Source organism: Rhodococcus tibetensis, from assembly GCF_024438035.1.
Classification (GTDB): domain Bacteria; phylum Actinomycetota; class Actinomycetes; order Mycobacteriales; family Mycobacteriaceae; genus Rhodococcus_F; species Rhodococcus_F tibetensis.
In genome coordinates this window covers 1-115,343 of the sequence record NZ_JANFQF010000013.1, presented here as the reverse complement: position 1 = coordinate 115,343, position 115,343 = coordinate 1, and the positions used below count along the sequence as shown (strand labels likewise).

At 66.5% G+C, this 115,343-nt stretch carries 88 protein-coding genes, 3 pseudogenes and 1 riboswitch (1 of these 92 running past the window's edge); of the genes and pseudogenes, 39 read left to right on the top strand and 52 right to left on the bottom strand.

The genetic code is table 11. The features are described from left to right. The 4 genes from urtE to NOF53_RS16845 form a co-directional block, all read left to right on the top strand. On the top strand, positions 1-58 hold the final stretch of the coding sequence (urtE, locus tag NOF53_RS16860; RefSeq protein ID WP_255970747.1) for an urea ABC transporter ATP-binding subunit UrtE. It extends 656 nt beyond the left edge of the window; only the last 58 of its 714 coding nucleotides appear in the window; its start codon lies off the left edge, out of view; its stop codon occupies positions 56-58. Next, on the top strand, positions 58-756 hold the full coding sequence (locus NOF53_RS16855) for a GntR family transcriptional regulator (protein WP_255970745.1): 699 nt from the start codon (positions 58-60) through the stop codon (positions 754-756). The genes urtE and NOF53_RS16855 overlap by 1 nt, the downstream gene beginning before the upstream one ends. A gap of 99 nt (positions 757-855) precedes the next feature. Then, a complete protein-coding gene (locus NOF53_RS16850; protein WP_255970743.1) occupies positions 856-1,689 on the top strand; it encodes an SDR family NAD(P)-dependent oxidoreductase in 834 nt (277 codons plus the stop codon). Next, complete coding sequence (locus NOF53_RS16845) at positions 1,686-2,219, top strand: carboxymuconolactone decarboxylase family protein (RefSeq protein WP_255970741.1); 534 nt, start codon at positions 1,686-1,688, stop codon at positions 2,217-2,219. Before NOF53_RS16850 ends, NOF53_RS16845 begins: the two co-directional genes overlap by 4 nt. 26 nt (positions 2,220-2,245) lie before the next feature. On the opposite strand, the gene NOF53_RS16840 is transcribed toward NOF53_RS16845, so the two are convergent. Next, positions 2,246-2,860, bottom strand: coding sequence for a GyrI-like domain-containing protein (locus tag NOF53_RS16840; protein ID WP_255970739.1), 615 nt, complete (start codon positions 2,858-2,860; stop codon positions 2,246-2,248). A 185-nt stretch (positions 2,861-3,045) separates the two neighbouring features. Here NOF53_RS16840 and NOF53_RS16835 point away from each other — a divergent pair. The 5 genes and pseudogenes from NOF53_RS16835 to atzF all read left to right on the top strand — a co-directional run. Beyond that, positions 3,046-3,457: pseudogene (locus NOF53_RS16835) on the top strand (transposase family protein); the annotation flags it as partial. Positions 3,458-3,818: 361 nt separating this feature from the next. Next, positions 3,819-4,490, top strand: coding sequence for a hypothetical protein (locus NOF53_RS16830; protein ID WP_255970737.1), 672 nt, complete (start codon positions 3,819-3,821; stop codon positions 4,488-4,490). Positions 4,491-4,502: 12 nt separating this feature from the next. Next, positions 4,503-4,807: pseudogene (locus NOF53_RS16825) on the top strand (TIGR00366 family protein); the annotation flags it as partial. A gap of 80 nt (positions 4,808-4,887) precedes the next feature. Next, on the top strand, positions 4,888-8,520 hold the full coding sequence (gene uca, locus NOF53_RS16820) for an urea carboxylase (protein ID WP_255970735.1): 3,633 nt from the start codon (positions 4,888-4,890) through the stop codon (positions 8,518-8,520). A 5-nt stretch (positions 8,521-8,525) separates the two neighbouring features. Beyond that, positions 8,526-10,259, top strand: a complete 1,734-nt coding sequence (gene atzF / locus NOF53_RS16815) for an allophanate hydrolase (protein ID WP_374212625.1) — start codon at positions 8,526-8,528, stop codon at positions 10,257-10,259. A 3-nt stretch (positions 10,260-10,262) separates the two neighbouring features. Here atzF and NOF53_RS16810 read toward each other — a convergent pair whose 3' ends face one another. Continuing rightward, positions 10,263-11,138, bottom strand: coding sequence for an SDR family oxidoreductase (locus NOF53_RS16810; protein ID WP_255970731.1), 876 nt, complete (start codon positions 11,136-11,138; stop codon positions 10,263-10,265). 118 nt (positions 11,139-11,256) lie between these two features. Here NOF53_RS16810 and NOF53_RS16805 point away from each other — a divergent pair, with 118 nt between their 5' ends. Next, positions 11,257-11,670 (top strand): winged helix-turn-helix transcriptional regulator, encoded by a 414-nt coding sequence (locus tag NOF53_RS16805; RefSeq protein ID WP_255970730.1) that lies wholly within the window; start codon positions 11,257-11,259, stop codon positions 11,668-11,670. Positions 11,671-11,728: 58 nt separating this feature from the next. On the opposite strand, the gene lpdA is transcribed toward NOF53_RS16805, so the two are convergent. Together lpdA and NOF53_RS16795 are read right to left on the bottom strand one after the other, a co-directional pair. After that, complete coding sequence (lpdA, locus tag NOF53_RS16800; protein ID WP_255970728.1) at positions 11,729-13,132, bottom strand: dihydrolipoyl dehydrogenase; 1,404 nt, start codon at positions 13,130-13,132, stop codon at positions 11,729-11,731. 49 nt (positions 13,133-13,181) lie between these two features. Continuing rightward, complete coding sequence (locus NOF53_RS16795; protein ID WP_255970726.1) at positions 13,182-14,165, bottom strand: dipeptidase; 984 nt, start codon at positions 14,163-14,165, stop codon at positions 13,182-13,184. Between the two features lie 42 nt (positions 14,166-14,207). On the opposite strand from NOF53_RS16795, the gene NOF53_RS16790 reads away from it, so the two are divergent. Continuing rightward, positions 14,208-16,226 (top strand): prolyl oligopeptidase family serine peptidase, encoded by a 2,019-nt coding sequence (locus tag NOF53_RS16790; protein WP_374212623.1) that lies wholly within the window; start codon positions 14,208-14,210, stop codon positions 16,224-16,226. A gap of 40 nt (positions 16,227-16,266) precedes the next feature. Here the strand turns inward: NOF53_RS16790 and NOF53_RS16785 are convergent, their stop codons facing one another. From NOF53_RS16785 to ppk2, 3 genes are all read right to left on the bottom strand, one after another. After that, complete coding sequence (locus NOF53_RS16785) at positions 16,267-17,100, bottom strand: alpha/beta hydrolase family protein (protein WP_255970723.1); 834 nt, start codon at positions 17,098-17,100, stop codon at positions 16,267-16,269. A gap of 94 nt (positions 17,101-17,194) precedes the next feature. Continuing rightward, positions 17,195-18,235, bottom strand: coding sequence for an alpha/beta hydrolase (locus tag NOF53_RS16780; protein WP_255970721.1), 1,041 nt, complete (start codon positions 18,233-18,235; stop codon positions 17,195-17,197). Positions 18,236-18,576: 341 nt separating this feature from the next. Further along, complete coding sequence (ppk2, locus tag NOF53_RS16775) at positions 18,577-19,506, bottom strand: polyphosphate kinase 2 (RefSeq protein WP_255970719.1); 930 nt, start codon at positions 19,504-19,506, stop codon at positions 18,577-18,579. 149 nt (positions 19,507-19,655) lie between these two features. Between ppk2 and NOF53_RS16770 the strand changes: the two genes are divergently transcribed. Further along, positions 19,656-19,859: a PspC domain-containing protein gene (locus NOF53_RS16770; protein WP_255970717.1), complete on the top strand. Its 204-nt coding sequence runs from the start codon at positions 19,656-19,658 to the stop codon at positions 19,857-19,859. Positions 19,860-19,994: 135 nt separating this feature from the next. Here NOF53_RS16770 and groL read toward each other — a convergent pair whose 3' ends face one another. The 6 genes from groL to NOF53_RS16740 form a co-directional block, all read right to left on the bottom strand. Next, on the bottom strand, positions 19,995-21,620 hold the full coding sequence (gene groL, locus NOF53_RS16765) for a chaperonin GroEL (protein ID WP_255970715.1): 1,626 nt from the start codon (positions 21,618-21,620) through the stop codon (positions 19,995-19,997). A gap of 229 nt (positions 21,621-21,849) precedes the next feature. Beyond that, positions 21,850-22,404, bottom strand: coding sequence for a DUF6764 family protein (locus NOF53_RS16760; RefSeq protein ID WP_255970713.1), 555 nt, complete (start codon positions 22,402-22,404; stop codon positions 21,850-21,852). A gap of 80 nt (positions 22,405-22,484) precedes the next feature. Then, positions 22,485-23,264 carry an HAD-IIA family hydrolase gene (locus tag NOF53_RS16755; protein WP_255970711.1) on the bottom strand — a complete coding sequence of 260 codons (780 nt, stop codon included), beginning with the start codon at positions 23,262-23,264 and terminating at the stop codon, positions 22,485-22,487. A gap of 10 nt (positions 23,265-23,274) precedes the next feature. Continuing rightward, a complete protein-coding gene (locus NOF53_RS16750; protein ID WP_255970709.1) occupies positions 23,275-24,177 on the bottom strand; it encodes a universal stress protein in 903 nt (300 codons plus the stop codon). A gap of 12 nt (positions 24,178-24,189) precedes the next feature. Next, positions 24,190-25,191, bottom strand: a complete 1,002-nt coding sequence (locus NOF53_RS16745) for a zinc-binding alcohol dehydrogenase family protein (RefSeq protein ID WP_255970707.1) — start codon at positions 25,189-25,191, stop codon at positions 24,190-24,192. Between the two features lie 64 nt (positions 25,192-25,255). Beyond that, positions 25,256-25,612: a YtxH domain-containing protein gene (locus tag NOF53_RS16740; protein WP_255970705.1), complete on the bottom strand. Its 357-nt coding sequence runs from the start codon at positions 25,610-25,612 to the stop codon at positions 25,256-25,258. 144 nt (positions 25,613-25,756) lie between these two features. Between NOF53_RS16740 and NOF53_RS16735 the strand changes: the two genes are divergently transcribed. Both NOF53_RS16735 and NOF53_RS16730 read left to right on the top strand, forming a co-directional pair. Further along, the gene (locus NOF53_RS16735; protein ID WP_255970703.1) at positions 25,757-26,920 is read left to right on the top strand and encodes a PucR family transcriptional regulator; all 1,164 of its coding nucleotides are present in this window, start codon (positions 25,757-25,759) and stop codon (positions 26,918-26,920) included. 97 nt (positions 26,921-27,017) lie between these two features. Then, a complete protein-coding gene (locus tag NOF53_RS16730) occupies positions 27,018-28,274 on the top strand; it encodes an NAD(P)/FAD-dependent oxidoreductase (protein WP_255970701.1) in 1,257 nt (418 codons plus the stop codon). Positions 28,275-28,288: 14 nt separating this feature from the next. Here the strand turns inward: NOF53_RS16730 and hutH are convergent, their stop codons facing one another. After that, on the bottom strand, positions 28,289-29,836 hold the full coding sequence (gene hutH, locus NOF53_RS16725; RefSeq protein WP_255970699.1) for a histidine ammonia-lyase: 1,548 nt from the start codon (positions 29,834-29,836) through the stop codon (positions 28,289-28,291). Between the two features lie 463 nt (positions 29,837-30,299). On the opposite strand from hutH, the gene NOF53_RS16720 reads away from it, so the two are divergent. The 4 genes from NOF53_RS16720 to NOF53_RS16705 all read left to right on the top strand — a co-directional run bounded on the left by NOF53_RS16720 (position 30,300) and on the right by NOF53_RS16705 (position 34,844). Then, entirely contained in the window at positions 30,300-30,755 is a 456-nt protein-coding gene (locus NOF53_RS16720; RefSeq protein WP_255970697.1) for an SRPBCC family protein, read from the top strand. A 314-nt stretch (positions 30,756-31,069) separates the two neighbouring features. After that, positions 31,070-31,783 (top strand): phosphatidylserine decarboxylase, encoded by a 714-nt coding sequence (locus NOF53_RS16715; protein WP_255970695.1) that lies wholly within the window; start codon positions 31,070-31,072, stop codon positions 31,781-31,783. Then, on the top strand, positions 31,780-32,640 hold the full coding sequence (gene pssA, locus NOF53_RS16710) for a CDP-diacylglycerol--serine O-phosphatidyltransferase (protein WP_255970693.1): 861 nt from the start codon (positions 31,780-31,782) through the stop codon (positions 32,638-32,640). The genes NOF53_RS16715 and pssA overlap by 4 nt, the downstream gene beginning before the upstream one ends. Before the next feature lie 26 nt (positions 32,641-32,666). Next, positions 32,667-34,844, top strand: a complete 2,178-nt coding sequence (locus tag NOF53_RS16705) for an AAA family ATPase (RefSeq protein WP_255970691.1) — start codon at positions 32,667-32,669, stop codon at positions 34,842-34,844. Between the two features lie 47 nt (positions 34,845-34,891). Here the strand turns inward: NOF53_RS16705 and NOF53_RS16700 are convergent, their stop codons facing one another. Beyond that, entirely contained in the window at positions 34,892-35,644 is a 753-nt protein-coding gene (locus tag NOF53_RS16700) for an isocitrate lyase/PEP mutase family protein (RefSeq protein ID WP_255970690.1), read from the bottom strand. A 111-nt stretch (positions 35,645-35,755) separates the two neighbouring features. Between NOF53_RS16700 and NOF53_RS16695 the strand changes: the two genes are divergently transcribed. Continuing rightward, positions 35,756-37,123: a hypothetical protein gene (locus tag NOF53_RS16695; RefSeq protein ID WP_255970688.1), complete on the top strand. Its 1,368-nt coding sequence runs from the start codon at positions 35,756-35,758 to the stop codon at positions 37,121-37,123. Here NOF53_RS16695 and NOF53_RS16690 read toward each other — a convergent pair. Beyond that, entirely contained in the window at positions 37,120-37,530 is a 411-nt protein-coding gene (locus NOF53_RS16690) for an NUDIX hydrolase (RefSeq protein WP_255970686.1), read from the bottom strand. The two genes, NOF53_RS16695 and NOF53_RS16690, sit on opposite strands and share 4 nt — an antisense overlap. A gap of 199 nt (positions 37,531-37,729) precedes the next feature. Between NOF53_RS16690 and NOF53_RS16685 the strand changes: the two genes are divergently transcribed. Genes NOF53_RS16685 through mnhG form a run of 6 tightly spaced genes read left to right on the top strand, consistent with a single transcriptional unit; the run spans position 37,730 to position 43,907 of the window. Further along, entirely contained in the window at positions 37,730-40,564 is a 2,835-nt protein-coding gene (locus NOF53_RS16685) for a Na+/H+ antiporter subunit A (RefSeq protein WP_255970684.1), read from the top strand. Then, positions 40,561-41,127: a Na(+)/H(+) antiporter subunit C gene (locus NOF53_RS16680; RefSeq protein WP_255970682.1), complete on the top strand. Its 567-nt coding sequence runs from the start codon at positions 40,561-40,563 to the stop codon at positions 41,125-41,127. The genes NOF53_RS16685 and NOF53_RS16680 overlap by 4 nt, the downstream gene beginning before the upstream one ends. After that, the gene (locus NOF53_RS16675; RefSeq protein WP_255970680.1) at positions 41,124-42,746 is read left to right on the top strand and encodes a Na+/H+ antiporter subunit D; all 1,623 of its coding nucleotides are present in this window, start codon (positions 41,124-41,126) and stop codon (positions 42,744-42,746) included. Before NOF53_RS16680 ends, NOF53_RS16675 begins: the two co-directional genes overlap by 4 nt. Further along, on the top strand, positions 42,743-43,315 hold the full coding sequence (locus NOF53_RS16670; protein WP_255970678.1) for a Na+/H+ antiporter subunit E: 573 nt from the start codon (positions 42,743-42,745) through the stop codon (positions 43,313-43,315). Before NOF53_RS16675 ends, NOF53_RS16670 begins: the two co-directional genes overlap by 4 nt. Next, the gene (locus NOF53_RS16665; RefSeq protein ID WP_109327667.1) at positions 43,312-43,569 is read left to right on the top strand and encodes a monovalent cation/H+ antiporter complex subunit F; all 258 of its coding nucleotides are present in this window, start codon (positions 43,312-43,314) and stop codon (positions 43,567-43,569) included. The genes NOF53_RS16670 and NOF53_RS16665 overlap by 4 nt, the downstream gene beginning before the upstream one ends. Continuing rightward, positions 43,569-43,907, top strand: coding sequence for a monovalent cation/H(+) antiporter subunit G (gene mnhG, locus NOF53_RS16660; protein WP_255970675.1), 339 nt, complete (start codon positions 43,569-43,571; stop codon positions 43,905-43,907). Before NOF53_RS16665 ends, mnhG begins: the two co-directional genes overlap by 1 nt. Here mnhG and NOF53_RS16655 read toward each other — a convergent pair. The 5 genes from NOF53_RS16655 to napA all read right to left on the bottom strand — a co-directional run bounded on the left by NOF53_RS16655 (position 43,876) and on the right by napA (position 48,226). Beyond that, on the bottom strand, positions 43,876-45,159 hold the full coding sequence (locus NOF53_RS16655) for a phosphatase PAP2 family protein (RefSeq protein WP_255970872.1): 1,284 nt from the start codon (positions 45,157-45,159) through the stop codon (positions 43,876-43,878). The two genes, mnhG and NOF53_RS16655, sit on opposite strands and share 32 nt — an antisense overlap. A gap of 120 nt (positions 45,160-45,279) precedes the next feature. Further along, positions 45,280-46,404, bottom strand: coding sequence for a glutamate--cysteine ligase (locus NOF53_RS16650; protein ID WP_255970673.1), 1,125 nt, complete (start codon positions 46,402-46,404; stop codon positions 45,280-45,282). Positions 46,405-46,479: 75 nt separating this feature from the next. Then, a complete protein-coding gene (gene sodC, locus NOF53_RS16645) occupies positions 46,480-47,190 on the bottom strand; it encodes a superoxide dismutase[Cu-Zn] (RefSeq protein WP_255970671.1) in 711 nt (236 codons plus the stop codon). Positions 47,191-47,286: 96 nt separating this feature from the next. Beyond that, complete coding sequence (locus tag NOF53_RS16640) at positions 47,287-47,862, bottom strand: LytR C-terminal domain-containing protein (protein ID WP_255970669.1); 576 nt, start codon at positions 47,860-47,862, stop codon at positions 47,287-47,289. 25 nt (positions 47,863-47,887) lie between these two features. Further along, positions 47,888-48,226 carry a nucleoid-associated protein NapA gene (gene napA / locus NOF53_RS16635; protein ID WP_109327656.1) on the bottom strand — a complete coding sequence of 113 codons (339 nt, stop codon included), beginning with the start codon at positions 48,224-48,226 and terminating at the stop codon, positions 47,888-47,890. Between the two features lie 179 nt (positions 48,227-48,405). Here napA and NOF53_RS16630 point away from each other — a divergent pair, with 179 nt between their 5' ends. Genes NOF53_RS16630 through NOF53_RS16620 form a run of 3 tightly spaced genes read left to right on the top strand, consistent with a single transcriptional unit; the run spans position 48,406 to position 50,773 of the window. Next, positions 48,406-48,996, top strand: a complete 591-nt coding sequence (locus tag NOF53_RS16630) for a peptide deformylase (protein ID WP_255970667.1) — start codon at positions 48,406-48,408, stop codon at positions 48,994-48,996. After that, entirely contained in the window at positions 48,986-49,960 is a 975-nt protein-coding gene (locus NOF53_RS16625) for an N-acetylglutamate synthase, CG3035 family (protein ID WP_255970665.1), read from the top strand. The genes NOF53_RS16630 and NOF53_RS16625 overlap by 11 nt, the downstream gene beginning before the upstream one ends. Before the next feature lie 9 nt (positions 49,961-49,969). After that, the gene (locus NOF53_RS16620) at positions 49,970-50,773 is read left to right on the top strand and encodes an exodeoxyribonuclease III (RefSeq protein ID WP_255970664.1); all 804 of its coding nucleotides are present in this window, start codon (positions 49,970-49,972) and stop codon (positions 50,771-50,773) included. Between the two features lie 32 nt (positions 50,774-50,805). Here NOF53_RS16620 and NOF53_RS16615 read toward each other — a convergent pair whose 3' ends face one another. Then, positions 50,806-51,165 (bottom strand): GNAT family N-acetyltransferase, encoded by a 360-nt coding sequence (locus NOF53_RS16615; RefSeq protein ID WP_255970663.1) that lies wholly within the window; start codon positions 51,163-51,165, stop codon positions 50,806-50,808. Between the two features lie 97 nt (positions 51,166-51,262). Continuing rightward, positions 51,263-51,637: a GNAT family N-acetyltransferase gene (locus NOF53_RS16610; protein WP_255970661.1), complete on the bottom strand. Its 375-nt coding sequence runs from the start codon at positions 51,635-51,637 to the stop codon at positions 51,263-51,265. Positions 51,638-51,769: 132 nt separating this feature from the next. Next, positions 51,770-51,877, top strand: a riboswitch (TPP riboswitch). Between NOF53_RS16610 and thiC the strand changes: the two genes are divergently transcribed. Continuing rightward, positions 51,869-53,515, top strand: a complete 1,647-nt coding sequence (gene thiC, locus NOF53_RS16605; RefSeq protein ID WP_255970659.1) for a phosphomethylpyrimidine synthase ThiC — start codon at positions 51,869-51,871, stop codon at positions 53,513-53,515. (Overlaps the previous riboswitch by 9 nt.) 10 nt (positions 53,516-53,525) lie before the next feature. Then, positions 53,526-54,371 carry a bifunctional hydroxymethylpyrimidine kinase/phosphomethylpyrimidine kinase gene (thiD, locus tag NOF53_RS16600; RefSeq protein WP_255970657.1) on the top strand — a complete coding sequence of 282 codons (846 nt, stop codon included), beginning with the start codon at positions 53,526-53,528 and terminating at the stop codon, positions 54,369-54,371. Positions 54,372-54,403: 32 nt separating this feature from the next. On the opposite strand, the gene NOF53_RS16595 is transcribed toward thiD, so the two are convergent. The 7 genes from NOF53_RS16595 to thiO form a co-directional block, all read right to left on the bottom strand. Continuing rightward, complete coding sequence (locus tag NOF53_RS16595) at positions 54,404-55,258, bottom strand: adenylate/guanylate cyclase domain-containing protein (RefSeq protein WP_255970655.1); 855 nt, start codon at positions 55,256-55,258, stop codon at positions 54,404-54,406. A gap of 52 nt (positions 55,259-55,310) precedes the next feature. Beyond that, on the bottom strand, positions 55,311-56,765 hold the full coding sequence (locus NOF53_RS16590) for a M20/M25/M40 family metallo-hydrolase (RefSeq protein ID WP_255970653.1): 1,455 nt from the start codon (positions 56,763-56,765) through the stop codon (positions 55,311-55,313). A 145-nt stretch (positions 56,766-56,910) separates the two neighbouring features. Next, positions 56,911-57,705 (bottom strand): ABC transporter permease, encoded by a 795-nt coding sequence (locus NOF53_RS16585; RefSeq protein WP_255970651.1) that lies wholly within the window; start codon positions 57,703-57,705, stop codon positions 56,911-56,913. After that, positions 57,705-58,646, bottom strand: coding sequence for an ABC transporter ATP-binding protein (locus NOF53_RS16580; protein WP_255970649.1), 942 nt, complete (start codon positions 58,644-58,646; stop codon positions 57,705-57,707). The genes NOF53_RS16585 and NOF53_RS16580 overlap by 1 nt, the downstream gene beginning before the upstream one ends. A gap of 131 nt (positions 58,647-58,777) precedes the next feature. Then, positions 58,778-59,545 (bottom strand): thiazole synthase, encoded by a 768-nt coding sequence (locus NOF53_RS16575; RefSeq protein ID WP_308213831.1) that lies wholly within the window; start codon positions 59,543-59,545, stop codon positions 58,778-58,780. Further along, positions 59,538-59,762 (bottom strand): sulfur carrier protein ThiS, encoded by a 225-nt coding sequence (gene thiS, locus NOF53_RS16570; protein ID WP_255970647.1) that lies wholly within the window; start codon positions 59,760-59,762, stop codon positions 59,538-59,540. Before thiS ends, NOF53_RS16575 begins: the two co-directional genes overlap by 8 nt. Before the next feature lie 2 nt (positions 59,763-59,764). Then, positions 59,765-60,847, bottom strand: coding sequence for a glycine oxidase ThiO (thiO, locus tag NOF53_RS16565; RefSeq protein WP_255970645.1), 1,083 nt, complete (start codon positions 60,845-60,847; stop codon positions 59,765-59,767). Positions 60,848-60,981: 134 nt separating this feature from the next. Here thiO and thiE point away from each other — a divergent pair, with 134 nt between their 5' ends. Then, the gene (gene thiE / locus NOF53_RS16560; RefSeq protein ID WP_255970643.1) at positions 60,982-61,680 is read left to right on the top strand and encodes a thiamine phosphate synthase; all 699 of its coding nucleotides are present in this window, start codon (positions 60,982-60,984) and stop codon (positions 61,678-61,680) included. 1 nt (position 61,681) lies between these two features. On the opposite strand, the gene NOF53_RS16555 is transcribed toward thiE, so the two are convergent. Then, positions 61,682-62,440 carry an NUDIX hydrolase gene (locus NOF53_RS16555; protein WP_255970641.1) on the bottom strand — a complete coding sequence of 253 codons (759 nt, stop codon included), beginning with the start codon at positions 62,438-62,440 and terminating at the stop codon, positions 61,682-61,684. A 200-nt stretch (positions 62,441-62,640) separates the two neighbouring features. On the opposite strand from NOF53_RS16555, the gene NOF53_RS16550 reads away from it, so the two are divergent. Genes NOF53_RS16550 through NOF53_RS16540 form a run of 3 tightly spaced genes read left to right on the top strand, consistent with a single transcriptional unit; the run spans position 62,641 to position 67,310 of the window. After that, the gene (locus tag NOF53_RS16550; protein WP_255970639.1) at positions 62,641-64,002 is read left to right on the top strand and encodes a GlnX family signal transduction membrane protein; all 1,362 of its coding nucleotides are present in this window, start codon (positions 62,641-62,643) and stop codon (positions 64,000-64,002) included. Then, positions 63,999-64,982: a transporter substrate-binding domain-containing protein gene (locus NOF53_RS16545; protein WP_255970637.1), complete on the top strand. Its 984-nt coding sequence runs from the start codon at positions 63,999-64,001 to the stop codon at positions 64,980-64,982. Before NOF53_RS16550 ends, NOF53_RS16545 begins: the two co-directional genes overlap by 4 nt. 6 nt (positions 64,983-64,988) lie before the next feature. Further along, entirely contained in the window at positions 64,989-67,310 is a 2,322-nt protein-coding gene (locus NOF53_RS16540; RefSeq protein ID WP_255970635.1) for a serine/threonine-protein kinase, read from the top strand. Here NOF53_RS16540 and NOF53_RS16535 read toward each other — a convergent pair. Together NOF53_RS16535 and pta are read right to left on the bottom strand one after the other, a co-directional pair. Further along, positions 67,307-68,527, bottom strand: a complete 1,221-nt coding sequence (locus tag NOF53_RS16535; protein WP_255970634.1) for an acetate kinase — start codon at positions 68,525-68,527, stop codon at positions 67,307-67,309. The two genes, NOF53_RS16540 and NOF53_RS16535, sit on opposite strands and share 4 nt — an antisense overlap. After that, a complete protein-coding gene (gene pta / locus NOF53_RS16530) occupies positions 68,524-70,653 on the bottom strand; it encodes a phosphate acetyltransferase (RefSeq protein WP_255970633.1) in 2,130 nt (709 codons plus the stop codon). Before pta ends, NOF53_RS16535 begins: the two co-directional genes overlap by 4 nt. A gap of 96 nt (positions 70,654-70,749) precedes the next feature. Here pta and NOF53_RS16525 point away from each other — a divergent pair, with 96 nt between their 5' ends. Next, the gene (locus NOF53_RS16525) at positions 70,750-71,259 is read left to right on the top strand and encodes a nitroreductase/quinone reductase family protein (protein ID WP_255970631.1); all 510 of its coding nucleotides are present in this window, start codon (positions 70,750-70,752) and stop codon (positions 71,257-71,259) included. Between the two features lie 49 nt (positions 71,260-71,308). Here the strand turns inward: NOF53_RS16525 and NOF53_RS16520 are convergent, their stop codons facing one another. Further along, complete coding sequence (locus NOF53_RS16520) at positions 71,309-71,653, bottom strand: hypothetical protein (RefSeq protein WP_255970629.1); 345 nt, start codon at positions 71,651-71,653, stop codon at positions 71,309-71,311. Between the two features lie 711 nt (positions 71,654-72,364). On the opposite strand from NOF53_RS16520, the gene NOF53_RS16515 reads away from it, so the two are divergent. Further along, complete coding sequence (locus NOF53_RS16515; protein WP_255970868.1) at positions 72,365-73,372, top strand: patatin-like phospholipase family protein; 1,008 nt, start codon at positions 72,365-72,367, stop codon at positions 73,370-73,372. Positions 73,373-73,739: 367 nt separating this feature from the next. Here NOF53_RS16515 and NOF53_RS16510 read toward each other — a convergent pair whose 3' ends face one another. Then, entirely contained in the window at positions 73,740-74,018 is a 279-nt protein-coding gene (locus NOF53_RS16510; RefSeq protein WP_255970627.1) for a hypothetical protein, read from the bottom strand. 165 nt (positions 74,019-74,183) lie between these two features. Further along, positions 74,184-74,321, bottom strand: a complete 138-nt coding sequence (locus NOF53_RS16505; protein WP_255970625.1) for a hypothetical protein — start codon at positions 74,319-74,321, stop codon at positions 74,184-74,186. A gap of 456 nt (positions 74,322-74,777) precedes the next feature. Here NOF53_RS16505 and NOF53_RS16500 point away from each other — a divergent pair, with 456 nt between their 5' ends. Beyond that, on the top strand, positions 74,778-75,218 hold the full coding sequence (locus NOF53_RS16500; protein WP_255970623.1) for a hypothetical protein: 441 nt from the start codon (positions 74,778-74,780) through the stop codon (positions 75,216-75,218). A gap of 91 nt (positions 75,219-75,309) precedes the next feature. Here NOF53_RS16500 and NOF53_RS16495 read toward each other — a convergent pair whose 3' ends face one another. Both NOF53_RS16495 and NOF53_RS16490 read right to left on the bottom strand, forming a co-directional pair. Beyond that, a complete protein-coding gene (locus tag NOF53_RS16495; protein ID WP_445263534.1) occupies positions 75,310-76,500 on the bottom strand; it encodes a lipase family protein in 1,191 nt (396 codons plus the stop codon). Between the two features lie 248 nt (positions 76,501-76,748). Continuing rightward, positions 76,749-78,257: an MFS transporter gene (locus tag NOF53_RS16490; RefSeq protein WP_255970621.1), complete on the bottom strand. Its 1,509-nt coding sequence runs from the start codon at positions 78,255-78,257 to the stop codon at positions 76,749-76,751. Between the two features lie 94 nt (positions 78,258-78,351). On the opposite strand from NOF53_RS16490, the gene NOF53_RS16485 reads away from it, so the two are divergent. Beyond that, entirely contained in the window at positions 78,352-79,047 is a 696-nt protein-coding gene (locus NOF53_RS16485; RefSeq protein ID WP_255970619.1) for a TetR/AcrR family transcriptional regulator, read from the top strand. A gap of 33 nt (positions 79,048-79,080) precedes the next feature. Here the strand turns inward: NOF53_RS16485 and NOF53_RS16480 are convergent, their stop codons facing one another. Next, positions 79,081-79,335 (bottom strand): hypothetical protein, encoded by a 255-nt coding sequence (locus NOF53_RS16480; protein ID WP_255970618.1) that lies wholly within the window; start codon positions 79,333-79,335, stop codon positions 79,081-79,083. Positions 79,336-79,732: 397 nt separating this feature from the next. Between NOF53_RS16480 and NOF53_RS16475 the strand changes: the two genes are divergently transcribed. After that, the gene (locus NOF53_RS16475; protein ID WP_255970617.1) at positions 79,733-80,647 is read left to right on the top strand and encodes an AurF N-oxygenase family protein; all 915 of its coding nucleotides are present in this window, start codon (positions 79,733-79,735) and stop codon (positions 80,645-80,647) included. A gap of 69 nt (positions 80,648-80,716) precedes the next feature. On the opposite strand, the gene fgd is transcribed toward NOF53_RS16475, so the two are convergent. The 13 genes and pseudogenes from fgd to NOF53_RS16410 all read right to left on the bottom strand — a co-directional run. Continuing rightward, a complete protein-coding gene (gene fgd / locus NOF53_RS16470; protein ID WP_255970616.1) occupies positions 80,717-81,724 on the bottom strand; it encodes a glucose-6-phosphate dehydrogenase (coenzyme-F420) in 1,008 nt (335 codons plus the stop codon). Between the two features lie 55 nt (positions 81,725-81,779). Then, positions 81,780-82,121, bottom strand: a complete 342-nt coding sequence (locus NOF53_RS16465; protein ID WP_255970615.1) for a YidH family protein — start codon at positions 82,119-82,121, stop codon at positions 81,780-81,782. Between the two features lie 139 nt (positions 82,122-82,260). Continuing rightward, positions 82,261-93,858, bottom strand: a complete 11,598-nt coding sequence (locus NOF53_RS16460; protein ID WP_255970614.1) for a non-ribosomal peptide synthetase — start codon at positions 93,856-93,858, stop codon at positions 82,261-82,263. Next, positions 93,845-94,684, bottom strand: a complete 840-nt coding sequence (locus NOF53_RS16455; protein WP_255970613.1) for a 3-hydroxyacyl-CoA dehydrogenase family protein — start codon at positions 94,682-94,684, stop codon at positions 93,845-93,847. Before NOF53_RS16455 ends, NOF53_RS16460 begins: the two co-directional genes overlap by 14 nt. After that, on the bottom strand, positions 94,681-99,111 hold the full coding sequence (locus NOF53_RS16450; protein WP_255970611.1) for a condensation domain-containing protein: 4,431 nt from the start codon (positions 99,109-99,111) through the stop codon (positions 94,681-94,683). Before NOF53_RS16450 ends, NOF53_RS16455 begins: the two co-directional genes overlap by 4 nt. Before the next feature lie 35 nt (positions 99,112-99,146). Then, entirely contained in the window at positions 99,147-108,314 is a 9,168-nt protein-coding gene (locus tag NOF53_RS16445) for a non-ribosomal peptide synthetase (RefSeq protein ID WP_255970609.1), read from the bottom strand. Between the two features lie 141 nt (positions 108,315-108,455). Further along, positions 108,456-110,036, bottom strand: a complete 1,581-nt coding sequence (locus NOF53_RS16440; protein ID WP_255970607.1) for an amino acid adenylation domain-containing protein — start codon at positions 110,034-110,036, stop codon at positions 108,456-108,458. After that, entirely contained in the window at positions 110,033-111,070 is a 1,038-nt protein-coding gene (locus tag NOF53_RS16435) for an HAD-IIIC family phosphatase (protein ID WP_255970605.1), read from the bottom strand. Before NOF53_RS16435 ends, NOF53_RS16440 begins: the two co-directional genes overlap by 4 nt. A gap of 6 nt (positions 111,071-111,076) precedes the next feature. Beyond that, positions 111,077-112,087, bottom strand: coding sequence for a 3-oxoacyl-ACP synthase (locus tag NOF53_RS16430; protein ID WP_255970603.1), 1,011 nt, complete (start codon positions 112,085-112,087; stop codon positions 111,077-111,079). After that, positions 112,084-113,181, bottom strand: coding sequence for an acyl-CoA dehydrogenase family protein (locus NOF53_RS16425; protein ID WP_255970601.1), 1,098 nt, complete (start codon positions 113,179-113,181; stop codon positions 112,084-112,086). Before NOF53_RS16425 ends, NOF53_RS16430 begins: the two co-directional genes overlap by 4 nt. Continuing rightward, positions 113,178-113,477, bottom strand: a complete 300-nt coding sequence (locus tag NOF53_RS16420) for an acyl carrier protein (protein ID WP_255970599.1) — start codon at positions 113,475-113,477, stop codon at positions 113,178-113,180. The genes NOF53_RS16425 and NOF53_RS16420 overlap by 4 nt, the downstream gene beginning before the upstream one ends. Before the next feature lie 44 nt (positions 113,478-113,521). Then, positions 113,522-114,664, bottom strand: coding sequence for an LLM class flavin-dependent oxidoreductase (locus NOF53_RS16415; protein ID WP_255970597.1), 1,143 nt, complete (start codon positions 114,662-114,664; stop codon positions 113,522-113,524). Further along, positions 114,665-115,231 (bottom strand): annotated as a pseudogene (locus NOF53_RS16410) (DUF1684 domain-containing protein); the annotation flags it as partial. Between the last annotated feature and the right edge of the window lie 112 nt (positions 115,232-115,343).

Here is a 115,343-nt window from a genome sequence, read left to right as displayed (position 1 = left end):
ACCCGAGTCCGATGTCCGTACCGCGGTCTCCGACGTCCGTGCGGCGATGGCAATCTGATGGCTCGTCGAGAATCGGCCGGTCCACTGAGCGACCAGGTGTACCTGGCGCTGCGGACCGACCTGATGAGCGGGCAGATTCCGCCCGGACAGCGTCTCGGTGAGGAGCGCCTCGCCGAGACGTACGGAGTGTCCCGGACGCCGGTACGTGAGGCGCTGGCTCGTCTGCTGGCGGACGGGCTCGTGCAGCGCGACGTGGGTGGGCTCTTTCCGTACCGCCCGCGCATCGACGAACTCGCAGGGCTCTACGAACTGCGCATCACGCTCGAACTACAGGGCATCGCCCGCGTCCGGGCCGACGAGTTGTTGCATCACGACCCCGACGTCCTGGGGCCCGAACTCGACAAGTGGTACGCCCTGCGGAAGGAGATGCCGGAGCCCGACGCCGGGTTCGTCGTACTCGACGAGCAGTTCCACACCGTGCTGCTGCGGGCCGCGGGCAACCAGGCGTTGTCGGACGCACTCGTCAACGTGAACGCCAAAGTGCGACCGGTGCGGATGTTCGACTACCTCACGCCCGACCGCATGACTGCGACCATCGACGAGCACATTTCGGTGGCCGAACTGGCGCTCGATCGCAAACTCGATGCCGCATACGACGCACTGTTGACGCACATCAGCGAGTCGCGCGAAGTGGTGATCGAACGCGCCGAGCAGGCGCTTTCGCTCGCGCGCATGGCCTGGGCCGTCCGCGATTGAGACGGAAAGCTCCGCAGTCGCGCACTTTTCTCCACTGGGAAGCCGAGCGAGTGCTAGCGTCTTGCTACCGCTCGGTAACACAGGTTGGGAACCCGCTTCATGCCACGCACTATCCAAGAGAATCTGCTCGGCCGCCGTGTCCTGATCACTGGCGCAGCCCGCGGCATCGGAGCCGGTCTGGCCAGGCGACTCCACGAGCGGGGAGCCCGCGTGGGGCTGCTGGGTCTCGAACCCGAACTCCTCGAGCAGACCGCCACCGCCTGCGGCCGGGCGCCGTGGCGCCTGTGCGACGTCCGCGACCGTGACGCCGTCGAGGACGCCTTCGACTATTTGGCGGACCGGATGGACGGCATCGATGTGGTCGTCGCGAACGCTGGAGTCACCACTCCACCGCAGGTCGTCGACGGTGACCCGGCAGTGATGCGGTACGCCATCGAGGTCAACGTGATGGGTACCTACCACACGCTTCGGGCCGCCGGGCGGTACCTGGGACACCGCAACGGGTATGCCTTGGTCGTGGCGTCGTCGACCGCCATCACCGCACCACGTGGCGTGCATGGCTCCACCAGAGGAGGCGCCGCCGAACTCGGGCGAGCTCTGAGGGAGGAGATGAAGCACCACGGAACCCGAGTGGGTATCGCCACCGTCGGCGACATCGACACCGACCGGACGGTGATCGGGTTCGATGGCGCACCGGTGGCGCCGAGCGGTGGCGTGCTCTTCAAGACTGCCTCGATCACCGTTGCGGTGGACGCGCTCGAACGGGGCATCGCCGGCCGCAAGAGTCGGATCTACACCCCGTCCCGGATGCCCGGCACCGAATCGGTGCGTATGCTCGCCCAGCGAGCCTCGCAGATGACCCGCTCGATCGAAATACCCACGTATGCAACCGTTCCCATGCGGGGGCGATCCCAACGAAAGGGAGCGGCATGAGCGCACGCATTCCACCAGGACGGCTGAAGGAGCTCGGCCCGGTCAACTGGGTGCTGTGGCGGATCCTCTCGGCCGTCGCCGGGGTCCCGGACGCGCATCTGTTCAGCACGGTGGGCCGCACGAAGGGCCTGTTCCGTGCGTGGTTGCACTATTCCGGCAAGCTCATGCCGGGCGGAAAGATTTCCCGCCACGAGACCGAAATGATCATTCTCCGCGTGGCCCATCTGCGGAACTGCGGGTACGAAATGGATCACCACGTGCGCCTCGGACGCCGCGCCGGTATCACCCCGGCACTTCTCGAACAGGTGCTCGAGGGTCCTGGCGCCGAGGGCTGGGATGCACGCCGCCGCGCAATCCTTGCCGCCGTCGATCAACTCGTCACCACCGACAATCTCGACGATGCCGCGTGGTCGGATCTCGGCGCCCACTTCGACGACCGTCGGATGATCGAGTTCTGTTTTCTGGTGACCCAGTACGACGCTCTGGCCACCACGATCGGCACACTGCGGATCGAGCGGGACTATTCGTAGACACCGATCCGACCCACTCCTCTTCGCTAGGCAGGGCGGACGGGTTGGCGGAGAATCGTCCGTAGTTTCGCCGACGCCGTCCTGCGGGCGTCACTGAGATAGATCTCGTGGTGGTCTCCGTTGAAGGCCAGTCCGTGCTCGGGCATGAACTTGTCGTGCAGTCGGGCGAGGGTAGGTGCCTCGTCGTCGTACGAGCCGATGTGCAGGATCTGCACGCTCTGACCTTCGGTGAAGGTGAGCGGGCGCAGCAGGTCGAGAGCGGGCAGCTCCTTCTTGGCAGCGGCGACCGCCCGCGCATCCTCGATGTCGGCCGTGGTGATCCACTCGGGCTGCACGATCATCATCGTCCAATCCCAACTGTCCTTGTCGCGGGTGACGAAGCTGCGCAAGTCCGCGGCACGCCACAGCCCTTCGAGCGGTCCGACGACGAAGTCTCGGCCGTGGTTCTTACTGGCGAATTTGATCGTGTAGGCGGTGGCATACAGCGCCTCGATAGCGGCGGCGTGCTCAGCTGACGTGTTCGGGTCGCCATGGCCGTCCACGGCGATATAGGTCAGCTCCGGGACGTCGACGAGAGCGAACCCTGTGGCGCTCGGCGCGTACAGCTTCTTGTGCGCCTTCTTGCAGTCGTACTTGTCCACGGTGACGCCTTTCCTGTTTCTGCATTTCTGCAGTCGGTGTCTGCGTATGTCGGCCTTGTCTGCGCTGAAGTCTGCATCGATAGTCACCGATTAAGCGCGAAGCGATCGCTGATGTCGAGTCAGGCCGGTGAACAACATCATCGCGTGGCACACCGACCGACTGCACCAGCAGCCGATAAAACTCGAGCTGTTTCGACCAGGCCAGCGGCCTTGCCGTTCGCCAACCACCAACCCGCCGCTGCGAACGTGACACAAGAAACTCGGCCGCATCCACGACGGTGGCGGACACCGCAAGTTCGGGCGCATCATCGGCAACAAGAGAAGGCCCGCGGTTACGCCTTCCTCCACCATGCGGTCGACAACGACTCCCCTCTCACCCATTCGAGGCACACTCCGACGAACGCAAGGCGACAGCCGCCGCGTTCTGGGGACGGGCTCGCAGGTTCTTACGCCGAACACGGCATCGAGGTGCGGGCGGTATTGACCGACAACGGTTACTGCTATCGCTCACCTTCTTGGCAGCGGCGCTCGGTCCGAACGTCAGGCACTGCTACACCAGCCCTATCGTCCGCAGCCAACGGAAAGTTAGAGCGATTCACCGGACCTCGTTGGCACCGTTAACACCGACTTGAGCCCAGCCGGAAGTCACGTCGGCGAACGGTGACGCCAACAACCGCGTCATGCGGCGAAGCAAGCACGGAAAGTAGCGAAATCGGCCTGGGGTAAGGCCAAGTGACTAACCGACCAGTCTGTCGGTCGTCTCAAATATCGTTGACGCATGACCACCGCTACTGATGTCTCGACACCGCCCGATTACCGACACCCAAAGTGTTACGCGAACACACGAGGTGGGTGCTCGACCAAGATTTCCGGCGAGCACTACCTCTCTCATGGCCTGATCAAGCTCTTCTCGTTCGACGACCCAGAGTTCCGGATCGGCCACGACAATGGGCTGGGTGTGCGTCGCCCGGTGCAGCCGAAAGAGTTCAAGGCGAATGTGCTGTGCACTACCCACAACCAAGCACTGAGTCCGGCGGATGACGCGGCTATCGCCTTCGCGTCGTTCCTCCGGGGAATTGCACTGAAGTGGATGGGCGGAACAGGAGAGTGGGGCCGGGCCGAATCGATCACGATCTCCGGAGACGACCTCCAACGCTGGGTCCTTAAAATGTTCCTCACGCACGCTGCGGTCGGCTCGTTCAAACTGGATGGCAAACAGGTCAACACCCCGATCTCCGCCGATGCGGTAGACCTGTTGCTAAACCGCAGTCAGTGGCCGGAAACTTGGGGCTTGTGCGTGCATGGCGACCCGACAAACGACATGCTGAAGATGGACCCGTTCTCGGTCGACGTACTCGAAAACTGGTGGGGATACTTCCCGCTGTTAACAACGTGGGATCAAACTCTGTGCGGCGGAGTTGCCGAGCTCACCGGCGTCGGGCTCGGAATCAGTCTGTTCAACCAGGGCCGCGATGTAGGGGCACTGGACGACCCTCGGCACCCACTTCGAGGCTCCGTGCAACGCCCGAGGTCGATGTCCTGGGTTGTCGACGGCGTCGAGAAGAAAATTGAGTTCACATGGACTGACAGCTGGGTCCATCGCACCGCCACATGGACGATGCGCCGGTAACCGGCCGACGAGGGGGTCTTCATCACCTCCGGCGGCGGAAAATGGCTGGTCGAGGCCCCGTATGTCATGCAGGCGGCCACCGACGTCCAGATGAATCTGGGCTGGACGGTTCAGATCTGCAACGTGGCCGAGGCACTGCCCAACCTCGTGAATCCGTTCTTCATGCTGCCGCTCCTGGCGGTGCTGAAGCTGCGCGCCCGCGACCTCGTGGGATTTACATTCCTGCAGTTCATGTTCCACTGCCGGTGGTCCTACTGTTGGTGTGGTTGCGCGGGATGACATTCGACTACGTGCCGCCGGTAATACCCACGCCATGACGGCGCGCGAGAGGTTCTACTAACCCACGCTTTACCGCGAGAAATCTCCGTGAAACACGCCGTCCATAGCGTATACAGACATGTCCACAGGGATGAATACGCCGCCGGTCGAGTACTCGTTCGACACACTCCTCGTAGCGAATCGGGGCGAAATCGCCTGTCGGATCATGCGCTCGGCGCACATTCTGGGGCTCAAGACGGTGGCCGTGTATTCCGACGCCGACGCGGCGGCTGCACACGTCGAGATGGCCGACATGGCCGTGCGACTCGGACCCGCACCCGCCGCCGAGTCGTACCTACGCGCCGATGCCGTCGTCGAGGCGGCGTTGGCCACCGGCGCGGGCGCGATCCATCCGGGGTACGGGTTTCTTTCCGAGAACGGCGCGTTTGCCACAGCGGCCGAGTCGGCGGGCATCGCCTTCGTGGGTCCCACGCCGGAACAGCTGCGCATCTTCGGGAACAAGCACACTGCCCGCGAAGCGGCACGTGCTGTAGGGGTTCCCCTCGTTCCGGGCAGCGGACTCCTCGATTCGGTGGATGCGGCGCTGTCCGCAGCCTCGGACATCGGGTACCCCGTGATCATCAAGGCCGTCGGTGGCGGCGGCGGAATCGGCATGCAGGCCTGTTTCGACGCCGCTGACCTCAGGGAAGCGTACGACCGCGTCCAGCGGCTGGCCGAGGCGAACTTCTCGTCCTCGGGGGTGTTCCTCGAACGCTTCGTTGCCCGGGCTCGGCACATCGAAGTGCAGATCTTCGGTGACGGTCTCGGACGTACCCTCAGCCTCGGCACCCGCGACTGCTCACTCCAGCGGCGCCATCAGAAGGTGGTTGAAGAGGCCCCCGCACCCGGACTGCCCGACGATGTCGTGGAGCAATTGCTCAGCTGTTCCCGCACTTTGGCGTCCTCCGTCGACTATCGATCCGCAGGGACGGTCGAGTTCGTCTACGACGCGGATCGCGGAGAGGCGTCGTTCCTCGAGATGAATACTCGGCTGCAGGTGGAGCATCCGGTCACCGAGGAGGTCACCGGCATCGATCTGGTCGAGTGGATGCTTCGGTTGGCACGAGGCGATTCGTCCATGCTCGACGGCCTCCCCGACACCGGACCGGACATCATCGGAGCCGCGGTTGAGGCGCGGATCTACGCCGAGGACCCAGGCCACGACTACCGTCCCAGCGCGGGGTTGCTCACCGGAGTCGAGTTCCCGGCTCACACCCGGGTGGAGACGTGGGTCGACACCGGCACCGACGTGAGCCCGTACTACGACCCGATGCTCGCCAAGGTGATTACTCGTGGGCACCGGCGCAAGAGTGCATTCGCCGCTTTGGCCGAGGCCCTGTCCGACACGCACATCTACGGAATACAGACGAACCTGGCCCAGCTGCGTCGAATTTGTACTGCCGAGGACGTTCTCGACGCCGTGCACACCACCGACTTCCTGGCCGACCTTCGTTCCACCGGCCGCCGTGTCGACGTCCTCCGGGCGGGGACCATGACCACCGTTCAGGACTTTCCCGGGCGAATCGGGCTGTGGAGCGTGGGCATTCCGCCGTCCGGCCCGATGGACGACCTCTCCTTCCAGCTCGTCAACTCTGCCGTCGGCAACCCTGCCGGGGCGCCCGGACTCGAATGCACCCTGCAGGGTCCGCGGCTCGCGTTCTCCGACGCCACCCTGATCTGCGTCGGTGGCGCGGACGCGCCGGTCACCGTCGACGGCAAACCCGTTCCGCTGTGGGAACCCGTCGAGGTGCCCGCCGGTTCCGTTCTCGACATCGGCAGTCCCACCGATACCGGTCTGCGCACGTACCTCGCCGTTCGCGGCGGCATCGACGCGCCGCTCTTTCACGGCAGCGCTTCCACGTTCCCGCTCGGCGGTTTCGGCGGAATCACCGGTAAGGCAGTTGCCACCGGCGACGTACTCGGACTCGTCGAAGACGCCGAAGGCTCGAGCACCCCACACCCCGTCCCTGAGGAGTCGCGGCCCGTCTGCACTCACCTGTGGCATCTGGCGGTCACCGAGGGGCCGCAGTCCGCGCCCTCGTACTTCACCGAATCCGACATGGCGCAGTTCTACGACGCCACCTGGAAAGTGCAGACCCACGCCAATCGCACCGGTCTCCGCCTCGACGGACCCAAACCCACCTGGTCCCGGGCCGACGGCGGGGAGGCGGGACTCCACCCGTCGAACCTCCACGACAACCCGTACAGCGTGGGTGCGCTCAACATCTCCGGCGACACACCGATCCTCCTCGGTCCCGACGGCCCCAGCCTCGGCGGCTTCGCCTGCCCGCTCACCGTGGTCAGCGCCCATCGGTGGAAGCTCGGGCAGATCCGGCCGGGCGATCAGGTGCGGTTCGTGGCGGTGTCCGATTCCGATGCGCACGCACTTCGGAGTTCCGATTCCTCTCGGGCCGTGGATGTTCCGCTCGGTAGCAGACCCGCCGTGGGGGCTGACGGAGGCGTACTGAGGCGGGTCGAGCCCGTGCTGGACCGTCCGGCGGTGGCGTATCTCCGGGGAGGAGACGACAACATCCTTGTCGAATACGGTGAACAGAAGCTCGACCTCGGGCTCCGGATGCGCGTGCACGCGCTGTCGGAGAAGCTGGCCCGACGCAGTGTGCGCGGCATCATCGACATCACGCCGGGGGTGCGGTCGCTGCACCTGCATTTCGACCCGGACGTCCTCCCCGGTGGCCGCCTCCTCGACATCCTGCAGGACATCGAGGAACTGTTGCCCGCCACGCATGACCTGGTAGTTCCGAGCCGAACGGTCCGCTTGCCGTTGTCCTTCGACGACCCGTCCATCGCAGAGGCGATCGACCGATACCGCAGCGGCGTCCGGAACGAGGCTCCGTGGCTGCCCTCCAACACCGAATTCATCCGGCGCATCAATGGTTTGAGCAGTGTCGACGAAGTTCGCGACACCGTGTTCGATGCCGAGTACCTGGTTCTCGGGCTCGGCGACGTCTACCTCGGTGCCCCACTGGCCGTGCCACTCGATCCCCGGCACCGCCTGGTCACCACCAAGTACAACCCGGCACGCACCTGGACGCCGTCCGATGCCGTCGGCATCGGCGGAAAGTACCTGTGCGTCTACGGCATGGAGTCGCCGGGCGGATACCAACTGATAGGCCGCACGGTACCCATCTGGTCCGGTTACCGGCAGCACCGCCCCTTCGACGAGGGCACACCCTGGATGTTCCGGTTCTTCGACCGCATCGTCTGGGAACCGGTGACCCCGGAGGAACTGCGGAAGTACCGCGAGCAGGCCATGGCGGGCCGGTTCGATACCGAGATCTCCGAGGGCACCTTCGCACTCGCCGATCACCTGAAGTTCCTTACCGACAACGCCGAGTCGATCGCAGCGTTCAACCGCAGGCAGTCGGCGGCATTCGACGCCGAGAAGTCTGCGTGGCGTGCGTCCGGTGAATACGACCGTGTCGAACCGCCACCCCTCCCCGAACAGCCGCCACTCGACCTGCCACCCGGCGCGGTCGTCGTCGAAGCTCCCCTGGTGGGCAGTGTGTGGCGAGTCGAGGTGAAGGTCGGGCAGCGGATCCGGCTCGGGGACAACGCCGTGGTGCTCGAGGCCATGAAACTGGAGATGCCGGTGCCTGCGACCGTCTCCGGGACCGTGCTGCAGGTGCTTGTTTCGCCGGGATCGATCGTCGAACCCGGTGCCCCTCTCCTCGTGATCGGAGCAGAAAACTGATGAGTGTGAGTGTCGATGCCAAGAAGCTCGGGCGGACCATCCTCTCGCCCACCGAACGCGTCGACGACGCCTTCCGTCGGATCGCTGCGGTGGACCGCCCGGAGATCTGGATCACCCTTCGGCCCGCCGAGGACGTGTACGCCGATGCGGCCGCAGTCGAGTCGAGAATCGCTGCAGGCGAGGAACTCCCTCTGGCAGGTCAGATTCTCGCAGTCAAGGACAACATCGATGTCGCGGGGCTGACGACGACGGCGGGGTGCCCCGAGTTCGGCTATGTGCCCGCCCACACCGCGACTGCCGTCCGTCGACTGGTCGATCAGGGTGCCGTCGTCCTCGGTAAGACGAACCTCGACCAGTTCGCGACCGGCCTGGTGGGCACCCGCAGTCCCTATGGGGCGGTGCGCTGCTCGTGGAATCCCGAGCGGGTGTCCGGTGGATCGAGTTCCGGCTCGGCCGTCGCCGTGGCCCTCGGCATCGCCGATATCGGGATCGGTACCGACACAGCCGGTTCGGGAAGGGTGCCGGCAGCGTTCAACGGCCTCGTCGGTATCAAGGCCACACTGGGCGTGATCCCCGCGGACGGCGTCGTTCCCGCCTGTGCCGACTTCGACTGTGTCACCCTGTTTGCCACCGAACTCGACACCGCGGCCGCGGCGGCCCGGATCATGGCCGGGCCGGCGCCGAGGGACCCGCGCAGCCGCGCATGGCCGGCCGACGTGAGGCTGGCGGCGCCCGCGCAGGCACGGGTCGCGATCCCCCGCGAGGAGGACCTCGCCGCGCTCTGTCCGGAGTACCGATCGGCATTCGACGACACAGTCACATCACTGGCGAACAAGGGCTTTCGCGTCGAGACGGTAGACATCTCGGCGCTGCTCGACGCCGCCCGGTTGCTGTACGACGGCGCAGTCGTCGCCGAGCGGTACACCGCTGTCGGGCGGTTCCTCGACACCGCACCGGCGGGCGCCGATCCGGTGGTCACCGCCATCGTCGAATCGGCGAGGAAGCCGGCTGGCCACGAGTTCGCCGCCGACCTCGACACGCTCGTTCGCGTCAAGGCGCAGACGAGGGAACTGCTGGCCGGTTTCGACGGCCTCCTGCTGCCCACCACCACCGAGCATCCCACCATCGCTGCCGTTCAGGCCGACCCGATCGACATCAACCGCCGCATGGGCACGTACACGAACTTCTGCAACCTGCTCGACATGGCGGCAGTGGCGGTCCCCGGCATCCCGACGGCCGGAGGTGAACCGTTCGGTGTCATGTTCGTGGTTCCGGCGTTCGCCGATCAGGTGGCAGTGGACCTCGCTGCCCGACTCACCGATGTTCCCGCGCCCGCGTTGGTCGAGGACGGTATCGAGCTCGCGGTGTTCGGGGCACACCTGCGCGGGCAGCCTCTCCACTTCCAACTGGAGGACATCGGCGCGCGTTTCGTGGAAACCGTCACCACCACTGATGCTTACCGGCTCACCGCACTCGCCACCACACCGCCCAAGCCCGGGCTGGTTCGCCGGGGTCCCGGTGCGGGCGCACCCATCGTCGGAGAGTTGTTCCGAGTCTCCCCCGCCGGATTGGGACGGTTCCTGGCAGCACTTCCGGCGCCGATGGCGCTGACGAGTGTCGAACTGTCCGACGGCCGCGCCGTGGTGGGCTTCAGCTGCACCCACGACGCGGTCGACGGCGCCACCGACATCACCGAGTTCGGCAGTTGGGTGGCCTATCTCGCTGCTCCGCAGCCGTGAGCACTAATTGACAACCCGCGGTTGAGAAGCACTCACAGCGAGGACGGTGGCAACCGGGGTCGAGTTGCGGCCGATCAGCTTGTGCAGGTCGCCGCTCTGGGTGTCGAGGGCGCCGGTGGCTATTCCTGCATCGGAATCGGCGAGCATCTGCGCCACCGGTGCCGGCAAGCCGGCGCCTTCGAGGAGTGCGGCGTACTCGCTCTGCGGGAGGTCCTTGTACGACACCGGGCTACCGACCGCCGCGGAGAAGGCCTCTGCCAGCTGTCCGTACGTCAGCCGCTCGTCACCACCGAGTTCGTACACCGCGCCCGCCTGTCCGTCGGCGAGCAGGACGGCGGCGGCCGCCTCGGCGTAGTCCTTCCGCGCGGCCCCGGCGATGATGCCGTTTCCTGCGCTGCCGAACAGTGCACCTGTCTCACGGGCCGTCGCCACGCTGCTCAGGTAGTTCTCCCAGTACCAACCATTTCGCAGCAATGCGAAGTCGATCCCGGACTGGGCGATCACATCCTCGGTGGCGCGGTGCTCGGCAGCCAATCCGAGCGGACTCTTCTGCGCATCGAGGATGCTGGTGTAGGCAATGAACCCGACACCGGCGAGCTTGGCCGCGTCGATGACGTTGCCGTGCTGGACTACTCGTTGCCCGAGATCGGAGCCTGACACGAGGAGCAGCTTGTCGACACCACTCACAGCCTTGTCGAGCGTGTCGCGGTCGCTGTAATCGGCCTGCCGAACGTCGACACCCTTGTCTGCGAGGTCTGTGGCCTTGGCCGGGGTACGGACGAGTGCCACGATCTCCCCAGCTGGGGTGCCCTTGTCGAGAAGAGCCTCGACGACGAGGCGGCCGAGGTGTCCGGTTGCACCGGTGACAGCAATGGTCATGGGATCTCCTTGAGTGTGAGGTTGTCTGTTCAAGCACGCACGTCCCATTATGCACTAATTTTTTGTAAGTGCAAGTGGCAAAGTAAGTACTGCACATGTGAGCGGTAGAGTGGTGACCATGCCCGACGCCGCACAGACACCACGAGAAAACGCAGACGTCACCCTCGAGGCCGACGTCTTCGCCCGCGGGTGCACGTCTCGCGAGACCCTGCAGACGGTCACCGGCCGATGGGGTGTGCTCGCGCTCGCGGCGCTGGCCGAGGGCAACTACCGCTTCAGCGCACTCCGCCGACGCGTCGACGGGGTCAGTGAACGCATGCTGTCGCAGACCCTGCAGGCCCTGGAGCGAGACGGTCTCGTAGTCCGTGACGTACTCGAGGCGATTCCCCCGAAGGTGGAGTACAGCCTGACACCGCTCGGCGCCGAGATCGCCACGCGCCTCGTCGGATTGATCGAACTGGTCGAGTCGCGGATGCCTGAAGTGTGGTCGGCGCAACAGAAATACGCCGAACGCCGAACCGACCGGGCATAGTCCCCATACGCGAACGAGGCCCGCACAGTATCTGTGCGGGCCTCGTCGGTGTCGAGGGTCAGAAGTTGATCATGTGCCCGGCGAGGCCGTGGATGGCCTCCTGCAGGGCTTCGCTGAGCGTGGGGTGCGTGTGCACATTGCGGGCCAGTTCGTTGACCGTGAGATCCCACTTCTGCGCGAGAGTCAGCTCGGGCAGCAGTTCGGAGACGTCGGGGCCGATGAGGTGGCCGCCGAGCAGTTCGCCGTACTTGGTGTCGGAGATCAGCTTGACGAAACCGGTGGAGTCACCGAGACCGTGGGCCTTGCCGTTGGCGGCGAACGGGAAGTTCGCCACCTTGATGTCGTAGCCCTCATCCTTCGCCTGCTGCTCGGTGAGACCGAAGCTGGCCACCTGCGGCTGACAGAACGTGGCGCGCGGCATCATCCGGTAATCGTCGATCGGCAGCGTCTCGGCGCCGGCGATCGTCTCGGCCGCCACTACACCCTGGGCCTCGGCCACGTGCGCGAGCTGCAGCTTCATCGTCACGTCACCGATGGCGTAGATGTGCGGGACGGACGTCTGCATCGTGTCGGTGATGCCGATGGCACCGCGATCGGTGAGCTGCACGCCGGTCTTCTCGAGACCGAAGCCCTCCACCCGCGGGGCGAACCCGACCGACTGCATCACCTTGTCGACCACGACGGTTTCGATCTCACCGCTCTTGTTGTCCTTGATCGAGACGGTGACCTTGCTGCCGTCGTCATCGATGCTCTGCACCGCGGCGCCGGTCTTGACCTTGACGCCGAGCTTCTTGTACTGCTTCTCGATCTCCTTGGAGATGTCCGCGTCTTCGTTGGGCAGCGCCCGATCGAGGAACTCGACGATAGTGACGTCCACGCCGTAGTTCTTCAGGACATAGCCGAACTCCATGCCGATCGCACCGGCTCCGACGATGAGGATCGAACCCGGCAGATCACGGGTCATGATCTGCTCTTCGTAGGTGACGACGTTCTCGCTCAGCGAGGTACCCGGCAACAACTTGGTGGTCGAACCGGTCGCGATGATGGCGTTGTCGAACGTCACCGTCTCGGTGCCACCCTTGGTCAGCTCGACCTCGATGGTGTTGGCATCGGTGAAGGTGCCCTTGCCGTCGTACTCGGGGATCTTGTTCTTCTTCATCAAGAAGTGAATGCCCTTGACGCGCCCCTCCGCGACCTTGCGGCTGCGGTCGTAGGCTGCGCCGAAGTCGAAGGATGCTTCACCGGTGATGCCGAACAACTTGGCCTCTTTCGTGAAGAGATGCGCAAGCTCGGCATTGCGGAGAAGAGCCTTCGAGGGGATGCAGCCGACGTTCAGGCACACACCACCCCAGTACTTCTGCTCGATGATGGCAGTGCTCAATCCCAGCTGTGCCGCGCGGATAGCAGCGACGTACCCACCGGGACCGGCTCCGAGGACAACGACGTCATAGTGTGAGGTCACGGTTGTTCAGGGTAGTCCCGTCCGGAATCGGTGTCTCACCTCGGTCGTGTTACCCGTCAGTAGCCCAGACCGCCGCCGCAACGCGGGCGAAATTTCCCCCGTACACGGCCTCTATGGACGGCTCGTCGAACCCCCGATTCCGCAGGACTCGGTCCAGGGTCAGCACATCCTCGGGCGGTACCCACTGCAGCGGCCCCCAGGCCGTATACGCGTCGGAGAACGAGCCCGCATTGTTCGTGATCTCGGCAACGAAGTCCGCGGCGTCGAACGAGTAGTCCGAGCCGATGCCGACGTGCGCCGGCCCCACCAGATCGACCGCCGCCTCGATGTGGTCGGCCATCGCCGACAACCGGCGGGCATCGTCATCTGGCGCATTGACTCCCAGAAAGATCCCGACACCGTTGATCCCGATCACGCCACCCGTCTCCGCGCAGGCGCGGGCCTGCTCGTCGGTGATGTTGCGAGGGTGATCCCACAACCGTCGCAGGTTGGAGTGGCTGTAGATCATGGGCCGCTCGGTGACGGCAGCGAGATCGAGGCCGGTACGTACCGAACAGTGGGAACCATCCACGATCATCCCCACCCGATTCATTTCCCGGACGAGGTCGCGGCCGTAGCCGGTCAGCCCGGTGTCGTCGGCGTCGAGGCAACCGCACCCGGCGGCATTCGCATGGTTGTACGTGGGAAGCAGCGATCGGGTGCCCAGTCGGTAGAAATGGGCCACGTTGTCGAGGTCACCCTCGAGTGGGGCCGAATCCTCGAGGTCGAATGCGAGCGCGATACCGCCCGCACTGCGTACGGCGTCGACGTCACCGAATCGCGTCACCAACTCGATGTCACCGCCGGCCTGGGCGCGGAAGCTTTCGGCGATCGACGTCGACGCCGCCTTGCCCTGAGGTGAATATCCGATGTTGACCGACACGTAACTGCCGGCCGGACGCCGGTATCGGCGCACCACGTCGATGGATGCCGACGGTTGCAGCGGCAGGCAGCAGTGCTGCTCCCACAACGGGTAGGGCCCTGGTGTACTCACGCCGCCGAGGCTATCCGAGTGCTTCCTGCAACAATGGCCGTCATGACGGATCCCTATCTCTGGCTCGAAGATGTCACCGCCGACCGGTCTCTCGACTGGGTGCGCGAACGCAACGCCCGGACCGTCGGCGAGTACACCGCGAACTCGGAGTTCTCCGAGCTCGAGGGCCGGATCCTCGAGCTTCTCGATACCGACGCGCGGATCCCCTACGCCGCGATGCGTGGCGAGTATCTGTACAACTTCTGGCGCGACGGCGAGCACAAGCGCGGAATCTGGCGGCGCACGACTTTGGAGGAGTACCGCTCCGAGGACACGGAGTGGGACGTGTTGCTCGACGTCGACGAACTCGCCGAACGCGAGGGTGAGAACTGGGTGTGGGCCGGGGCGAGTGTCCTGCGGCCAGACCAGACCCGCGCGTTGCTGTCCTTCTCGCGAGGCGGTGCCGACGCGTCGGTGGTGCGTGAATTCGACATCGAGACACGACAGTTCGTCACCGAGGACGCGTTCGACGTCCCGGAAGCCAAGACCAGCATCAACTGGATCGATGAGAACACCGTCTACGTGGGCACCGACTTCGGCGAAGGCTCGATGACCGATTCCGGTTATCCGAGGATCGCGAAGCGCTGGCATCGCGGAACCCCGCTGTCCGAGGCAGTCACCGTGTTCGAGGGCGAGAGCACCGATGTGTCCGTCGGCGCCTCCTACGACGACACCCCCGGCTACGAGCGGCACTTCGTCGGCCGATCGCTCGACTTCTACAACTCCGAACGGTACGAGTTGCTGCCGGACGGTTCCCTACTGCGCATCGACACCCCCGACGACGCCGGAACGTCCGTGTACCGCGACTGGCTGACCGTCCGCCCACGCACCGATTGGGAGGTGAACGGCACGATCTATCCCGCGGGTTCTCTCCTCGTCGCCGACTACGCCGACTATCTCGCCGGCTCGCGGGAATTGACGCCGCTGTTCACACCCGACGAGCACACCTCCCTCGAACAGGGCACGTGGACTCGCAACCACCTGCTTCTCGTCACCCTCTCGGACGTGCAGACCACACTGTCGGTACTCACGCCCACCGAGACCGGCTGGGACGAGAAGCCGCTCGACGGCGTGCCGGAACTCACGGCCAGTGGTGTCATCAGCACGGACGCGCGCAGCGGTGACAACTTCTTCGTCAACAGCAGTGGATTCACCACTCCTGCAACGCTTCTGTACGGCACCGTCGGCGGACCGCTCGAACCCGTGAAGCAGGCGCCCTCGTTCTTCGACGCCGACGGGATCTCCGTGTCCCAGTATTTCGTCGCCTCGGATGACGGAACGCAGATCCCGTACTTCGTCGTACGCCGCGACGACGCCGACGGGCCCAGCCCCACACTCCTGTACGGATACGGTGGGTTCGAGAACTCGATGGTGCCTGGATACAGCGGTTCCGTCGGCTTCGCCTGGCTCGAACGCGGAGGTGCGTACGTTGTCGCCAACATTCGCGGCGGTGGTGAATACGGCCCGTCCTGGCACACCCAGGCCGTCCGCGAAGGCCGCCACAAAGTGTTCGAGGACTTCGCCGCAGTCGCGCGTGACCTGGTCGCGCGCGGCATCACCACCACGAATCAACTCGCGGCTCAAGGTGGCAGCAACGGCGGACTCCTCATGGGCGTCATGCTGACCCGCTACCCCGAACTCTTCGGGGCGATCGTGTGCCAGGTACCGCTCCTCGACATGAAGCGGTACCACCTGCTGCTAGCCGGGGCGTCGTGGATGGCCGAATACGGCGACCCCGACAATCCCGAGGACTGGAAGTTCATGAGCGAGTACTCGCCGTACCAGAACACCAGTGCCACAGCCGAATACCCACCGATCCTCGTGACCACCTCCACGCGGGACGACCGGGTCCATCCCGGGCATGCCCGCAAGATGACCGCCCTCCTCGAGGAGCAGGGCCACGAGGTCTGGTACTACGAGAACATCGAAGGCGGACACGGCGGCGCCGCGGACAACGCCCAGGCCGCGTTCAAGTCGGCGCTGACGTTCACGTTCCTGTGGCGCACCCTCACCCGCCCCTGAGTGCTTCTCCAAACTCCGCCGGCGGTGGAGAAGTCCACGGCTAGGTGCGGTCGTGGATCCAGTCGACGACCCGATCGACCGTATCGGCCGGATCCCGGATCCAGCCGTTGTGCCCCTGCGGTCGCGGGTTGTGCCAGATGGTGACGTCGGCGTCCGGGAGTTTCGCGACGAGATTCTTCGCCGAGGATCCCGGCGCGAGGTCGTCGCCCTCGATGGTCACCGACAAGACGGGCAGCTTGAGCCGACCGATCCGTTCCTCGTAGTCGATGTCGGCACCGTCGGGTTCGATCTTCCCGGTTCGCGCGAATCGCGACCAATCCGAAATCAGAACCTTCGACTGCCTGCCGAACCCGCCGATGTCGAGCTTGTCGCCCGGCCAGAATCCGGCAAGGTTGGCGGTCATCGACATCGCAGCAGCACCGACGAGCATTCGCGGCGAGTGGACTCCGGGAAAGCCCCGGTGGTACGGCGACCCCGACGCGACGAGCACGATGCCGCCGAGACGACCACGAATCCGCGCCGCATACATCACGCCCAGCTGACCACCCATGCTGTGCCCCAACAGGAACGGCGTCGCAGCCGGGAAGCGTTCGCGCACCACCTCGAAGATGGCGGGAAAGTCGACCGACACCAGCTCGTGGTAGCCGTACGTGCTGGCACTGCTCGGACGAGGACGGCTGTCGCCCTGGCCACGTAGTTCGCCGATTGCCGCATTGAATCCACGGCACATCAGTTCTTCGGCGAACGGCTCGTAGTAGCCGGCAGGTATTCCCAGGCCAGGGAACACCACGACTACCGGTGCCTCGTCCCGCCCGGGAAACAGGCGAACCGGCGTGGTGGTTCCGTCGGGCATCTGGATCGCTACTGTCTCCACTCCGCCAGACTAGACGGCTCGACCGCCGCGGATTCGCGATCCGCAGGGGTCGACAACAGTCAGTGCTCGTGGACGGTGGTGTCCGGGCCGGTGGCTACAGGCCGATCGACGACGCCAGGAGCGGCCACGACTTGTGGAGGTCCTCCTGCCAGTACGGCCACGAATGGGTGCCGACTGGACGGAAGTCGAAGGTGGCGGGTATCTGCAGTTCGTTCAGCTTGTCCGCCAACGCGTGGGTGCACTGGTTGGTCGCTGCCTCGATGGCGCCACCGAGGATGATCTGGTTGGCGAACGTCTCGACATTGCCGTTGATGCCCGGGCCGTCGAGCCGATCGTTCGGGCCGGGTATGCCCGAACCGTTGCTGACATAGATGTCGAGGCCGCGCAGCTTCTCCGCATTGATGTACGGATCGTTGGATACCCAGGCCGGGTCGTCCGCAGGACCCCACATGTTGCTGGTGTCGCCGCCGCCGCGGGATTCGACGACCATGCGGACGTAGGTGCGGCCGGGGTCGGTGCTGGTCATCGCGCAACCGCTGTAGGCGCCGACACTTTCGTACAGCTCGGGCGCCGACTGGGCGAGGCTCAGCACGGAGCTGCCTGCCATGGAGATTCCGGCGATCGAGTTGACTCCGTTGGTGCCCAGCTCGGCGTCGACGATGCTCGGAAGTTCCTGGGTGAGGAACGTCGTCCACTTGTTGTTGCCCAGTTCGGGATCTTCCTGCCGCCAGTCCGTGTAATAGCTGAAGGCGCCCTGCATCGGCGTGACGACGTTGACGTTCTTGTCGGCAAAGAATTCGAGCACGTCGGTCTTCGCCTGCCAGGTCGCCGAGTCCTCGCCGCCGCCAGCGCCGTTGAGCAGGTACAGCGTGGGCCTCGGGGCGCTGGTGTCCGCGGGCGTGATCACGCGGAGCGGGATGTCGCGGTCCATCGACGCCGAGTAGACGTGCATCGTCAACTGCCGGTCGTCGATCTTCTCGGTACGCAGGAGACGCGAACTGCCGTCGGTGACGGCCATTTCGTCGGCCGGATCGGCGGAAACGGCCTGCGCCCCCGCCCACGGAAGAGCCGCTGTGAGAGCGAGCGCGAGTGCCAGTCGAACCCCGTACCTACCCGCTGCCGTGCGGTTGCCCATTATTCTCCTTTGCTGCGAAGCCGCCTGCCCGACTCCGAAGAGACGAGAACTGGAGCCCACAGTGTGTCATGTGGACCCCAGTTCTTCGACTGGCGCTCGGTGGTAGCGGGGTGGTTATTCGGGCGCGACAGAACCGAGCAACTCGATGAAGCCGAGAAGGATTTCGACGAATCCGAGAATTTCAGTGGACATGTTGTTCTCTCCCGATCGACTGTGTTGGTTTTCGATCTGCGCCATGGGTCGGCGCTTCACTCTTTGTACCCGACCGCAGGCGAAGAGCGAACTAATTTGCCGGACATATCTCGAATAGTTACCTGGCGTTCGGAACAAAGATCATGCAGTTATTCGCCAATTACCTGGCTGGCACGCCCCACGACCAGCGGATCTGCACTCCCCACCACGCCGGTGTCCTTGTTCTCGTAATCGAACAGCGACAGAACATACTTCATTGCATTGATGCGAGCTCTTTTCTTGTCATTGCTCTTGACTACCGTCCACGGAGCAATATCGGTGTCCGTGAAGCGAAACATATCTTCCTTGGCGGCGGTATAGGCGCCCCATTTATCCAGTGAGGCAATGTCCATCGGGGACAATTTCCACTGGCGAACCGGATCTACCTGACGGATGGCGAACCGAGTCCGCTGCTCGAGCGGTGAGACCGAGAACCACAGCTTGGTGAGGCTGACACCGTCGTCGACGAGCATGCGTTCGAAGAGCGGCGTCTGATGCAGGAACCGGTCGTATTCGTCTGCGCTGCAGAATCCCATGACCCGTTCGACGCCGGCGCGGTTGTACCAGGAGCGGTCGAACAACACGATCTCGCCGGCAGCAGGAAGGTGCTGCACATAACGCTGGAAGTACCACTGGGTCGACTCCCGCACCGACGGCTTCTCGAGCGCCACCACGCGCGCCCCGCGCGGATTGAGGTGTTCCATGAACCGTTTGATGGTGCCGCCTTTGCCGGCGGCGTCGCGTCCCTCGAACACGATGACGTGACGGCGTCCGGTGTCCTTCACCCAGTTCTGGAACTTCAGCAGTTCGATCTGGAGCAACCGCTTGGCAATCTCATAGTCGTCGCGCGGCATCCGCTCCTCATACGGGTAACCCTCGCGCCAGGTGTCGACGATCAGCCCGTCGGTAACCGTGACCAGCACCGGATCGTCGTCGTCCTCGTCGTCCACCGCGAATCCGGAGGTGTCGCGGAGATCGACGGCCGTAGACAGGTCCGCATACGCGCTGAGGAAACCGGGACGTTCGTCGATGTCGGTCATGGGCCGGAATCTAGCGGCGCGAGGCATCCTCGAAGTGACACGGGCGTGAACGAGAAACGCGCTCTCGGCAGGACTCGGGGTGAAAGACCAGGGTCGAGATCGGGGAAGATCCCGATGTGCCGAAGGACCGTGCTGAGCAGACTGAACTCATGACATTCGACAGCAACACTCCCCGCCAGTTCACCCGTTCCGACAACCACAAAATGCTCGCCGGCGTCTGCGGCGGAATCGCCGAATACTTCGGCGCGGACGTCAACCTCGTCCGGCTCCTCACCGTCGTTGCGACACTCGTCACCGGCGGCACCGCGGCCCTCGTCTACGTGGCAGCGTGGATGCTGATGCCCGCCAAGTAGGCGCTCCGCGCCCGTGCGCCTTCCTGGTAGCCCCGGCTACCAGACGGGCGCACGGGCCGAAGGCCGAAGGCCCGGAACTCCCCTGCGGGAATTCCGGGCCTTCGAGGTGTTTCGGTGAAGCGGGGTGGTACGGACTCAGAAGTCCATGCCGCCCATGCCGCCGGTCGGGTCGCCCGCGGGCGCTCCGGCCTTCTCCGGCTTGTCGGCGACGACGGCCTCGGTGGTGAGGAACAGAGCCGCGATCGACGCTGCGTTCTGCAGTGCGGAGCGGGTGACCTTGACCGGGTCGTTGATGCCTGCTTCGAGCAGGTCGCCGTACTCGTTGGTCGAGGCGTTGAGGCCGTGACCTGCGGGCAGGTTGCGAACCTTCTCGGCGACGACGCCGGGCTCGAGGCCCGCGTTGAAGGCGATCTGCTTCAGCGGTGCTTCGAGGGCGACGCGAACGATGTTCGCACCGGTGGCCTCGTCACCTTCGAGCTTGAGGTCGTCGAGCGCGGGAGCCGACTGCAGCAGAGCCACGCCACCACCGGCGACGATGCCCTCTTCGACGGCAGCCTTGGCGTTGCGCACGGCATCTTCGATGCGGTGCTTGCGCTCCTTGAGCTCGACCTCGGTGGCAGCACCGGCCTTGATGACTGCAACGCCACCGGCCAGCTTGGCCAGGCGCTCCTGCAGCTTCTCGCGGTCGTAGTCGCTGTCGCTGTTCTCGATCTCGGCACGGATCTGGCTCACGCGACCGGCGATGGCGTCGGAATCTCCGGCACCCTCGACGATAGTGGTCTCGTCCTTGGTGATGACGACCTTGCGTGCCTGGCCGAGCAGCTCGAGTCCGGCGGTCTCCAGGGAGAGGCCGACCTCTTCGCTGATGACCTCGCCACCGGTGAGGATGGCGATGTCGGCGAGCTGAGCCTTGCGGCGGTCACCGAAGCCGGGAGCCTTGACGGCAACGGACTTGAAGGTGCCACGGATCTTGTTGACCACCAGGGTGGACAGGGCTTCGCCCTCGACGTCCTCGGCGATGATGACCAACGGCTTGCCCGACTGGATGACCTTCTCCAGCAGCGGCAGCAGATCCTTGACGGTGGAGATCTTGGAGCTCACGAGCAGGATGTACGCGTCTTCGAGGACGGCTTCCTGACGTTCTGCATCGGTGGCGAAGTACGCCGAGATGTAGCCCTTGTCGAAGCGCATGCCCTCGGTGAGCTCGAGCTGCAGGCCGAAGGTGTTGGACTCCTCGACCGTGATGACGCCTTCCTTGCCGACCTTGTCCATGGCCTCGGCGATGAGCTCACCGATGGACGGGTCGCCGGCGGAGATACCAGCGGTAGCAGCGATCTGCTCCTTGGTGTCGATCTCCTTGGCGGTCTCGAGCAGACGCGCGGTGACGGCCTCGACGGCCTTCTCGATGCCGCGCTTGAGGCCGAGCGGGTTGGCGCCGGCAGCAACGTTGCGGAGGCCCTCACGCACGAGAGCCTGAGCGAGCACGGTGGCGGTGGTGGTTCCGTCGCCGGCGACGTCGTCCGTCTTCTTGGCGACCTCCTTGACCAGCTCGGCGCCGATCTTCTCGTAGGGGTCCTCGAGCTCGATCTCCTTGGCGATGGAGACGCCGTCATTGGTGATCGTGGGAGCTCCCCACTTCTTCTCGAGCACGACGTTGCGACCCTTGGGGCCCAACGTCACCTTGACTGCGTCGGCGAGGGCGTTGAGTCCTCGCTCGAGGCCGCGACGGGCCTCTTCGTCGAACGCGATGATCTTGGCCATTGCGAAGTGATCCTCCGGATTGGGGGGTGACACACAGGACGGCCGCTTGCCGGGTCGCCCCATTTACGCCTTGGGCCGGGGTCAGTGCCCGCGACGGACGACCAGGGGTGTCTAGGGTTCCCGGTCTCACCATCCCGACCTGGCACTCACGTGTCGCGAGTGCCAAGTGCATTTCTAGCACTCGACCAGGGTGAGTGCAAGGTCGGGACGAGACCGCCGGGTCAGAGCATCAGCGCATGGCGCAGACTTGACCGGTGTTCAGGTTGAAGGCGAGCGACAGCGCGCCGACGCAGTCGACGCCGTTCGCGTCGGAGGATGCGCCGGAACCCCAGCCCGCGATCGCCACGGTGGTGGTGCCGTCAGCAGCCCCGGACCGCGCGATGCCGCCGCCGAGGGACACTGCGTACGCCTGACCCGAACCCGTCGACGCACCCAGAGACGTTCCGAACCCGTTGGCATAGGTGGTGGTGGAGCCGTGGCCGTCGGCGACACTCACCGCAGTTCCGCTCTCCATGGCGGTCGCACGGGCGACACCGGCCTCGGTCGCCTTGGCACCACAGCTCGCCGTGTCCGACACCTGGATGTCATTGACCGAGGGAGGGGAGACACAGGTGACGGGGGCGGCACCGGCGACACCGGAACCGGCGACCGAGAGTCCCGCCGCGACACCCAGACCGACGACCATCGCCGCTCCCGCACGCGCCAGCCGTCGGCCGAACAAAGAAGAGATGCGGGTACGGGAGGCCGAGGCGATCGAGGTGGCGGGCGTGGAGACAGCGAGCATGGAAGCTCCTTCTGGGAACGTCGAATTGGAGGATTCGCCGCGACAGTACCCGTTCCCGGCCGGTTAGTCCCGGACTGTGCTCAGGAGAGTCCGTCGAGCAGCTCGGGGAGCTGCGCGACCGAGTCGATGACGTGGTCCGGCCGCTGCGCGGCGAGGTCGAGAATCGACTGCCGGAACTTGCCTGTGCGCACCAGTGCACCGGTGAGGCCCACCCGTTGCGCGGCGAGGACGTCTCCCGTCAGATCGTCACCGACCATGATCGCCGCATCGGGACCCGTTCCCATCAGCTCGGTGGCGGTGAGAAATGCGGCCAGCGACGGCTTGCCGACCGAGACGACGTTCGTCCCGGCGATCTCCTCCATACCGGGGAGGTAGGCGCCGGTGTCGATGCGCAGTCCGTCGCGGGTTGCCCAGGTCGTCCCCCGGTGCATGGCCACCACCGGGACACCGTCGAGCATCAACTCGACTACCCGGCTGAGCGCACGATGGGTGAATTCGGGGCCTGCGCCACCGAGGACGACAACCTGCGGGTCGTCCCCGTCGAGTTCGATCCCGGCGAGGTCCGGCGTGATATCACCGTTGTTGAGCACCCAGGCCCGCGCCCCCGGGTAGGTGGTGCGGAGGTACTCGGCGGTGAGGCGGGCGGCTGTGACGATCTCACGGGGTTCGGTGTCGATACCCGCGCTCCGCAGTGCGCCCGCAATCTCGTCGCACGTCCGCGACGTCGTATTCGTGAGATAGCCGCACGCAAGGCCCCGGTCCCGCACCTCACGGACGGCATCGGCAGCGCCGTCGATCGGATGCCAAGAAGTAACCAGAACTCCGTCTATATCGAACAGAACACCCTCGACCGCAGCCATGGCGTCGAGCCTATCCGGGCAACCGCTCAGCGTGACAGACCAAGACCGGGCAGGGCGCGTGGTGCACGAGATTCTGGCTGACCGATCCGAGCAGGGCACCCAGCACCTTGCCCCGGCCGTGGCTGCCCACGACGAGCAACTGCGCCGACGACGCGTGCCGGATCAGCACCTCGGCGGGTGCGCCCTCGATGGTGGCTCCCGTGACCTGCACGTCGGGGTAGTTCTCGACCCGCTCGGCGAGGCAGTCGGATACGACGGCTCTCTCCGCTTCTTCGTACGCAGACCAGTCCACGAACTTCGACGCGTGCGCGAGCGCATGGCGCCGCTCGCCGCTCCAGGCGTGCACTACCTCGAGTCCGACTCCGAACGCCGCGGCAAGCGCGAATGCCTGGCGGACGGCGAGTTCGCTGATCCGGCTGCCGTCCACACCGACAACGATCGGTCGCAGGTCCGGCGACGGGAAATCGAGGGCACCTCGGAACACGGCCACCGGGCAGTGCGCAGAATTGATCGTGCGCAGCACCGTCGAACCGAGCAGGTAGTCCGTGAGCGCACCCGCACCTTGCGCGCCGAGAACCACCATCCGGGCGGCGCGCGACAGCTCGATCAGGCGGGCGGCTGCCGTCCCGGTCCGCAGGTCTCGCTCGACAGGTAGTCCGGGGTGCTCCTCCAGCACGGCCGCGCGGGCGGTGTCCAGCATGGTGTTTCCGTCTGCCCGGAGTTCCTGGATGAACTGCGCGTCGATCATCATTGCGGTGCCGTTGTAGAACGTCGCCCCGTCCGGGTAGGTGTGTGCGAGCAGGAGCGGTGCGTCGAGCCGGACGGCGGTAGCCGCGGCCCAGCGCGCAGCATCGAGTGCCGGCCGCGACCCGTCCACCCCGACCACCACCGGTGGGCCCGCGTACTCGCTCATGTCCCTCTCCCTCTATGGTTCGAGAACTGCTGCTCCGCTGAACGTTCCGTCGGACAGATCGCGCAAGGCCCGATCTGCGCGGTCGAGTGGATAGGGATGGATGTCGACCGTCAGCCGATGGTCCGCCGCGAATCGGAGGAACGCGGCGGAATCCACGCGGGTGTTGGCGGTGACGCTGCGGACCTGCCGCTCCCGGAACAGATGCTTCTGATAGTCGAGCTGCGGAATGTCGGTGAGATGGATGCCCGCGATGGCAAGCGTTCCGCCGTCGGCGAGCGCCTCCATGGCCAGAGGCACCAGTTCTCCGGCGGGGGCGAACAGGATCACCGAGTCGAGCGGTTCCGGCGGGGTGTCGCGCACCCCCTGCACGGACGCGGCGCCGAGCTTCTCGGCAAGTGCCCGCGCCTGCGAACCTCGCGTCATGACGTGCACGCGAACGCCACGGGCGAGCGCCACCTGGGCGGTCAGGTGCGCACTCCCTCCGAATCCGTAGATCCCGAGCACACCGCCGTCCGGCACCTCGGCGCGCGCAAGTGCGCGGTAACCGATGATTCCGGCGCACAGGAGCGGCGCGAGCTCGGTGTCGAGGTACCCGTCGGGTAGGCGCAGCGCATAGTCGGCGGGGACCGTCGCGAACTCCGCGTATCCGCCGTCCGCGTCCCATCCCGTGTACCGCGACTGCCGGCAGAGGTTCTCGCTACCCCGGCGGCACGCCCGGCACCGACCGCAGGTGTATCGAAGCCAGGCGATACCGATGCGGTCCCCGGGAGCGAATGCGCCGGTGACGGAATCACCCACTGCGACAACCTCCCCCACGACTTCGTGGCCGGGAATCACTCCTCGTCGGTGCGCAGGGAGATCGCCTTCGGTGACATGAAGGTCCGTTCGGCACACCCCACAGGCCAGAACCTTGACCAGCAATTCACCTGGCGCGGGCTCGGGGATCGCTTCGAGACCCCACCGCAGCGGAGTACCGGCGATCGGCCCGGGGCTGACGGCGCGCCACGCAGCCATCGTCCGGATTCCGCGCCGCGCCGCCGCCATACCCACAGAAATGCCCCCGGGCGTCTGTCCTCGGTCAGTTCGGGCTCTGGGTGTGCTTGCCGCTCGGCGGCGGAGAAACGGGCGAGTCCGTGGCCGCCGGCGTGGGGGCCGTTGCGTCGCCTCGCGGCACTCCGGTAGTGGCAGCGGCGGCCGAGTTCGTGTCGGTGCCGCGGTGGGTAGCCTTCTTCGCCAGCTCGCCTACCTTGTGCTGCACCTGGGGGGCCTTGTCCTTCACCGTCTCCGTCGCGCCGCTCACCTTCTCCTGCACGGCAGGGTTGTGCCAGACCTCGAGAGACTGCTCCCTCATCTTCTCGTAGGTTTGTCGGCCCGACCGGGCGCCCAGGACAAATCCCACGGCCGCCCCCGCTACGAAAATCAACGCTCTCTCCATGACCTCTCCTGACTGTTGTGGGACAGGCGCGTTCAGCCGGATCACCGTCGGAACGCCCTGTACACCGTTATGCCCACAGCTACCGAGCCCAAACCCCTCCACGTCGGAACGACCCCTCGGTCCCGCGCCAACTAGGCTCCGAGCATGGACCTGCGCGGTGAAGACCTGTTCACGGTGGCGGGGTCTCTGGCCGAACTGATCGGCGCCCCGATCACGATCGAGGACGAGAACTCGACGGTGCTCGCGTACTCGAGTGGCGAGCAGGCAGTGGACGAAGCGCGGATCGGGACGATCCTCGGACGCCAGGTGCCGGGACGGTACCGGCAGTTACTCACCGAGGCCGGTGTGTTCGAACGCCTTCACCACGACACCGACGTCATCTACGTGGATCTGCACGTTCCCGACATGCGACCACGGGCGGCGATCGCGGTGCGTGACGGCGGTCGCCCCGTGGGCTCCATCTGGGCTGCCGTGACCGCCTTCCCGACGCCGGAACAGGAAGCGATCCTCCGGTCCGCCGTACCGGTCGTGGCCGAACACATCGCCGCGCAACGCGAACGGGTGGACGTCACGCGGCGACTGCAGGTCGACCGGGTTCGTGCCCTCATCACCGGCGGCGAGCCCGCTTTCCGGGCCGCCGACGACCTGCGGCTGAGCGGCCAGCTGACCGTCGCGGCGGCGGCCCCGGTCGCGCCCGGCAAGTCGCTGCCGTCCGGGCTGCTGGCCTCGCTCGGCCTCTACCTCGACACGCTGGCCGTCGAATCCGTCGCCGCCCAGCTCGACGACATCATCTATGTGGTGATCGCCGCCGGTGAGAAGGATGTCCGTCGCCTGGCCGACGATTTCCTCGGACGTGCGCGCAGTGGTCATGCCTTCGTCGTCGCCGTCGGGCGTGCGGTCGACACGGCCGGGCAGGCGCATCTGTCGCGGGGTGACGCCGACCGGGTACTCGCTGCGCTGCAACACGCCTCCCGCGGCGGTGTGGTCGGCACCATGCGCGACACGCTCGCGTCGGTCCTCGCGCTACGCGTCGCCGACATCTTCGACGGCCTGGGCACACTCACCCCGCTGGCCGCCCTCGTCGCGCACGACGAGCAGCACGGGACCGACCTCGTGGCCACGGCACGCGCGTTTCTAGCCCACGGCGGCGACGTGGCCGATGCCGCCGCAGCCCTGCACGTCCACCCCAACACTCTGCGCAATCGGCTCCGGCGCTGCGTCGAATCGTGCGGGGTGGACCTCTCCGACGCAGACACCCGACTCGTCCTCATGCTGCATCTGAAACTGCGGGGCCTGCGCGAGCGGTGAGGGCCGCGGTGACCCCTGTCCGATTGCACAACGGTGGGGGTCAGGCACTGGCCGAACGGCTACTCCCCCGGCGTGAATGCCGCCCGATGATGGACTCATGAGCACAAATGGGCGCCCGAATCATGTCGCGATCGTCGGAGCCGGTGTCGTCGGCCTGTCCACAGCCTGGTTCCTGCAGGAGCGAGGCGTCCGCGTCACCGTCGTCGACCGGGAAGGCGTTGCGGCCGACGCGTCGTGGGGTAACGCGGGTTGGCTCGCTCCCGCCCTCACCCTTCCGCTCCCGGAGCCCGCCGTCCTGAAATACGGCCTCCGCGCGATGCTCAATCCGTCTTCGCCGGTATACGTTCCCTTCACCACCGACGTGCGCCTCCTCCGTTTCCTCGTCGGTTTCGCCCGGCACTGCACTTCCGCGCGATGGGAGGAGGCGATGAAGGTATACGCCGAAGTGAACCGGATTTCCCTCGGCGCCTACGACCAACTCGCCGACGGCGGCGTCGCCGAACACACCCACCTCGCAGACCCCTTCCTCACCGCATTCAAGTCCGACGAGGATCGGGAAGTGCTCGTCGACGAGTTCCGCCACGTGGAGGCTGCCGGCGGAGAGGTCGAGTACGACCGGGTGAACGCCGACGAAATCCATTCGCTCGAGCCGAGTCTCGGGGACGGCGTGCATTGCGGCCTACGCCTGCGCAACCAGCGCTTCATCGATCCGCCGCGGTTCGTGCATTCTCTCGCCGACGCCGTCCGCGCCCGGGGCGGCGACATCGTGTCCGGATTCGACGTCACCGCAGTCCAGGACCGTGGTGCCGGTGACGTCCGCCTCGCTTCGGCAAGCGGCGATTCGGTACCGGCCGATGCGGTCGTCATCGCGAGCGGTGCACGGCTCGGCACGCTGGCACGTCCATTCGGCGTTCGCGCCCTCGTCCAGGCCGGCCGTGGCTACAGTTTCAGCGTCCGGCCACACCAGATGCCCAAGAACCCCGTGTACTTCCCCACCCAGCGGGTGGCGTGCACGCCGTTGCACGACCGCTTCCGTGTCGCCGGAATGATGGAGTTCCGCAGTCCCGATGCACCCCTCGATCCGCGACGGGTACAGGCCATCATCGACGCCGCGACACCCTTGTTCACGGGAATCGACTGGGAAGCCCGCCAGGAGGAATGGGTGGGTTCACGCCCGTGCACCACGGATGGACTACCTCTCGTCGGCGCCACCCGCTCACCGCGTGTGCACGTTGCCGGTGGCCACGGAATGTGGGGTATCGCTCTGGGCCCACTCACGGGCCGCCTGGTCGCCCAGTCGATGACGGACGGCGATCCGTCCCCGGTGTTGCGGCATTTCGACCCCTTGCGATGAACCCGTCTTTCGTCTCATGCCAGCGTGCCGACGACGGCCTCGGCACTGGCCAGGAGGGCGCCGGACGACGCGAGCGCCACCACCGCGTCGATCTCGGGTGCCAGGTATCGATCGGTTCCGGGCCCGGCGACGTGTTCGCGGATCGCATCCCGCACGGCACCCGTCGCGAGTGAAGGTGCCAGCGGCGCACGGAGATCGAGTCCCCGTGCCGCAGTCAGCGCCTCGACCGCAAGGACCCTGGTGAGGCCGTCGAGGGCGCGCCGAAGTTTGCGGGCCGCCGACCACCCCATCGACACGTGATCCTCCTGCATCGCCGACGACGGAATCGAGTCGACGCTTGCGGGCACGGCCAGACGTTTGAGTTCCGAGACGATTGCGGCCTGCGTGTACTGGGCAATCATGTGGCCGCTGTCGACTCCGGGATCGGCGGCGAGGAACGGCGGCAATCCATGGCTTCGGGCGACATCGAGGAAACGGTCGGTGCGGCGCTCGCTCATGCTCGCCACGTCCGCGACCACGATCGCCAGGAAATCCAGGACGTAGGCCAGCGGTGCTCCGTGGAAGTTGCCGTTCGACTCGACGCGGCCGTCCGCAGTCACCACAGGGTTGTCGACGGCGCTCGCCAGTTCCCGTTCGGCGACCTGCTCCGCATGTGCGAGGGTGTCACGCGCGGCGCCGGCGACCTGCGGGGCGCAGCGCAGCGAATAGGCGTCCTGGACCACGGTGCATCCGGGACCCGCGTGACTGCGCACGATGTCGGAGCCGGCCAGCAGCCTGGTCATGTTCTCGGCCGCCGCGGCCTGTCCGGGATGCGGCCGCAGCGACTGCAGGTCGGCGGCGAACACTCTGTCCGTGCCGAGCAGGCCCTCGACGCTCATCGCTGCCGTGATGTCGGCCAGACGCAACAGGTGACGCAGGTCGTCGCACGCCAGCAGCAGCATGCCCAGCATGCCGTCGGTGCCGTTGACGAGGGCAAGCCCCTCCTTCTCCTCCAGCGACACCGGTGCGATGCCTGCGGCCCGGAGTGCCTCGGCGGCCGGGGTAGGACGCCCCTCGGCGTCACGCACGGTGCCCTCGCCGATCACGGCGAGACCCACGTGTGCCAACGGCGCCAGATCACCCGAGCAGCCGAGACTCCCGTACTCGTACACCACCGGGGTGATGCCCGCGGACAGCAGGTGCGCGTACACCTGCGCAACCTCCGGCCGGACACCGGTGTGGCCCGTGGCGAGAGTCGACAGCCGCAGCAACATCAGCGCACGCACCACCTCCCGTTCCACCTCCGGGCCGTTGCCGGCGGCATGGGACCGGATCAGGCTCCGCTGCAACTGGGCACGCTTCTCGAGGGGGATATGCCGGATCGCGAGGGCGCCGAACCCCGTCGAGACCCCGTACACCGGTGTGGGATACCCGGCGAGGGCCGCGATCCACTGACGGCTTTTCGCCATCGTGGACATGGCCTCTTCGGAGATCCGCACCCGCGCGCCGAGCCGGGCCACCCGGATCACTTCTTCGGCAGACACCGGACCGACACCGACGACTACAGGCTCTTCGGTACCCACAGACCCAGTGTCCACCCCAGCGAGGGGCGTAGGTCGGGAATTGCGGGGTGCGAACAGCAGTCACACGTCGCCGCGGAGAACTTCTTCGATTTCGCGTGGCGTCATGAGACGTTCGAGTTTTTCACTCGGCCACGAGGACGGGCGTCCTTGCAATCGGGCAGATTCGAGTAGAGGGAGAGGGCTGCGGTCCCGCCGCAGGATCGAATGAACATTCACGACGATCACTTCCGAACACCGTCTCGACGACTTGCCATGCACTGGCGCTTACCACTGCACTGACTCTTCTATCGTCCATCGTGCCCCCTGAGTTACACGGTTTCGGTGAGGCGCGCGGAGCGACGCGACAATGCCGGCGGGTACAAAGAAGGTGACCTGCCGCACAGAAGCGTTCTCCGAGCGCCTACGATGACGGCAAGAGGTAGTTGTAACTACCCGTACCACTTTCCCTGACTGGAGACAGCCGATGGCAAACACCCTCGAAGCAAGCATCGAAATCGACGCCACCCCGCAGGACGTGTGGGCTGTCGTGTCGGATCTGAAGCGGATGGGCGAGTGGAGCCCGCAGTGCCGCACGATGCGCGTGCTGGGCGGTGTGGTCGAAGAAGGCACGAAGACGATCAACATCAACCGCAAGGGCATGCTCGTCTGGCCGACCACCTCGAAGGTCGTCAAGTTCGAGCCGAACAAGTCGATCGCATTCCGCGTCGTCGAGAATCGCACGATCTGGTCGTACGAACTCGAGCCCACCGCCGGCGGAACCAAGGTCATCGAACGCCGTGAGGCGCCGACCGGAACGTCCAAGGTGTCGCAGTTCCTGGTGAAGACAGTGCTGGGCGGCAACGACGACTTCGAGGTCGAACTGATCGAGGGTATGAACACCACCCTGGCCCGTATCAAATCGGCTGCCGAAGGCAAATAACCCGCTCGGCAACTCGCGAACGCAAGCCGACCCCGAGGGCGCCCGACATCTCTTCGCCGAGGTGTGGGGCGCCCTCGCTGCGTCCACCGAGGCCGATCGTGATCAGCTACGACGCTCTATCCGGCGGCGATCAGCTGGCGTTCCGCTTCGGCGGTCCCTCGCTCCGCTCGCCATCCGTGCGCGGTCCGTTTCCCCGTCTGCTCCTGTGAGTGCGTACTCTCTCCTGATGCCGTTGCAGCCGGCAGCGCTCACGTAACCTGTGGGGGCGCCGCAACGGCAGGTAGCCGTCCCGCCCGACACAGTTAGAGGAGCCCGTGGCCCGTAAGCCCAGACCACCCGGAACCGCGCAGACCGCAGGGATCGGCCACTTCGTCGATCTCGCCCGAGGTGCAGTCCCGCCGCTTCATCCGGCCGGATTGCCCTTCGTTCTCGCACCGCTCGGCGTGGCGGTACTCGGCCGCAAGCGCAAGTGGGTGCGGCGCGGCGCGCTGACCTCTGCCGCAGCGTGCGCCGCGTTCTTCCGGCATCCGCACCGCGTTCCCCCCAACCGGGTGGGCGTGGCGGTCGCGCCTGCCGACGGTGAAGTCGCACTCGTCGATACGGCGGTCCCGCCGCCTGAACTCGACATGGGTTCCGAGCCCCTGCCCCGCGTCAGCATCTTCCTGTCCGTGCTCGACGTTCACGTCCAGCGCAGCCCGGTCGGCGGAGTGGTGCAGAAGGTCGTGCACCGGGCAGGCCAGTTCCTGTCCGCCGACCTCGCCGATGCCAGCGAGGTGAACGAACGCAACAGCATGCTGCTGCGCACCTCGGACGGCCTCGACGTTGCCGTGGTGCAGATCGCCGGGCTGCTGGCCCGGCGAATCGTGTGCGACGCCGGGGTCGGCGACACATTGCCGATCGGTGACACCTACGGTCTGATCCGATTCGGCTCCCGCGTCGACACCTACTTCCCTGTGGGCACCACCTTGCTGGTCGAGCGCGGCCAGCGGACCATCGGTGCCGAAACCGTCATCGCTCAACTGCCGTGATCGCCAGTACGAAGCAGCGGAGAGGGAGACCAGGGCAAGCGGTGCGCCTGTTGCCGAGTGTCGTCACGATTCTCGCGTTGTGCGGTGGGCTGTCCGCGGTCAAGTTCGCGCTCGACGGCGATCTCGGGAGCGCGCTGGCAATGATCGGTGCCGCCGCCGTCCTCGACTCACTCGACGGGCGGATCGCACGGCTCCTCGACGCCACGAGCAAGATGGGTGCCGAACTCGATTCGCTCGCCGACTCCATTTCGTTCGGGGTCGCCCCGGCTCTCGTGCTCTACGTGACCCTGCTGGACGGTCAGCGCTTCGGCTGGATCATCGCGTTGATCTATGCAGTGAGCATCGTGCTGCGGCTCGCCCGCTTCAACACTCTGCTCGACGACGACGATATGCCCGGTTACGCCAGCGAGTACTTCGTCGGCGTCCCGGCTCCCGCGGGCGCCTTGGTGGCACTGACCCCGTTGGCCGCGGCAGCACAATGGGGCGACGGCTGGTGGACGTCGTATCCGGTCGTCGTGGCGTGGACGGTGTTCTCCGCGGCCATCATCGTCAGTCGCATCCCGACTCTGGCTCTCAAGACCGTGTCCGTGCCGCCTCGCATGGCGGCAGGTCTGCTGGTGCTGGTCGCGCTCGCAGCGGCAGCGTTGGTCACCTACCCGTTCATTCTGCTGATGGCCCTCGTCGCGGTGTACCTGGCGCACATCCCGTTCGCGGTCCGTTCGCAGCGGTGGGTGGCTGCGCGACCCGAGACCTGGGAGATCAAGCCGTCCGAACGGCGAGCCATCCGGCGTCAGCCCGACACCCGCGGACGACGCTCCGCGGCGCGGCTCGGGTTGCGCCGTCCACGGGCCCGATAGGGCACGCGCGCACGTAGGCTCGACGCGTGACCTCACCGGAACTCGCGCTCACAGTCCGACTGAACACTTCGGCCGCAGACACGCGACGCGGCGTGGTGCGGCTGCATCCGGAAGCGCTCGCCGCGCTCGGTCTCCGGGAGTGGGACGCGATCGCTTTGGTCGGGGCACGCCGGACAGCAGCGGTGGCGGGTGTCGCGCCGGCCGGAACCCCCACCGGCACTGCGCTCCTCGACGACGTGACGATGTCGAATGCCGGGTTGTCCGAGAACACCTCCGTCGTCGTGAACCCCGTGACCGTGTACGGCGGCAGGACGGTCACCGTCAGTGGCTCCAACCTGGCGGTCACCTCGATCTCGGATGTCACCCTGCGTCAGGCCCTGCTCGGAAAAGTTCTCACAGTCGGTGACACGGTGTCCCTGCTTCCCCGCGACCTCGGTCCCGGGACCAGTACAGCCCCCGCCACCCAGGCACTGTCCCGGACCTTCGGCGTCGCATGGACGTCGGAACTGCTCACCGTTACCGGAGTGGACCCGGCGGGCGGACCGGTGAGCGTGCAGCCCAACACAGCGGTCGGGTGGGGTGAGGGCACACGCACCGTGGTCTCGTCCGCGCCGGCGCGCCTGTCGGCGACGGTGACCGAAGCAGCCGCCGTCCCATCCCTCCCCGTCGAGGACCTCGTCGGCGCGCACAGCCAGGCCGCCAAACTCACCGAGTGGCTCGGACTCGCGCTCGACGAACCCGAACTTCTCAGGAAACTGGGGGCGTCGCCGCACCTGGGAGTTCTCGTCACCGGACCGGGTGGCGTCGGTAAGGCCACTCTGGCGCGATCCGTGCTGGCGTCGCGGCGCGTCGTCGAACTCGACGGGCCCAGCGTCGGCGCCCTCGAAGCCGGTGCGCGACTGCAACGGGTCACAGCCGCAGTCGACACGGTCCGCAGCGGCGGAGCGCTACTCATCACCGACATCGACGCCCTGCTGCCCGCGACTGCGGAACCCGTGTCCGCGCTGATCCTCGACCAACTGCGCCGCGCCGTCGACAGTGCCGGTGTCGCATTCGTCGCGACCTCCGCGCATCCGGAATCGACCGACACCCGACTGCGCGGGCAGGATCTGTGCGACCGCGAACTGGCCCTGACACTGCCCGACGGCGCGACCCGGAGGGCCCTGCTCGAATTGCTGCTACGGAAGGTGCCTACCGACGGGATCGCCCTCGATGCCATCGCGGCCCGGTCGCCAGGATTCGTCGTGGCCGATCTCGCAGCCCTCTGCAGGGAAGCAGCGTTGCGGGCAGCCTCCCGCGCCACCAGGTCACCGGCAGAACCGGCCCTCACCCAGGACGATCTACTGGGCGCCCTGGATGTGATCCGCCCCCTGTCGCGGTCGGGGAGCGAGGAACTCGCGATCGGTAGCCTGACCCTCGACGACGTCGGCGACATGGTGGAGACCAAGCAGGCCCTCACCGAGGCGGTGCTGTGGCCTTTGCAGCATCCGGATTCGTTCGCGCGTCTGGGTGTCGACCCTCCCCGCGGAGTGCTGCTGTACGGACCGCCCGGCTGCGGAAAGACGTATCTTGTTCGGGCCCTGGCTAGTTCGGGACACCTCAGCGTGCACGCCGTCAAGGGCGCCGAGCTGATGGACAAGTGGGTGGGCGCGTCCGAGAAGGCGGTGCGCGAGCTGTTCCAGCGGGCGCGCGACTCCGCGCCGTCGCTCATCTTCCTCGACGAGGTGGACGCGCTGGCCCCGCGCCGCGGTCAGAGCTCCGACTCCGGCGTCTCCGACCGCGTGGTGGCCGCACTGCTCACCGAACTCGACGGCGTCGAGCCCCTCCGCGATGTCGTGGTGCTCGGTGCCACCAACCGACCCGACCTGATCGACCCCGCGTTACTGCGCCCCGGACGCCTCGAACGACTGGTGTTCGTGCCGCCGCCCGACGCGGAGGCGCGCCGTGCGATTCTGCGGACCGCCGGGAAATCGGTTCCGCTCGCCGATGACGTCGACCTCGACGCTCTGGCCGAAGACCTGGACGGTTACTCGGCCGCCGACTGCTCGGCGCTCCTCCGCGAAGCCGCACTTGCCGCAATGCGCCGGAGCATCGACGCCGCCGACGTCACCGCCGACGACGTGGCGGCCGCACGCGAGAAGGTGCGCCCCTCACTCGACCCCGAGCAGGTGGCGCACCTGAAGGCCTATTCAGAGTCGCGCTGACCCCGCGAGTACGTGTTGGCCAGGGTTGGTCGAGAAGCGCCCACGGGTCAGGACCAGCGGCCGAGCAACGTTGCGGCGTGCGAGGCGAGAGCAGCCTGGAAGAAGGGGCCGAAGCTCACGCGTGCGACGCCCAGCGGCCCGAAGGAAGCCGGATCGTCCTGGTCGGGCAGGCCGATTGCATTGACAGGCCGCGGCAGCTCGGAGGTGAGACGTTTTTGGGTGGCGTCGTCGTGACGGCCCACCGGGTACAGCACGTCGGCGCCGGCGTCGGCTGCGAGCTTCAGCCGGGAGATGGCGCGGTCGACGCGATCGGCTTCGTCGCCGACCTTCTTGACGAACAGGTCGGTACGCGCGTTGACCACGACGTGCACGCCCGCGGCGTCGGCTGCCTGGCGTAGTCCACCCACGAAGTCGGCGTGCTCGGCCGGCTCACGCAGTCGGCCGCCCTCACTGTGGACGGTGTCCTCGATGTTCAGCCCAACTGCCCCGGCCCCGATCAACCCGTCGATGAGGCGAGCAGGTTCCTGCCCATACCCGGATTCGATGTCCACCGAGATGGGCAGGTCCACTGCGGAGGTGATCTGAGAGATCCGATGCAGGAGCTCGTCGAAGGTAATTCCCTCGTTGTCCGGCTTGCCGATCGAATCCGACACCGGGTGGCTCCCGACCGTGAGTGCTCGGAAACCCGCGGACACAGCCAGATTGGCGGACCACGCATCCCATACCGTCGGCAGGATGACGGGGTTGCCGGGCTGATGCAGCTGCAGCAGCGTTGTCGCCTTCTCGTTGATCGACGTCATGGGTGGGCTCCTCGCCTCGGAAAGTGTTCGACGGAGTCATTCTCGGTACGCCTTCGTTGGCAACACAAGGTGGGTGCCGTCCATTCCTCGCTGCTCGAGTACCGTGGATGGATGGACTTCCGCGAACCTCTCTCGGCGGCGGCTGCCCTCTCCTCCGGTGCACTGGCCGGGTTCGTCCTCACCAATCCCCGCAATCGCGCGTGGGCCATCTATGCGTCGGATCGCGAGATCGACCGTTGGCTCAGCAGTCAGCCGACCGGTGTCGTGGTTGCGCTCGTCCTCGCCGTCATCGCGGTGGCCGCATTGCAGCGCTCGGGCTCGCGCCGTGCCTCCTGGGTCGTGGGCGCTGCATGTGCACTCGTCCTGATCGGAACCCGGTCGGCGGTGGCAGGCGCGAGTGGTGTCGACACGCTGATCGTGCTGCACTTCGCCAAAACCGCAACCGCGGGAATTCTTCTCGGAGCAGCGGTCGCCGCGGTGTGGGGACGGTGGGCCCCGCAGCTGACACTGGTCCTCGGCGTGGCGGGCGCATTCGTACTCGCCAGTGTCCAGCGACTACCACGCGGTGACACCGAGTATCTCGAACCGGCGAGCAGGAGTACCTCTGCGATCGGGGAACCACCGATGTGGTTGCTGCTCGGGACCCTGGTACTCGCCCTCGTGTCGGCAGTCGTTGCACAGAAGCAGTTCCGGGTGCAGCGTCCCGAACGGCGAACCCTCCAGACGGCATTGGCCACGGCACTGGCTCTCGCTCTCCTCAACCGGCTACTCGGCGCGTGGATCGACGACCACGAATTCGGCGAACCGCTCACGGTGTGGATGATCATTGCTCTCTGCCTCGTGGTCGTGCTGGTGTGCACCGAAGTGTCCTCGCGCCTGCTCCCCGGTATCGACGGGCACTTTCTACTGGCCGCCACGGCAGTGACCGCGGCAGCCATGCCCGTCCTCGACGATCTTCGGACCCCGCGCGTGACCACTCCCGCATCCGCCGTCCTGATGGTCGGCGTGATCGCTTTGGCGCTGGGCATCGTGCTCGCCGTCCGGGTCCCCCCGTCGTTGCGACGACCGCACTGGGGGCTCGCACTCGCCGCCCTTGTTCCGCTGACAACCGCCATACAGCCAGACCTCGGCGATGATGGCATCCTGCTTCTCGTCCGGCTCTTCGTCCTGTGCACCGGGATGGGATTTGCGCTCGCCACCGCGCTCCCGGCGTCGGCGCCGGTCGCGGTCCTGGGCTTGGCGTTGCCGTTCGCCTCGCTAGTTTTCGTGGCCGCAACCACCATTCCGGGCAGCCGGGTCGTGCTCGAAGGTCCGCACGAACCGCTCCGCGCGATTGGCGTGCTCACCCGCGATGCCGACACCCCCTCGTCCGCCCCGGTGGCGTCCGACCATCTCGCGGGGATCGCGATGCTCGCCGTGGTGGCGTACTGCGCCTACTCGATACGGTCGCGTCGCCGTGCGCCGGAAGCACTCGCCTAGTCGAGCAGACCGAGCGACTGCAGTCGGCGAAACACCAACATCGAGCCGGGCGCGACGTCGGGCATCGCCGCGTACTCGTCGACCGTGAAATACCGCAGTTCCGCGATCTCACTCGTGGCCCGCGGCACCGCGCTCAGTTCCGCGAGAAAGCACGTCATGTGCAGCGCGGTGCCCGCCGGATGCCCGTACGCCGGAGCTTCGAAGACTCCCAGGTGCAGGAGGGTGCCGGCGACGATCGCGGCATCGAGTTCTTCCCTGATCTCCCGGTGCAGCGCTTCTTCGGCGCTCTCACCGGGATCGATCTTGCCGCCTGCCATGTAGAACGCCGTCTTCCCGACCGATCTCGTCTGAAGCAGTCGCCTCTCGCGGATGTGGGCGAGGGCGGCGGTACGAATCTCGTCGGGCACGCCTCACAAGATAGAACAGCGCGACCCCGCCACGAGAACGCCGCTGCTTCAGTCCGGTTTGCCGCGGTTCGAGGCCGAGAATTGGAACCAGTAAGATGTACGTCGTAGCCAACTCGCTAGCTTCGCGAACGGTCTACACCTACTCGGTTCGCTGCGTTCCGACACCCCGCCGCCCGCTGACCACACGACGGAGTGCCTTTTGCTCGCTGTTCTGCTCGCCCACGCCGTTGCCGCCGTTCTGGCTCCGCTTGTGGTGCGCATGTTCGGCCGCAACGGTTTCTATCCGCTCTCGCTCGTACCGCTGGTCTCGCTCGGTTGGGTGATCGCACACTGGGGCACGGTGCAGACCGTCTCGCTCGAGTGGATCCCCGGCCTGTCGATGGACATCGACTTCTACTTCGATCCGCTGGCCGCGATCATGTCGGTGCTCGTTCTCGGGATCGGCGCATTGATCCTGGTGTACTGCGCGGGGTACTTCACCGACGACGAACCGCGGCTCGGTATCTTCGCCGCACAGATGGTGGCATTCGCCGGTGCCATGTTCGGACTCGTCGCCAGCGACAACATGTTGCTGCTCTACACGTTCTGGGAACTGACGACGGTCCTGTCGTTTCTGCTGGTCGGTCACTACGCCGAACGCGCGTCGAGTCGCAGGGCGGCGACCCAGGCCCTGCTGGTCACCACTGCGGGTGGGCTCGCCATGCTGGTCGGCATCATCATCCTCGGCCAGGTGAGTGGCACGTACAACCTGTCCGAACTGATCGAGGTCGCGCCTCGCGGCTGGCTCGCCGGTGTCGCCGTCGTGTTGGTCCTCATCGGTGCCTTGTCGAAGTCCGCGATCGTTCCGCTGCACTTCTGGCTGCCCGGAGCGATGGCGGCCCCCACTCCGGTCAGCGGTTACCTGCATGCCGCGGCGATGGTGAAGGCCGGCATCTACCTCGTGGCCCGGCTGTCCCCCGGCTTCGCCGACGCCGCCCCGTGGCGGTTCACCGTCGTCACGCTCGGACTGCTCACCATGGTCCTGGCGGGGTGGCGTGCGCTGCGCGCCTTCGACCTCAAACTCGTCCTCGCCTTCGGCACCGTCAGTCAGCTCGGATTCTTGATGGTGCTCGTGGGCCTGGGTACGCGGGACGCGATGCTGGCGGGACTGACCATGGTGGTCGCCCACGCAATGTTCAAGGCGGCGTTGTTCATGGTGGTCGGCATCATCGACCACGCGACCGGGACTCGCGACATTCGCAAACTGGGCCATCTGGGCGCCCGCGCACCAGCGCTGGCAGTGTTCGCCGCACTCGCCGCAGCCAGCATGGCCGGACTGCCGCCGTTCCTGGGTTTCGTCGGCAAGGAAGCCGCCTTCGACTCGCTGCTGAGCACCACGGCGCTCGCCGACCCCGCGCGCGTCGTGGCCGTGGCCGTGGTGGTGGTGGGATCGATCCTGACCTTCGCCTACAGCGTGCGATTCATGTGGGGCGCATTCGGAGGCAAGCGCCTCGCGAACCCCACCGCGGCCGTGCAGAAGATGCACGCCCCCGGCCCGATGTTCCTCGCGGCGCCCGCAGTGCTCGCGGTGCTCGGCTTGGCCGCGGGTCTCGCGTCACCACAGCTCGAGAAGCTGCTGACCCCGTACTCGCGCACCCTGCCTGCCGAGCGTGCGTCCGACTACCATCTCGCGCTGTGGCACGGCGTCAACACCGCCCTGCTGTTGACGTTGGTCGTCTTCGCCACCGGTACCGCACTGTTCGTGGCTCAGCGCTGGGTCATTCGGTTGCGGTTCGAACATCCACCGCTGGGCAACGCCGACCGCATCTACGACGCGACCCTCCGCTTCATGGACGCCCTGTCGATGCGCCTGACCGGCGCCACACAGCGCGGTTCGCTCCCCCGAACCCAGGCGATCATCCTCGCGACGCTCGTCGTGCTGCCCCTCGTCCTCCTGTTCACCGGCACCCGTACCGACGCCGACGTCCGACTGTGGGACTCGCCGGTGCAGTTCGTGATCGGCCTCATGATGGTGGCCGCCGCGCTCGCGGCGACGGTGATGCGCAACCGGCTGGCCAGCGTGATTCTCGTCGGCCTCAGCGGATACGGCTGCGGTGTCCTGTTCGCCCTCCACGGCGCCCCCGACCTGGCGCTCACCCAGTTCCTCGTGGAAACGCTGACGCTCGTGATCTTCGTGCTCGTGTTCCGCAAACTCCCCGCCGAGGTCGACGAGAGCAGGGCGATCGGCTTCAAGGTTCCCCGGGCACTGCTCGCCGTCGCGGTCGGTGCCACCATCACCACCATCGGCGCCTACGCGATCAATGCCCGCAACACGACGCCCATCCATGGGATGCTCCCCGACGCCGCCTACTACCTCGGTAACGGCAAGAACGTCGTGAACGTCCTGCTCGTCGATATCCGCGCCTGGGACACGCTCGGCGAGATCTCGGTACTACTCGTCGCCGCTACGGGGGTCGCGAGTCTGGTGTTCCGCAACCGGCGCTTCGGCAGTGCGCCCCGCGTGTCGGACGCCCCAGCGGTTACCGTCGAACAGGCGTCGGCGCAGTCGGAGACGACATGGCTGCTCGGTGGGGGTCTCGTGGATCCCCGGCACCGTTCGCTCGTCCTCGAGGTCACCACCAGGCTGATCTTCCCGACGATCATGGTGCTGTCGGTGTACTTCTTCTTCTCCGGGCACAACGCACCCGGTGGCGGGTTCGCCGGCGGACTCACCGCGGGGCTCGCCTTGGTGCTGCGTTATCTCGCGGGCGGCCGGTACGAGCTGGGAGAAACCGTCCCGGTCGATGCCGGCAAAATTCTCGGGCTAGGCCTCACACTCGCCGCGGGAACGGCAATAGTGTCGTTGTTTCTCGGCGCACCCGTGCTGTCGTCCGCAGTATTCGAGGTGACGATCCCACTCCTCGGACACATCAAGTTGGTCACCGCACTGTTCTTCGACCTGGGTGTGTACCTCATCGTGGTCGGTCTCGTCCTCGACGTTCTCCGCAGTCTCGGGGCACGTCTCGATGCACAGATCGAGGTGAACCAGAAATGAGCGCAAACATCGGGTTTCTCGTCATCATCGGCGTCCTCGTGTCGGCCGGCGTCTACCTGCTCATCGAGCGCAGCATTACTCGGATGCTCCTGGGACTGCTGCTGTTCGGCAACGGGATCAATCTTCTGATCCTCACGTCGGGTGGCACGGACGGCAATCCCCCGATCGCGGGTCGCGACTCCATCCACGAATCGATGGCCGACCCCCTCGCGCAGGCGATGGTGCTGACCGCGATCGTCATCACCATGGGTATCGCGGCTTTCGTACTTGCTCTCGCGTACCGCTCTTTCAAGATCACCACTGCGGACCTCGTCGAGAACGATCCCGAAGACACCCGCGTCCTGCTGCGGCGTTCGCCCTCGGAAGCTCCCGACCGCGACCGCTCGGACGACCCCGTCACCGGCGAACCCAGTTTCAGTGGTGACGCCTTCGACCGGAACGGCAATCCCATCCCCCTCGGAAAACTCCGTAACCTCGAAGACCTCGAGGGTTACGAAGAATTGCACCGCGGCGATTTCGATGACGACGAAGACGACAAGGCCACGATCGGAAAGACGCCGTGACCCTTTCCCCGCACCTCGTCACGACCCTCGCGCCACTGCCTGTGCTCGTGCCCATGCTCGCCGCCGCCGCGACCCTGGTACTCGGCCGCCGTCCCCGCGCCCAGCGGGTGATCACCCTCACGGCGTTGATCGCCGTGCTCGTCGTGTCGGCGTTACTTCTGCTCCTCGCGGACCGCGACGGTACGACGGCGATTCAGGTGGGCGGCTGGGACTCCCCCATCGGCATCACTCTCGTCGTCGACCGATTGTCCGCGATGATGCTCGTCGTCTCCTCGATCGTGCTATTGGCGGTCATGGCATACGCCGTCGGTCAGGGCATCCGCGACGGAAGTGAAGATCAGCCCGTCTCGATCTTCCTGCCCACATATTTGGCCCTCACCGCCGGAGTTTCCAACGCCTTCCTCGCCGGTGACCTGTTCAACCTCTATGTCGGTTTCGAGGTGTTGCTCGCAGCCAGCTTCGTACTGCTGACTCTGGGAGCAAGCGCCGAACGGGTGCGCGCCGGTGTGTCCTACGTGATGGTGTCGATGGTGTCTTCGCTGATCTTCCTGGCGGGCATCGCGTTCGCCTACGCGGCCACCGGCACACTCAACCTCGCCGACATGGCCACCCGGCTCGACGGCATCCCATCGGGCACACGCACCGCCATCTTCGGTGTCCTGCTCGTGGCATTCGGCATCAAGGCCGCGGTCTTCCCGTTGTCGACGTGGCTACCCGACTCCTACCCGACCGCTCCGGCACCGGTTACCGCCGTCTTCGCGGGACTGCTGACCAAGGTGGGCGTGTACGCGATCATCCGTGCGCACACGCTGCTCTTCCCGGAAGGCGAACTCGACAACGTCCTGATGGTGTGTGGCCTGCTGACGATGCTCGTCGGCATCCTCGGTGCGATCGCGCAGAGCGACATCAAACGCCTGCTGTCCTTCACGCTGGTCAGTCACATCGGGTACATGGTGTTCGGGATCGCGCTGTCCACGCAGTCGGGGCTCTCCGGCGCCATCTACTACGTGGCGCACCATATTCTCGTGCAGACAACCCTCTTCCTCGTCGTCGGCCTCATCGAACGACAGGCCGGGTCGTCGTCGTTGCGCCGTCTCGGTGGGCTCGCGGCGGCCAGCCCCGTCCTCGCCATCGTCTTCCTCGTCCCGGCGCTGAACCTCGGTGGCATACCGCCGTTCTCCGGGTTCATCGGCAAAGTGGCCCTCCTGCAGGCCGGTTCCGCGGACGCCGGAGTGCTGGCCTGGATTCTCGTCGGCGGCGGCACCCTCACCAGCCTTCTCACTCTGTACGTGGTGGCCCGCGTCTGGACCAAGGCGTTCTGGCGCGCCCGCGCCGACGCACCGGAAGGTGACCTCGCAGATGTCAGCCCGTCGGCACTGATCGACGAGTCCGAGGCCGACATCGCGTTCGACGACCGCGCCGACGTGGGCCGTATCCCCGCGATGATGTTGATACCGACGGTCGCGTTGGTGGGGGTCGGTCTGGCCATGACGGTCTTCGCCGGGCAGATCATCTCGATCAGCGACCGTGCTGCCGCCGACCTGCAGGACCGCTCGATCTACATCACCGCCGTCCTCGGCGATCAGAGCGGCACCGAAGCGAAGGAGGCGCCGCGATGACACGCGAGGGATTTCTTCGACTCAGCGCACTGGTCTGGTTGACGGCCGTGTGGATCCTCTTGTGGGGGAACCTCAGCATCGCCAACGTCGTGAGCGGACTCGCCGTCGGTGTATTGATCATGGTGCTCATGCCCCTGCCGGGGGTGCCGGTCCAGGGACGGGTGCACGTTCTGTCCCTCCTCCGGCTGGGCTGGAAGTTCGTCTACTACTCGCTCGAGTCGAGCCTGCAGATCGCCTGGCTGGCTGTGCGCCCCGGCCCACTGCCGGTCACCGGCGTTCTGCGATACCAACTCGGAATCAAGTCCGATCTGGTCCTCACCCTGTTCATCGACGTCCTGAACCTCATCCCGGGAACCATGGTGCTCGAGATCGACCAGGCTCGACGGATCGTGTACGTCCACGTCCTCGACATGGGATCGGCGAAGGCGGTCGGCCAGTTCTACCGTACGGTCGCGCAACTGGAACGCCTGTTCGTTGCCGCATTCGAGCGCGACTCCGAATGGAAGCCGAGTGCCTGGCATTTCGGCGACGAGCAGTACGACGACCCAGCTCAGGAGGGCACCACATGACAGTCGTCTCCGTCATATCCGGGATCGTCTTGGTGATCGCCGGGGTGCTGACCACGTTTCGGCTTCTCGACGGGCCCAATTCCCTGGACCGTCTCGTCGCCCTCGACACCTTGATCGCGCTCGCCATGTGTGGTCTCGCGGTGTGGGCCGCGTATACGGGCGACACGACGATCGTGCCCGCCATCGTCGCGTTGTCGCTGGTGGGCTTCATCGGTTCCGTGTCCGTGGCCCGATTCCGGGTAAGTGACAAGTAATGACCAGTGTCCTGAACTACCTCGGGGCCGGCCTCATGCTGGCGGGCTCCATCCTCGCGCTCACCGCGGCCATCGCCATCGTCCGTTTCCCCGACACCCTGCGGCGCATGCACGCCGCCACCAAACCGCAGGTGGTCGGACTCAATATGGTGCTGGTCGGTGCCGTGATCGAATTGCGGGGCAACGTCGATATCTGGATGTTGATCCTCGTCGGCATCTTCACCCTGTTCACCGCTCCCGTCATCGCGCACAGCGTCGGCCGCGTCGCATACCGGGAGCAGCGTGATCAGGACGGGCTGATGATGATCAACGAGCTGGAGCCTCCAGAGCGCCCGTGACCAGAGGACGGGAATCGTTGGCGCCCCAGCGGTGCAGCGCGCTGTCCGGCCGAGCGAAGAAGGTCGCGTAGAACCCGAGACTCATGGCGGCGAGGACACCGATCACGATCGGTCCCGACAACTCGGGGAAGCGGCCCATCGGCACGGCCAGGTACCGATAGCTGAGCAGCAGTGCGACGAGGGCAATCACTCCGCCGCCGACCAGCCGTACCCGGAACCAGCCCCACCCACGTTCGGGCTCACGCAGTGCCGACTCGATGGTCAGGCAGAGCACCGCTCCCGCCACCAGGTCGACTCCGTAGTGATAGCCGAATCCGAGTGTCGCAGTGAGAGTGCACACCAACCAGAATGTGCCGCCCAGGCGAAGCCACCAGGCGCCGCCGCGCGAGTGGATGAACAGCGCGAGCGCCCAGGCGGTGTGCAGACTGGGCATGCAGTTGCGGGGCGTCACCGCGTCGAACGCCAAGGGGGCAGGGGTGAAGTCGGGCGTCGGCACGAGGTTCGGCCAGTAATTGCCGGCCTGGAAGCCCTGGCCTTCGCTGCCGAACGCGAAGATCGGTCCGACCACAGGGAAGAGAAGGTAGAAGATCGGTCCGATGAGCCCGATCATCAGGAAGGTGCGCACCAGGTAGTGCGAGGGCCAGCCGTTCCGCAACTGATAGATCGCGACCGCGATGGCCGCGACCGGTAGTTCGATGTACACCCAGTGCAAGACGCCGTATCCGACCGAGCCGAGAGCGTCGACCAGCTGTCCCATATGCCACGACGGATTGCCCAGAGCATGGTCCGCGAGTTGTGCGTACTCGTCGAGCACCATCGGCCCGCCCATGATCGTGATCTGCAACCACGCATCACCGAACTTGGTGGCGAGAATGAGCAGGGCGCCGAGGGCAACCCCCTTCAACGCGCTGCGCCGCTGCTCGCCGGTCCACCGGACCGCTGCGCAGACGCCGACCGCGGTGAGGACCCAGGTGGCACCGTTTCCCACGGTGAGGGGACCACCCGCCGCATACCGCACAGCGGCGACGGACACGTCGATCCCGGCGGCGGACGACAGCGCCACGATGCGCTGCTGGGTGGTGAGCCCGACCATCGCGAGGGCGAGCCCCGCCCAGGGCACGGACGCCGACTTCGGCGTCAGGACATAGTCACCGACAAGGCTTTCGAGTGGACCCGAAAACCCTTGCGCCGACGCGAGCAGCTGCACCGTCACCAGCAGAGCCGCGACCCCCAGCACGCCACCGACGACCATCGTGCGCGACCGATCGATCGCCCTCCCCGGCCGTGCAACGGCTACTTCGTCGATCAACACCCGCCAAGTGTAAACAACACGTGAACGGCAGGTGGACAGTGTCCTGTCCGCAGCTCGGTGTCAGGTGCCGAGTTCCTTCACGAGAGCATTGACCACGGCCACCAGATCGCCCCCGGTGGCCTCTGCAACCTGGCGTTGGCGCTGATAGGACGCCCCTCGGCGCGGAATTTCCGCCACAGCGGCCAACTCGTCGGCGCACCCCAGACGCGCAGCAGTGGGTGCAAGTTTCTCGAGCAGATCGTTCAAGTCATCGGTGACGAGTCTCTCGCTACTGTCCGAGTCGAGGATGATCTCGGCGTCGAGCCCGTACCGCGCCGCCCGCCACTTGTTCTCCTTGACGTGCCATGGCTGCAGGTTCGGCAGGTCCTCGCCTGCCTCGAAACGCCGGTCCAGATCCACGATCAGGCAATGCACGAGCGCCACCAGCGCGCCGAGCTCGGCCCGGGTCGAGATGCCGTCGAAGACGCGCACCTCGATGGTGCCCCAGCGTGGGGCCGGGCGGATGTCCCAGTGCATTCCGCCGATCTTGGTGATCACCCCGGTCTTCATCTGGTCACTGATGAAGTCCTCGTACTGCGCCCAATTCGCGAATTGGTACGGGAGCCCGGCCGTAGGCAGCTGCTGGAACATCAGCGCACGGTTACTGGCATAACCCGTGTTGACGCCCGCCCACATCGGTGACGACGCCGACAACGCCAGAAGATGCGGGTACCGCTGCAGCAGAGCATTGAGGATCGGGAACACCTTCTGCGGCGACGACACACCGACGTGGACGTGCACACCCCAGATCAACATCTGCCGTCCCCACCACTGGGTGCGTTCGATCAGCTCGTCGTAGTCGGGTGTGCGGGTGACCAACTGGGTGGACCACTGCGCGAACGGGTGTGTGCCGGCACAGATCAGGTCGACACCCAGCGGATTGGCTGCCCGCCGCAGCAGATCGAGCGACTCGTCGAGGTCGCTCATCGCCTCACCGACTGTGGAGTGGATGCCGGTGACGAGTTCGACCGTGTTGCGTAGCAACTCCTTGGTGATGCGCGGATCCTCGGGGCCCGCCAGATTCGCCACCGCATCGAACACCTCGGCGGCCGTGTTGGAGAGATCCCGCGTGACCCTGTCGACGAGCGCGATCTCCCACTCGACACCGAGTGTCGGCCGCGGCGAACCGGGAAAGGGAACTACCACGATTCCGATCCAACCACAGGCCGCGCGGCGCGGCAGTACGCCGGCATCCCGGCGTCAGCCGGGATGCCGGACATCTCAGCTCTCGCCGAGGACACCGCAGGCCACACGTGAGCCTGCGTCCCCGGTGTTCAGGGTTTCCTGATCGGGAGCGGGTGCGTAGCGGGTGGGGATATTCGCGAAATTGTCGGCACCGGAGTGGATCATGACCGCGGTCCCGGCATCGCCGTTCTTCAGTTCCTCCACCGTGAAGGCGTCAGTGGTGGTGACCAATTCGCCGGTGCCGTCTTCGCGGATCTGCAGCGAGGTGAGGTCGCCACTGGCCGGGTGGCCGGAGTGTCCCTCGACCTGGAAGTGTCCGCCGGCGGAGAGGAAGTTTCCGGGTGCGCCGCCGGTGGGAGCGACGGAATTCGTCTCACACTTGCCGACCGAATGCACATGGAATCCGTGGAATCCGGGAGTCTGGTCCTTGACGGACACGGTGACCTCGACGTGCTCGCCGGACTGCGTGAAGGTGGCGGTGCCGACGTCGTTGCCTTCCGCGTTCTTGAACGTCGCAGTGAGTGCGCCGCTTCCGCTCTCGCTGTGCGCACCGGACGAACCGTGGCCGGCGTCGCCGGGAACGTCTGCGGCACTGGGATCGGCGGCTCCGGTCCACACGGGGGGCGTGGTGCCCGAGACGTCGGACGGCTCCTCGTTGTTACTGCAGGCGGTCAGCCCCAGCGCAGCGATGGCCACCATGGGGGTGACAATGCGCCAGGACATCCGACGGGTAGTACTCGAGGCCATCAAAACCGCTCCTTTGAGGTGGCGAAGAAGTGCATCTGATCATAACCACGACGCCCCCGGACCGGCCTTCCGGTCCGACCTGCACCTGCGCTCGCGCTACCCGACGGCGGTGACGATGACGATCACGCCTGCGGAGGAGTTCGCGATCCCGGCGAAGCGGGGTTCGGCGGTAGCCCCCAGTTCGGCGGCGATCTGCGTCGCCGCCTCCTTCTCGGCAGGCGAATTCCCGTAGTAGACAGTGGTTTCGGAGATCGTTCCGTCGCTGTAGTTCCCGGTTTCGGCCACCGTCCAGCCGGCTTCGGTGAGCTCGGTCGCCGTCTGCCCTGCCAGTCCCGTGACGTTGCTGTTGTTGAACACCCGCACAGGCACCGACGACGCGTCGCCGGATCCGGACGTACGTGCGGCGCCGGACGTGGTGCTCGCCGAGGCGGACGTCGAGGTGACACCCGACCCTCCCGCGGCCACTGTGGTCGTCGTGCGCGCCGCGGCCGAAGCCGGAACGGCGGCGGAGGTGGTGGTGGTGGTGGTCGTGACAGTAGCCGCAGTGTCTTCCGAGTCCGAATCGCCGAGTGACGCGAACCCGAGACCGGCGAAGAGAATCGCGAGAGAAATCAGCACCATGGCAAGGGCACGTAACGGCGGGCCGGACGATTGCGGTTTCTGATTGCTCACGGTGTCGACCTTAGCGACCCGAGGGCTAGGTGACGTCGAACCCGAGGCGACGAGCGGCGCGGGCCTTCTGCCTACTCGCACGGAGGCGACGCAGCCGTTTCACCAGCATCGGGTCTGCCGCCAGTGCCTCCTGGCGGTCGACCAGGGCGTTGAGCACCTGGTAGTACCGGGTGGCAGACATGTCGAAGAGCTCTTTGATCGCCTCTTCCTTGGCCCCGGCATACTTCCACCACTGGCGCTCGAAGGACAGAATGTCATGTTCCCGACGGCTCAGTCCGTCGGTCCCGACCTCGTCGACCCCTGCGGAGTTGTCGTTGTCGGTGCGTTCGGACTGGTTCCGACTACGCGCTGTTGCGCCGTCCATCTCACTCCTCGACTACTAGCTCTCGCTCGAATTCAGCGAAACCACGTTCCCCCGGCTCCTCGATCGCGTGGGCCGACCGAGCAACGAATTACACCGCTGTACTTCAGCGCCTATTCAACCACGGCGAAGGCCGCAGGCAGTGCCGGCGACGCGGGCGCGCCGCACTATCCTTGACAACCATGGCCATCCTCCCCATCCGGATCGTGGGCGACCCGGTACTGCACAAGCCGACCGAACCGGTGTCACAGTCACCCGCAGAGCTCGCCGAACTCATCGCGGACATGTACGACACGATGGACGCCGCCAACGGTGTCGGACTCGCCGCCAACCAGGTCGGCGAGTCGCTGCGCTTGTTCGTCTACGACTGCCCGGACATCGACGAAAGCGGAAAAGCACTTCGTCGTCGCGGCTGTGTCGTCAATCCGGTGCTCGAAACCTCCGAAGTCCCCGAGACCATGCCCGACCCGGACGACGACGTCGAAGGCTGCCTGTCCGTCCCGGGCGAGCAGTTCCCCACCGGCCGCGCCGACTGGGCCAGGGTCACCGGTACCGACTCCGACGGCAATCCACTCGATATCGAGGGTCGCGGGTTCTTCGCCCGGATGCTGCAGCACGAGGTGGGTCACCTCGACGGTTTCCTCTACGTGGACATGCTGATCGGCCGCAACGCGCGCGCTGCGAAGAAGACCATCAAACGCGCGGGCTGGGGCGTACCGGGCCTGAGCTGGGTGCCCGGAACGGTCGAAGACCCCTTCGGGCATGACGACTGACATCCCGCCTGGTAGCCGGGTGGTTCTGCGTTACGCATTGCCGCCCGGCCACAGCCACCCGATGACCGATATCGTCGGAATTCTCGAAAGCGTCGCCCCGTTCGTCACCGTGCGCGCGTCGGACGGTTCGGTCGTCGAGGTGGAACCGGAACGGGTGATCGCACTCAAGATCGTCCCTGCGCGGCCGGTCCGCGCCAGCGAGATCCGGGCGCTCGAACTTGCGTCCGCCGACGGCTGGCCGGGTGTCGAACACGCCTGGATCGACGGGTGGCTGGCCAGGTACGGGCACGGCTTCACCGGGCGCGCCAATTCGGCGGCACCGCTCGGTGACCCCGGCACGGTCGGCGACCTCGAAGACCGCTGCCCCGGTAGCACGCTGGAACGTCTGCGCAACTGGTACGCCGAGCGCGAGCGCCCGTTGCGGCTCCTGATTCCCGATCGGCTGGGCGCTGTGCCCCTGGGTTGGCACCTCAGCGACGAGGTGGTCGTGATGGCCGCGGACATCGCGAATCTCGCCCTTCCGCAGCGACCGCTCACCACCACGATCACCGCTCGCCCCGACCCGGATTGGCTCGCTCTCTACCGGTATCGCGGGTCTGCCCTTCCCGATTTCGCGGTCGACCTGCTGGGTGCCGTCCGCGGCGGCACGCTCGGCTTCGGCCGGATCGGCGCCGCCGATTCCACCCTCCTTGCTGTTGCTCGCGGCTCGGTGACCTCCGCGTCCGACGGCCGGCTCTGGGTAGGACTCACCGCAGTCGAGGTGGCCGAGGCCCACCGCAGGCGCGGCATCGGCAGCCTGATCTGCGGCGAGATGATCACCTGGGGCCGAGAGCACGGAGCCACCCACGCGAGCCTGCAGGTGGCCGCCGAGAACGAGGGGGCACAGGCGATGTATCGCAGCATCGGCTTCGTTCCGCACCACCGCTACCGGTACGCGACGGAACCTGTCGGCGCCTGGCATTAGGCTGACGCCGTGCGCATCGCTACCTGGAACGTGAACTCTGTTCGTGCCCGTACCGACCGGATCCTCGACTGGCTTCAGCGGACCGACACCGACGTGTTGGCCATGCAGGAGACCAAGTGCAAGGACGAGCAGTTTCCGTACGAGCGTTTCCGCGAGCTGGGTTACGAGGTGGCGCACGTCGGCATCAGTCAGTGGAACGGCGTGGCCATAGCGTCCCGTGTAGGGCTCACGGATATCCGGATCGGCTTCGAGGATCAACCCGGTTTCCACAAGGATCCCGAGGTTGCACCGGTGGAGGAAGCCCGCGCGATCGGTGCCATGTGCAACGGTGTGCGCATCTGGAGCCTGTATGTCCCGAACGGACGCGAGCTGGCGGATCCGCACTACACGTACAAACTCGAGTGGCTGGCGAAACTGCGTTCGGATGCGGTCCGGTGGCTCGAGGAGAATCCCGCCGAGCAGATCGCATTGGTCGGCGACTGGAACATCGCGCCCACGGACGACGACGTGTGGGATCCGGCGCTCTTCGAGGGTCGGACGCACACGTCCGCGCCCGAGCGTGCAGCCTTTCAGTCGTTCCTCGATTCGGGTTTCGCCGACGTAGTGCGCCCTCACACACCGGGTCCGGGCGTGTACACCTACTGGGATTACACCCAGCTGCGTTTCCCGAAGAAACAGGGAATGCGGATCGACTTCATCCTCGGGTCCCCCGCTTTCGCGGGCCGGGTCGACAAGGCCGAGATCGACCGCAACGAACGCAAGGGCAAAGGCGCGAGCGATCATGCTCCTGTGATCGTCGATCTCGGAATCTGAGGCACCGGCGCGAGCGCGAGGACGGACGCTGCTCAGTCCCCCACGAGAATGTCGAGGGACTCCGGATGCCGCGACAGATATCGCTGAACATATGTGCAGATGGGGCGTACTTTCCACCCGCGAGCGCGCGCCTCGTCGAACGCTGCACGGACGAGAGATTCCGCCATTCCCCGTCCGCCGAATTCCTCTTTGACGACCGTGTGCATGAAGGCCACCACCTCGCCCGGTTTCGCCGTGAACCCGGGAATGTCGTCCTCGTCGCGATAGCCGAGAATTCCGACCAGTTCGTCACCGAGCCACAAGTCGAAGCGTTCGTGAGCCGGATTGTCGAGCACACGAATATCGGCGGCCGAGACACTGCCCGGCCGAGGAGCTTTCGAGTTGTGATCCATGACACCTATCGAAGCAGTAAGTCGCTCGTCCAGGTAGCGCAATCGCCACAACCGGAACCGTTTTGTTGCCCAGGTTTCTTCTCCGAGGACGGCGCGTTCAGCGCTCGATCGGCACCACGAGATCGCGATACTCCGGATGTGTCGACAAGAAGCGCTGGACGTAGGTGCACACCGGCCGCACCTTCCAGCCGTATCCCCTGGCCAGGTCGAGGGAGCGCCCCACCATCATCGACGCGAGACCGCGGTGCCCGAAATCCTCCACGATCACCGTATGCATGAACGAGACGACCGGAGCCCGGCCTCCAGCGCCGCGCCGCCCGGCCACCACACCCACCCCCGCACCTGCGCCCGGCGGCGGCTCCGAGAGATCGAAGTATCCGAGAATCCCGACCAGATCCCCACTCAGCCGCAACTCGAAGCGGTTTTGACCGGCGTTGTCGATCACGTTCACTACCTGCGAGTCCGTGAGCACTGCGACCTCCTGGGGTTTGCCTTGTGATCAAAACGTGATGTACGTCACTATTTATACCCACTCTCGAGTCCGCTGTCCAAAATTCCCCGGAATGATCTCTCACAGAGATATCGGTTACAGTTTGTGCGACAACTACACATCCACGGGGGCTCGCACCAGCGGGCTGAGAGGACGGCTAGGGCCGTCGACCGTCGAACCTGTCCGGGTAATGCCGGCGTAGGGAGCATCTCGATGAGCAGAACTGTATCTACAGCCACGTCCGTCACGACGGGGCCGATCGCAGGCAGCACCAAGGAATACGTGCAGTGGAGCGACGACATCCGTGTGCCGGTCCGGCGCGTCCACCTGAGCAACGGTGAACATCTCGACCTGTACGACACGTCCGGCCCGTACACCGATACGAACGCCCAGATCGACGTCGACGCCGGGCTGCCCCGCATCCGCGAGCAGTGGTCTACCGGTAAGGGGCAGACCCAGTTGGACGCCGCCCGAGCGGGCGTCCTCACCCCGGAGATGCGTTATTGCGCTGCCCGCGAGGATGTTTCGCCGGAGTTCGTGCTGGCCGAGGTCGCTGCGGGACGCGCCGTCATCCCGGCCAATCGCCAGCATCCCGAACTCGAGCCGATGATCATCGGCAAGGCGTTCGCGGTGAAGATCAATGCGAACATCGGCAACAGCGCGGTCACGTCCTCGATCGCCGAGGAAGTGGAGAAGATGGTGTGGGCCACCCGTTGGGGCGCCGACACCATCATGGACCTCTCGACCGGAAGGAACATCCACGAGACGCGCGAGTGGATTCTGCGTAATTCACCGGTCCCGGTGGGCACGGTGCCGATCTATCAGGCGCTCGAAAAGGTGAACGGCGATCCGGCCGCGCTCACGTGGGAGATCTACCGCGACACCGTGCTCGAACAATGCGAGCAGGGCGTCGATTACATGACGGTCCATGCCGGTGTGCTGCTCCGGTACATTCCGCTGACCGCACGTCGGGTCACCGGCATCGTCTCCCGCGGCGGCTCCATCATGGCCGCCTGGTGCCTGGCGCATCACCGGGAATCGTTTCTGTACACCCACTTCGGCGAACTGTGCGAAATCCTCCGCCGCTACGACGTCACCTTCTCGCTCGGCGACGGACTCCGGCCGGGTTCGATCGCCGATGCCAACGACGAGGCGCAGTTCGCGGAACTTCGCACCCTCGGCGAGCTCACGAAGATCGCGAAATCCCATGGGGTACAGGTGATGATCGAAGGTCCCGGGCACGTGCCGATGCACAAGATCGTCGAGAACGTACGCCTCGAGGAGGAACTGTGCGAAGAGGCGCCGTTCTACACCCTGGGCCCGTTGACCACTGATATCGCCCCAGCCTATGACCACATCACCTCGGCCATCGGTGCGGCGATGATCGCGCAGGCCGGTACCGCCATGCTCTGCTACGTCACTCCGAAAGAGCACCTGGGTCTGCCGAACCGGGATGACGTCAAGACCGGTGTGATCACGTACAAGATCGCGGCCCACGCCGCCGACCTCGCCAAGCAGCATCCACGGGCGCAGAAACGCGACGACGCGCTGTCGAAGGCCCGGTTCGAGTTCCGCTGGCACGACCAGTTCGCGCTGTCCCTCGACCCGGACACCGCGCGGGAGTTCCACGACGAGACGCTGCCCGCCGAGCCGGCGAAGACGGCCCACTTCTGCTCGATGTGCGGTCCGAAGTTCTGTTCCATGCGGATCTCCGCCGACGTGCGCGAGTACGCACAGCAACACGGACTCGATTCGGTCGAAGCCATCGAGGCGGGCATGGCCGAGAAGTCGAGCGAGTTCGTCGACGCAGGTGGCCGCGTGTATCTGCCCGTCGAATCTGTCACCTCAGAGAATCGGTAAGGTCCCCTCCGTGAAGCTGCTGCCCCTGACCCCCGACGGCCAGACCCCCGTCCGAGTCCTCACCATCGCCGGCACCGATTCCGGCGGTGGCGCCGGGATCCAGGCCGACTCGCGGACGATGGCGCTGTGCGGCGTCCACGCATGCGTCGCTGTCGCCGCGGTGACGGTGCAGAACTCGGTGGGCGTCAGCGGTTTCCACGAGATTCCGCCGGAAACGGTGGCCGCCCAGGTGCGGTGCGTCGTCGACGACATCGGGGTCGGGGCAGCGAAGACGGGCATGCTGGCGTCGACGGCCATCATCGAGGCCGTCGCCGCCGTGTGCACCGAGGTCGGGATCGGACGCGACAAACCGGTCCCGCTGGTCGTGGACCCGGTGTGCGCGTCGATGCACGGGGATCCGCTCCTGCACGCCGAGGCGCTGGACGCCGTGCGGAACACGCTGATCCCGATCGCCACGGTGGTCACTCCGAACCTCGACGAGATCCGGTTGATCACCGGCATCGAGGTGGTGGACGACCCGACGGCACGCCGGGCCGCCGAAGCGCTGCACGCGCTCGGGGCACAGTGGTCGATCGTGAAGGGCGGGCATCTCCGGACGTCGGCGTCGAGCACCGATCTGCTGTTCGACGGCGACACGTTCCTCGAGTTCAGCAGTCCCCGCATCGACACCGGCAACGACCACGGCGGCGGCGACACCCTCGCGGCGGCCATCGCGAGCGCGCTCGCCCACGGGTGGTCCGTGCCCGACGCGGTGGCGTTCGGTAAGGAATGGGTGACCAAGTGCCTGGAGGCGTCGTATGACCTGGGCGCCGGTCACGGCCCCGTCTCTCCCCTGTGGCGACTTCGTCACCCGTGAGTACTTCTTGACGTCCGGCGGTTGACAGGCACTCACGGGCGGCGGAGCCGCAGCCGCCAGATGCCGAGGTCGGACGGCACCCCGCTGGGGGCGGGGGCGAAGAAGGCGCGGCGCCACGGTTTGACGCTGATACCGAGATCGTCGAGCGTCCCGGGCTGGAGTGCCGACAGCGTGGCGGACGACGCCATGATGTTGCCGTCCCCGCCGAGCTCCATCATGCGGGCCGCGATGGTCACGTCGACACCGAGCCAGTCGCTGCCGATCTGCCGGGGAACCCCGGTGTGGATTCCGACGCGCATCCGCGGACGGTAGCCGTCGACCTCGACATCCTCGAGCGCGTCCTGTGCGGCGAAGACGGCGTCGACGGCGCGATCCGGGCTGGGAAAGACGGCCATCACTCCGTCGCCCATCCGCTTCACCACATGCCCGCCGCGGTCGACCATCGGCGTCTCGATCGCTTTGGCGACGTTCCGCAGCAGGGCGAGGGTGGCGGTATCGCCGGCCGGGAGGGACCAGCTGGAGAACCCGACGAGGTCGGTGAACACGATGGTCACTTCCCTGGTTCCCCGGCCGCGGCCGGTGCGCTCGAGCATCGCCTGCCACACCTGCAGGGCACCGAGGCTCATCTCCCGCGACGCACCCGGCTGGTGGTCGAGGAAGCGGTCGGCCACCCGTGCCACGGCACGTGCGGTGCCGGGGCCTGCAGTCGACAGCGGGTCACCGAACGCCGGATCTCCCGGCAACGCGCGGCGGACTCTGCGCAGTCCCTCGATCAGCTGCGGCCGACGGTTCAGTGCTCCCACCCAGCCCAGCAACTTGTCCTGTCTGTTCGCCTCGGACGCAGCGTCGAGTTCGGCAGCGCTGTCGTCGGCCGGGTCTTCGCTCACGAGCGCAAGGGTAACCCAGCGTCACATGCAGAGGCCCGTGACGAATCGGAGATCACTGCGCCGCCCGCGCCTTCTCGCGCTCGGCGCCCGTGGGGACACCGTTGGGGCCGGCCAGTGACTCCGCGTAGACCCCGACGGCGTAGGCGACAGCTGAAGCGTTCCGGGCGAGGGCCGCCCGGTCTAGGTTCGCGAGGGTGTCGGTCGGGCTGTGGTAGTGCTTGTCGAACACCGCGTCGGGTGTGCCACCCCATTTCTGGGCCTCCGCGGCGGTCTTCTTGTCGTCGGCACCGCTGAACACCCCACCCGACGGAATCTTGGCCTCGATGAACGGGCCGTAGTCCGATCTGCCGTCGAAATCGGTGCCGTCGGCGGCAATGCCGTTGTTGCTGAGGTATTCGACGAAAGTGCGCTCGATCCCCGCCGAACCCTCGGGCCCGGGTCCTTCGCCGACGTTGTCGGAGTTGTCACCGTCGTAGGTCAGGTAGCCGGCGTTCTCCGAGCCGAGCATGTCGAAGTTCAGGTAGAGCGCGATGCCGTTGCGTTCCTCTTCGCTGAGGCCGGTGACGTAGGCCTCGGAGCCGAGGAGACCCAATTCCTCGGCACCCCAGAACGCGAATCGCACCGCGTTGTCAGCGTCCGGAGAACTGCCGAGCTGGACGGCCGTCTCGAGGATCGCTGCGACGCCGGTGCCGTTGTCGTTGATGCCGGGACCCTCGGGAACGCTGTCGAGGTGGGCGCCGACCATGACGACGTCGTCGGTGGAGCCCGTCGCGGTTTGGGCGATGACGTTACGGGCGGTGCTGGTCTCGGTGCTGGTATCGAGTGTCAGCGTGACATCTCCGCCGCCCTGCCGGAGCGCGGTGCCGTCCGCCATGCTCACCCCACCCGTGGGGATCTTCCCGACCGACGGATCACCGAGAGTGCCCCCGCTCATCGGCCCGTCCTCGTTGTTGACCACGATCACGGCCGAAGCGCCGCGATCGGCCGCTGTCTGCTGCTTGGCCGAGAACGGGCAGATGCCGCGATCGACCAGAACAATGGCCCCGTTCACGTCGAGACCGTCGTAATCCGTTGCCTCACAGCCCGGCGTCTCGTCCTTGGGAGCCGGCACCAATCGGGCGGTCAGTCCCTCCGGGCCGGTCGACGGGCTGTAGGACAGCGCTTTCACCTCGATGTCGCGATCACGCGTCCTCAGCTTCTCGGCGACGACGTCGAAGCTGTGGAACTCGAATTCGGGGGTTTGGACGTCGAAGCCGTTGTCTGTCAAAACTTGTGCCACGTACTCGACGCTGGCTTCGTATCCGGCGGTGCCTGCGGCTCGGTTGCCGTCGTTGTCGTCTGCGATGTTCTGCAGTTCCTCGAGATGTGCCACCACGGCGTCCTCGGTGACCGATCCTGCGAGGGCACCCGCGTCGACCGGCGGTGACTCCGGTTCACCGGTGGACGAGCATCCGGCCAGCACCAGCGCGCCGGCCACTCCGACGGTGAGAACTCCCCGTAGTCGCATGTCGGGAGCCTAACGCAGAACCACCTGTGGGCCGGTGCGAATGGATGTCGCACCGGCCCACAAGCTCCCGCCTGCCCTTCGTTCCCAGCCAGGTCTCCCGACGTTCACCTGGCGGAGGGGCAGGGCGAAAGGCACTCTAGCGGCTTCAGGCGTCGCGCTTGTTCACCACCACCAGGCTGGCCCCGAAGATCACCAGGACGAACACAGCGAAGTACACGAGGCTGCCCCACGGTCCCCAGTGGAAGTCCACGCCCTGCGGTGCCCCGAGGAAATGGTTGGCGTTGAGGAACGGCAGGAACGGCATGACCTTCTCGCCGAACGAACCGAACAGGTTGAACAGGCTCTCGATCAGGAGCGGCCACAGCAGCAGCAGCGCGATCGCTCCCGCCGACTGCCGCAGCAACGCGCCGATGCCGACAGCGAGCACGACGCACAGGAACGCGTAGATCGGCACCCCGTAGATCGACCGCCACGCGTCGCCACCGGAGAGTGTGAGGGCAGCACCCGCCTCGTGCCCCGCAGTTGCCTTCGCGATGGCGTACGCCCCGAAGGTGAGGACGAACGTCAGTACGGCACCGAAAGCGCCGATCAGGCCGGCCTTGGCGACGAGGACGGATGCGCGATTGGGAATCGCCTGGAACGTGGTACGGATGACCCCGAAGCGGTATTCGCTGGTCACAGCCAACGTCGCGAGAATCATCAGGACCAGGACACCGAAACCGGATACGCCCCCGACTGCATCGGCCATCTGCGGCAGGAAGGGTTCGAAATCGGGCTCCTTCCCATCCGCCAACTGGTCGTTGAAGGAGTTGATGCTGGCCTTCGCGCTCAACCCGATGACCGCGGCCAGGCCGAGGCCCAGCACGACGATGATGACGGTGCACCACCACGGCGACCGAGTAGAGGTGATCTTGATGCGTTCCGCATTGAGAACAGCCATTACAGTGCACCCCTCATCACGTCGTCGACGCTTTCTGCGTGGTACTGCACGTCGTCTCCTGTCAGTTTCATGAACGCGTCCTCGAGCGATCCGCGCTGAGACGCCAATTCGTGCAGGGTGATTCCCTGCGAACCGGCGATCGTGCCGATGACGTCCGTGGACGAATCGACCACGACGAGCGCCTGCTGTCCGTCGGATCCGTCCTCGCGGACCGTCAGCCCGTTCGACGTCAGTGCGCTCCTGAGCGCATCCAACTGTGGACTGCGCACCCGCACCGTCGATTCCGAGGACTTGTTCACGAATTCCGACACCGTGGTGTCTGCAATCAGGCGTCCGCGGCCGATGACCACCAGATGCTCTGCGGTGAGGGCCATCTCGGACAGCAGGTGGCTCGACACCAGGACGGTGCGTCCCTCGGCCGCGAGGCGCTGCATGAATTTGCGGATCCAGACGATGCCCTCGGGATCGAGGCCGTTCACCGGCTCGTCGAACAGCAGCACCTTTGGGTCACCGAGGAGGGTGGCGGCGAGGCCGAGTCGCTGGGACATGCCGAGCGAGAACCCGCCGGCCTTCTTACCGGCCACCTCCGTGAGGCCCACGAGGTGCAGCACCTCGTCGACTCGGCTCTTCGGCAGCGAGTTCGAGGCCGCCATCCACTGGAGGTGGGCGCGCGCGGAGCGGTTGGGATGCACCCATTTGGCGTCCAGCAGCGCGCCCACGGTCCGGAGCGGCTGCACCAGGTCGCGGTACGGCTTGCCGTCGATCAGCGCCGTGCCCGCGGTGGGACGGTCCAGCCCGAGGATCATCCGCATCGTCGTCGATTTGCCTGCACCATTCGGCCCGAGGAAGCCGGTGACCATACCCGGCTGCACGGTGAACGTCAGGTTGTCCACCGCCTTCGTCGCACCGAAGGTCTTTGTCAGTCCCCTCACTTCAATCATGGTGAAGAGGATGCCCGAACCTTGGGGCGGTACGCATCAGCCACAGGTCTACTTCCGTCTCGTCCCGTGGTACCACCCGACCCCGGGCAGACCCCGACAGAACCCCGAGAAGCCCACCCACCCCGGAATGGCTAGGACGAGGCCTGCGCCCAGAAACGTTTCGGTATCCGGCCTGCGTGGCGTGCCTCGTAGCCTGCCACTACAGCGCCGCGCATCGCCGACGCCATGAGCGCCGGGTCCTTGGCCCGGGTGACCGCGGTGGCCAGCAGCACCGCATCGCAGCCCAACTCCATTGCGAGGGTGGCGTCGCTGGCGGTTCCGATTCCGGCGTCGAGGATCACCGGCACCCCGGCGCCCTCGACGATCATTTCGATGTTGTGTGGGTTGGCAATTCCCAACCCGGTCCCGATCGGCGACCCCAGCGGCATCACGGCAACGCACCCGATGTCCTCGAGCCGCCGGGCCAGGACCGGGTCGTCCGTCGTGTACGGCAGGACGACGAAGCCGTCGTCGACCAATTGCTCTGCCGCACTGACGAGTTCGATCGCGTCGGGCATCAGGGTACGTTCGTCGGCGATCACCTCGAGCTTCACCCAGTCGGTCTCGAGCGCCTCACGGGCGAGTTGCGCCGTCAGCACCGCCTCGGCCGCACCGCGACACCCGGCGGTGTTGGGCAGCGGCGCGATGCCGAGCCGGCGCAGCAGGTCGAGCACACCGGTGCCGCCTGCGGCGTCCACCCGGCGCATCGCGACGGTCGTCAGCTCGGTGCCGGACGCCACCAGGGCCTCTTCCAGCACGGTGAGGTTGGCGGCACCTCCGGTGCCCATGATCAACCGGGAGCCGAAAGTGCGGCCAGCGATTGTCAGGCCCTTCTGCGCCACCGGCGTCACGTCAGCCACCCTGCACCGCCGTGAGGATCTCGATCTCCCAGCCGCGATCCACGACTTCGTCCCAGCGGACCTTCGGGAATACGGCACCGTTGACGGCCACCGCGATGCCCTTCGTGGGAAGGTTCAGCGTCTCCAGCAGCTGGGCGACGGTGGGCGCTACCGCGAACTCGTGGTCCTCGCCGTTGACGGTGATGCCGACAGGCACCACCACTTGCTGCTCACTCATCTCTACCTCGCTACTTTTTCGAAACGCCCGGGGTCGGCAGTCCTCGCCTCGGCGAGAGCCGATCCCTCCAACAGTGCCACCGTCGCGTCAGCGGTGACGGGGGTGAGCAGGATGCCGTTGCGTCCGTGTCCCGTGGCCACCACCACTCGATCCGACACTCGCCCGATCAGGGGCAGATTGTCGGGAGTCATCGGCCGCAGACCGGCCGACGCCTCGTGCAGTTCGTATTCACCGATCGCGGGCATCAGTGCTTCGGCATCGGCGATGAGGTCGCGTACCCCGGCGACGGTGACCTGGGTATCGCGGCCGGACTCGTGCTGGGTGGCGCCCACGACGATTCCGTCGGCCCGCGGCACCAGGTACGCGGGACGGCCGTGCACGCTGCCGCGGATGGTGCGCGACGGCGCCGGGGTCGCCCCCGGACGCGCACGCAGCCGCAGAATCTCACCCTTCACCGGGCGGACCGGGAGACCGGGCCACAGCGACGGCGACGCGATGCCTGCGGTGACGACGATCTGGTCCGTGTCGAGCAGGCGGAGATCGGACACACTTTCTTCGATCAGCTCCACTCCGGCGTCGACGGCGCATGTCCGCAATGCGGCCAACAGCAACCGGTTGTCCACGGCGAGTTCATCGACCGCGAGCAGCCCGAGCCGAACCCCACGCCCGAGCATCGGCTCGAGCTCACGAACCTCGCTACGGCCGAGAATGTGCAGGTCCCGTCCCTGCGCACCCACCCATTCGGCGATGGTGCGCAGATCTTCGGCATCGGCGCCGTCCAGCGCGACGGTCAGTGAACCGGCCGACGTGAACAGCTCGACACCGGCAGCGGCCTCGAGTTCCTTTCCGAAGTCGGGCCACCGGTCGAGTGACGCACTACCCAGCTCGAGCACGCTCTCCTCACCGGGCCACCCCTCGGACAACGGTGCCAGCATCCCGCCCGCGACCCACGAAGCACCCGAACCGACCGACGGGTCGTACAACCGGACCGACCACCCGGCGCGGGCGGCGCGCCACGCAATGGACAGTCCGATCACCCCGCCGCCGACGACGGACACCGACCGTGACTTCAGAACCGTTGACATCGAACTCCACCTCACTTCCTGCGCCGGCATGATCCGGGTCAGGTATGACGGTCGGGCTCGGCGTGAGCCCCTCTCAGCCCCGCGTTCCCGGGACTCCCGTGTTGCACTTTCACCGTAGAGGCTACCGTCATGCCGTGACCACCTCGCATCACAGCAGCCATGCAGAACGTCGGCGTCGCCTCGGAGCTGCGCGTTTGTACCTGTGTACCGATGCTCGACGCGAAAAAGGTGACCTGGCGCAGTTCGCGGAAGCCGCACTGTCCGGTGGTGTCGACATCATCCAGCTCCGCGACAAGGGCTCGGCTGGCGAGCGTGAGCTTGGTCCGATGGATGCCCGCGACGAACTCGCGGCACTGTCGGTGCTCGCCGCAGTCGCGCGAAGGCACGGAGCCCTGCTCGCCGTGAACGACCGCGCCGACATGGCACTGGCCGCCGGCGCCGACGTCCTGCACCTCGGCCAGGGCGACCTTCCGGTGCCGTACGCGCGGAACGTGGTGGGGCCCGATGTCCTGATCGGCCGGTCCACCCACAGCCGGGCGCAGGCCAGCCTCGCGGCGATCGAGGACGATGTCGACTACTTCTGCACCGGGCCGGTGTGGGCCACTCCCACCAAGCCCGGTCGCACGGCGGCGGGTATCGACCTGGTGCGGTCGACCGCCGATGCGCAGCCCACCCGTCCGTGGTTTGCGATCGGTGGCATCGACGAGGCGCGGGTACCAGAGATTCTGGCTGCGGGAGCCACCCGCATCGTCGTGGTACGGGCGATCACGGAGGCGCGTGACCCGCAGGCGGCGGCGCGCTCACTCGCCGCGATGCTGCGCAGCAACAACTGAATTACGGCTGATCCAGCCAGCCCAGCACCGTCGACGGCTCCAGGGTGAGGACGGTGCCCGGAAGTTGGTCGACGAGTTCGCGGTCCGCAGTCACCACGACGGTCGCCGTACCGATGGTGGTGCCATGACCTGCCGACTCTGCAGTGCCACCGATCACGTCCGGCGAATCGAGTATCTCGATGCGCGGCAACCAGCCGTAAGTTCCGTCGGGCAGGTGAATCGTGCGGGGCAACGCCTTCGACAACTGTGTCAACGAGCCGTGCTCGCCGAGGACGTCGCGCCCGGCGAGCACCAGCCGTACCTCGGTGGTGCGCAGCATCTGCCAGCCCGCTTGGAATCCCGGGTGGAGGGGCAGTGCTGCGACGTCGGATTCACGAACCCAGCGCAGCTCGGTGCTCTCGCCGTTGGCAACGGTGGGGAGCGGCCGCTCGGCGTCGGCGATCACCGTCGTGTAGCTCCACCCGCTGGCGGCTTCCATCGTCACGACCTCGGTGCGCACCCGAATGGCCGCGCTCGCGATGCCGGTCTCCTCGTGCGCTTCCCGCACCGCCGCATGTGTTGTCGTTTCATGGCTGTCCCTGGCGCCGCCGGGCAACGCCCACGTCCCGCCCTGGTGGCTCCAGACTGCTCGATGCTGAAGTAGCACAGCCGGCGTGTCGTCCGCGAGCGGAGCGCGCAACAACAACCCGGCCGCACCGTGCTTGCCCCAATGACGACTGCCGTCCGGACCGGTTGCCCAGCCGTCCCCGTCACCACGCATCGACTACCCCTGTCCGACCTGATGGGTCACCTGCAGTTCCCTCACACTAACGGTTTCTCCCGGCCTCGCCAGCTCACGGCCCCGTTCAGGCCCTGTCCAGCCGGGGCACGCCCGCATACTCCTCGGGGTTCGCAGCACGGCGGCGCGGCTGCTTATATGCTCCCCACAAAGTGCGGCCGGGTTCGAAGAAGGGGTGCGACGTGGTTCTGCGTGAGTCACCGTCCATCGAACCCCACGGTAGCCGAGCGTTGTCGGCCCTCGAGGACGACGACGTCGATCCGGCGGTAGCTCGCCGCAGGGAGTTGCACGCATTCCTCCACTCGACACCGGCCAGACTGACCGGTCTCGGAATCCTGCTCGTCCTGCTGACCGTGGCGGCCGGCCTGGTGGCCACCACCACGGTGAACGGCAGGGCGGCCACGCTCGACACCGTCCTCGCAGATACCGAGCCGTTGTCGTATTCGGCGCAGAATCTCTATATCGCGCTGTCGGTAGCCGACGCCGCCACCACGACGGCGTTCATTTCGGGTGGTCTCGAGCCGGGCGAGCTCCGGGACAGATACGCGCAGGCAATCGGCACAGCGTCGGCCGATCTCGTCTATGCGTCGGGCGGGCTGGCCGCGAGCGAGGTGGACAGCCGGCGTCTCCTCGCCTCCATCTCCACGGACCTCACCGTCTACACCGGGCTCATCGAGACGGCGCGGGCGAACAACCGGGTGGGGAATCCCGTCGGCGCGGCCTATCTCAATGAGGCCTCGACGCTGATGCAGACGAGCATGCTTCCGATGGCGCAGCAGTTGCACGCTCAGCAGGAGGCCCACGTCGCATCGACGCAGAGGAACTATTCGAGACCGCCGTGGTTTGCTCTGGCGCTCCTACTGACGGCCGCGGTGGGATTGGTCCTCACGCAGATCGTCCTTGCCCGGCTCAGTCGGCGCACCTTCAATCTCGGGTTGATCCTGGCGTCGTCGAGTACCGCCATTCTGTTGCTGTGGATGCTGGTGGCCGGGTTGATGTCCTCCCTCGACACTCGTCGCGCACTCACCGAGGGCGCCCAGCCGTTGCACGAGTTGACGACCGGTCGCATCCTCGCCCAACAGGCCCGTACCGAAGAGACACTGAAGTTGGTCCGGCGCGACTCGAACGGTGACTACGACGCGGTGTTCGAGGACAGGTCCGCTCAGCTCGGCGCGGTGTTGTCAAACTATCCCCGCGAAGACGACAACCCGGTCGGCCACACCGAGGTCGCTCGGGCAGCACAAGCATGGAACGGGTGGTCGGGGGCGCACGATCGGATGAATGCCGTTCTCGCCGAAGGCGATTTTCTCACCGGCGCGGCCATTGCCATCGGTCCCGGATCCGAGAACTCGGCCGCCCAGTTCACTATTCTCGACGACGCGCTCACCGACGGAATCGGATCCGCGCGTGAGCACCTGCGGTCCAATATCGCATCGGCATCGGGGGTGCTGACCGCGTTGGGCCCGGGGGCTCTCGCCCTGACGCTGATCGCCGTGATCGGAATTATCATCGGACTGTGGCCGCGGTTGAAGGAGTACCAGTGAGGCGGCACCGGATCGCACTCGTCATGATCGCGGTCGTGTCACTCCTCGGCGGCTGCGCCCAGTCGACGTCGGGACATGTCGGGTCGGCGAGCATCTCGCACACCGAACCCCCGTTGCCCGCCGGCGCCACCCCGGCACCGACGGACCGTCCGACGCCCGCTCCCGCGCCGGAGGGTGACTGCGGTGATCCCACAGCGAGTCTGCGTCCCTTTCCCGACGCGGGCACACCACCACCGATGCCGACCGTCGACGCCATCCGCGCGCGAGGCCGACTGATCGTCGGGTTGGACACCGGTAGCAACCTCATGAGTTTCCGCGACCCGGCCACCGGCACCATCCAGGGTTTCGACGTCGACATGGCCCGTGAGATAGCGCGGGATCTGTTCGGTGATCCGGACCGACTCGAGTATCGGATCCTCACCTCGGCCAATCGTGAGAAGGCATTGCAGGAGTCGTTGGTCGACATCGTGGCCAAGACGATGACGATCACCTGCGAGCGGCGGGAGAAGGTCGCCTTCTCCACCCAGTACTTCGAGGCGCATCAGCGAGTCCTCGTCGTCAAGGGTTCGCGGATCCGCGGTCCGGCGGATTTGGGCGGAAAGCGGGTGTGTGCCGCGCGCGGGACCACCTCGCTGGAGCGGCTGCAGCAGGTGACGCCCACGGCCGACATCCTCACCGTGCCCATGTGGTCGGATTGCCTGGTGGTGTTGCAGCAGGGGCAGGTCGATGCGGTGAGTTCGGACGACACCATCCTGGCCGGACTCGTATCCCAGGACCCGTATCTCGAGATCGTCGGTGACAGCATGGGCGCGGAACCGTACGGAATCGGTATCACCAGATCCAACGAGGACCTCGTGCGGTTCGTCAACGGCACCCTCGAGCGGATCCGCCTCGACGGATCCTGGACCAGGTCCTACAACCAGTGGTTGTCGATGCTGGGTCCGTCACCCGCCCCGCCGTCCGCCGTGTACCAGGACTGAGGGCCCATGTCCCAGGAGAATTCGGAGTCCCCGGAGAATACGGAGTCCCCGGATCCGGACGTCGCCACCCAGGCTGCACCCCGCGAACCCGAACAAGCCACTCAGGCTGCACCCCGAGAACCCGAACAAGCCACCCAGGCCACCCAGGCGTCGCGTCCGTCCGGAGCCACTACGACGGGTCGCTCGACGCGGTCACCGCGCAGTCGCTCCGGCGGCCGCCTGCGCCTGGGCGGCGGGCTCGTCGAGGTGCCGGTGGTGAAGACAGTCGACCCGGCTTCGGCAGTGATGTCGGACCCCTCGGTCCCCGAGAACAAGCGGTTCTGCTGGAAGTGCAGCAATCCGGTCGGCCGGAACTGCGCCACCGCGGACGAGTGCGAGTTCGGGAAATGCCCCTCGTGTGGCGCCACTTTCGACTTCCGGCCGCTGTTGCGGCCCGGTGAGCTGGTGAGCGGCCAGTACGAGGTGCAGGGATGCATCGCGCACGGCGGCCTCGGGTGGATCTATCTTGCGGTCGACCGCAACGTGAGCGATCGATGGGTGGTTCTCAAAGGTCTGTTGCATTTCGGCGATGCCGAGGCCCAGGCGGTCGCTGTGGCCGAACGCCAGTTCCTCGCGGAGGTGGCGCACCCGAGCATCGTGAAGATTTACAACTTCGTCGAGCATCCCCGATCCGACGGCACCCCGATGGGGTACATCGTCATGGAATATGTGGGTGGGCACTCGCTGAGAGACGTCCTCTCGACGCACCGTCGTCCCGAACGAATGCCGATCGAACAAGCCATCGCCTATGTGCTGGAGATACTTCCGGCACTGGCCTACCTGCACTCGACAGGGCTTGTATACAACGACCTCAAACCCGACAACGTGATGGTGACCGAGGATTCGCTGAAATTGATCGACCTCGGCGCCGTCGCGGGCATCGAGGACTACGGCTATCTCTACGGCACACCGGGTTTCCAGGCACCGGAGATTGTCAAGACGGGGCCGACCGTCGCCTCCGACATTTTCACGGTGGGCCGCACACTCGCGGTGCTCACGCTCGACATGCCCTCGGACAAGGGCCGATACCTGGACGGGATTCCGTCCCCGGAGAAGGCGCCGTTGCTGGCCGAGTACGAGTTCTTCCATCGCCTCCTGCTACGCGCCACCGATCCCGACCCCGCGAAGCGTTTTTCCTCGGCGGAGGAGATGGCCGGTCAGCTCACCGGCGTGCTCCGTGAGGTGCTCGCGCAGCAGACCGGTGAGGAACACCCTGGACTTTCCACAGTATTCAGCAGGCAGCGAACGACATACGGCACCGACGAGGCCGTCGAGCAGACCGACGTCTACGTCGACGGCGTCCAACGAGACCAAAACCTGGATCCGCGCTCGGTGGCGCAGGCGTTGGCGGTGCCCCTGATCGACCCCACCGACCCCAACGCTCCCCTACTGGCTGCTGCGGTTCACAGTGAACCGCAGCAGACGCTCGATTCTCTGCGGCATGCCCGGCAGAACGGAATCGAACGTGTAGTCGGAAGTCCCGATGTGTCGTTCTCCCGCGAACTCACTCTCGCCGAGATCAAGGCCCACCTCGATCTCGGCGATGTGGCCACTGCGCTCGCCCGGCTCGACGACGTGAAAGCGGATGTCGGTGGCAACTGGCGGATCGACTGGTTCGCAGGAATCGCAACATTGCTCTCGCGCGAGTACGAGGCGGCCTTCTCGCACTTCGAATCCGTGCTGCAAGCCATGCCCGGCGAGACGGCACCCAAACTCGCACTGGCCGCGACCGCCGAGTTGATCTTGCAGCACTGGGAAACCCCGGATCCGGCCCAATGGCGGTCGTTCGCCGAGAAGTACTATCGGACGGTGTGGCGCACCGACCACAATGCTGTGAGTGCGGCGTTCGGACTGGCGCGGCAACTCACCGAGCGCGGAGACCTTCCCGGCGCCCTCGCGGCGCTCGATCAGGTTCCAGTCAGCTCCCGGCACTTCACCGTGGCCCGGATGACCAGTGCGCTGGTGCTGCTGTCCGGGCGGCCGATCGAGAAGATCGACGAGTCCCAGCTGCGCGAGGCAGCTCACCGTGTCGCCGAACTGCCGCCGGAAGAGAGCCGCGCACTGCAGATGCGCACCCTCGTGCTGGGTACCGCACTCGACTGGATACGCAGCGGCCACACGTCGACCACCGAACAGAGGCAATTCCTCGGTGTGCCGTTCACCGAACGCGGGCTACGTACCGGCGCCGAGGCGGCTCTGCGCGCACTGGCCCGCAACGCCCCCGAACGCACCCACCGCTATGCACTGGTCGACCGGGCGAACACCATTCGCCCGAAAAGCCTTTTCTAAGAGTCGGTCACCCGCTCAGCTGCCACCAATTCGACTGCCGCACGGGCAATTGCCAGCTCCTCATTGGTGGGGACGACGAGAACATCCACCTCGGAGTCGTCCGAGGAGATGCGCCGGGCCTCCCGGGAATCCGAACTGTTTCGAGCTTCGTCGACGATCATGCCGAGACGTTCGAGTCCCGCCAGGCTGTCGCGCCGGACATCGGCGTTGTTCTCGCCGACTCCCCCGGTGAACGCGATGACGTCGACACCACCCAATTCGACGAGGTAGGCGCCGATGTATTTGCGGAGTCGGTGCACGTACACGTCGTAGGCGAGCGCGGCGTCCGTGTTCCCCTCCCCGACGAGGGTCAGGAGCGAGCGGAAGTCGTTGACGCCGGACAGGCCCCGCAAACCCGACTGCCGGTTGAGTAGGTCGTCGATCCGGTCGACCGACAGTCCCTGCCGATGCAGGTGCAGGAGAACTCCGGGATCGACGTCGCCACTGCGCGTTCCCATGACGAGGCCTTCGAGTGGCGTCAGTCCCATGCTGGTGTCGACTGCTCGGCCACCGTGGATCGCGGACGCCGAGGCACCGTTGCCCAGGTGCAAAACTATCTGGTCGATGTCGGACAATTCCCTGCCGACGAACCGGGCGGCACAGGACGACACGTACTGGTGCGACGTCCCGTGGAAGCCGTACCGCCGAATGTCGTACTCCTTCGCGATGTTCCGGTCGATGGCGTAGGTGGACGCCGCGGCAGGGAGGGTGTGGAAGAACGCGGTGTCGAACACCCCCACGTGCGGGACATCGGGAAGCACCTCCCGCGCCACCTCGATACCGATCACGTTCGCCGGATTGTGTAGCGGTGCCAGGCTCGACAGATCGGAGATGGCCCGCACGACGTCGTCGTCGATGATCGTGGGCTCATAGAAGACGTTGCCGCCGTGGACGAGGCGATGCCCCACAGCGACGATCCCAGCCTCACGGAGCGGCCGGCCGACCTCGGCGACCACCTCGAGAACCATCTCCAGACCTGCGCGATGGTCGGCGATGGAGGCGTGTCGCTCCGCCACACCCGTGCGGTGCCGATACACGATGTGCCCGTCCGGTTCACCGATCCGCTCGATGAGTCCGGAGGCGATCGACTCGCCGCTGTCCGGCTGGATCAGCTGAAATTTGATCGACGAAGAACCGGAGTTGAGTACCAATACCGAACCTGCGGTGTCGTCGCTCACGCGTCTGCCCCCTCGAGCGCCGCTGCCTGAATGGCCGTGATGGCCACCGTATTGACGATGTCCTCGACCAGCGCCCCACGGGAGAGGTCGTTGACCGGCTTGTTCAGCCCCTGCAGCACGGGGCCGACAGCGATGGCACCGGCACTGCGCTGTACCGCCTTGTACGTGTTGTTGCCGGTGTTGAGGTCGGGGAAGATGAACACCGTCGCCTTTCCTGCCACCTGCGAGTCGGGCATCTTCTTGTCGGCCACACTCTGCTCGATGGCGGCGTCGTACTGAATCGGCCCTTCCACCAGAAGATCCGGTTCCCGTTCGCGGACGACGGCGGTTGCGGAGCGCACCTTGTCGACATCTGCGCCGCTCCCGGAGTCACCGGTGGAATACGACAGCATCGCGATACGAGGATCGATGCCGAACTGAGCGGCAGTGCGAGCGGACGAAATCGCGATGTCGGCCAGTTGCTCAGCGGTGGGGTCGGGCACCACGGCGCAGTCACCATAGGCGAGAACGCGATCGGACAGACACATCAGGAACACGCTCGACACCGTGTTCACACCCGGCTGAGTCTTGATGATTTCGAACGAAGGCCGAATCGTGTGCGCGGTGGTGTGCGCGGCGCCGGACACCATCCCGTCCGCTATTCCCATGTGCACCATCATGGTTCCGAAGTACGAGATGTCACCCATCACCTCCCGTGCACGCTCGAGGGTCATGCCCTTGTGTGCGCGCAGCCGGGCGTACTCCTCGGCGAACGAGGTCGTGTACTCGGAGGTCCGCGGATCGAGGACCTGTGCCCCGGACAGGTCCACACCGAGTTCGGCGGCACGACGGCGCACCTGCCCCTCGTCTCCGAGGAGAGTCAGATCCGCCACCTGACGTTGCAGCAGCCGGCCCGCGGCCCTGACGATACGGTCGTCGTCACCCTCTGGAAGGACGATGTGCCTGCGACCGCGCCGGGCCCGGTCGATCAATTGGTACTCGAACATCTGGGGTGTGACCACCGACGGGATCGGGAGCTTCAACTGTTCGACGAGAACAGCGGGATCGACGTGCTGCTCCATGACGCTCAACGCGGTATCGACCTTGCGTTGCGAGCCGACGGCCACCCGGCCCCGCGTCTGGGCGGCCACACTCGCGGTGTCGAACGTACCCAGCGACGTCGTGAGAATCGGGAGCCGCGGCTTCAGGCCCGCCATGAGGTCGGCGATCGCGGGGTGCGGCAGCAGACCGCCGTTCATGATGATCCCGGCGAGCGACGGAAACCCTTCTGCGTCGTGGGCATTGACCATCGCGAGCAGTACGTCGGAGCGGTCGGCGGGCGCGATCACCACCACCCCTTCGCTCAGCCGCTCGAGAATGTGTTCGGCCGTCATGCCGCCGACCATCACCCGCAGAGCTTCACGGTGCAGAAGTTCCGGATCGCCGCTGAACAGGGTGCCGTCGACGGCGTCGAGAAGCTCGGCCATGGTCGGCGCCGTCAACAGCGGAATTTCCGGCAAGCTCCACGCAGGCACGCCGGTCGAGGACAGCGCGGAGGTGACGGCGTCGAGTTCGTCCGGGTTACACCGATTGGCGATGACTGCTATCAGATGCGCGTGGTGTGCCTTCAGTTCTCCGATGCACAGCTGAGCGAGCTGGGCCACTTCGTCAGGGGTGCGGCGTGCTCCCCGCAATGCGAGGAGCACCGGCGCGCCCAGGTTGACGGCGATCCGCGCGTTGTACCCGAGCTCGCTCGGGCTTGCGACGTCCGTGTAGTCGCTGCCGATGACCACGACGGCGTCGCACTGCTCGGCCACCTTGTGGTACCTCGCGACGATCTCACCGAGTGCTCCCTCGGGGTCTGCGTGGACGTGCTCGTAGGTCACGCCCAGGGACTGCTCGTAACCGACGTCGGCGGTGGTGTGCTCGAGCAGCAATTCCAGGATGTAGTCGGCCTCTTCTGCGGAGCGCGCGATCGGCCGAAAGACACCTACCCTCGCGGCCGAGGCACACAGCATCTGTAGTACACCCAAGGCGATGGTGGACTTACCGGTGTCCCCTTCCGGCGAGGCGATGTAGATGCTCGACGGCGCGGAACGGCCCGGCGGACTCACTGGTGAGGATGTTCCAGGTGCAGCCATGGGCATAGCGTATCGGGCGGTCCGCGCCGGCGCCGTTGCCGTTGCCGGCCGCTTCCCGGCTCCACGATTGACAGGGGCCCCCGCGAAGCGGTCAGATGACGTATGGCCGAATCACCCTTCCCCGACGTCAGGTGGGGCAGTGAGAGCAGTTTCCTCCGGGAGCCCGCCGCGGCATTCGCCGCCACCCGGCCGGGGTCGTGGGTGATTCGCAAGCTCGCCGGAGTAGACCGACGACTGCTCGAGAGAAGCGGTGGACGTTTCACGATTCTCGGCCCGATCGCGGCACCGGTGGTGCTTCTGACCACCACGGGCCGTAAGTCCGGAAAGCCGCGCACCAGCCCGTTGCTGTGCTACCGCGAGGGAACCCGACTCTATGTGGTAGGCAGCAACTTCGGACAACACACACACCCCGCATGGTCTGCGAACCTGATCGCCGAGCCGCGCGCGACGGTGACCATCGGGGGGAAAGCGATACCGGTGACCGCCACTCTACTCACCGAACCGGAACGAACCCGCATCTACCGCGAATTCGATGCCATGGCCCGGGTGTACGGCGTCTATGAAAACCGCACCGACCGCAACATGCGGGTGTTCGCGCTCACGGCCACCTGACCTGACACCGTTCCCGGCACCGGGCCACCACGGCACACGTCGTGACGTTTCATGACGGGCCCGCGTCCTGTTGGCGGCGTTGATGAAACCGCCCGCGCTGCTCATCGAGCGATATCACACCACACCGCTGGGGGCCGTGATGCTCACGGGCAATCGGCAGCCGCACCACCGCGGTCCGCCGCCTCAGTTCTCCCGCGCGCCGGGCCGCGTCCTCATCGCTGAGCAAGTACGCCGCGGCACGATCGCAGTCGATGAGGATCTGCTCGTAGGCGATGCGTATCGGCCCGCGCTCGTCGAGCCGAGAGACAGCCACGTCTTCGAGCAGTTGCAGCGAAAGCCGCGCCAGCCGGTAGTTCACGCGTAGGAACGCCAAGGATATCGAGCCAAGTGTCACACGCGGAATCGTAAGCACGGCGGAAACACTCACGCATAGAGTCTTAAGTCCCGTTGTCGACCTCAGCGCCTTCCGTGCGTTCATGCCGAGCGGGTATCGAACATGGACGTTTGCCCAGTGGCGCTCCCGACGGAAGTGCGGTACAAACGAACCCTCGCAACCTAACTGTGATCCAAATCACTCTTGATCGTTACAGGAGGAGACAGGAAAACCCTCACAGGCGGCAGCCCTTTCCCGGCCGGACCACCGCTTGGATCGCACCCTCGTGAAAAGAGCATGGAATGCACCCCTCGTTACCCATGAAACAGCATGTACCAGCTGGTACAGAACGCCTCACCCAGTCAGCCATCGGTGCCGGTGCCTCCCTATTCGTAGCCATGCCCGCCTGGCTGGTCACCGACTCACTTTTCTCGACCGCCGCGATCGTCGCCGCAACATTCGCCGGCCTTACTGTGGCAGCTGCGATGCTCCGCCCTTCGCCATGACGTACCGGACCACCTCAGGTCTCTTGTCACCTCAGTTCGTCTGTCCATCAATGTGTTCAGCGTGCTGGGCTTCTGAATTCGCACCCTTGGGCTGCGGGTCCCGAGGAAGATGGCATACAGGCGTGCTGGCGCCGGACATCGCGTCTTGATCCGGCAAGGCAGCCGCGTACCCATACGGGTTGAGTAGCGATGACACCGGCAGCGACAACGGAGGACTGCGATGACCATGCCGAGCCCGGTTCTACCCATCGACCTCGTTCTCGCCGGTGGTGGCGTCAAAGGCATCGGGTTGGTGGGGGCGGTCGCGGCATTGCTCGACGCCGGGTACCGGGTTCAGAGGATCTCTGGCACCTCGGCCGGCGCAGTAGTCGGAGCGATCGTCGCGGCAGCCTCGACGAGAGGGCAGCTCACGGGCGCGGAAGTGAAAGAACACGCCCTCAGCCTCGAGTACAGCGAGCTTCTCGATCCCGGCCTCATCGAAGACCTCCCTATCGTCGGTCCGTTGTGGGCGATCATTCGTGGAACCGGCATGTATCGAGGCGACCGCATCCACCGGTGGATCGCCGACAAACTGGGCGAATTCGGCGTGACAACCTTCGGCGACCTGCGAATAGACGACACGACCGTTGCCCCGGAGCGTCGGTACAGACTGGTGGTTACCGTCGCTGACGTGACCACCGGCCAACTGGTGCGACTGCCGTGGGACTACGAGCGCGTCTACGGCCTCGACCCCGACGAACAGTCCGTAGCCGATGCTGTTCGCGCGTCGATGGCCATACCGTTCTTCTTCAAGCCCGCCCAGTTGCGACGACCTGGCGGAGCGAGCTCCATCTTGGTCGATGGTGGCGTGCTGTCGAACTTCCCCATCGATTCACTGGATCGGACCGACGGCAAGCGTCCTCGCTGGCCCACCTTCGGGGTCACCGTGCTGCCCAACCTCCCCGCTGGGAACGACAAGGTGATTCCGCAGCTCCGTTGGTTTCACCTATTCAATTCCCCACACCTGTTCGAGCGCGTTCTCACCACGATGCTGGTCGGCCGCGATCAGGCATACCTGAACCAGCCGTGGGTCGACGCCCGCGCCATTCGTGTCGATTCGACTGCCGTCGGTGTACTCGACTTCGACATCGACAAGCCGGAGATCGAAGCCCTCTACGACAAGGGCTACCAAGCGGCACAGAGCTTTCTGACCACATGGGACTGGACGGAGTATGTCACCCGCTTCCGAATGTGACGGCGGTACCGGCCAGGCAAATCGCCGACTACCACCGAGGGGCCGTTCGCTCTGCTCCCTCAGTCCGTCGCGGCCTTGGAGAACGAGAGTGTCGACACCCGGCCGGTGTTCGATGACCGAAAGTTGTCGGCGTTGCGGGTGACGAGTCGAGGGCCCTGGACTGGGGTTTGCGGCCGTACGCCCGCTGAGCTCGTTGTTGCGCGGCGGTCCCGGAGGAGTCCGAAATGCGGTTCCGCCAGGCTCACGGCACTGATCGTGATTTCTCCGTCATGGGGCGGGACATCGTTCGCGGTGAGGAGGCTCAGATCAAGTACCACACGGCACCATCGGCCCCGAACGATCAGTCACGGTCCCGGTACCGCCGTCCTCACCCGACACAGATCAGTACGCCCACGACCACCACTGCGACCACCGAGGCACCGCCGCAGATCAGCCACGCCCGCATTGCGAGCCGCCGCCACTGATCGCACCGTCCACCCGCTTCCGCGACCGCAACCATTCGTCCAGTATTCGGATCGGACGCCCCGGCCTCGGCAAGGCGGCGGGCCGTCGCATCGGCCCGTGCCGCCACACCGAACGAGACAGGGACCACCAGCAGCACAACCATCAGCAAGCCAACCATCACACCAATACCCGTCCCGAGCATTCCCGCTCCTTCCACACCACAGGACGCCCGTCACAGGCACCGCGTATCGAATGCCGATTACCCGGATCCCGCGGGCACAATCAATCCCTCTGTCAGCTCTATCGCCGAACTGGTACCGGTGTTGCAGCCCTCGGACCTGGCATCGGCGCCGCGAAGGGCGCCCTCTTACACGCCCGGTACCGGGAACTGCCACACCGCTACGACAACCACGGCCATGACCAGCCCGGTGTACACAACGGTGCCCACGACACTGACGCGCATCGCATGCAGTAGGACGCTCGAGATTCTGCTGATTCGTGCCATGACAACTCTTCTTTCACATGCCGGGATTTGCCGCTGCTACGCCGATGACGGTGCACCACACACACTCGCGCACGTTCGACACCGGCGCATCGGCCGTAATACCTAGACCCATACCCCTCTTCCGGAGAACTCACGAGCATCCGCACTCCGCACTCAACTGTCGCACGCTTGCGCCCAGCGCGATTCAGCAATGCCGACAGGCTGATTCGTGTACTGCGTGGCAAAGGGCGGCGAAGTACACCTACCGGTCGGTATTTCACATGCGCGGAAAATTCGTGACATGGCGTGGGTCACATTCCCCGCAACGAGGACCACACCGGCCTGCGTGGATCGGTTCCGCAGTCGTGCGCGGACACCGAAATAGGCACCCCACCCCGCCGGATGGTCGGTCCCGGATCCGCGCGTACGCATGATCATGGGAGGACCCGACCGAATCGTCACACATCAGAGGCACCCATGCTCGAAACCACTGCCGCACCCTCGACCACGTCGACCGTCCCCGTCGCAGGATCCGATGTCCCATGTCGAGCGCACACCACGCGCGGCCGGATCGGCGACCGGGAGGCCCGCCGGGTCCCCGTCCGGGCAGACACCACACAACGCTCGCGGGACCTCGACTGGGTACGGCATTGCCTCCGTGTCTGCGACCTTCTCACCAACGTGCAGTCACTCAGCCAGTCCGACCGAGCGCTTGTGGCCTTCGCCATCGAGTGGGCACCCTATGGCGGAGCCGACGCCGAGGAACTGTTCATCAAATTCGGCGTCCATCGGAACAGATTCCTGTCAATGCTCCAAGCCGCGATGATCCCGCGACGATCGGACCTGAAACGACTTTGCGCCGTCAAAGCGACCCTCGGCACCGACATCCTCCGCGCATGGCAACGTGATCATAGGTAGCGGTAGCTCGGCTTCGACCCACTCGTCCGCAGCCCGATCGGCTCTGTCCCTAACGCTTTCGCGGCTGCTCGGGTCGGGGCGACGGCCCACCTCAGCACCGCGTTGGCGCGGGCTCTCCCCGGAATCGCGCCGCGATGTACTCGTACGCATCCGGGAAACCAACCACTGCAGTGGTCATGTGCTCCGAGATGTCGTACGGCACGAACGTCAGCTTCGCTCCTGCTCCGCAGTATCGACGGGCCACGTCCGCCACCGAATCGAATGGGGTGAGCCCATCGAGCGTGCCGTGCCACATGTAGACCGGCGCCGTCGGCACACCCTCGAAATATCGGAGACTGTTCTCCCGTAACACCTCCCGCGCGTTCGAACTCGCCATCAGACTGGTCGACGCGGCCAGCTGTCCGGCGTTCCGGAAAGCGCCGTGGAACAGAAGAAATCGCCGGCACTCATTGCCCATCCATTCCCGCAACCACAGACCTGTCTCATTGAGCTGCGATGACACAGGCAGCCGATCCGGGTACTCACGCTCGAGGCCGATGGCCGCCGCGAAAGCGAGCCCGAATCCCGGATGCGGGTTGAAACCCAGCCCCTCGGCCATCTGTTCGAGGTCCGCTGGAATCCCGCCCTGCACCACTGCGGCGAGCTCGAGCTCCGGAGCATAGGTCGGTGCGAGCGCCGCCGCCCAGGCACTGGCCATTCCCCCTCCCGAGTAGCCCGCCAGCGCAACGGGACTATTCTCGAGACCCAATTCGGATACTCGCTGCACCGCGCGAATGCTGTCCAGCGTGATCATGCCGCCGAGCTTGGCCGCACCGTACGCACCGGTAGGGCCGAGGTGATCGGGCACCGAGACGGCCCACCCCCGCTGCAGGCCCAGATACATCCCCGGCGATTCCTGCATCTCCAAATTGAACAGCGCCCGCGACGGCGCGCACTTGGTTCCCAACGAGTTGACGATCGCCTGATACGACACCAACGGCGGATTCGCAACACCCCGGGGAAGGAGCACCGTCGTGACCGCCAGAATGGGATTCCCAGCCGAATTCGTCGAACGGAACGCGACTTGCCAGCCATCTGAGTTGGCGTACATCCACGTGTCGATCCGTCGAGTACGAACCACGTCGCCCGGTTGACTTGCCCCGAGATTCGCGGGAGCAAGGTAGAACGGGTCCGGGTCGGGCCATGGATAGAACGGTTCGGCGCTCGCCGGCACCGGAAGTGTAAACCCGAGAAACACGACGCCGAACACCGTCGCCATCAACGCCCTGAAGCCTCGCCACATCGATTCTGCCCCCTGCGCTGTATCGTCGGGACGCTGTGACTTTATACGAGCGGCGAGGCGCTCCGTTACGAAATGGATCCCAGCGAGATCATCGAACAGGCCTGTGTGGGCGAATGTAGGGCACTGGCGCGAATTGAAACACGTGCCTCATGGATGTTCCGTGCCAATCCGTCACAGTAATTGGTCACTCAGTAACTCGACGAATTTGGCCTGGGCCGACCCGGTCAGTAACCCATGGACCGACCCGGTCAGTGAGCGAGAACCGGTTCCGAATCCGGGTCCTGCTGCGGAATCTCGTTGCGGTACAAGGCTGCCGACACCAACGCACCGACGGCGAAGAATGCTGCGGCTACCCAGAACGCGGAGTGGTAACTGACCAACGCCGCCCCCTCGGCGAGTTGTCGCGCGACCGCGGCCGGATCCCCGGACGCCGCTGCTGCATGCTTGGCACCGAAGTTGTCTGCCGCGGTGGCCGCGACACTGCTGAGCAGGGCGATCCCGATCGAACCACCGACTTGCTGCGCGGTGTTCACCGTGGCCGAGGCGACTCCGGCGTCGTCGGCTCGGACTCCCGCCGTGGAGGAGGCCATCGCGCTCGAGAAGACGAAGCCGAGGCCGAGTCCCACCGCGAGAAGGCCCGGCAGGATGCCGGTGAGGTAGGCACTGTCGATGTCGATCGTGGTCAGGAATGCCATGCCCACTGCAGACAGGAGGAGACCGGACGTGACGAGTATACGAGGGCTGAATCGAGTGGCCAGCACCGCTCCGGAAAAGGAGGCACTCAGGGCGATCGACGCAACCATCGGCAGAAAGGCGATGCCGGTGCTGATCGGGCTGTATCCGAGCATCTGCTGGAGGTAGTAGGTGAGGAACAGGAAGATCCCGAACATGCCTACCGCCGAAATCAGCATCACCAGATATGAGGCTCCGCGCAACCGATCGGTCAGCACCCGCATCGGCAACAAGGGATGACGAACCTTGGTCTCAATCCATACGAACAGGGTGAGCAGAACGATCCCCGCCCCGAGGAACGTCAGCGTCATCACGTCGGACCAACCGTGACTCTCCGAGTTGGCGAATCCGTACACGAGGAAGAACAGTCCGGCCGTCACGGACACTGTGCCCCACCAATCCAGACTCTTCGTGTTGCTGCCCTTCTCGTGCGCGGGCAGGAACACGATTGCACCGACGAGCGCTACGAGCGCGAAGGCGACGTTGACGTACAGGCACCAATGCCATGAAAGGTATTCGGTGAGAACGCCGCCCATCAGCAGGCCGATCGCGCCACCTGCTCCCGAGATGGCTCCGAACACACCGAAGGCCCGGGTACGATCAGCCGACCCTGCGAACGTCACCGTCAACAGCGACAGCGCGGCCGGCGCCAACAGCGCGCCGAACACACCCTGCAAGGCGCGCGCGAGCACGAGTATCTCGAAGTTCGGACCCCACCCGCCCAGAGCGGACGCGGCCGCGAAACCGATCAGACCGCTGATGAACGAGTTCTTGCGGCCGCAGAGGTCGTTGATCCTGCCACCGAGCAAGAGCAGACTTCCGAAAGCCAATGAGTATGCCGTCACGACCCATTGACGCTGCCCGTCGCTGAATCCCAGCGACTGCTGCGCGTCGGGCAGCGCAATGTTCACGATCGTGGCATCGAGGACGACCATCAGTTGGGCGATGGCCAACACCCCGAGGATCAACCATCGCCGATCGATCCCCTGGCCCATCACTGCCGGTTGTTCGCGCACCACTGTCATCGCTGTTGCCCTCTCAGATAAACGGAATCTGTCATTCCGGTTAAGAGAATAACATAAACGGAACACCCGGTTCCGGATACGGTAGGCTCGCGACATGGCCCCACAGACAGACCGCACGCTCCGCAGCGACGCACGGGCAAACCTCGAACGCATCCTGCTTTCGGCGAGAGAGGTCTTCACGTCCCGGGGCCTCGAGGCGACACTGGCCGAGGTCGCAGAACACGCCGGCGTCGGGGTCGGGACCGTCTACCGCCGATTCGCGAGCAAGGATCAGCTGATCGAGCACCTGTTCGTCTCGCGACTCCAGGACGTCGTCGAGGTCTCGACGGCAGCAGAATCGATGCCCGACCCCTGGGAGGGACTCGTCTACTTCTTCACCGAGAGCACGCGAATGCTGGCGCAGGACCGCGGCCTCCGCGACCTGGTGGTGGCAGGCAGGGCATTGCCGCACAGCCTCGGCGATCCCGCAACCCAGGGAAAACTGGCCGGGGCGGTGGGCACGGCCCAGGGGGAAATCCACCGACGGACCGCAGCCCTCGTCGAACGCGCCAAGGAGGCCGGGGCACTACGCGACGACTTCGAGAGCACCGATCTACCGCTGCTCACCCAAGCTGTTCAGGCCGCCGCCGACTTCGCCAGCGCCGAATCACCCGAGCTGTGGAAGCGAGTGCTCGGTTTCGCGCTCGACGGTCTACGCGCAACCCGGCAGGGGCATGGCGCCTTGGGCGTACCCGCACTCACCGAAGACGAGCTGCACCGTGCGATGAACCGCCTGCACGGCGTCCACTGACACGTCAGATCGCGTCGGCATCAGCTGGCCGAGTCAGTCGCCGTCCGCTCGACGAGCTTCGGTGTCGACGTCGAGTTCGCTGTCGTCGACGAACACGAGACGCCCATCGTCGAGAGCGACCGCCCACCGGTGGACCGGCGCCCAATCGCGGCCGAGCGACTCGCCCGACACGGTCAGTTCCGCGAAATCCTCGATCACCACGCCCTGTGCTGTCGTATCCGCGTCACGCCGCACCCGGACGCGGGCGCCGACGACGACATCGGGTTCCACGGACTTCTGATCGGGCATGGCTCATCCAACTTTCTTCGACGAAGGGCCGCGGGGCGGCTGGGTTGTCTCCACACCCGCTGGGGTGAGCGGGTGTGGAGACGGCCGACGGCCCGAGTCGGGGGAAGGGCCGTCGGCCGATCCCGAACCCTGCGCGTTGCGGTTCGGGAGCTTGTTCGCTCGGGTCCGCGTTGTCCCTCGGATCAGCGCGGCCCGACTGCGGGCCCACACCACTAGAGACCATCAGCAAACATTCAGCAAGTTCCGTGGAACGCATGTGGCGATCATCACCCGCCACTTGAATGGTAGGACACAACAGCGAGTGCGTCTAGCATCTGTACACGCGACGCCTTGACGTAAAGCGTTCCGAGGGCCATATTACATGTTACGTCTCGTCACACTGATATGGAGGATGCTCATGCCCCGATCTACGCTCGAGCTTCGCAACCCGAGGATCACCGATCGCCAGGACACGGGTACACGGCTCCTCGACTCGTCCGCGAGGATGTCGTACGACCCCATGGTCGAGGTCGACTGGGATGCGCCGGTCCCTGACGACCTGTACGGCCTGACACCGGAATGGTCCACGCTGTTCGGAACCCCGCTGTGGAACGAAATGACGTTCGAGCAGCAGATCACCCTGACCAAGCACGAGGTGTCGTCGATCATGGGCACCGGCATCTGGTTCGAGATGATCCTGCAGCAGATGGTCATCCGGGACATGTACGCCAAGGACGCCTCGCAGGCGCACTTCCAGTTCGCGCTCACCGAGGTCGCCGACGAATGCCGGCATTCTGTGATGTTCGCTCGTACCGCCGAGAAGTTCGGTTGCCCGTCGTATGTTCCCCGCCGTGCAGTGGTCAACCTGGGTCGCGGCTTCAAGGCCCTCGCTTCGGGAGAAGTCGCCTACGCCGGCATTCTGGTCGCCGAAGAAATCCTCGATGTCATGCAGCGGGACTGGATGAAAGACACACGCGTCCAGCCGATCGTCCGGGTGACCAGCAAGATTCACGTGGTCGAAGAAGCCCGGCACATGCGCTTCGCCCGTGAGGAGACGCTGCGCCGCGCGGCCGGCACCAGCAAGGCCCGCCGGGCCGCGAGCCGCGGCGCCATCGCGATCGCGGCGAACCTGATCGTGTCGAGCATGATCAATCCCGCCGTCTATGCTGCCGCCGGACTCGACACCGACCGCGCTCTGCGCGAGGCGAAGAACAACACCTTCCGCGCCGCGAAAGTCCGCGAAAGCTCTCAGCCGCTGATGCGCTTCCTCGCTGACGCCGACCTCTTGGGCGGGCCGTCCAAGCGCCTGTACAAGCGGGTGAACATGCTCTGAGGCGCTCCGCGCCCGTGAGTGGTTGACGAGTCCCTGCACTCGCTAACCACTCACAGGCGGCGTAGCCGCCTATCCGCGCAGCCGGGGGGCGAGGTCGCGTTCGAACAGCTCCAGGAACCGCTTCTGATCGTGCCCGGGAGCATGGAACACCAGGTGATTGAGCCCCGCATCGAGATACGGCTGAATCTGGGCGACCGCCTCATCCGGATCCGACGCCACGATCCACCGTTTCGCGACCTGCTCGATCGGCAACGCATCCGCTGCCTTCTCCATCTCGATCGGATCATCGATCGAGTGCTTCTGCTCCGGCGTCAACGACAACGGCGCCCAGAACCGGGTGTTCTCCAGCGCCAGGTCCGGATCGGTGTCGTACGAAATCTTGATCTCGATCATCTTGTCGATCTCGGCGACATCCCGCTCCGCCTTCTCCGCACCCTCCGCGACCGCAGGGAGCAACTTCTCGGTGTACAGCTCCATGCCCTTGCCCGAGGTGCAGATGAACCCGTCCCCGGACCGCCCCGCATACCGGGCGACGACCGGACCGCCCGCCGCGATGTACACCGGGATCCCGCCCTCGGGCACGTCGTAAATCGACGCACCCTTCGTGCTGAAGTACTCGCCCTCGAAATCGACGCGGTCCCCGAGCCAGAGCTCGCGCATCAACCGCACCGACTCCCGCAGCCGCGCGAACCGCTCCTTGAACTCCGGCCACTGACCCGCGAAACCTGTCGCGATCTCGTTGAGCGCTTCACCGGTACCGACGCCGAGCATCACGCGACCCGGGTACAGACACCCCATCGTCGCGAACGCCTGCGCGATCACCGCCGGGTTGTACCGGAACGTCGGCGTCATCACCGACGTCCCCAACTGAAGCCGCTCCGTCCGCTCCCCCACCGCCGTCATCCACGCGATCGAGAACGGCGCATGACCACCCTCGTGCCGCCACGGCTGAAAATGATCCGACACCGTCGCCGAATCCATCCCGTGTGCCTCCGCGAGAACACCCAGCTCCACCAACTCACGCGGACCGAATTGCTCCGCAGATGCCTTGTATCCAAGCTTGAGCTCGTGGGCCACCGTGCACTCCTTCGTCTTCACGTCCGGTTCGCGACATGCAAACCTCTTCTGCAGGTTAGAGAACGGCGACCACGCTGGCGACCCCAGCTCCCAGTGCCACCACCGTCAGTGCCACGGCAAACAGCCTCAGTTCGTGGGGCGGGGGCATCGGCGCTCCCTCTCGGAGCGCCTTCTCCACCTGAGACCACCGTCGCAAACCCACGAGCGCCGCGGCCGCGGCCGAGCCGATGAGGATCAGCCCGAGCGTTGTCCGCACCCAGCTCGTACTGAATTCCGGTACGAGGTGCATCATCGCGAGACCACCTGCGAGCAGGGCAAGCGAACTCCGCATCCACGCCAGGAACGTCCGCTCACTGGCGAGTGTGAATCGCTCGTCGGGGCGGTCGTTGTCGGTCATCAATTCATCTTTACACCGGTTCTGCGGAACCGCGACAAGCAGGTGGCCCGGCGACCTCGATGGGAAGTGCAGGCCGGGAAGTGCCGGCCACAGCCAGGGCGTCATTCGACCGCTCGAAGCCGCCTACCTACCGCAGGAGCTACACCAGTCCTGGACCGTCATCGGGGCGTGAGCGCAGGGTTCGTTCCAGGATGGGCCCGATCACCGCGAACGCCTCCGGTGTGGTCATCCGCAGGTGATCGCACTCCACCTCGTTCTCGATGATCACGCCGGTCACCACGGGCTGCCACACGCTCGGCGACGGTCGTTCGCTCTCGTCGTCCGCGGCCTGCGCGGCGCCGAAGAACAGCAGGTCGCCGTCGAACACGCGAGGCCGGTGTCCGGTGGAGATCTGCTTCGAGTTCTCGAGGCCCGTGCTGATGCGGCTCAGGAGGGTCGACGCGAACGCGGGGTCGCGGCCGAACGATCGGCTGAGCATCTCGACCAACTGCTCTCGGTACGACGTGTCGGCGTCACCGCTGCCCTCGAAGTCGACACCCAGTCCGTGCAACCACTCCTCGGCGTCGACCTCGAGGTCACCGAGGTCGTCCCCCTCCGCCGGATAGCTGTCCATCATCGCGAGAGTTCCGACGTCCGCGCCGGACTCCCGCAATTCGACGGCGATCGCGTGCGCGATCACACCCCCGAGTGACCATCCCAGAAGGTGGTACGGACCTCGGGGCTGAACCGCCCGCATCTCGACGGCGTAGCGGTGCGCCAGGTGTTTCATCGACTCGAACGTCGCGCCTCCGCTCAGGATGGGCAGCTGCAGCCCGTACACCGGCCTGTCCGGCGCGAGGTACCGAATCAGTCCGGCGTATCCGAGTGCGAGTCCGCCTGCGGGGTGCACGCAGAACAGAGCGGGACGTGTTCCACCGGACCGCAGCGGGACGACGACGTTCAACACGTCGTCGGTCGCGCCGGCGCCGAGTGTCGACGGGTCGACGATGCGGCGCGCCAGCCCTTCGGGGGTGGGGTCGCGGAAGATCCATTGCAGTGCCACGTCCGTGCCGAGCCGGTCCCGCAGTGCGGACGCCACCCGCGTTGCGACCAGGGAGTTGCCGCCCAGGGCGAAGAAGTCGTCGTCGGCTCCGACGCGTTCCACCTCGAGCACATCGGCGAACACCTCCGCGACCGCTTCCTCGAGCGCAGTCGCGGGCGCCCGGAATGCCCTGGACGCGAGTACCGGCGCGGGAAGTGCCCGCCGGTCCAGCTTGCCCGTGCGGCCGACCGGCAGTTCGTCGAGCACCACCACCTGACCGGGCACCATGTAGGGCGCGAGATGAGATGCGGCATACCGAAGCACCTCGGCGGTGTCGATGCTCGCACCGGCTTCCGGCACAACGTATCCCACCAGGCGATCGACGGTGCCGTCGTGCCTGGCGACCGCTGCTCGCCCGACTCCGGCACAGCGGGCCAGTACCGACTCGATCTCGCCCAGCTCCACCCGCTGACCTCGGATCTTCACCTGGAAGTCGTTGCGGCCCACGTATTCCAGTCGGCCGACTTCGGTCCACCGCACGAGGTCACCGGTGCGGTACATCCGGCAGCCGGGAACGTCGAAGGGATGCGCCACGAACGACGCCGCCGTCATGCCCGGACGCCGATGGTAGCCGCGCGCCAGTCCCGGACCCGCCGCATACAGTTCGCCCACCACACCCACAGGAACCGGCTGCAACCAAGAATCCAGGACTACCACGTCGACGCCGCGACCCGGGCCGCCGACGGTCACCGGCTCGTCGGGCGACAGCGCCTCGCTGACCGTCGTCTGTATCGTCGCCTCGGTGGGGCCGTAGCCGTTGAAGACGAATCGACCTGCCGTCCAACGGTTCGCCAGTTCGGGTGCGAACCGTTCACCGGCCACTGCGAGAATCCGCAGGGCCGGAAGGTCCTCGGGGTTCACCGTCTCGAGAATCGTGGGGGTGAAGAACGCGTGCGTGACCCCTTCAGCCGCGAGGAGTTCGGCCAGCTCACGGCCCCCGAACACGGTGGGCGGCACGATCACCAGCGTCGCTCCGACAGTGAGCGCCATCAGCAATTCGAAGACGGACGCGTCGAAACTCGGCGACGCCAGGTGTGACACCCGGGCGCCGTGCATCGCTGCGAAGCGTTCCCGCTCCTCGACGACGAGGTTTGCCAGACCTGTGTGCGGAACTACGACGCCCTTCGGTGTGCCCGTCGAACCGGAGGTGTAGAGCAGGAAGGCGGCATGCTCGGTGCGCAACGGCCGCAGGCGGTCGTCGTCGGTCACTCGATCACTGGGATACGTGTTCTCGACGTCGGGGTCGTCGAGCAGCAACCACTCCACCGTGCCGGGCAGGCGCTCGCGGTGCGCCGATACGGTCAGCCCCAGCACTGCGCCGGAATCCTCGAGCATCGCCGCGCTGCGGGCGGTAGGCAGCGCGGGGTCGATCGGTACGTACGCCGCTCCCGACTTCGCGACCGCCCACACCGACAGCACCGATTCGATCGACCGCGGCACCCCGACGGCGACAAAGGAGTCCGGATCGGCACCCCGGTCGACGAGGGCCCTGGCCAGCCGGTTGGAGCGTTCGTCGAGTTCCCGGTACGAGACCGTGACGCCGTCGCAGGAGAGCGCAATGGCGTCGGCGTCCACGGCAGCGCCTGCGACGAGCACTTCCGCCAGCGTCCGTTCGGGAACCGCGAGTGCCCCCCGCATCGGTGCGAGTTCATCCCGTTCGAGGGCGTCCATTATGTCGAGGTTCCCCAACCGGACCGAGGGGTCGTCGACCGCGGCGTCGAGCATCCGGACGAAACGGTCGGCCAACCCCGCGACGGTGTCGGCATCGAAAAGGTCCGTGGCATAGGTGAATGCGGCCCTGATGCCTGAGGGTGAGCCGTCGTCGGCGTACTCCTCGGAGAGGGTCAGCTGAAAGTCGAATCGTGCAATGGTCGCACCGAGATCGATGCCCGTCACGTCGACGCCCGGCAGCGACAAGTCGGAGTGCTCCACGTTCTGGAACTCGAGGAGTACCTGGAAGAGCGGCGAATGCGCCGTCGAGCGAGGAGGATCGAGCGCTTCGACGACCTTCTCGAACGGCACCTCCGCGTGGGCGTAGGCGCCGAGGTCGACGTCTCGCACCTGCTCGAGCAGTTCGGTGAACGTGCTTTCGGAGCGGATGGCGGTGCGTAGCACCACCGTATTGACGAACATCCCGACCACGTCGTCCAGTGCGGCCTCGCCGCGCCCGGCGATCGGGGTTCCGACGGCGATGTCCTCGGAAGCGGACATTCGGGCCAGGAACGCGGCCAGGGCCGCGTGCGCGACCATGAACAGCGTCGACTGGTGCGCTGACCCCAGCGCCGTCATCCGACGATGCAGGTCGGCATCGATCTCGAATCCCACTCGGCTCCCGCCCGGTGTCCGTTGCATCGGACGCGGACGGTCGGCGGGCAGATCCAATGCGGCGGGGAGACCGGCCAGCGCCTTCCGCCAGTAGGCCAGCTGCCTCGACACCAGCGACTGCGGATCGTCTTCCGAACCGAGCAGTTGCCGCTGCCAGAGGGTGAAGTCGGCGTACTGGACCGCCAGGGGCTGCCACTCCGGGGCGTGCCCACGGGTCCGGGCGGTGTAGGCCGCCAGCACGTCACGTGCGAGCGGGACCATCGACGCTCCGTCCGCGACGATGTGGTGCACCACCACCAGGAGCACTCGCTCGGTGTGGGTGGTCTCGAACAAGGCCGCTCGCACAGGGACTTGTTCCGTGACGTCGAAGCCTTCCGACACCGACACCGACAGGCGCTCGCGTAACTCCGCCTCGCTGGCCACCCTGACCTCGAGCAGGTCCGGCGCCGCTCGAGGGAGGATCACCTGCACCGGTTCACCGTCGACCATCGGAAAGCGGGTGCGGAGCGATTCGTGCCGCTCCACCACGTCGGTCACCGCCGCACGCAACGCGTCGACATCGAGTGCGCCGGTGAGTCGGAACGCCATGGCGATGTTGTAGGCGGGCGAGGAGGTGTCGAATTGGTTGAGGAACCACATGCGAGTCTGAGCCAGCGACAACGGGACTCGGTCCGGACGTCGTCCGGCCTCCAACACCGGCCGCTCGGCGCGCACAGCGGCTTTCGCGGTACGCGCCGCGAACCCTGTCACGGTTGGTGCCGAAAAGAGGGCGTGCAGTCCGACGTCGACGTCGAGTGCCGCGTCGACCCGGGCGACCACGCGGGTGGCGGACAGTGAGTCGCCGCCCAAGCGGAAGAAGTCGTCGTCGGCGCCGACCTGTTCGATTCCGAGGACGTCGCCGAATACACCGGCCACGACGGCTTCGACAGGGGTGGCGGGAGCCCGGAAGCGACGCGCCGTGGCGCCGGGCTCCGGTAGTGCTGCGCGGTCGAGTTTCCCACTCACCGTCACCGGCAACTCCCCCAACACCACCACCACCGACGGCACCACATACCCCGGCACCACCACCTTCATCCACTCCACCACCACATCCGGATCCACCCGCACCCCCACCTCCGGCACCACATACCCCACCAACCGACCCTCCCGCACCACCGCCGCCGCCCGAACCACCCCCGGACACCGCGCCAACACCGCCTCCACCTCCCCCAACTCCACCCGCTGACCCCGCACCTTCACCTGCCCATCCACCCGCCCCACAAACTCCAACACCCCCACCGCAACCCACCGAACCACATCCCCCGTCCGATACACCCGCGACCCAGAACCCCCGAACGGATTCGCCACAAACGACGCCGCCGTCAACCCCACCCGCCCGTGATACCCCCGCGCAAGACCCACCCCCGCCACATACAACTCCCCCACCACCCCCACCGGCACCGGACGCAACCACCCGTCCAACACCACCACCTCCACCCCCACCCCCGGACCACCCACCGACACCACACCCCCCACCACCAACGGCGCACTCACCGTCGCCTGCACCGTCACCTCCGTCGGCCCATACGCATCGAAAAACTCCCGCCCCGGCGCCCACCGCGCCACCAACTCCGGCGCACACACCTCCCCCGCCACCACCAACACCCGCACCGACCGAAGCAACCCCCCACCCGATTCCCCCGACCCCAACGTCGCCAACACCGACGGCGTCACAAAACAATGCGACACCCCCTCCGCCTCCAACACCGCCGCCAAACCCGCACCCCCAAACACCTCCGGCGGCACCACCACCAACCGCGCCCCCACCGAAAACGCCATCAACCACTCGTACACCGACGCATCAAAACTCGGCGACGACACCTGCGACACCCGCGAACCCGACGGCACCCCGAACCGAACCCGCTCCTCCACAGCCAAATTCGCCAACCCCTCATGCGACACCACCACACCCTTCGGCCGACCCGTCGACCCCGACGTATACATCACATACGCCGCATGACCCGCCCGCAACGGCCGCACCCGCTCCCCATCCAACACCGGACCCGACGAAAAACCCTCCACCACAACCGAATCATCAACACACAACCACTCCACCACACCAGACAACACCCCACCCGACACCGACAACCCCACCACCGCACCCGAATCCACCAACATCTCCCGAACCCGAACCTCCGGCAACCCCGGATCCACCGGCAGAAAAGCCCCACCCGACTTCGCCACCGCCCACACCGCCACCACCAACTCCACCGACCGCCCCAACCCCACCGCCACCACCGACTCCGGCCCCACACCCCGACCGATCAACACCCTCGCCCACCGCGACGACCACTCGTCAAGCTCCCGATACAACACCTCCACACCCCCGAACGACACCGCCACCGCCCCCGGATCCACCGCCACACCCCCACCCAAAATCTCCGGCAACACCCGCACACCCACACCCACACCCCGCCCACCCCGCACCGGAACCAACACCCCACGCTCGACCCGACTCAGCAGGTCGAGTTGCGCCAGGCGCGTGTCCGGATCGGTTGCCATCGCCTCGAATACGCGGGTGACCCGTGCGGCGATCGTCTCGACCGTGGCCGCATCGATCAGGTCGGGGAGGTAGTGGAAGGTCATGCGCAGTTGGGTGTCCACCGAGAAGGCCACGCTCAGCGGGTAGTGCGTGGCGTCGACGCCACTGACGTCGACGATTCGCATACCGGCCAGGTCGGTGTCCGCGGTCAGCCCGCCTCGATCGATGGGGTACGACTCGAAGACGGTTGCGGTGTCGAATCCGAGATGGGGTCCGGCGGCGCGTTGGATGTCAGCGAGGCCCAGGTGGTGGTGGTCGAACAGCGCCGCCTGCTCCGTTTGCGTTCGTTCGAGCAGTTCGCCCAACGTCTCCCGGGCGTCCGTGGTGATACGGACAGGGACGGTGTTGGCGAACAATCCGATCATCGACGGGGCGCCGGCCAGGTGCGGCGACCGGCCGGATACCGTGCCTCCGAACGTGACATCGGACCGGGACGTGGCCCCGCTCAGCAGGAGTCCCCACGCCACCTGGGTCACCGTATTCAGTGTCACGTCGCGCTCGCGGGCCAGCGCCGCGAGTTCCGCGGTCAGGCTCTCGGCGAGTGGGAACTGCGCCTGGGCGGGCGGGGCCGACAAGGGCCGTCCCCGCGCCTCCGGAAGCAGCAGCGTCGGTCCGTCGATGCCGGCGAGAGCGGCCGCCCACACGCCCCGCGACTCCTCCGGATTTCGGTGGTGCAACCAGGTCAGGAAGTCCCGATAGGGCCGCGGTCTCGGCAGAGTTTCCTCCGCATCTGCCACGTACAGGGCAAGGAGATCCCGCATCGCGAGCGGCATCGACCATCCGTCGAGCAGGGTGTGGTGATTCGTCCAGACCAGCCGGCATTCGTCGGGTCCGGTGGACACGAGAAGAAATCGCATCAGCGGTGCCCGGGACATGTCGAATGCCGTGGTGCGGTCGGCAGTGAGGATCCGATCCAGTTCTGCGCCGCGTGCGTCCTCGGGGAGTTCCGTCAGATCGACTTCGTGGATCGGCACGTCGACGGTTACCGGGACCACCTGCACCAACGACCCGTCTGAGGCAGGCACGAACGCCACCCGCAGATTTGCGTGCCGGTCCAGCAGTGCCTGTGCCGCGTGGCGCATCCGCACCGGATCGACGACACCCTTCAGGTGCAGCGACACCTGAACGGTGTAGGCATCGATCGCGGGTTTCGCCATGAGGGCGTGGAAGAGCAGCCCGGCCTGCAGCGGTGCGGGCGGCCACACATCGGTGAGAGTCCCGAAGCGCCCCTTCCACGCATCGAGGTCGCCCTGAGTGACGGCGACGAGCGGAACATCGGACGGGGTGAGACCTCCCGCCTCTGGGCTGCGGGCATGAGTGATCAGCGCAGACAAGGCCTCGCGCCACCGACCTGCGAACCGCTCGACGTCCTCGCGCACCAACAGGGTGTCCGGGTAACCGACGCTCAACCGGAGTCGTCCGCCGACCACGATCGCGTTGACTTCGAGTGCGGCCGACGCGGGCATGTCGGGGTCCGGAACGTAGTGCAGGTCGCCGAATCCTTCAACGGGTGCCCACCCCACAGCACTACCGGCCGGCGCGTCCGGAACCTGGCCGAGATAGTTGAAACTGATCTGCCCGGGTTCAGTCTTCGGCAGCCGGTCCGCAGTGCCGGGGTTGAGGTAGCGGAGGAGGCCGTAACCGATGCCCATGTCGGGCACGGCCCGCAGTTGCTCCTTGACCACCTTGACTGTCTGGCCCATGGCCCGGCCGCCGGCGAACGCGTCGTCGAGGTCGATGCCGGCGAGGTCTAGGCGGACGGGGAAGATCGTCGTGAACCAGCCGACGGTGCGGGACAGGTCGGCGCCCGGCACCACGTACTGCTCCCGCCCGTGCCCTTCCAATCGGACCAGCATCGACGACGCCGAGATGCCCCGCTCGCGTCGCCACCTCGACAACGCCAACGCCAGGGCTGCCACGAGCAGGTCGTTGGCACCGCCGTGGTACAACTCCGGGAGGGTTGTCAACAGCACGGAGGTGTCTTCGGCCGACACCTCGATCCTCACGTCACGAATCGTCGTTGCCACGTCCACCGCGGGATTCAGGGGGCGGTCGGTGATCAGGGGGTCCGGCCCGTCGACGACGCTTCGCCACCACTGCAACTCGGCGACCCGCTCGCCGCGCTGCGCCTCCTCCGCCAGTGCGTACGCCCATCGGCGCATCGACGTTCCCGGCTCCGGCAGGATCGCCGCGTGCCCGGCCGATATCCGGGACCAGGCAGTGGCGAAGTCGGGCAGCAGAATTCGCCAGGACACCCCGTCGACGGCGAGGTGATGAGCCACCACGACCAATCGACCCGGAGCGGTGTGGTTACTCGTTCCGGATGACAGCGCCGCCGGTTCCGGATCGAGCCACACGAATTGGACGACGACGCCGTCGGAGGGGCGCAGTCTCTCGACTGCCGCCTGGTGCTCGGTCGTTACGAGTGCCACCACCGCGTCGGTCTCGACCGAGGAGTCGTAACCGACGCGACGGATCAGTGACGCCGCATCCACCTCGGTGCCCGGGCGCGTCTGCATTTGCCACTGTCCGTGCGCATCTCGGTGCAGGCGGGATCGCAGCATGTCGTGACGTGCGATCACCGCGGTGACGACCGCGACAAGTCCCTCTTCGTCGATCCCGGCGGGGAGCGTGAGCAGCAGGCTCTGACTGAACCGCTCGAAGTGACCGCCTCGCCCCAACAGGTACTGCACCACGGGGGTGGGTGGGAAGGTGCCGATTCCGCCGCCGGCGAGTTCGGGGAGGGAAACGGGTGTCTCGCTGTCCGCTATCTCCGATTGCGCTGCCAGCGCGGCCACGGTCCGGTGCTCGAACACTTGCTGCGGGGTGAACACCAGTCCGCGTGCCTTGGCCCGCGACACCAGCCGGATCGACAGAATGCTGTCGCCGCCCAGCGCGAAGAACGAGTCGTCGAATCCCACCCCGTCGATTCCGAGTACCTCGGCGAAAACCAATGCCAACGTCTCCTCGGCTGCGGTGCGCGCAGGCCTGTGGGGTTGGTGCGAAAGTTCCGGTTCCGGTAGTGCTGCGCGGTCGAGTTTCCCACTCACCGTCACCGGCAACTCCCCCAACACCACCACCACCGACGGCACCACATACCCCGGCACCACCACCTTCATCCACTCCACCACCACATCCGGATCCACCCGCACCCCCACCTCCGGCACCACATACCCCACCAACCGACCCTCCCGCACCACCGCCGCCGCCCGAACCACCCCCGGACACCGCGCCAACACCGCCTCCACCTCCCCCAACTCCACCCGCTGACCCCGCACCTTCACCTGCCCATCCACCCGCCCCACAAACTCCAACACCCCCACCGCAACCCACCGAACCACATCCCCCGTCCGATACACCCGCGACCCAGAACCCCCGAACGGATTCGCCACAAACGACGCCGCCGTCAACCCCACCCGCCCGTGATACCCCCGCGCAAGACCCACCCCCGCCACATACAACTCCCCCACCACCCCCACCGGCACCGGACGCAACCACCCGTCCAACACCACCACCTCCACCCCCACCCCCGGACCACCCACCGACACCACACCCCCCACCACCAACGGCGCACTCACCGTCGCCTGCACCGTCACCTCCGTCGGCCCATACGCATCGAAAAACTCCCGCCCCGGCGCCCACCGCGCCACCAACTCCGGCGCACACACCTCCCCCGCCACCACCAACACCCGCACCGACCGAAGCAACCCCCCACCCGATTCCCCCGACCCCAACGTCGCCAACACCGACGGCGTCACAAAACAATGCGACACCCCCTCCGCCTCCAACACCGCCGCCAAACCCGCACCCCCAAACACCTCCGGCGGCACCACCACCAACCGCGCCCCCACCGAAAACGCCATCAACCACTCGTACACCGACGCATCAAAACTCGGCGACGACACCTGCGACACCCGCGAACCCGACGTCACCCCGAACCGAACCCGCTCCTCCACAGCCAAATTCGCCAACCCCGCATGCGTCACCACCACACCCTTCGGCCGACCCGTCGACCCCGACGTATACATCACATACGCCGCATGACCCGCCCGCAACGGCCGCACCCGCTCCCCATCCAACACCGGACCCGACGAAAAACCCTCCACCACAACCGAATCATCAACACACAACCACTCCACCACACCAGACAACACCCCACCCGACACCGACAACCCCACCACCGCACCCGAATCCACCAACATCTCCCGAACCCGAACCTCCGGCAACCCCGGATCCACCGGCAGAAAAGCCCCACCCGACTTCGCCACCGCCCACACCGCCACCACCAACTCCACCGACCGCCCCAACCCCACCGCCACCACCGACTCCGGCCCCACACCCCGACCGATCAACACCCTCGCCCACCGCGACGACCACTCGTCAAGCTCCCGATACAACACCTCCACACCCCCGAACGACACCGCCACCGCCCCCGGATCCACCGCCACACCCCCACCCAAAATCTCCGGCAACACCCGCACACCCACACCCCGCCCACCCCGCACCGGAACCAACACCCCACGCTCGACCGAGTCGAGGACGTCCAGGCGTGCCACCGGCACTTCCGGCGCCTGCATCGCGGCCGTGAGGATGCGGTCGAAATGCTGCGGATCGGCCAGATCGTGTACATCGACGGACCACGTGCCGTCCCGGTCCTCGACCGCGAAGAACGCCGCCATACCGGGTGCGTCCCACCGCTTCACGAGGGTGACGGCGCAGTTCCCGATCCGCTCGACACCGAATGGTTCCCGCACTTCACACGCCACCGAGTACCAGTCCTGCCCGAGCATCGCAGCGTCGGTCGCGGCGAGGAAGCGCCGTCGGCGAGATCGTCGCAGTTGCAGGCCCACCTGCCTTGTCACCGCGTCGAAGGTGTGGTGCGCGGCGAGGGCGATCCTGACCGGCATCGTCGTCCCGTGCGCCCGGTAGCCGAGCAGCACGTCGTCGACTCCTGTGCTGCTGTGCCAGTAGAGGGCTAGCGCTGCGATCAGGACAGCTGCCGTGCCGCCACCGCTTCGGCGTGCGAGTCGCGACGCGGCGCCGTCCGTGGACATCGTGATGCGGCGATGATCCTCACCGGAAGAGGCCTGATCGGACAACATCTTCGCACGCGGCACACCGGCGAGCAGTTGCTCCCAGTATCGGCGGTCTTCGGGCCACGCAGCACTTTCCCGGTAGCGGGCGTCGGACGCGAGCAGTGTCGACGGGGACACGAACGGCCACGTCTCGACGGGGGGCAGGCTCTTCCCGGTGCCCGCGGATTCGTAGGCGTCGGCGGTGCGGCGGACGATCGCCGCCATGCCCGGCTCGTCGTTGACCAGACGGTGATAGCGCTGGAACCAGCCGTAGCGTCCGTGTGGCATCCGGAAGAGGACGTGAACGTACAGCGGGCCGGTGGCGATGTTCAGGTTCCGTTCCAGCTCGCGAGCGATCCACGTCGCTACCAGCGAGTCGGCGTCGTCGGAGGTGGTTGCATCGATCACCTCGGGCTCGGACACGTGGCCGGTTCCGGTGTTCTGGCGAAGTTCGGGGCCACCGAAGGTGGCGTGCAGGCAGCCGCATTCGGTCAGGGTCTGCCGCAGTGCGGTGCAGAATGTGTCTTCGACCAGCGAGCCTTCGAGTTCGAGATACAACGCGAAAGTAGGGTCGCTCTGCACACTCTCGAGCACTGCGAGCTGGTCGTAGGTAAGAGGCAGTTCAGCACCGGTAGTCGGTCGCTGATCGGTAGTCGGTCGCTCATCGGTAGTCATGGAAGCCTCGCCCGGTTTTACGCCCCAGGTGGCCGGCGTCGACCAGCGCAGTGAGCGAGGCGGGCGGGCGGTAGTGGTCGTCGCCGGTCAGCGTCTGGAGAGTGGTCATCGTGTCCTGCACGTTGTCGAGGCCGATGAGGTCCGCGGTGCGCAGCGGTCCCATCGGATGGCCGAGGCAGCCCTCGAACAGTGCGTCGACGGTTTCGGGGTCGGCGATACCGGCGTCGACGGAAGCCGCCGCCTCGGCGATACACAACATGAGTACGCGATTCAGCACGAATCCGGGCCCGTCGCCCACGATGATGCCGGTCTTGTTCAACGAGGCGAGAAGTTCCCGCACCTCGTCCAGGGTGTGCTGTGACGTCCGAGGCCCGGCCACTACTTCCACGGTGTCCTTCAGCGGCGCCGGGTTCATGAAGTGCAGGCCGACAACCCGTTCCGGCCTCGAGGTACTCGCCGCGATGAGGTCGACCGGGATGCCCGAGGTGCACGACGCGAGGACGGCGTCGGCGCAGCAGCGGTCCAATTCGGCGAAAATTTTCTCCTTGAGGTCGATCCGTTCGGGGACACACTCGACGACGACGGATACATCTTGCAGTTCGGACATCAGATCGGTCCATCGCACGCGCGCGAGCACCTCGGTGGGTTTCGGGCCTGCGCTGCGGCCGAGCAGTATCGCCAGACGCACCGAGTCTGCTATTCGCTTGCGCGCGAGTTCGGCAGCGTGGGAATCGGTTTCGACGACGATCACATCGTGTCCGGCTTGCGCGCAGCATTCGGCCACCCCGGCGCCCATAGTGCCTGCCCCTACCACACCGATAGTCATTGCGCCGCCTCCGAGGAAAGACCGGTGTCGTCTCGCTGCATGTACTCCATCGCCACCTCCTGGGCTGGTAGGTCGGGATGCGTCACCAGTCCCCGGACCAGCCGGCCGAGGTCGTCGAGCATCGCGGTTGCCGTGCTCCGGTCGAACAGTTCGGTGGCGTACGCGAGCTCGAGGGTGAGATTCGAGCCCTGCCTGCGGGACCACGACAGCGCCAGTTCGGCGGACGAGACTTCGGGACGGTCGTCGCTCGGAGCATGTTCTCCGTCGCAGCGGACCGGAAAGTGCGCTGTTGCAGGATCCTGCATGTTGCTCTCCGAGAACAGCTCACGGCGAACCATCGACACCAGTTCGAGGAACGAGGGTTCACCGGACATGTCGACACCGAGGAGTCGCGGCGGACTCCCTGCGGCCGGGACTGCGCCGACTACCACCACGTCCTGGGCGGTGTACCACGCGAGGAGCGTGAGCCAGGCGGCGAGAAGCTCGGGGAAATCAGGGGCGTCCTCGGCAATCGCGGTCACCCGAGCCACCGAGTAGCGCAGCGGTTCCGCGCCGCTCGACGTCGGCCGCGGCCGGTCGGCCGGGACCACCGGAGGTGCCTCGGACAAGCCATGGGACAGAAACTCGGCGGGCGAGTCGGCGAGGAAGAGAGAGATCGGTTGTGCCGCGGGAGAATCGACGATACCCGCCAGAATGGCGACGTACTCCGCACACAGCGCAGCGGCGCTCTGCTCGGTGAAGAGTTCCGTGCTGAACTCCAGCCCGGCGGCCATGTCGTCCTCGCCGCCCCGCTCGGTGGTGACGAGGGTGAGGTCGAACTTGGCTGTGCCGGATGGTACCCCGCCGAACGCGATGGCCGAAGGATCCTCCTGGTCGAACAGCGTCTCGGTGAGTCCCTGCTGCGACTGCAATGCAGGCAGCTCCTGGTGAACATGGCAGACGTCGAACAATGGGGTGCGGCTCACGTCGCGGTCTCCGGCCAGTGCCGTGACGACACGGTCGAACGGAATCTCCTGGTGTTCGAGGGCACCCAGCACGACGTCCCGCACACGCCCGAACAGTTCCGTGAGGCTCGGTTCACCGGAAAGGTCGGCGCGCAGTGCCACGGTGCTGTTGAAGTATCCGATCATGCCGGCGAGTTCCGGACGGTTGCGCCCCGTCGTCGGCGTCCCGACGACGATGTCCCGCTGGCGACTACGGCTGGCCATGAGGAGGAAGAACGCGGAGAGGAGCACCACGAACAATGACACCGACTCACGCCGCGCCACGGTTCGCAGGCGCGCCGTCTGTTCGGCCGAGATGGTGAACGTGTGAAACGCGCCGGTGAAGTTCTTTCGCTCCGGCCGCGGAAAGTCGGTGGGGAGCCGCAGCAGCGGGGCATCGTCCAGTACGTGTCGCCAGTAGTCGAGTTCCGGCTCGAGCGCGGCACTCGCAATCAGTTCCCGCTGCCACAACGCGTAGTCCCAGTACTGGATGGACAGTGGCGGGAGATCCGCGGGGCGTCCGGTCCGACGTGCCGCGTACAGGGCGGGCAGTTCGTGCTCGAAGATTCGGGGCGAGCCACCGTCGTTGACGGAGTGGTGGGTGGTCACGTGCAGGACATGTTCGTCCGGGCCGATCCGGACGAGGAGAGCACGCACCAGCGGGTCGGTGGCCAGGTCGAACGGTGCGATCGCCGCTTCGTGGACGAGTGCTCGCGCCGCGGCGACGGGGTCCGGCTCGTTCGACACGTCGGCGGTCCGGAAGAAGTCGCCCAGCGATTCGCGAATTCGCAGTTGCGGTTCCCCGTCGACGTCGACGTAGTTGGACAGCAGTACCCGGTGCCGTGCGGCGAGGTCGTCCCACATTCCGCGAACGGCCGATTCGTCGATCGGTCCGTGCAAGTCGCTCACCATCGGCAGGTTGTAGATCGTCGTGGCGGCGTCGAGTTGGTGGTGGAACCACATGCGTACCTGGCCGAAGGACATTACGTGCCGTCCGCGCGGTGTGATCGGGGGCAGCCCGCCGGGCGCGGAAGTGCCGGCTGCGAGCAGTTCCGCGAAGTCCGCGACCTTGGGCCGCTCGTAGAGGTCGATCAACTTGGGCCTGACCCCGTACTGCTCGGCCACCTTGTCGACGAGTTGCATCGCGATGAGCGAGTTGCCACCGAGTTCGAAGTAGTCGTCGTCGGCGGCAACCGCGGTCTCGCTGTGCAACAGTCCGCGAAGTGTCGTCTGCAACCAGTCCAGACTGTCCGCCGGGGCAGCGAGTGTCGATTTCCGCTCCGGTTCCGGGGGTGACGCTTCGGGAACCTCGCTCCAGTCCGGCTGGCCGGGTAGGTCGTACCAACACCGGGAGCCGCGCATCGGATGCCCGGGCAACCGCACCCGCCGAGCGGTCTCGTCGGCCGCGCCGAGAGCCGCCCAATCGAGATCGACTCCGCGCTCGTACAGCCTCGCGAGCAGGTGCGTGACGGCCTCGGAGGTGTCCGGTGCGCGGAGAATCTCGGCGTCCGCTCGGTCACCGAGGGCGTCGGCGAGCAACCGGCCGAGGCGCCCGTGCGGGCTCGGCTCCACGAACACGACGGGTCCGTCGGCGAGCATGTCTTTCGCGACGGCGACGAACCGGCCCGTGTCTATCGCAGGGTTGGCGGCGGCCGCCGTGATGTCGGCCGCGGTGACCTCGGACGACGTACCGAGCAGGTACCTCGCGGCGTAGCGCGACACCCCACCGCTGAGGACGGCGTCCACGGGTACTCCTGCTTCCCGCAGTTCCCGATGGGCGGCGATCTGGCCGGCGAGAAGGTCCGCCTCGTCACCGGTGGCTGGTAGTTCCGGAGGAAGAGTGCGGCCTCGGAGTCCGGCCGGCATCCGGTCCGGCGACAGCAGCAACGCCACGGACGGTGCTCGGCGGGCGGGCGCGGCATCGTCGTTCCGACCGTGGATCTCGGCGGCCCGCGCCGCGAATGCCTCTGCCAGTTCTCCGATAGTCCGCGCCTGCACCGACACCCGGTGCTCGTGATGCGGGCGTCCACGGTTGAGGGTGAAGACGACGTCGTCGAGGTCGTGCCCGCGTACGGCCGCCGCCAGATCGGCACAGAGTGCGGCCAGTGCTCCTGCGGTTCTCGCCGACACACCCACGAGCCGGACAGAGTGTTCGGCGCGAGACACCGAGTGCTGCCGCGGCGGCTGCTCCACCACGCAATGCGCGTTGATACCCCCCAAACTGAACGAGCTGACACCGGCCCGCCGAGGCCCGTTCTCGTCGCTCCACGTCCGAGCCTCGGTCACCACCTCTATCCCGCTGCCGGTGAGGTCGAATCCGGCGGTGGGCCGGTCGAAATGCAGCGAGGGGTACAGCTCACCGTGCTCGACGGCGAGAATCGCCTTCACCAGGCCCGACACTCCCGCGGCGTGGTCGAGATGGCCGATGTTGGTCTTCACCGAACCGATCGGCAGAACGCCCGGCCTGCCCTCGAACGCCGTGGCAATTCCTTCCAGTTCCACGGCATCACCGAGTGGCGTCCCCGAACCGTGCGCTTCGAGGTACCCGGCATCACTCGGCGCCAGTCCCGCCGAGCGCCACGCCCGCTCGATGACGGCCACTTGCGCCCGAGCGCTCGGTGAGCTGATGGTGGCCGACGAGTGACCACTCGACACCGTTGCCGTGCCGCGGATCACGGCGTGCACCGGCACGCGGTCGGCGCGGGCACGCCCCATCGTGGTGAGGAGAAGCGCCGCGCCGCCCTCACCCACCGCAGTACCGTCCGCGCTCGCATCGAATGCCCGGCAACGTCCGCCGGGCGACATCAGTTCAGCCGAGCCCTCGGCCAGATCGGCACGAATGCCGTTCACCCGCAAGCTCACACCGCCCGCGAGAACGAAATCGGCGTCGCCGGACCGCAGTTCCCGGCAGGCGTGGTGCACCGCGATCAGCGAACCGTTGCATCCCGAGTCGACGGCGTAGCAGGGGCCGGTGAGCCCGAGGTGGTACGCGATGCGGGCCGGTACCGCGAATGGAACGTTGCCCAGGGTGCTCAGCACCCCTGGTTCCGCCCACATCGCCGGATACGTGGATGTCGCGGCACTGAAGATCACTGCTGTGGCACTGTTCCGGAAGTCGGTCGCCGAGTAGCCGGCATCTTCGAGCGCTTGATACGCCAGGACCAGCGCCAGCCGTTGCTGCGGGTCGATCAGTGACGCCTCTCGCTTCGACATCGTGAAATAGGAGTAGTCGAACGTGGCGATGTCCTCGACGAACCCCATCGGCTGGTAGTTCGACGGCTGACCGAGTCCGGTCGCCTCGGCGCGCGACCACGACAGCGGGCGTACCGAATCCCGGCCCGCTGCGAGGTTCGCGCGGAACTCCGCCAGGTCGGCGGCCTCGGGGTAGCGCGCGGCGATCCCCACCACGACGACGGCGTCGTCGCTCGGTTGTCGCTGGGTCACTGCTGCCTCCCGGGTTTGGTCAGAAGTCGGTGTGGTCAGAATTCGTAGGTGGCCGGGGCGGCGACCTCCGTTGTCTCGGCGGAGTGGGAGATCGCTTCGGCCTGCGCGGCGACCGTGACGACGTCGAACAGCCGGCCCACCCGTAGCACCCCCGGCCACCGGTCCTCGAACCGCCGCGCAAGCTCCACGACCCGGACCGAATTGCCGCCGACGTCGAAGAACCCGTCTTCGCGCGAGAAGTCTTCGTGCCCCAGCACGGCCACCCATTGCTCGGCAACGGCGCGCTGTAGTTCGGTCCACCGTTGCCGCGAAGATCGGTCGGGCGACTGCGCCTCCGCGATCAGTGCGCGCAGCGCGTCCTCGTCCGCTTCGCCGTCCGTCGTGCGCGGCACTGCACCGAGCGCGACGAACCGCGCGGGTACGAACCGGGATTCGAGCCGCTGCGCGCCGAACACGCGAAGCTCCTCGGGCATCGGCAGGACTGCCGCCGCTGCCGCCGGAACCCAGAAGAGCGTGACACCTGCTGCAGTCGACAGCGCGACCGCCTCGCGGATCGCGGGGTGACTCTTCATGACTTCCGTAATCGAGTGAAGCGGGGAGCCCCCGACGCCGACGAGGTGTCCCGACCGGGTCCACCGCGCGTGCCTGCCGGTACGGAACATTCGCGAACCCGGGGCACCGAACGGATTGGCAACGACGGTGGCGGCCGCCGCCCGCGGTGACAGGCCGTCCGCCTGAATCTCGTCCAGGTACACCGCGCCGGTTGCCCCCTCGGGCGCGAGATGCAGCCGGGAGTCCAGGACGAAAGTGCCTGCTGCCATACTTCGTTCGCGGAGTGTGCGCCGCTCGACAGGAGTAAGGAGATCGACGTCGCCAACAGCAACACCCGGTTGGGAAATTACGGCCGCGAGAATCCTGGCGAAGCGGTCGGCGAGGATCCGGACAGTGTCCGCGCCGAACAGGTCGGTGGCGTAGGTGAAGGCAGCGGTCATACCGCTCGGCGTCCCGGACTGGTCGTAGCGTTCACGAAGGGTCAGTTGCAGGTCGAAGAGGGCCACCGCGATGTCGGGTTCGAGCACCTCTATGTCGAGGTGCGGCAGCGTGAGTTCGGGATACTCGGTATTCCGGAACTCGAGCAGCACCTGGAACAAGGGCGAATGCGACTGCGATCGAGGAGGATTGAGTGCCTCGACCACTCTCTCGAACGGCACGTCGGCGTGGGTGTATGCAGCGAGGTCGGTGTCGCGGACCCGCTCGAGCAGCTCAGTGAAGGTCCCCGACACCTCGGTCCGCAGGACGAGGGTGTTGACGAACATCCCCACGACGTCGTCGAGGTCCGACTCTCCGCGACCGGCGACGGGTGATCCGATCACGATGTCACTGGTGCCGCCCGACCGGGACAACAGCAGCGCGAACGCCGCGTGCATCACCATGAACACAGTGCAGTGCCGCGACCGTGCGAGCGCCACCACATCCCTGTGCAGATCCGCATCGATCGAGAACCTCCACCGGTCACCGGACCCCGATCGTTGTGGTGGCCGATCCCGATCCGCAGGTAGCTCGGTCACGACCGGGGCGTCGGCGAGAACGGATCGCCAGTAGCCCAGTTGCCGGGACATCAGGGAGTCGGGATCGTCCTCCGACCCCAGCAGTTCGCGCTGCCACACCGTGTAATCGGCATACTGCACCGGCAGCGGGTCCCATTCGGGCGCCCGACCCGCGGATCGGGCCGCGTACGCCGCCAAGACGTCCCGCGCCAATGGCACCATCGAGAACCCGTCCGCGGCGATGTGGTGGACCACGACGACCAGAAGGTGGTCCCGCTCGCCGTACTCGAACAGTCGGGCCCGTATCGGGACGTCGGCGGCCACATCGAACCCGGTCGACACCAGCTCCGACACCTGTTCGTGAAGTGCGTCGCCGGTGGTCACCACCGTGGGTCGCGCGATGTCGTTCGCGTCGACGATCACCTGGGTAGGCCCCGCGCCCCCGTACGGATACCGGGTGCGCAGCGACTCCTGCCGTGTCACCACATCCGCGAGTGCCGAGGTCAGCGCGCCCACGTCGAGTGCGCCGGAGAGTCGCACCATCATTGCGACGTTGTAGGCGGGCGAGGACGTGTCGAACTGATTGAGTAGCCACATCCGGTGTTGCGCCCACGACAGCGGGAGCGGATCCGGCCGTTGCACCGCGGTCAACACGGGCTTCTCCGCCGCGCCTGTGCCGCCGATCCGAGCAGCCAGTGCCCGCACCGTGGGGGCCTCGAACACTTCCCGCACCCCGATGTCCGAGCCAAGCGCGGCGTTGATCCGCGCGACGACCTGGGTCGCGGTCAGGGAGTTACCACCGGACGCGAAGAAGTCGTCGTCGGCACCCACGGCGCCGCTTCCGAGGACCTCGGCGAAGATGCCGGCGACCGCGGACTCGAACGGCGTGGTGGGCGCGCGGAAGATGCGCGGGGCGAGCTCTGGGTCCGGGAGCGCGCGCCGGTCGATTTTCCCGTTGGGCCCGAGCGGAAATCGGTCGAGGACGGTCACCGTGGCCGGCACCATGAACGGCGCGAGAACGGATCCGGCGAAATGCAGGACTTCGGTGCTGTCGAGGCGTGCCTGCTCTCGAGCCGTGACGTAACCGGCGAGCGCCGCCTGGCCGGCCGGCGTGCGGCGCACCGCGACCACCGCCTGCGCGACCCCGGGGCAACGGGTGAGCACCGCCTCGACTTCGCCCGGCTCCACCCGCTGTCCGCGCAGCTTCACCTGAAAATCGTTGCGGCCTACGTATTCCAGTAGTCCCTCGCGTGTCCATCGCATGAGGTCGCCGGTACGGTACATTCGCGAGCCCTCGTGGTCGAACGGGTTCGCCACAAACGAGGTGGCGGTCGAACCGGGCATCCGGTGATAGCCGCGCGCCAACCCCTCCCCCAGCATGTACAGCTCACCCACCACTCCGACGGGAACCGGGCGCAGCCACTCGTCGAGGAGAAGTTCGCGGATACCCCGGATCGGACGTCCGATCCGCACGGGGTCGCCGGCTGCCATCGGGGCGCCGATGTTGGATACCACCGTCGTCTCCGTGGGCCCGTAGGCGACGAGGAGGTCTCGCCGGGATGCCCAGCGATCCAGCAACTCCGGTGGACAGCGTTCCCCGCCGACGACGAGGGTGCGGAGGAGGTGGAGACCGCGCGGATCGACAGTGGCGAGCACGGCGGGGGTCATGAAGGAATGCGTGATTCGCTCGGAGGTGAGCAGTTCGGTCAGCGCTTCGCCGCCGTACACGTGGGTCGCGGCGATCACCAGGCGGGCGCCCGCACCGAACGCCATGAGGTACTCGAGCATCGATGCGTCGAACCCGGGGGAGGCAAGGTTGAGGACCCGGGACGCGTTCGTCGTGGCGTACCGGGTGTGTTGCTCGGCGGTGAGGTTCTGCAGCCCGGCGTGGGTGATCACGACACCTTTCGGCGTTCCGGTCGACCCGGAGGTGTACATCAGATACGCGGGATGTTCCCGCCGCAGCGGCACGACCCGGTCGCCGGCGGTGATCGGATGGGACCGCCACCGTCGTGACGGACCGGGGTAGTCGAGATGTAGCCACTCCACACCGTCGGGCATTCGGTCACGCTGTTCGGCCACTGTCAACCCGGCGACCGCCCCGGAATCTGCGAGGATGTCGGCGATCCTCGCCGGCGGCAGACTGGGATCGACCGGCACGAAGGATGCACCCGATTTCGCCACCGCCCACACCGACACCACCAACTCCACCGACCGGACGAGTCCGATCGCCACCTGATCTTCCGGCCCGATCCCCCGATCGATCAGCACCCAGGCCAGCCGATTCGACCAGTCGTCGAGTTCGCGATACGACATCACCGCGTTGCCGTAGGACAGCGCGACGGCATGCGGATCGCGCTGCGCCGCAGCAGAAAGAATGTCCGGTAGCAACCGGGGTGCCTCCGCAGGATGTCCGCACACCGGAACCAGCGCCTCCCGCTCGTCGGGAGCGAGAAGATCGATTCGCGCCAGGGGCACGTCGGGCGTTGCCACGATGGTGTCGAGGACACGCACGAATCGATCGGCGAACGTCTGCACGGTCGCGGCGTCGAAGATATCGGTGGCGTAGGTGAATGTCGCACTCATCCCCGCCGGGGAGCCGTCTTCGCGGAACTGCTCGACCAGGGTCAGCTGCAGATCGAAGGTCGACACCGACACGCCGAGATCGATCTCCTCCACCGTGAGATCCGGCAGGGTCGGCGTCGGCCGTTCGACGTCCTGAAATTCGAACAACACCTGGAACAACGGCGCGTGTGCGGTAATGCGCGGCACGTCGAGCGCCTCGACGACCCGATCGAACGGCACATCGGCGTGCGCGAACGCCTCCAGATCTCGGTCCCGCACGGTGTGGAGCAGGGCCGCGAACGAATCGGAGCCCGTGATCGGGGTGCGCAGGGCGAGCGTGTTGACGAACATCCCGACCACGTCGTCGAGGACGGCTTCGCTGCGACCGGCGACTGGCGACCCGATCACCACATCGCTCGTACTCGTCAGGCCCCCGAGCAGTACCGCGAACGCCGCGTGCGACACCATGAACACCGTCACCTCGTGTTGTCGCGCCAGGTCCCGCATCCGCTCGTGCAGGCGCTCCTCGACGGTGAACGACATCCCTGCCCCGGCGAGGGACCGATGTTCCGGACGAGGACGATCGAGCGGCAGTTCCGCCACGACCGGCGCCTCGGCGAGCGCGGAACACCAGTACGCGAGTTGCCGGGACATCAGGGAGTCGGGGTCGTCCTCCGACCCGAGCAGCGTCCGCTGCCACACGCTGTAGTCGCGGTAGTGCACCGGCAACGGTTCCCAGCGCGGCGCGTTGCCCGACACCCGAGCCGAGTAGGCGGCCGTCACATCCCGGGCGAGTGGGGCCAGCGACAGCGCATCTGCCGCGATGTGGTGTACCACGAGCGCGAAGACATGCTCGCGGGGACCGATTTCGAACAGTTCCGCTCGCAAGGGAACCTGTGCCGTCAATTCGAAGCCCGCCGACAGTGCCGCCGAGAGGCGCTGTCGCAGATCGCTCTCCCCCACCACCGCCACGGAGCGCAGGCTCGGCAGGGCGTCCTCCACCGTGAGCACCGACTGCACGGGTACGTCTCCCACCAGCGGGAACACCGTCCGGAGAATCTGGTGACGGTCAACGACATCCGTCAATGCCGCCCCCAACGCGGCGACGTCGAGGGGCCCGCGCAACCGGAAGGCCGCTGCGATGTTGTAGGCGGGCGACGTCGTGTCGTACTGGTCGAGAAGCCACATCCGCGTCTGCGCGAGAGACACCGGCACCGACACGGAACGATCAGTCGCAACGAGCGGTGGCCGCGTCGTGGTACCCGCCCCGGCTACCCGGGTCGCCAGCAGTCGCACCGTCGGGGCGTCGAAGATGTCGCGCACGCCGACGCCCGCGCCGAATTCGGTGTGGATACGGGCCGCGGCCCTCGCGGCGATCAGCGAGTTGCCACCGAGCGCGAAGAAGTCGTCGTCGACACCGACGGACGGCACGTTCAGCGAGTCCGCGAAGACGGTCGCCAGCGACTCCTCGACGGCAGTGCCCGGTGCGACGAACTCCGCACGGGAATTCACTACCGGAGAAGGCAGTGCCGCCCGGTCCAACTTGCCGTTGGCGGTGACCGGCAGCTGAGCGAGGACCGTCACCGACGCCGGAACCATGTACGAGGGGAGCGCGGATTCCGCTATCTCGCGCACAGCACTCGGATCGACCAACGCCCCGGGTTCGGGGACTACGTACGCGGCGAGGGCAGGGCCGGTCACCTGGTCCCGGTGCACCGTCGCGACCGCCTGCGCCACCCCGTCGCAGCGGCCCAGCACCGATTCCACCTCACCGAGCTCCACGCGGAATCCGCGGATTTCGACCTGTTGGTCGTCGCGCCCGAGGTACTCGAGTAGCCCGTCCCGGCGCCACCGCACCACGTCACCGGTCCGGTACATGCGCGACCCGGATGTGTCCGCGACGAAGCGGGATGCCGTGAGCCCGGCGCGGCCCAGATAGCCGCGCGCCACCTGCGGCCCCGAGACGTACAGTTCGCCGGCCACGCCCACCGGCACAGGATGGAGTCGCGGGTCGAGCACCGACACCTTGAATCCCGGAATCGCCCGCCCGATCACGCTGGTCCATGCGGCGGCCGCGAAACCCGGGTCGAGTGGCAGGTGACTGACGTGCACCGTCGTCTCGGTGATGCCGTACATGTTGACGAGCACCGGCGCATCCTCGTCGTGGTGGGAGTACCAGCGCGCAAGTTGCCCGAGGTCGAGCGCCTCACCGCCGAGGACGACGTACCGCAGCGGTAGCGGTTCGGCGTGCTGGTCCGCGGCGTCGGCCTCGATCAGCTGCGCGAATGCCGTGGGCGTCTGACTCAACACCGTCACCCGTTCTCTGCGCAGCAAACCGAGGAAGTGTGCGGGTGCGCGGGTGGTGTCGAAGTCGAGGACGACGAGCGTTCCCCCGTGGAGGAGAGCGCCCCACAGCTCCCAGACGGAGAAGTCGAACGCCGGTGAGTGGAACATCGTCCAGACGTCGGTGTCATCGAACCGGAACAGCTGCTCGGCGCTTGCAAAGAGGGCCACCACGTTGCCGTGCGACACCGCCACCCCCTTCGGCCTGCCTGTCGATCCCGACGTGTAGACGACGTAGGCCAGCGACTCCGGACCGATCGGCCCCCGTTCGGAGTCCGTCACCGGCAGCGGCGAGACGGCGTCGACTCCGGTCTCTTTCGAGTCGAGAAGGAGTACCGGAATACCCGACGGCGCCAGCGTTGCTGCGGTGCCCCGCGTGGCGAGAAGGCATACCGGGCGGGCGTCGTCGAGCACGAACGCCGACCGCTCACCGGGGTGATCGGCATCGATCGGAAGATATGCAGCACCGGCCTTGACGACGGCGAGCAACGCGACGACCAGCGCTGCCGACCGCGGTGCAGCGACCGCGACCAGGGATTGCGGCCCCACCCCGATCGAGAGGAGGTATCGGGCAAGGCGATTCGACCGCGCGTCCAGCTCGCCATAAGAGAGCCGCTCGCCGCCCGCCACCACCGCGGTGGTATCTGCGGATCGCGCGGCTGTCAGCGCGAACAGCTCGGTCAGCGTCCGACGCGTGGGCGACGCAGGCCGGGACGACCACGTCCGGAGCAGTGCGTGCTCGGCTGGTTCCAGGAGATCGATGTCGCCGGCCACGATGGACGGGTCCGCGAGGGCGGCCTCCGCGATGCGCAGCAGCCGAAGACCGAAGCTCGAGGCTGTGACGGCGTCGAACAAGTCTGCCGCATAGGTGAATCGGACGTGCTCATGCTGTTCCCCGACGGTCACGAGAAGATCGAGGTCGCCGAGATCGCGACCGCGCTCGGCATAGTCGAGCAACACCTGGAACAGCGGCGCATGCGACCGAGACCGCGGCGGGTCGAGAGCGTCCACGATCTGCTCGAACGACGCGCCGCGGTGAGCGGAGGCCTTCGCTGCCGCGTCCCGCACCCCCTCGACCAACTCGGTGAACGGTTCGGAACCACGCAGCCGGGTCCGCGACACCAGTACGTCCGCGTCCACCACGGTCCCGACGACGACGTCTTCGGTCCGTGCCACTCGCGACAGCATCAGCGCGAGCACAGCGTGCATCACGGTGAACACGTCGGTGCGGTATTCGGCCGCGAACTCAGTGAGCCGGTGGTGCAGTTCTGCGCCGATCGGAGCGTAGACGGTGCCGCTGCGCCCCGACGGGCGGGCGGGCCGGGGTCGGTCGGCAGGCAGCTCGATCAGCGGCGGCGCTCCCGCCAGTGTTCGCGTCCAGAAATCGAGCCTGGCGGTGTCGTCGTGGACAGCGGTGATCGGGGCGTCCGCGTCCGCCCCGAGGAACTCGTCGAGCAGTTCCACGAATCTGCGGTGGTGGGCGCCGACCTCGTCGGCGTCGTACCGGTGGGGATTGGCGAGGAAATGGACGAAGGTTCGCACGGGCGTACCGCTCTGGTACACGTCGACGAGTAGATCTTCCACCGGCCCGGACGTGACGATGTGGTACTCGCCCACGAGAGTGCCGAGCCTCAGCTCCTGGTGGAAGAGCATCACGTTGATCATCGGTCCTGACAGTGTGTCCGCAGCGCCCGGTCCCACGTCGCGCCGGATGTCCCCGAGCCCGAAACGCTGGTGTCGCAGTGCACCCAGCAGGTCGAGTCGGACTCGTTCCACCAGCTCACCCACCGTGTCTTCGGGCCGGATCTCCACCGGCAGCGGCACGATGCCCGCCATCATCCCGCCCGACCGTCGCAGGACCGCGGTCGTTCGCGCCGACACCGGAATCCTCAGCAGCACGTCCCGGCGTCCGGTCATGCGTGACAGGTAACAGGCGAACGCGGCGATGATCTTCGCCGTCCCGTGCTGCCCGGCCTCGCGTAGCGCACGCTCGGCCGCTTCCGGCAGCGGTCCCGCGATGTCGGTGCTTGCGGCCACCGCGGGTGCCATCGTCCGAGTCAGGCTCGGTCCCGGACCGAGTCCGGCGATCCGTTCGGCCCAGAACGTGCGGTCCGCAGCGAAGCGACTCGACGATCGGTACTGTTCGTCCACGTCGAGGAGGTACCGGGGATCGGCGGCCTCGTTCGGTGGCAGCTCCCGGTTCAGCGTCGCGGCGCTGTATCGGGCCGCGATCCGGTTGAGCATCGTCATCGCGCCGTAGCCGTCCAGCGCGACGTGATGAATCTTGCTGTACCACAGGTAATGCTCGTCCCCGACGCGCAGAATCGAGGATTCGACGAGGCGATCGTGTGTCAGGTCGAGTGGCTTGCCGCAGTCCGTCCGCATCCACTCGCGAGCCGCGTCCACCGGGTCGGCCTCCCCGCGGAAGTCCACCAACCCGATCGACCGGTCCGTCGAAGGGTCGACCACCTGCAGCGGGCGGCCCTCGATCTCGACCAGACGCAGAAACGGCGATCCGAACTCGTCGGCGGTGGCCACCGTGGCAGACCTGAGGAGATCGACGTCCAGGTTTCCGTGCAATTCCACATACTGCGCGATGCACAACGGCACGTCCGGTGCGAGCTCCTGCGCCAACCAGGCCTCATGCTGCGCCGCCGAGAGCGGAAATGGCGAATCGGGAAGAGACGCGGGAGTGTCGGCGACACAGGCGGGTTCGCCGTCCGCCCCCCTCGCTGCTCGTCGCTCCATCGCAATCGCATCCCAGCCAAGGCCCCCATCGCCTTCGCATCCGGGAGCAACCACACCACGGTGACGGACTACTCGTCCCTCACCCTGACCACGCCACGAAATCCCCGAGCAAGTCGAGACTGCCTCCAATCCAGCACACTGTCAACAGCCGCCACCGCCGTTCACCTCGGCCTTCGCCGACAACGCCCGCAGCGCCACCTCGTCGACCTTGGTGCTGGGCGCGAGAGGAAGGGCACCGAGCGCCACGAAACGGCCGGGCACCGCCTGCATCACGAGACGCTCGGCGCAATGGGCGGTCAGGTCGCGGGTGGTGGGCAGGAGCGTCGCCGCCGCGGCGGGAACCCAGAACGCGGTAAGGGCCGTGTCGCCGTACTCGTCCACGGTCGCAAGTACCACCGCCTGACGGACCGCCGGGTGACTCTCGAGCACCGATTCCACTGCGTGCCGCTCCACCCTCACTCCCCGCACCTTCACTTGACCGTCGACCCGGCCGCAGAATTCGATGTCGGCGTGAACATCGACGCGCGCGAGGTCGCCCGCGTGGTACATCCGGGCGCCCGGCACCGCGCAGAACGGATCGGCCACGAACCGGGCTGCGGTGGCGGCAGGGCGACGGGCATATCCGGCGGTGATCTGGGGACCACCGAGGTAGAGATCTCCCACCGTTCCCTGCGGCACGGGAACCAGCTTCGCGTCGAGGATGTGCGCAGTCGTGGCCCCCAGCGGCCTGCCGATCGGGGCGATCGACGCCGGCACCTCACGCACTCGATGCGCCACGCAACTGACGGTGGTCTCGGTGGGTCCGTATTCGTTGCCCAGCGGGACACCCGGAAGCACGGTGCGGTGCCGTTCGACGAGCGTCGCGGGAAGCGCCTCACCGGCGAGGGTCACCCACTGCAGATGTGAGCGCAGCGGAGCGAGATGCGGCAGCAGCAGGCGGTAGAACGACGGCGTCGCCGCGAGATGGGTGGCCTTCCACTTCGCCGCGAGCGCTGCGACAGCCTCGGCGTCGCGCACACCATGGGCGTCCGGGAGCACGCTCGTGCCACCGGTGCAGAGCGCCCAGATCGTCTTCAGCAGGGCCCCGTCCCACGTCAGGCGAAACGCGGAGAACGTGACCAGATCGGCCTCGTCGTAGTCGTAGTTCCGGCCGGCGACCATACTCGCCAGATTGGCACGGGTGGCCACGACGGCTTTGGGGACACCGGTCGTTCCCGAGGTGGTGATCACATAGGCAGGTGCGCCATCCGGGACGCGTTCGGGAAGGTCGCTGCCATGAGACCGCGGCGGCGTTGCCCGGTGACGGTCGACCAGTGCGGGCGAGCCGGCACCGGCTTCCCAGGCGAGGACGCCGACACCCTCCGTGGAGGTAGCCGGGTCCGTGGAATCGAACACGATGGCGCCGCAGTCGACGTCCGACAGCAGGGCGCGCAGCTGCATCGCCGGGTGGCCTGGTTCGATGACGCACCACGCTGCGCCCGCCCGCAAGGCGGCGATCATCGCCACCACCGTGTCGGCGCTCTGCGCCCGGTAGATCAGGACTACCTGGCCCGGCCGCACTCCGGTTGCCGCCAGCTCTGCCGCCAGTTCCGCACTCGCCGACTCGAGCTCGGCATACGTCAGGGCCCGCTGTCCCACTGCTATCGCGGTCCGTTCGGGTACCCGTGAGCACTGCTCGAGGATTCCCGCGATCACCTCGCCCCCAGGAAGCACGGTGCTCATGGCACCGCGCTCACGATTCGGACGTGATCGGTGTTCGGCCCGCCGGATCGAGCAGAGCCGTTGTGGCGCAGCAACAACCGTCCGGGGTCCGCCACCCCGACCTCGAACCCACCGAATCGGAGGGTCACCAGCATCACGCGATTGACCTCCGTGGCCACGAACTCCGCGCAGGGATGCTGTCCCCGTGCCCGCGCCCGGTCGACGACATGCTGGATCAGGGCCGCGCCCACACCGCGGGACATCACGCGACACGACATCAAGAGCAATTGGAGCACCGAGTCGTCGCCGCGGAACTCCGACACCGCCAGTCCGATGGTTCCGTACCCACCGAAACGGTCCTCGAGTGACGCAACGAGCACCTCGTGTCGGTCCGAACGGCACAGTCGGCGGAGTTCGTCGATGCCGAACGTGCGACCGGTGGTGTTGAGTTGATGTGAACGCACGGTCAGTTCGTGTGCCCGCGCCAGGTCCTCTTCCTCTGCCCTGCGCACGGTCATCACCAAGCTCAGCGAGGCGAGGAAGTCGGAGTTCGATCCAGCGAACTCCTCTTCACTGCTCTGCCGGATCCGCTCGGCGCGGTACAGCGCTCGGCGCTGCGCCGCTTCGGCCGTGATCGATTCCGGAGTCAGCTCGGGCAGATCGGGAAACGAGGCGATGTTCTCGGCCGGATAACACCGCACCGACGGCAACGCTCCGGCGACCTCGGCGCGCTCGACCGGATCGTTGTCGACGAAGGCCACGGTGTCGAGACCGATGTGCAGGGTGTCCGCGATCCGCCGCACCGCACCGGATTTCGGTCCCCACCCGACGTCGACGGCGCAGAACAAATCCTCGAGCCCGTGGGCGCGCAGGTGAGCCACAGCAGGTTCGAACTCGCCTCGGCTCGCGATGGCGTGCAAGATGCCTCGTCGGTCGAGCACATCGAGAGTACGGAGCACCTCGGCCTTCGGAACCGGGACATCCTGTTCGAGTACCACTCCGTCCCAGATGGTGTCGTCGAGGTCCCAGACCACGCACTTGACGGTCTGCTCCATCAGGGGTTACTCCCCGTCCCCGGTCGAGTCCGGCAGTCGCCGCAGTAGTGCGCTACTCCACGCCGCGACGGGACTGCTGTTCATGAGTACGGCATATTCTCCCGGCCGTTGCGACGCGGCCGCGCGTTCCAGGTTGAGTGCGACGTCGACGGATCCGAGGTGGCCGAACCGGGCGAGATTCGCGCGGCACACCGGGTCGATGGTGACATCGAGAGCCTCCTGCCAGAACGCGAACGCACCGGCCGAGAGGTTCTGCATCAGGAAGGTCCCCACCCTGTCGTGTTCCACCCCGCTGCGTCCGAGAAGGGCAGCATTGATGTCGGTGAAGCGTTTCCGGCTCTCTACGGCAAGCCGGAACGAGTACGTCGGCTCGTCCGTGCATTCCTCGGTCCAGTCGGCCTCGCGCACGTTCCGGTAGTCGATACGGAACAGATCCGCGTACTTCCCGTCACTGCGGACGATCTGATCGACGAGTTCGTATCGCCCGGTCCCCGACGTCGTCAGCAGCACCGCGGCCGCACCGTCCCCGAGTAACGTCATCGGTGAGCGGTAGCGTGCTCGCGTCGGCGTCTTCGCAGCAGCGACGACGAGAACATTCTGGCAATGGGAGTCACCCCGAAGTAGCGCGGACGCCAGCGCGAACGCCGCCGAGATCGACACGCAGCCCAGGTCACCGACACCGGTGGTGAATGCCTGGTTCGCGCCGAGCCGGTGTTGCAACCGAGTGGCCTCGGACGCGAGCAGATACTGCGGAACCCGCCCCTGCACGAGCAGGAGGGCATCGAGCTGGGTGGGGTCGATGCCCGCTGCGCGCAGCAACTCGGTGGCGGCGCCGTAGGCCATGTCCGACTCGGACGCTCCGATGCCGATCCGAACGGTGTCGATGCCGAGGGACAGTGCGTGCTCACGCTGCGCGACAGGTAGCTGATCGAGTTCCGGTAAACCCGCCACGGTCACCTCGTCGTCCGGGAACCACAGCGCGATCGATTGCAGGGTGACGGGTGGAGACGCGGTCATCGAACACCGCCGGCCAGCACGTACTCACCGATCTGCAATTCGGCGACCTCGGTGGCACCCTCGATGATCTGCATGACCTTCGCGTCCCGGAAGAATCGGCCCACCTTGCTGTCCGCAGCGCATCCGGCGGCGCCGAGGATCTGCACTCCCTGCTGACTCAGCGTCACGGCGGCGCGCGCGGCGGCGTACTTCGCGGCAACGGTGGTGAAGAGTGCGGTGTGCTCGTGTGCGTCACGTTCCTGCGCGGCGCGTTCGCAGAGAGCGCGCGCCCCGGAGACCTCCACCCAGCCGCGGCCGATCATCGACCGCACCGCGTCGTACTCGGACAACACGGCGCTACCCTGCACGCGGGTGGATGCGTGAGCCACCGCGTCGGCGAGGCACGCCCGCGCCATCCCCGCGCACCCCCACGCGATGGTGTACCGGCCGTGGTCGAGGGCTGTGCCGGTGACGTGGGACAAACCGAATCCGGGCGGTGCAATCACGTGGGTCGCGGGTATGGATACGTTGTCGAGCTCGATGTGCGCCACCCGTGTACCGCGCATGCCGAGTTGCCCGTGTACCGGTTCTACGGTGACCCCGGGCGAGCTCGTCTCGACGAGTGCGGTCGTCAGGCCGCCGGACGCCCGTCCGAGGACCAGCAGTACGTCCGCGACCTGGCCGTAAGTCACCCACAGCTTCCGACCCGACACTCGGTAATCCGAACCGACGGGGTCGAACGAGGTGGTCACACACGAAAGTTCGGTTCCGGCGCCGGCCTCGGTCGCCGCGAATCCGGCGAGGAGCTCACCGGTCGTCAGTACCGGCAACCACTGTGCCTGTTGTTCGGCGCTTCCCCATCGGTCGAGGGCGGCGTTCACCATCCCCTGCACGGTGAGTAGCGAACGCAACGATGTGCAGACAGCTCCGAGTCGTTCTGCCACCGAGCCCAGTTCGGCTGCACTCAGGCCGAGGCCCCGGCAGGCCGTGGGCCTGTCCAGTCCCAGAACACCGGCCCGCGCGGCGGCTTCGATCACCTCGGTGGGCAGCCCCGACTCGTCCCATGCGACAGCATCCGTTTCCGCTGCCGCGACCAGAGTGTCGATTCCGATCACGGCGACGCCCCGTCCGTGGCCCGAACCTGCTCGCCCCGCTTCCGCCGGATGAACTCCGCAACTCGGGCAACGGTGCGGAAGTTGTCGAGGTCGAGGTCCTCCACCTCGACCACGACGTCGTGGGAGCCCTCGATGTAGGTGACGATCTCGAGAGCCCGCAGCGAACTCACCAACCCCAGCGTGAAGTAGTCGTCGTCGGGTCCGAGATCCGTCGACGTGATCGAACTGAGGTACTGCCGTAGCTGCTCGACCAACCCGTCAGGGGACTCGGGCACAGGCGTATGTGCTGTCTCCATGAGCGGGGGATTCCCACTTGGACCAACGTTCAACCATCGTGGTGTCAGGCAGCGAGCAGGCGGGGCAACCCCCATTCCCGGGCAAGCAGCTCGTAGGAACGCAGTCGATCCGCGTGGTCATGGGTGACGGTGGTGACCACGAGTTCGTCGGCGTCGGTCAGTTTCCGCAGGCTGTCGAGCCGGCCGGCGACGGTGGCAGGTGCCCCGACGAACTGGGTGATCAGCCGGTCTTCCACTGCTGCCCGTTCCGTCTCGGCGAGGGGAGCCGTACGGCCGGGATCGGGGTACGGGATTGCACCGTGCCCACTTCGGATGCTGTGGGTCCAATGCCCGAAGGTCGACGCCAACTCCCGGGCTGCCGCGTCGTCGTCCGCCACCACTGCGTCGGCGGAGACGACGACATACGGCTCCCGCAGAACCCGCGACGGCCGGAAGGCTGCCCGGTACGCCTCTACCGCTTCGACCGTCGTCGCCGGGCTCACGTGGTAGTTGGCCCCGAAGGGCAGCCCCAGCCGGCCGGCGAGTTCGGCGCTCGGGCCCGCACTGCTCCCGAACACCCATACTTCGACGTCGGCGCCCTCACCCGGACTCGCGTGCAGTTCGATGCCGTCCTCTGTGCGGTACGTGCCACAGAGTAACGCGAGGATGTCGTCAACCTGCTGTTCGAACTCGGGTGACCGTGCCCCCGGCTGTTGTAGCACCGACATCGACGCCGTGAGCCGCGGCGACAGCAGGAGTCCGGACGGGTCGAACGGCGCCGGAATCACGACGCCGTCCCGGATCTCGGTCCGGCGCTGCGGTACGGGGGGCTGGTTTCGGCGTTCGGCGACCGCGTCGAGTGCCAACGCCCTGCGTTGACCCGACCTCCCCAGGCCGAGGTCCACGCGCCCGGGATACAGGGCATCGACGGTTCCGAACGCTTCCACCACGGCTGCGGCTGTGGTATGCCCCAACTGCACGGCCGCAGCACCGACGCGGAGGGTGCTCGTCGCCGCAGCGAGAATGCCGACCAGCACGGCGGGTGACGAGCTCGCGACGCCGACGAAATGATGTTCGGCAACCCAGTACCGCGTGTACCCCCACAGTTCTGCGTGCTGGGCGAGGTCCACGGTGTTCCGCAGCGCGGCGCGGGCTGTTGATCCGTCGCTGACGGGAGACAAGTCGAGGACCGACAACGGAGTGACCATCTATTCCGCTTCCGTCGGGCGAGGTTTCTTCTCGCCCGCCTCGACCGCGAAGTCCAGGCGATTCTCGGCAGGCGCCACCGGGCAGGTGGCGTAGTCGGTGAACGCACACGGCAGATTGGCGGCGCGGTTGAAATCGACGACTACCCGTCCGTCGGTTCCGGGCTCGTCCACCGCCAGCGACCGTGCTGCCGGATAGGTGCTCACACCGCTGGTGGCGTCGGTGAAGAGAACCTGCACGCCACCGTTCTTGCCTGCGAAGGCGACGAGTTCGTGGCTCTCGCCGTCGAATTCGAAACTCAGCGAACCCACCGCAGTGTGATGGTGCTCGAGTCCCTCGACGACGGCGCCCGTCGTCACTCCGCGGGACTGCGCGTACGGAGTGAACGTCGCCGCCACCGCGAACCTTCGGGCGGGGCGGAAGGTGGGGATCCCCGTGAACGATGCGAGGGTGGCGCTTCTCGGGTCGTGGATACGCAAAGCCACGTCCCCGGTCCGGCGGATCACCTCGATGGTGCGGTTCCCGTGGCGCACGAGCAGACCCGGTGCACCCTCCACAGGTACTAGTGTCGTACGCCATAAATTCGTGCTCTAGCTTGATATTCTGAGGCATGCCTCGAACCGGACGCCCGAAGGCTGAGTTGATGTTGACCGATAGCGAACGCGAACAACTCGTTCGATG

What these genes read in the sequence shown, in the direction of transcription:
- NOF53_RS16475 (WP_255970617.1), top strand. Translation starts at nt 79,733, where the DNA reads ATGCCCCGATCTACGCTCGAGCTTCGCAACCCGAGGATCACCGATCGC.
- NOF53_RS16415 (WP_255970597.1), bottom strand. Translation starts at nt 114,664, where the DNA reads ATGGTCACTCCGTTGTCGGTCCTCGACTTGTCTCCCGTCAGCGACGGA.
- NOF53_RS16790 (WP_374212623.1), top strand. Translation starts at nt 14,208, where the DNA reads ATGACGGATCCCTATCTCTGGCTCGAAGATGTCACCGCCGACCGGTCT.
- NOF53_RS16505 (WP_255970625.1), bottom strand. Translation starts at nt 74,321, where the DNA reads ATGGCACGAATCAGCAGAATCTCGAGCGTCCTACTGCATGCGATGCGC.
- NOF53_RS16845 (WP_255970741.1), top strand. Translation starts at nt 1,686, where the DNA reads ATGAGCGCACGCATTCCACCAGGACGGCTGAAGGAGCTCGGCCCGGTC.
- NOF53_RS16455 (WP_255970613.1), bottom strand. Translation starts at nt 94,684, where the DNA reads ATGACTATCGGTGTGGTAGGGGCAGGCACTATGGGCGCCGGGGTGGCC.
- NOF53_RS16630 (WP_255970667.1), top strand. Translation starts at nt 48,406, where the DNA reads ATGGCCATCCTCCCCATCCGGATCGTGGGCGACCCGGTACTGCACAAG.
- NOF53_RS16485 (WP_255970619.1), top strand. Translation starts at nt 78,352, where the DNA reads ATGGCCCCACAGACAGACCGCACGCTCCGCAGCGACGCACGGGCAAAC.
- NOF53_RS16435 (WP_255970605.1), bottom strand. Translation starts at nt 111,070, where the DNA reads ATGGAGCAGACCGTCAAGTGCGTGGTCTGGGACCTCGACGACACCATC.
- NOF53_RS16740 (WP_255970705.1), bottom strand. Translation starts at nt 25,612, where the DNA reads ATGGAGAGAGCGTTGATTTTCGTAGCGGGGGCGGCCGTGGGATTTGTC.
- NOF53_RS16665 (WP_109327667.1), top strand. Translation starts at nt 43,312, where the DNA reads ATGACAGTCGTCTCCGTCATATCCGGGATCGTCTTGGTGATCGCCGGG.
- NOF53_RS16615 (WP_255970663.1), bottom strand. Translation starts at nt 51,165, where the DNA reads ATGGATCACAACTCGAAAGCTCCTCGGCCGGGCAGTGTCTCGGCCGCC.
- NOF53_RS16495 (WP_445263534.1), bottom strand. Translation starts at nt 76,500, where the DNA reads ATGTGGCGAGGCTTCAGGGCGTTGATGGCGACGGTGTTCGGCGTCGTG.
- NOF53_RS16680 (WP_255970682.1), top strand. Translation starts at nt 40,561, where the DNA reads ATGAGCGCAAACATCGGGTTTCTCGTCATCATCGGCGTCCTCGTGTCG.
- NOF53_RS16480 (WP_255970618.1), bottom strand. Translation starts at nt 79,335, where the DNA reads ATGCCCGATCAGAAGTCCGTGGAACCCGATGTCGTCGTCGGCGCCCGC.
- thiC (WP_255970659.1), top strand. Translation starts at nt 51,869, where the DNA reads ATGAGCAGAACTGTATCTACAGCCACGTCCGTCACGACGGGGCCGATC.
- NOF53_RS16735 (WP_255970703.1), top strand. Translation starts at nt 25,757, where the DNA reads ATGGACCTGCGCGGTGAAGACCTGTTCACGGTGGCGGGGTCTCTGGCC.
- NOF53_RS16430 (WP_255970603.1), bottom strand. Translation starts at nt 112,087, where the DNA reads ATGACCGCGTCTCCACCCGTCACCCTGCAATCGATCGCGCTGTGGTTC.
- NOF53_RS16850 (WP_255970743.1), top strand. Translation starts at nt 856, where the DNA reads ATGCCACGCACTATCCAAGAGAATCTGCTCGGCCGCCGTGTCCTGATC.
- NOF53_RS16490 (WP_255970621.1), bottom strand. Translation starts at nt 78,257, where the DNA reads ATGACAGTGGTGCGCGAACAACCGGCAGTGATGGGCCAGGGGATCGAT.
- NOF53_RS16465 (WP_255970615.1), bottom strand. Translation starts at nt 82,121, where the DNA reads ATGACCGACAACGACCGCCCCGACGAGCGATTCACACTCGCCAGTGAG.
- NOF53_RS16580 (WP_255970649.1), bottom strand. Translation starts at nt 58,646, where the DNA reads ATGATTGAAGTGAGGGGACTGACAAAGACCTTCGGTGCGACGAAGGCG.
- groL (WP_255970715.1), bottom strand. Translation starts at nt 21,620, where the DNA reads ATGGCCAAGATCATCGCGTTCGACGAAGAGGCCCGTCGCGGCCTCGAG.
- NOF53_RS16700 (WP_255970690.1), bottom strand. Translation starts at nt 35,644, where the DNA reads ATGACGTCGATCAACGAGAAGGCGACAACGCTGCTGCAGCTGCATCAG.
- NOF53_RS16510 (WP_255970627.1), bottom strand. Translation starts at nt 74,018, where the DNA reads ATGCTCGGGACGGGTATTGGTGTGATGGTTGGCTTGCTGATGGTTGTG.
- NOF53_RS16770 (WP_255970717.1), top strand. Translation starts at nt 19,656, where the DNA reads ATGACATTCGACAGCAACACTCCCCGCCAGTTCACCCGTTCCGACAAC.
- NOF53_RS16440 (WP_255970607.1), bottom strand. Translation starts at nt 110,036, where the DNA reads ATGAGCACCGTGCTTCCTGGGGGCGAGGTGATCGCGGGAATCCTCGAG.
- NOF53_RS16755 (WP_255970711.1), bottom strand. Translation starts at nt 23,264, where the DNA reads ATGGCTGCGGTCGAGGGTGTTCTGTTCGATATAGACGGAGTTCTGGTT.
- mnhG (WP_255970675.1), top strand. Translation starts at nt 43,569, where the DNA reads ATGACCAGTGTCCTGAACTACCTCGGGGCCGGCCTCATGCTGGCGGGC.
- ppk2 (WP_255970719.1), bottom strand. Translation starts at nt 19,506, where the DNA reads ATGACCGACATCGACGAACGTCCCGGTTTCCTCAGCGCGTATGCGGAC.
- NOF53_RS16525 (WP_255970631.1), top strand. Translation starts at nt 70,750, where the DNA reads ATGGCCGAATCACCCTTCCCCGACGTCAGGTGGGGCAGTGAGAGCAGT.
- NOF53_RS16515 (WP_255970868.1), top strand. Translation starts at nt 72,365, where the DNA reads ATGCCGAGCCCGGTTCTACCCATCGACCTCGTTCTCGCCGGTGGTGGC.
- thiS (WP_255970647.1), bottom strand. Translation starts at nt 59,762, where the DNA reads ATGAGTGAGCAGCAAGTGGTGGTGCCTGTCGGCATCACCGTCAACGGC.
- NOF53_RS16625 (WP_255970665.1), top strand. Translation starts at nt 48,986, where the DNA reads ATGACGACTGACATCCCGCCTGGTAGCCGGGTGGTTCTGCGTTACGCA.
- NOF53_RS16750 (WP_255970709.1), bottom strand. Translation starts at nt 24,177, where the DNA reads ATGAGCGAGTACGCGGGCCCACCGGTGGTGGTCGGGGTGGACGGGTCG.
- NOF53_RS16670 (WP_255970678.1), top strand. Translation starts at nt 42,743, where the DNA reads ATGACACGCGAGGGATTTCTTCGACTCAGCGCACTGGTCTGGTTGACG.
- NOF53_RS16695 (WP_255970688.1), top strand. Translation starts at nt 35,756, where the DNA reads ATGGACTTCCGCGAACCTCTCTCGGCGGCGGCTGCCCTCTCCTCCGGT.
- pta (WP_255970633.1), bottom strand. Translation starts at nt 70,653, where the DNA reads ATGCCCATGGCTGCACCTGGAACATCCTCACCAGTGAGTCCGCCGGGC.
- NOF53_RS16555 (WP_255970641.1), bottom strand. Translation starts at nt 62,440, where the DNA reads ATGCGTGGTGACGGGGACGGCTGGGCAACCGGTCCGGACGGCAGTCGT.
- NOF53_RS16420 (WP_255970599.1), bottom strand. Translation starts at nt 113,477, where the DNA reads ATGGAGACAGCACATACGCCTGTGCCCGAGTCCCCTGACGGGTTGGTC.
- NOF53_RS16445 (WP_255970609.1), bottom strand. Translation starts at nt 108,314, where the DNA reads ATGGAGCGACGAGCAGCGAGGGGGGCGGACGGCGAACCCGCCTGTGTC.
- NOF53_RS16590 (WP_255970653.1), bottom strand. Translation starts at nt 56,765, where the DNA reads ATGCGACTACGGGGAGTTCTCACCGTCGGAGTGGCCGGCGCGCTGGTG.
- NOF53_RS16655 (WP_255970872.1), bottom strand. Translation starts at nt 45,159, where the DNA reads ATGGTCGTCGGTGGCGTGCTGGGGGTCGCGGCTCTGCTGGTGACGGTG.
- NOF53_RS16730 (WP_255970701.1), top strand. Translation starts at nt 27,018, where the DNA reads ATGAGCACAAATGGGCGCCCGAATCATGTCGCGATCGTCGGAGCCGGT.
- NOF53_RS16460 (WP_255970614.1), bottom strand. Translation starts at nt 93,858, where the DNA reads ATGACTACCGATGAGCGACCGACTACCGATCAGCGACCGACTACCGGT.
- NOF53_RS16745 (WP_255970707.1), bottom strand. Translation starts at nt 25,191, where the DNA reads ATGGCTGCGTGGCGCGCCGTCAGCCCCGGGCCGATCGCCGGTACTCCG.
- NOF53_RS16805 (WP_255970730.1), top strand. Translation starts at nt 11,257, where the DNA reads ATGCCCGACGCCGCACAGACACCACGAGAAAACGCAGACGTCACCCTC.
- NOF53_RS16810 (WP_255970731.1), bottom strand. Translation starts at nt 11,138, where the DNA reads ATGACCATTGCTGTCACCGGTGCAACCGGACACCTCGGCCGCCTCGTC.
- NOF53_RS16720 (WP_255970697.1), top strand. Translation starts at nt 30,300, where the DNA reads ATGGCAAACACCCTCGAAGCAAGCATCGAAATCGACGCCACCCCGCAG.
- NOF53_RS16855 (WP_255970745.1), top strand. Translation starts at nt 58, where the DNA reads ATGGCTCGTCGAGAATCGGCCGGTCCACTGAGCGACCAGGTGTACCTG.
- NOF53_RS16780 (WP_255970721.1), bottom strand. Translation starts at nt 18,235, where the DNA reads ATGGGCAACCGCACGGCAGCGGGTAGGTACGGGGTTCGACTGGCACTC.
- NOF53_RS16760 (WP_255970713.1), bottom strand. Translation starts at nt 22,404, where the DNA reads ATGCTCGCTGTCTCCACGCCCGCCACCTCGATCGCCTCGGCCTCCCGT.
- NOF53_RS16585 (WP_255970651.1), bottom strand. Translation starts at nt 57,705, where the DNA reads ATGGCTGTTCTCAATGCGGAACGCATCAAGATCACCTCTACTCGGTCG.
- NOF53_RS16540 (WP_255970635.1), top strand. Translation starts at nt 64,989, where the DNA reads ATGTCCCAGGAGAATTCGGAGTCCCCGGAGAATACGGAGTCCCCGGAT.
- uca (WP_255970735.1), top strand. Translation starts at nt 4,888, where the DNA reads ATGTCCACAGGGATGAATACGCCGCCGGTCGAGTACTCGTTCGACACA.
- thiO (WP_255970645.1), bottom strand. Translation starts at nt 60,847, where the DNA reads ATGTCAACGGTTCTGAAGTCACGGTCGGTGTCCGTCGTCGGCGGCGGG.
- napA (WP_109327656.1), bottom strand. Translation starts at nt 48,226, where the DNA reads ATGGACGGCGCAACAGCGCGTAGTCGGAACCAGTCCGAACGCACCGAC.
- sodC (WP_255970671.1), bottom strand. Translation starts at nt 47,190, where the DNA reads ATGGCCTCGAGTACTACCCGTCGGATGTCCTGGCGCATTGTCACCCCC.
- NOF53_RS16500 (WP_255970623.1), top strand. Translation starts at nt 74,778, where the DNA reads ATGCTCGAAACCACTGCCGCACCCTCGACCACGTCGACCGTCCCCGTC.